This is a genomic window from Psychroserpens mesophilus (assembly GCF_000826645.1).
GTDB lineage: Bacteria > Bacteroidota > Bacteroidia > Flavobacteriales > Flavobacteriaceae > Psychroserpens > Psychroserpens mesophilus.
Genome location: NZ_JXJP01000003.1, coordinates 173014 through 288356, shown reverse-complemented (window position 1 = coordinate 288356; position 115343 = coordinate 173014). Strand labels below are relative to the sequence as shown.

At 33.2% G+C, this 115343-nt stretch carries 112 protein-coding genes (2 of these 112 only partly in view); 69 read left to right on the top strand and 43 right to left on the bottom strand.

Annotated features, from left to right (window positions below; translation table 11 throughout):
• The 3 genes from TD18_RS05180 to TD18_RS05170 all read left to right on the top strand — a co-directional run.
• Positions 1-476 carry the 3' portion of an NAD(P)H-dependent flavin oxidoreductase gene (locus TD18_RS05180; RefSeq protein ID WP_040249423.1) on the top strand. It extends 475 nt beyond the left edge of the window, so 476 of the gene's 951 nt are visible here — the last part of the coding sequence; its start codon lies beyond the left edge, outside the window; the stop codon is at positions 474-476.
• 85 nt (positions 477-561) lie between these two features.
• Complete coding sequence (locus tag TD18_RS05175; protein ID WP_040249421.1) at positions 562-1833, top strand: hypothetical protein; 1272 nt, start codon at positions 562-564, stop codon at positions 1831-1833.
• Positions 1834-1961: 128 nt separating this feature from the next.
• A complete protein-coding gene (locus tag TD18_RS05170; RefSeq protein ID WP_040249417.1) occupies positions 1962-2282 on the top strand; it encodes a YtxH domain-containing protein in 321 nt (106 codons plus the stop codon).
• Here TD18_RS05170 and TD18_RS05165 read toward each other — a convergent pair.
• Together TD18_RS05165 and TD18_RS05160 are read right to left on the bottom strand one after the other, a co-directional pair.
• Positions 2279-2851 carry a GNAT family N-acetyltransferase gene (locus TD18_RS05165; protein WP_040249414.1) on the bottom strand — a complete coding sequence of 191 codons (573 nt, stop codon included), beginning with the start codon at positions 2849-2851 and terminating at the stop codon, positions 2279-2281. The two genes, TD18_RS05170 and TD18_RS05165, sit on opposite strands and share 4 nt — an antisense overlap.
• A 9-nt stretch (positions 2852-2860) precedes the next feature.
• Entirely contained in the window at positions 2861-3496 is a 636-nt protein-coding gene (locus tag TD18_RS05160) for an alpha/beta hydrolase (protein ID WP_040249412.1), read from the bottom strand.
• A 40-nt stretch (positions 3497-3536) separates the two neighbouring features.
• Between TD18_RS05160 and TD18_RS05155 the strand changes: the two genes are divergently transcribed.
• From TD18_RS05155 to TD18_RS05135, 5 genes are all read left to right on the top strand, one after another.
• Positions 3537-3962 carry a PaaI family thioesterase gene (locus tag TD18_RS05155; protein WP_040249409.1) on the top strand — a complete coding sequence of 142 codons (426 nt, stop codon included), beginning with the start codon at positions 3537-3539 and terminating at the stop codon, positions 3960-3962.
• Position 3963: 1 nt separating this feature from the next.
• Positions 3964-5079 carry a chorismate-binding protein gene (locus tag TD18_RS05150; protein WP_040249406.1) on the top strand — a complete coding sequence of 372 codons (1116 nt, stop codon included), beginning with the start codon at positions 3964-3966 and terminating at the stop codon, positions 5077-5079.
• 30 nt (positions 5080-5109) lie between these two features.
• Entirely contained in the window at positions 5110-6870 is a 1761-nt protein-coding gene (menD, locus tag TD18_RS05145; protein ID WP_040249402.1) for a 2-succinyl-5-enolpyruvyl-6-hydroxy-3-cyclohexene-1-carboxylate synthase, read from the top strand.
• Positions 6871-6958: 88 nt separating this feature from the next.
• Positions 6959-7300, top strand: coding sequence for a DUF2853 family protein (locus TD18_RS05140; protein ID WP_040249400.1), 342 nt, complete (start codon positions 6959-6961; stop codon positions 7298-7300).
• A 94-nt stretch (positions 7301-7394) separates the two neighbouring features.
• Positions 7395-8225 (top strand): CvfB family protein, encoded by an 831-nt coding sequence (locus TD18_RS05135; protein WP_040249397.1) that lies wholly within the window; start codon positions 7395-7397, stop codon positions 8223-8225.
• Here the strand turns inward: TD18_RS05135 and TD18_RS05130 are convergent.
• Positions 8218-8637 carry a hypothetical protein gene (locus tag TD18_RS05130; RefSeq protein ID WP_040249394.1) on the bottom strand — a complete coding sequence of 140 codons (420 nt, stop codon included), beginning with the start codon at positions 8635-8637 and terminating at the stop codon, positions 8218-8220. The genes TD18_RS05135 and TD18_RS05130 overlap by 8 nt on opposite strands.
• A gap of 226 nt (positions 8638-8863) precedes the next feature.
• Positions 8864-9136: a hypothetical protein gene (locus TD18_RS05125; protein ID WP_040249391.1), complete on the bottom strand. Its 273-nt coding sequence runs from the start codon at positions 9134-9136 to the stop codon at positions 8864-8866.
• Positions 9137-9359: 223 nt separating this feature from the next.
• On the opposite strand from TD18_RS05125, the gene TD18_RS05120 reads away from it, so the two are divergent.
• The 4 genes from TD18_RS05120 to TD18_RS05105 all read left to right on the top strand — a co-directional run bounded on the left by TD18_RS05120 (position 9360) and on the right by TD18_RS05105 (position 12333).
• Positions 9360-10199, top strand: a complete 840-nt coding sequence (locus tag TD18_RS05120; protein WP_040249388.1) for a 1,4-dihydroxy-2-naphthoyl-CoA synthase — start codon at positions 9360-9362, stop codon at positions 10197-10199.
• Positions 10200-10214: 15 nt separating this feature from the next.
• Positions 10215-11120: a 1,4-dihydroxy-2-naphthoate octaprenyltransferase gene (gene menA, locus TD18_RS05115; RefSeq protein ID WP_040249385.1), complete on the top strand. Its 906-nt coding sequence runs from the start codon at positions 10215-10217 to the stop codon at positions 11118-11120.
• A 196-nt stretch (positions 11121-11316) separates the two neighbouring features.
• Positions 11317-11994 (top strand): metal-dependent hydrolase, encoded by a 678-nt coding sequence (locus TD18_RS05110; RefSeq protein ID WP_040249382.1) that lies wholly within the window; start codon positions 11317-11319, stop codon positions 11992-11994.
• A gap of 45 nt (positions 11995-12039) precedes the next feature.
• Complete coding sequence (locus TD18_RS05105) at positions 12040-12333, top strand: RDD family protein (RefSeq protein ID WP_160289453.1); 294 nt, start codon at positions 12040-12042, stop codon at positions 12331-12333.
• 86 nt (positions 12334-12419) lie between these two features.
• On the opposite strand, the gene TD18_RS05100 is transcribed toward TD18_RS05105, so the two are convergent.
• On the bottom strand, positions 12420-13325 hold the full coding sequence (locus tag TD18_RS05100; RefSeq protein ID WP_040249378.1) for a sterol desaturase family protein: 906 nt from the start codon (positions 13323-13325) through the stop codon (positions 12420-12422).
• Between the two features lie 73 nt (positions 13326-13398).
• On the opposite strand from TD18_RS05100, the gene TD18_RS05095 reads away from it, so the two are divergent.
• The 3 genes from TD18_RS05095 to TD18_RS05085 are packed head-to-tail and all read left to right on the top strand — an operon-like array spanning position 13399 to position 16135.
• Complete coding sequence (locus TD18_RS05095; RefSeq protein WP_040249375.1) at positions 13399-14088, top strand: DUF2490 domain-containing protein; 690 nt, start codon at positions 13399-13401, stop codon at positions 14086-14088.
• 27 nt (positions 14089-14115) lie between these two features.
• Positions 14116-15165: an o-succinylbenzoate synthase gene (locus TD18_RS05090; protein WP_040249372.1), complete on the top strand. Its 1050-nt coding sequence runs from the start codon at positions 14116-14118 to the stop codon at positions 15163-15165.
• A gap of 10 nt (positions 15166-15175) precedes the next feature.
• Positions 15176-16135, top strand: coding sequence for a CPBP family intramembrane glutamic endopeptidase (locus TD18_RS05085; protein ID WP_040249370.1), 960 nt, complete (start codon positions 15176-15178; stop codon positions 16133-16135).
• 95 nt (positions 16136-16230) lie between these two features.
• Here TD18_RS05085 and TD18_RS05080 read toward each other — a convergent pair whose 3' ends face one another.
• Together TD18_RS05080 and TD18_RS05075 are read right to left on the bottom strand one after the other, a co-directional pair.
• On the bottom strand, positions 16231-18165 hold the full coding sequence (locus tag TD18_RS05080; RefSeq protein ID WP_040249367.1) for a DUF3857 domain-containing protein: 1935 nt from the start codon (positions 18163-18165) through the stop codon (positions 16231-16233).
• Entirely contained in the window at positions 18165-20048 is a 1884-nt protein-coding gene (locus TD18_RS05075; protein ID WP_040249363.1) for a DUF3857 domain-containing protein, read from the bottom strand. Before TD18_RS05075 ends, TD18_RS05080 begins: the two co-directional genes overlap by 1 nt.
• A 92-nt stretch (positions 20049-20140) precedes the next feature.
• Between TD18_RS05075 and TD18_RS05070 the strand changes: the two genes are divergently transcribed.
• The 3 genes from TD18_RS05070 (at position 20141) to TD18_RS05060 (ending at position 24141) form a co-directional block, all read left to right on the top strand.
• A complete protein-coding gene (locus TD18_RS05070; protein ID WP_040249359.1) occupies positions 20141-21205 on the top strand; it encodes an AMP-binding protein in 1065 nt (354 codons plus the stop codon).
• Between the two features lie 92 nt (positions 21206-21297).
• Positions 21298-23391 (top strand): vWA domain-containing protein, encoded by a 2094-nt coding sequence (locus tag TD18_RS05065; RefSeq protein ID WP_040249356.1) that lies wholly within the window; start codon positions 21298-21300, stop codon positions 23389-23391.
• Between the two features lie 147 nt (positions 23392-23538).
• Positions 23539-24141, top strand: a complete 603-nt coding sequence (locus tag TD18_RS05060) for a vWA domain-containing protein (RefSeq protein WP_152611313.1) — start codon at positions 23539-23541, stop codon at positions 24139-24141.
• On the opposite strand, the gene TD18_RS05055 is transcribed toward TD18_RS05060, so the two are convergent.
• Together TD18_RS05055 and TD18_RS05050 are read right to left on the bottom strand one after the other, a co-directional pair.
• A complete protein-coding gene (locus tag TD18_RS05055; RefSeq protein WP_040249351.1) occupies positions 24131-25402 on the bottom strand; it encodes an MFS transporter in 1272 nt (423 codons plus the stop codon). The two genes, TD18_RS05060 and TD18_RS05055, sit on opposite strands and share 11 nt — an antisense overlap.
• Entirely contained in the window at positions 25402-27030 is a 1629-nt protein-coding gene (locus tag TD18_RS05050) for an acyl-CoA carboxylase subunit beta (RefSeq protein WP_040249350.1), read from the bottom strand. Before TD18_RS05050 ends, TD18_RS05055 begins: the two co-directional genes overlap by 1 nt.
• Positions 27031-27172: 142 nt before the next feature.
• On the opposite strand from TD18_RS05050, the gene TD18_RS05045 reads away from it, so the two are divergent.
• The 7 genes from TD18_RS05045 to ettA all read left to right on the top strand — a co-directional run bounded on the left by TD18_RS05045 (position 27173) and on the right by ettA (position 32357).
• Positions 27173-27703, top strand: coding sequence for an NADPH-dependent FMN reductase (locus tag TD18_RS05045; protein WP_040249349.1), 531 nt, complete (start codon positions 27173-27175; stop codon positions 27701-27703).
• A 2-nt stretch (positions 27704-27705) separates the two neighbouring features.
• Positions 27706-27987, top strand: coding sequence for a GNAT family N-acetyltransferase (locus TD18_RS05040; RefSeq protein ID WP_040249348.1), 282 nt, complete (start codon positions 27706-27708; stop codon positions 27985-27987).
• A gap of 9 nt (positions 27988-27996) precedes the next feature.
• Positions 27997-28434, top strand: a complete 438-nt coding sequence (locus TD18_RS05035) for a MarR family winged helix-turn-helix transcriptional regulator (RefSeq protein ID WP_040249346.1) — start codon at positions 27997-27999, stop codon at positions 28432-28434.
• 87 nt (positions 28435-28521) lie between these two features.
• The gene (locus TD18_RS05030) at positions 28522-29397 is read left to right on the top strand and encodes a pirin family protein (RefSeq protein ID WP_040249344.1); all 876 of its coding nucleotides are present in this window, start codon (positions 28522-28524) and stop codon (positions 29395-29397) included.
• 96 nt (positions 29398-29493) lie between these two features.
• A complete protein-coding gene (locus tag TD18_RS05025) occupies positions 29494-30210 on the top strand; it encodes a pirin family protein (RefSeq protein ID WP_040249342.1) in 717 nt (238 codons plus the stop codon).
• Between the two features lie 94 nt (positions 30211-30304).
• Positions 30305-30487: a CAL67264 family membrane protein gene (locus TD18_RS05020; protein ID WP_040249340.1), complete on the top strand. Its 183-nt coding sequence runs from the start codon at positions 30305-30307 to the stop codon at positions 30485-30487.
• Between the two features lie 178 nt (positions 30488-30665).
• Positions 30666-32357: an energy-dependent translational throttle protein EttA gene (ettA, locus tag TD18_RS05015; protein ID WP_040249338.1), complete on the top strand. Its 1692-nt coding sequence runs from the start codon at positions 30666-30668 to the stop codon at positions 32355-32357.
• A 203-nt stretch (positions 32358-32560) separates the two neighbouring features.
• On the opposite strand, the gene TD18_RS05010 is transcribed toward ettA, so the two are convergent.
• Both TD18_RS05010 and TD18_RS05005 read right to left on the bottom strand, forming a co-directional pair.
• Complete coding sequence (locus TD18_RS05010; RefSeq protein WP_040249336.1) at positions 32561-32791, bottom strand: hypothetical protein; 231 nt, start codon at positions 32789-32791, stop codon at positions 32561-32563.
• Between the two features lie 92 nt (positions 32792-32883).
• Positions 32884-33729 carry an MBL fold metallo-hydrolase gene (locus TD18_RS05005; RefSeq protein ID WP_040249334.1) on the bottom strand — a complete coding sequence of 282 codons (846 nt, stop codon included), beginning with the start codon at positions 33727-33729 and terminating at the stop codon, positions 32884-32886.
• A 174-nt stretch (positions 33730-33903) separates the two neighbouring features.
• Between TD18_RS05005 and TD18_RS05000 the strand changes: the two genes are divergently transcribed.
• From TD18_RS05000 to TD18_RS04960, 9 genes are all read left to right on the top strand, one after another.
• Complete coding sequence (locus TD18_RS05000; RefSeq protein WP_040249333.1) at positions 33904-35247, top strand: coiled-coil domain-containing protein; 1344 nt, start codon at positions 33904-33906, stop codon at positions 35245-35247.
• Positions 35248-35440: 193 nt separating this feature from the next.
• Entirely contained in the window at positions 35441-36478 is a 1038-nt protein-coding gene (locus tag TD18_RS04995) for a hypothetical protein (protein WP_040249331.1), read from the top strand.
• 116 nt (positions 36479-36594) lie between these two features.
• Positions 36595-36906, top strand: a complete 312-nt coding sequence (locus tag TD18_RS04990) for a four helix bundle protein (protein ID WP_316931625.1) — start codon at positions 36595-36597, stop codon at positions 36904-36906.
• A gap of 118 nt (positions 36907-37024) precedes the next feature.
• Positions 37025-38983, top strand: coding sequence for an AAA family ATPase (locus tag TD18_RS04985; RefSeq protein WP_040249329.1), 1959 nt, complete (start codon positions 37025-37027; stop codon positions 38981-38983).
• 2 nt (positions 38984-38985) lie between these two features.
• Positions 38986-39606, top strand: coding sequence for a hypothetical protein (locus TD18_RS04980; protein WP_040249327.1), 621 nt, complete (start codon positions 38986-38988; stop codon positions 39604-39606).
• Between the two features lie 12 nt (positions 39607-39618).
• Positions 39619-40218 carry an NUDIX domain-containing protein gene (locus TD18_RS04975; protein WP_241480644.1) on the top strand — a complete coding sequence of 200 codons (600 nt, stop codon included), beginning with the start codon at positions 39619-39621 and terminating at the stop codon, positions 40216-40218.
• The gene (locus TD18_RS04970) at positions 40206-41441 is read left to right on the top strand and encodes a DUF6638 family protein (RefSeq protein ID WP_040249326.1); all 1236 of its coding nucleotides are present in this window, start codon (positions 40206-40208) and stop codon (positions 41439-41441) included. The genes TD18_RS04975 and TD18_RS04970 overlap by 13 nt, the downstream gene beginning before the upstream one ends.
• 107 nt (positions 41442-41548) lie before the next feature.
• A complete protein-coding gene (locus tag TD18_RS04965; protein WP_040249324.1) occupies positions 41549-42085 on the top strand; it encodes a hypothetical protein in 537 nt (178 codons plus the stop codon).
• Between the two features lie 174 nt (positions 42086-42259).
• Complete coding sequence (locus TD18_RS04960; RefSeq protein WP_040249321.1) at positions 42260-43963, top strand: hypothetical protein; 1704 nt, start codon at positions 42260-42262, stop codon at positions 43961-43963.
• 116 nt (positions 43964-44079) lie between these two features.
• Here the strand turns inward: TD18_RS04960 and TD18_RS04955 are convergent, their stop codons facing one another.
• Together TD18_RS04955 and TD18_RS04950 are read right to left on the bottom strand one after the other, a co-directional pair.
• Positions 44080-44553 (bottom strand): GNAT family N-acetyltransferase, encoded by a 474-nt coding sequence (locus tag TD18_RS04955; protein ID WP_040249318.1) that lies wholly within the window; start codon positions 44551-44553, stop codon positions 44080-44082.
• Positions 44540-45562 carry a formimidoylglutamase gene (locus TD18_RS04950; protein ID WP_040249315.1) on the bottom strand — a complete coding sequence of 341 codons (1023 nt, stop codon included), beginning with the start codon at positions 45560-45562 and terminating at the stop codon, positions 44540-44542. Before TD18_RS04950 ends, TD18_RS04955 begins: the two co-directional genes overlap by 14 nt.
• A gap of 108 nt (positions 45563-45670) precedes the next feature.
• On the opposite strand from TD18_RS04950, the gene TD18_RS04945 reads away from it, so the two are divergent.
• The gene (locus tag TD18_RS04945) at positions 45671-46552 is read left to right on the top strand and encodes a hypothetical protein (protein ID WP_040249312.1); all 882 of its coding nucleotides are present in this window, start codon (positions 45671-45673) and stop codon (positions 46550-46552) included.
• 73 nt (positions 46553-46625) lie between these two features.
• Here TD18_RS04945 and hutI read toward each other — a convergent pair whose 3' ends face one another.
• From hutI to fumC, 3 genes are all read right to left on the bottom strand, one after another.
• Positions 46626-47864: an imidazolonepropionase gene (gene hutI / locus TD18_RS04940; protein WP_040249310.1), complete on the bottom strand. Its 1239-nt coding sequence runs from the start codon at positions 47862-47864 to the stop codon at positions 46626-46628.
• Between the two features lie 87 nt (positions 47865-47951).
• Positions 47952-49379 (bottom strand): T9SS type A sorting domain-containing protein, encoded by a 1428-nt coding sequence (locus tag TD18_RS04935; protein ID WP_040249307.1) that lies wholly within the window; start codon positions 49377-49379, stop codon positions 47952-47954.
• 36 nt (positions 49380-49415) lie between these two features.
• Positions 49416-50813: a class II fumarate hydratase gene (gene fumC, locus TD18_RS04930; RefSeq protein ID WP_040249306.1), complete on the bottom strand. Its 1398-nt coding sequence runs from the start codon at positions 50811-50813 to the stop codon at positions 49416-49418.
• A 233-nt stretch (positions 50814-51046) separates the two neighbouring features.
• Between fumC and TD18_RS04925 the strand changes: the two genes are divergently transcribed.
• Entirely contained in the window at positions 51047-51226 is a 180-nt protein-coding gene (locus tag TD18_RS04925; protein WP_040249305.1) for a hypothetical protein, read from the top strand.
• A 76-nt stretch (positions 51227-51302) separates the two neighbouring features.
• Here the strand turns inward: TD18_RS04925 and TD18_RS04920 are convergent, their stop codons facing one another.
• From TD18_RS04920 to prfB, 4 genes are all read right to left on the bottom strand, one after another.
• The gene (locus tag TD18_RS04920) at positions 51303-53735 is read right to left on the bottom strand and encodes a TonB-dependent receptor domain-containing protein (protein WP_241480643.1); all 2433 of its coding nucleotides are present in this window, start codon (positions 53733-53735) and stop codon (positions 51303-51305) included.
• A gap of 174 nt (positions 53736-53909) precedes the next feature.
• On the bottom strand, positions 53910-54329 hold the full coding sequence (locus TD18_RS04915; RefSeq protein WP_040249301.1) for a hypothetical protein: 420 nt from the start codon (positions 54327-54329) through the stop codon (positions 53910-53912).
• A gap of 24 nt (positions 54330-54353) precedes the next feature.
• Positions 54354-54695, bottom strand: coding sequence for an arsenate reductase (glutaredoxin) (arsC, locus tag TD18_RS04910; protein ID WP_040249300.1), 342 nt, complete (start codon positions 54693-54695; stop codon positions 54354-54356).
• Between the two features lie 3 nt (positions 54696-54698).
• Positions 54699-55809 (bottom strand): peptide chain release factor 2 gene (gene prfB / locus TD18_RS04905; protein WP_152611312.1). Its coding sequence is split into 2 segments (ribosomal slippage): positions 54699-55745 and positions 55747-55809, totalling 1110 coding nucleotides; the frame shifts between segments, so codons are not numbered across the junction.
• 104 nt (positions 55810-55913) lie between these two features.
• Between prfB and TD18_RS04900 the strand changes: the two genes are divergently transcribed.
• The 3 genes from TD18_RS04900 (at position 55914) to TD18_RS04890 (ending at position 61497) form a co-directional block, all read left to right on the top strand.
• Entirely contained in the window at positions 55914-58325 is a 2412-nt protein-coding gene (locus TD18_RS04900; RefSeq protein WP_040249295.1) for a zinc-dependent metalloprotease, read from the top strand.
• A 76-nt stretch (positions 58326-58401) separates the two neighbouring features.
• Positions 58402-59418 (top strand): threonine aldolase family protein, encoded by a 1017-nt coding sequence (locus TD18_RS04895; protein WP_040249292.1) that lies wholly within the window; start codon positions 58402-58404, stop codon positions 59416-59418.
• Between the two features lie 24 nt (positions 59419-59442).
• Positions 59443-61497: a T9SS type A sorting domain-containing protein gene (locus TD18_RS04890; protein WP_084205845.1), complete on the top strand. Its 2055-nt coding sequence runs from the start codon at positions 59443-59445 to the stop codon at positions 61495-61497.
• Between the two features lie 5 nt (positions 61498-61502).
• Here TD18_RS04890 and TD18_RS04885 read toward each other — a convergent pair whose 3' ends face one another.
• On the bottom strand, positions 61503-61826 hold the full coding sequence (locus TD18_RS04885; RefSeq protein WP_040249282.1) for a YbaB/EbfC family nucleoid-associated protein: 324 nt from the start codon (positions 61824-61826) through the stop codon (positions 61503-61505).
• 62 nt (positions 61827-61888) lie between these two features.
• Between TD18_RS04885 and TD18_RS04880 the strand changes: the two genes are divergently transcribed.
• From TD18_RS04880 to TD18_RS04870, 3 genes are all read left to right on the top strand, one after another.
• A complete protein-coding gene (locus TD18_RS04880) occupies positions 61889-63949 on the top strand; it encodes a S9 family peptidase (protein ID WP_040249281.1) in 2061 nt (686 codons plus the stop codon).
• A 75-nt stretch (positions 63950-64024) separates the two neighbouring features.
• Positions 64025-65062 (top strand): PLP-dependent cysteine synthase family protein, encoded by a 1038-nt coding sequence (locus TD18_RS04875; RefSeq protein ID WP_040249278.1) that lies wholly within the window; start codon positions 64025-64027, stop codon positions 65060-65062.
• 155 nt (positions 65063-65217) lie between these two features.
• Positions 65218-66477: an aminotransferase class I/II-fold pyridoxal phosphate-dependent enzyme gene (locus tag TD18_RS04870; protein WP_040249276.1), complete on the top strand. Its 1260-nt coding sequence runs from the start codon at positions 65218-65220 to the stop codon at positions 66475-66477.
• A gap of 98 nt (positions 66478-66575) precedes the next feature.
• Here TD18_RS04870 and TD18_RS04865 read toward each other — a convergent pair whose 3' ends face one another.
• From TD18_RS04865 to TD18_RS04850, 4 genes are all read right to left on the bottom strand, one after another.
• Positions 66576-67283, bottom strand: coding sequence for a 16S rRNA (uracil(1498)-N(3))-methyltransferase (locus tag TD18_RS04865; protein WP_040249272.1), 708 nt, complete (start codon positions 67281-67283; stop codon positions 66576-66578).
• Entirely contained in the window at positions 67283-67921 is a 639-nt protein-coding gene (locus tag TD18_RS04860; RefSeq protein WP_040249269.1) for a peptidylprolyl isomerase, read from the bottom strand. Before TD18_RS04860 ends, TD18_RS04865 begins: the two co-directional genes overlap by 1 nt.
• 102 nt (positions 67922-68023) lie before the next feature.
• Positions 68024-68686 (bottom strand): ABC transporter ATP-binding protein, encoded by a 663-nt coding sequence (locus TD18_RS04855; RefSeq protein ID WP_040249264.1) that lies wholly within the window; start codon positions 68684-68686, stop codon positions 68024-68026.
• Between the two features lie 40 nt (positions 68687-68726).
• Entirely contained in the window at positions 68727-71180 is a 2454-nt protein-coding gene (locus TD18_RS04850) for a DUF5916 domain-containing protein (RefSeq protein WP_040249263.1), read from the bottom strand.
• A 216-nt stretch (positions 71181-71396) separates the two neighbouring features.
• Here TD18_RS04850 and folE point away from each other — a divergent pair, with 216 nt between their 5' ends.
• On the top strand, positions 71397-71993 hold the full coding sequence (folE, locus tag TD18_RS04845) for a GTP cyclohydrolase I FolE (protein ID WP_040249262.1): 597 nt from the start codon (positions 71397-71399) through the stop codon (positions 71991-71993).
• Between the two features lie 48 nt (positions 71994-72041).
• The gene (locus tag TD18_RS04840) at positions 72042-72335 is read left to right on the top strand and encodes a hypothetical protein (RefSeq protein ID WP_040249258.1); all 294 of its coding nucleotides are present in this window, start codon (positions 72042-72044) and stop codon (positions 72333-72335) included.
• A gap of 70 nt (positions 72336-72405) precedes the next feature.
• Here TD18_RS04840 and TD18_RS04835 read toward each other — a convergent pair whose 3' ends face one another.
• The 8 genes from TD18_RS04835 to TD18_RS04800 form a co-directional block, all read right to left on the bottom strand.
• Positions 72406-74655 (bottom strand): TonB-dependent receptor, encoded by a 2250-nt coding sequence (locus TD18_RS04835; protein WP_040249256.1) that lies wholly within the window; start codon positions 74653-74655, stop codon positions 72406-72408.
• A gap of 69 nt (positions 74656-74724) precedes the next feature.
• Positions 74725-75057 (bottom strand): hypothetical protein, encoded by a 333-nt coding sequence (locus TD18_RS04830; protein ID WP_052461047.1) that lies wholly within the window; start codon positions 75055-75057, stop codon positions 74725-74727.
• On the bottom strand, positions 75057-75554 hold the full coding sequence (locus TD18_RS04825; protein WP_040249250.1) for a DUF6787 family protein: 498 nt from the start codon (positions 75552-75554) through the stop codon (positions 75057-75059). Before TD18_RS04825 ends, TD18_RS04830 begins: the two co-directional genes overlap by 1 nt.
• A gap of 27 nt (positions 75555-75581) precedes the next feature.
• Positions 75582-76013, bottom strand: coding sequence for a DUF6146 family protein (locus TD18_RS04820; RefSeq protein ID WP_040249247.1), 432 nt, complete (start codon positions 76011-76013; stop codon positions 75582-75584).
• Positions 76014-76185: 172 nt separating this feature from the next.
• Complete coding sequence (locus TD18_RS04815; RefSeq protein WP_040249246.1) at positions 76186-76827, bottom strand: DUF937 domain-containing protein; 642 nt, start codon at positions 76825-76827, stop codon at positions 76186-76188.
• A gap of 104 nt (positions 76828-76931) precedes the next feature.
• Positions 76932-77882: a D-2-hydroxyacid dehydrogenase gene (locus TD18_RS04810; RefSeq protein ID WP_040249243.1), complete on the bottom strand. Its 951-nt coding sequence runs from the start codon at positions 77880-77882 to the stop codon at positions 76932-76934.
• 24 nt (positions 77883-77906) lie between these two features.
• The gene (gene serC / locus TD18_RS04805; protein ID WP_040249242.1) at positions 77907-78968 is read right to left on the bottom strand and encodes a 3-phosphoserine/phosphohydroxythreonine transaminase; all 1062 of its coding nucleotides are present in this window, start codon (positions 78966-78968) and stop codon (positions 77907-77909) included.
• Positions 78969-79073: 105 nt separating this feature from the next.
• Positions 79074-80135, bottom strand: a complete 1062-nt coding sequence (locus TD18_RS04800) for an acyl-CoA reductase (protein WP_040249775.1) — start codon at positions 80133-80135, stop codon at positions 79074-79076.
• Between the two features lie 75 nt (positions 80136-80210).
• On the opposite strand from TD18_RS04800, the gene TD18_RS04795 reads away from it, so the two are divergent.
• Positions 80211-80564 (top strand): 4Fe-4S dicluster domain-containing protein, encoded by a 354-nt coding sequence (locus TD18_RS04795; protein WP_040249240.1) that lies wholly within the window; start codon positions 80211-80213, stop codon positions 80562-80564.
• 78 nt (positions 80565-80642) lie between these two features.
• Here TD18_RS04795 and TD18_RS04790 read toward each other — a convergent pair whose 3' ends face one another.
• Positions 80643-81773, bottom strand: a complete 1131-nt coding sequence (locus TD18_RS04790) for a carboxypeptidase-like regulatory domain-containing protein (RefSeq protein ID WP_040249237.1) — start codon at positions 81771-81773, stop codon at positions 80643-80645.
• A gap of 397 nt (positions 81774-82170) precedes the next feature.
• On the opposite strand from TD18_RS04790, the gene ychF reads away from it, so the two are divergent.
• The 10 genes from ychF (at position 82171) to TD18_RS04740 (ending at position 92720) form a co-directional block, all read left to right on the top strand.
• Positions 82171-83265, top strand: a complete 1095-nt coding sequence (ychF, locus tag TD18_RS04785) for a redox-regulated ATPase YchF (protein ID WP_040249234.1) — start codon at positions 82171-82173, stop codon at positions 83263-83265.
• Positions 83266-83326: 61 nt separating this feature from the next.
• Positions 83327-83791 (top strand): SRPBCC family protein, encoded by a 465-nt coding sequence (locus TD18_RS04780; protein ID WP_040249230.1) that lies wholly within the window; start codon positions 83327-83329, stop codon positions 83789-83791.
• 116 nt (positions 83792-83907) lie between these two features.
• A complete protein-coding gene (locus tag TD18_RS04775) occupies positions 83908-85767 on the top strand; it encodes a DNA topoisomerase IV subunit B (RefSeq protein ID WP_040249228.1) in 1860 nt (619 codons plus the stop codon).
• Positions 85768-85926: 159 nt separating this feature from the next.
• On the top strand, positions 85927-86283 hold the full coding sequence (locus TD18_RS04770) for a hypothetical protein (RefSeq protein ID WP_241480642.1): 357 nt from the start codon (positions 85927-85929) through the stop codon (positions 86281-86283).
• A gap of 3 nt (positions 86284-86286) precedes the next feature.
• Positions 86287-88935: a DNA gyrase/topoisomerase IV subunit A gene (locus TD18_RS04765; RefSeq protein WP_040249224.1), complete on the top strand. Its 2649-nt coding sequence runs from the start codon at positions 86287-86289 to the stop codon at positions 88933-88935.
• 36 nt (positions 88936-88971) lie between these two features.
• Positions 88972-89670, top strand: coding sequence for a Crp/Fnr family transcriptional regulator (locus tag TD18_RS04760; RefSeq protein ID WP_040249221.1), 699 nt, complete (start codon positions 88972-88974; stop codon positions 89668-89670).
• Between the two features lie 80 nt (positions 89671-89750).
• A complete protein-coding gene (locus TD18_RS04755) occupies positions 89751-90188 on the top strand; it encodes a thioredoxin family protein (protein WP_040249218.1) in 438 nt (145 codons plus the stop codon).
• 7 nt (positions 90189-90195) lie between these two features.
• Entirely contained in the window at positions 90196-91179 is a 984-nt protein-coding gene (locus TD18_RS04750; protein WP_040249216.1) for an FAD:protein FMN transferase, read from the top strand.
• On the top strand, positions 91176-91388 hold the full coding sequence (locus TD18_RS04745) for a DUF4266 domain-containing protein (RefSeq protein ID WP_040249213.1): 213 nt from the start codon (positions 91176-91178) through the stop codon (positions 91386-91388). Before TD18_RS04750 ends, TD18_RS04745 begins: the two co-directional genes overlap by 4 nt.
• Positions 91389-91406: 18 nt before the next feature.
• A complete protein-coding gene (locus tag TD18_RS04740) occupies positions 91407-92720 on the top strand; it encodes a DUF3570 domain-containing protein (RefSeq protein WP_040249210.1) in 1314 nt (437 codons plus the stop codon).
• Here TD18_RS04740 and TD18_RS04735 read toward each other — a convergent pair.
• The 4 genes from TD18_RS04735 to TD18_RS04720 all read right to left on the bottom strand — a co-directional run bounded on the left by TD18_RS04735 (position 92712) and on the right by TD18_RS04720 (position 94696).
• Complete coding sequence (locus TD18_RS04735; RefSeq protein WP_040249207.1) at positions 92712-93038, bottom strand: phosphotyrosine protein phosphatase; 327 nt, start codon at positions 93036-93038, stop codon at positions 92712-92714. The genes TD18_RS04740 and TD18_RS04735 overlap by 9 nt on opposite strands.
• Positions 93035-93832: a TerC family protein gene (locus tag TD18_RS04730; RefSeq protein ID WP_040249204.1), complete on the bottom strand. Its 798-nt coding sequence runs from the start codon at positions 93830-93832 to the stop codon at positions 93035-93037. Before TD18_RS04730 ends, TD18_RS04735 begins: the two co-directional genes overlap by 4 nt.
• Position 93833: 1 nt before the next feature.
• Positions 93834-94217 carry a hypothetical protein gene (locus TD18_RS04725; protein WP_040249199.1) on the bottom strand — a complete coding sequence of 128 codons (384 nt, stop codon included), beginning with the start codon at positions 94215-94217 and terminating at the stop codon, positions 93834-93836.
• A 101-nt stretch (positions 94218-94318) separates the two neighbouring features.
• Positions 94319-94696 carry a helix-turn-helix domain-containing protein gene (locus TD18_RS04720; protein WP_040249196.1) on the bottom strand — a complete coding sequence of 126 codons (378 nt, stop codon included), beginning with the start codon at positions 94694-94696 and terminating at the stop codon, positions 94319-94321.
• A gap of 304 nt (positions 94697-95000) precedes the next feature.
• On the opposite strand from TD18_RS04720, the gene TD18_RS04715 reads away from it, so the two are divergent.
• The 3 genes from TD18_RS04715 (at position 95001) to TD18_RS04705 (ending at position 97296) form a co-directional block, all read left to right on the top strand.
• Entirely contained in the window at positions 95001-96140 is a 1140-nt protein-coding gene (locus TD18_RS04715; RefSeq protein WP_040249193.1) for a M14 family zinc carboxypeptidase, read from the top strand.
• 64 nt (positions 96141-96204) lie between these two features.
• Positions 96205-96684, top strand: a complete 480-nt coding sequence (locus TD18_RS04710) for an Lrp/AsnC family transcriptional regulator (protein ID WP_040249191.1) — start codon at positions 96205-96207, stop codon at positions 96682-96684.
• Positions 96685-96780: 96 nt separating this feature from the next.
• Positions 96781-97296, top strand: coding sequence for a DinB family protein (locus tag TD18_RS04705; protein WP_040249188.1), 516 nt, complete (start codon positions 96781-96783; stop codon positions 97294-97296).
• A 52-nt stretch (positions 97297-97348) separates the two neighbouring features.
• On the opposite strand, the gene TD18_RS04700 is transcribed toward TD18_RS04705, so the two are convergent.
• Positions 97349-97834, bottom strand: coding sequence for a hypothetical protein (locus TD18_RS04700; protein WP_040249185.1), 486 nt, complete (start codon positions 97832-97834; stop codon positions 97349-97351).
• Between the two features lie 145 nt (positions 97835-97979).
• Here TD18_RS04700 and TD18_RS04695 point away from each other — a divergent pair, with 145 nt between their 5' ends.
• Positions 97980-100916 carry an FAD-binding and (Fe-S)-binding domain-containing protein gene (locus TD18_RS04695; protein WP_040249182.1) on the top strand — a complete coding sequence of 979 codons (2937 nt, stop codon included), beginning with the start codon at positions 97980-97982 and terminating at the stop codon, positions 100914-100916.
• Between the two features lies 1 nt (position 100917).
• Here TD18_RS04695 and TD18_RS04690 read toward each other — a convergent pair whose 3' ends face one another.
• The gene (locus tag TD18_RS04690) at positions 100918-101760 is read right to left on the bottom strand and encodes a UDP-2,3-diacylglucosamine diphosphatase (RefSeq protein ID WP_040249179.1); all 843 of its coding nucleotides are present in this window, start codon (positions 101758-101760) and stop codon (positions 100918-100920) included.
• 186 nt (positions 101761-101946) lie between these two features.
• On the opposite strand from TD18_RS04690, the gene aroC reads away from it, so the two are divergent.
• From aroC to TD18_RS04650, 8 genes are all read left to right on the top strand, one after another.
• Positions 101947-103008, top strand: a complete 1062-nt coding sequence (aroC, locus tag TD18_RS04685) for a chorismate synthase (protein WP_040249176.1) — start codon at positions 101947-101949, stop codon at positions 103006-103008.
• Between the two features lie 13 nt (positions 103009-103021).
• On the top strand, positions 103022-103288 hold the full coding sequence (locus tag TD18_RS04680; RefSeq protein WP_040249173.1) for a hypothetical protein: 267 nt from the start codon (positions 103022-103024) through the stop codon (positions 103286-103288).
• Positions 103289-103318: 30 nt separating this feature from the next.
• Complete coding sequence (locus TD18_RS04675; RefSeq protein WP_040249170.1) at positions 103319-104764, top strand: dicarboxylate/amino acid:cation symporter; 1446 nt, start codon at positions 103319-103321, stop codon at positions 104762-104764.
• A gap of 69 nt (positions 104765-104833) precedes the next feature.
• Positions 104834-105871: a glutathione synthase gene (gene gshB, locus TD18_RS04670; protein ID WP_084205843.1), complete on the top strand. Its 1038-nt coding sequence runs from the start codon at positions 104834-104836 to the stop codon at positions 105869-105871.
• Positions 105864-106685, top strand: coding sequence for a sulfurtransferase (locus TD18_RS04665; RefSeq protein ID WP_040249164.1), 822 nt, complete (start codon positions 105864-105866; stop codon positions 106683-106685). The genes gshB and TD18_RS04665 overlap by 8 nt, the downstream gene beginning before the upstream one ends.
• Positions 106686-106687: 2 nt before the next feature.
• Positions 106688-107017: a hypothetical protein gene (locus TD18_RS04660; protein WP_040249161.1), complete on the top strand. Its 330-nt coding sequence runs from the start codon at positions 106688-106690 to the stop codon at positions 107015-107017.
• Between the two features lie 5 nt (positions 107018-107022).
• Positions 107023-107853, top strand: a complete 831-nt coding sequence (locus TD18_RS04655) for an N-formylglutamate amidohydrolase (RefSeq protein ID WP_040249157.1) — start codon at positions 107023-107025, stop codon at positions 107851-107853.
• Positions 107853-109013, top strand: a complete 1161-nt coding sequence (locus tag TD18_RS04650) for a flavohemoglobin expression-modulating QEGLA motif protein (protein WP_040249154.1) — start codon at positions 107853-107855, stop codon at positions 109011-109013. The genes TD18_RS04655 and TD18_RS04650 overlap by 1 nt, the downstream gene beginning before the upstream one ends.
• A gap of 521 nt (positions 109014-109534) precedes the next feature.
• On the opposite strand, the gene TD18_RS04645 is transcribed toward TD18_RS04650, so the two are convergent.
• Both TD18_RS04645 and TD18_RS16595 read right to left on the bottom strand, forming a co-directional pair.
• Entirely contained in the window at positions 109535-109954 is a 420-nt protein-coding gene (locus TD18_RS04645; protein WP_040249151.1) for a thiol-disulfide oxidoreductase DCC family protein, read from the bottom strand.
• A gap of 22 nt (positions 109955-109976) precedes the next feature.
• Entirely contained in the window at positions 109977-111791 is a 1815-nt protein-coding gene (locus TD18_RS16595) for a tetratricopeptide repeat protein (protein ID WP_052461046.1), read from the bottom strand.
• A gap of 371 nt (positions 111792-112162) precedes the next feature.
• Between TD18_RS16595 and TD18_RS04635 the strand changes: the two genes are divergently transcribed.
• Together TD18_RS04635 and TD18_RS04630 are read left to right on the top strand one after the other, a co-directional pair.
• Entirely contained in the window at positions 112163-113101 is a 939-nt protein-coding gene (locus TD18_RS04635) for a hypothetical protein (RefSeq protein ID WP_040249148.1), read from the top strand.
• A gap of 26 nt (positions 113102-113127) precedes the next feature.
• Entirely contained in the window at positions 113128-114687 is a 1560-nt protein-coding gene (locus TD18_RS04630) for a thiol-activated cytolysin family protein (protein ID WP_160289452.1), read from the top strand.
• Positions 114688-114689: 2 nt separating this feature from the next.
• Here the strand turns inward: TD18_RS04630 and TD18_RS04625 are convergent, their stop codons facing one another.
• Positions 114690-115343: the 3' portion of an endonuclease MutS2 gene (locus tag TD18_RS04625; protein WP_040249143.1), read on the bottom strand. The gene runs 1512 nt beyond the window's last position; 654 of the gene's 2166 nt are visible here — the last part of the coding sequence; its start codon lies beyond the right edge, outside the window — the gene reads right to left on this strand; the stop codon is at positions 114690-114692.

Genomic DNA, 115343 nt, shown 5'->3' with positions numbered 1-115343 from the left:
TCATTAAACTTTTAACTGAAAACTTATCAATTCCTGTGATTTCTGCTGGTGGAGTTGGTTGTAAAGCAGATATTGAAAAAATGCTAAGTTTTGGTGCCGAAGGTGTTTCAGTGGGTAGTCCTTTTATAGCTTCAGTTGAAGCTGGAGTTACTGATGAGTATAAGCAGGCTTGTGTAGATTATGGCGCTGACGATATTATTATGACCGAACGTATTTCAGGAACACCCTGTACAGTGATTAATACGCCTTATGTTCAAAAAATAGGAACCAAAGCTACCTGGTTAGAAAACATGCTGAATAAAAATCGTAAACTCAAGAAATGGGTGAAAATGGTTCGGTTTTCAATTGGAATGAAGGCAACCGAAAAAGCCGCAAAAAAAGCCACCTACAAAACAGTTTGGGTTGCAGGACCTAGTATTGAGCATACAAAAGAAATTTTACCAGTGAAGGCTATTGTTTCAAACTTAGTAAATTAGTCGAGGATATAGGTTAATCCTATAATCTTATGGATTAATCAAGCATTTATATTTGCAGTACTTTTGTTGTCATAATAGCAATTTTATGAAACGATTATATTACATTCTCTTTGGTGTTTTTCTTGTATTTATAGTCTTAATCTATTGGTCAGTATCGAGTACTTCAAAAACTTTTCAGACCTGTAACATAGCCAATTCTGTAGCTATAGATAGTATTGATTTTAAAGCGCATGATTCTGTATTAATTGCTGCCAGTACATTATACGCAGCAGATGAGGTCAAAGCTTTGATGCAAGGTAATCAGTATAGAGAGGTTTGGTCAACACCAGTTATGGTTCCTATTGTTTTTTTGGACACGCTTTATGGAGGCATGACGATAGTAAAAGAAGGCGGAGGCAAGCAAACGCATTCACTGCGATTAAAATCTAAAAAAGGTATTGAATATACCTTGAGAAGTGTCAATAAAGATCCAGAACCATTAATTCCCGAATTTGCTAAAACGTTAGGTCTTGAAAATATTGTGGTTGATGGAATTTCTGCACAACATCCATATGCAGCTTTAGTTGTTGCTCAATTATCTGATCATGCAAATATCATCAATACGAATCCTAAATTGGTGTTTGTGCCTAAGCAAAAGCAATTACAAAAATATAATGAAGCGTATGGTAATCGACTATATCTTCTTGAATTTGAAACGGAAGGCGATATCAACTGGACGCATTTAGAGGCAATCGATAAGTTAGTAGATACTGAAACATTACAGGAAATGAAACTTAACTTAAGAAATGAACTTTCAATTGATAAAAAGGCCTTAATAAGAGCACGTCTTTTTGATTTTATAATTGGTGATTGGGATAGGCATGCTAAACAATGGGGTTGGGCAGTACAAAAAAAAGAAAATAAATACATCGCAATTCCAATAGCAGGAGATAGGGATAATGCTTTTTTTAATCCTGAAGGACTCATCCCAACAGTGTTGTCAAATGAATATGTAATACCTGAATTAAGACCATTTAAAGAAGATATCGATTTTATGGAAGGCTTAGTCTATCCGTTTGATCGTTATTTTTTGATTGATACACCTGAAGAACTATTTATGTCTGAAGCCAGATTCCTTCAAGAACAACTTACAGATTCTGTGATTCAGACGAGTATGAATATTTGGCCTGAAAGCGTTGCAAAACTTAGTGAGGAATCGATTGTAAAGAAAATCAAGCATAGAAGAGATGATTTAATAACATATGCTAAGCAGTTTAAATTTGAAATTGATAAACAAGGTTTAGTTAAAACAACACTCAAAGGATCTGATGATATTGAGTTTACCGTCGGCTTTATAAATTGTTTCGAATGTCTATAATTTGTAGATTTTAGTTTTAAATCTTCATTAATATTTTTGAGTAAGTCATTGATTTAAAGTTTGTTTGTAACAAAAATACATGTTTTGCGACTTATAATTAAAACACGTTTAATTTAAAAAAAATAGTTATGATTCATAAAGGAGCACTAGTACTTGGCGTACTAATTGGAGCAGCAGCAGGAGTTTTGTTAGCACCTCAAAAAGGAAATGATACAAGAGAAAAACTCAAGAAAGAAGGTAAACACATTAAGAATCAATTGTCTAGTGATTTGAAAGAAGTAAAAGAAGATGTTTCAAAAGCCGCAGCTTCAGGTAAAGAAACTTTAAAACAAGAAATTAAAGACATGGCTTCTAAAACTAGTTACAAAACAGAACAGGCCATTACATTTTTAGAAAAGCAATTGGCCATTTTAAAAGAGAAAAATAAAACGCTTCAAAAGACGAGCTAAAGGCTTTTAAATACTGTTGATTTAATATTTGGCCATTCTTCTTTTAAGATACCATAACAACACGTATTTCGTCTGTAACCAGCATTCATTAAGGTGTCTTTTCTTAAAATACCTTCTAAAGTTGCGCCTAATTTTTCAACAGCTTTTCTCGATTTTTGGTTGCGATCATCTATCCTAAATTCAACTTTTTCAAATTCAAGGATTTCAAAGGCATACTGAAGCATTAAGAACTTCATATGTGTATTAAGTCCGGAACCTTGAAATTCATGACCAATCCATGTCCATCCAATGTGCAAGACTTTGTTTTCCCAATTAATTAATCCAAATCTAGTGCTGCCAGCATAAGTCTGTTTTAGTTTGTCATAGATGATAAATGGAATTACTGTTTTCTTTTGAAAACCATCTAAAGCAACTTCAATATAGGTTTCAAGTTTTTCTGGAGTGGAGATATCACTTGGCGAAAAGTAGATTAAATTTTTTTCCTGAGCGATACTTATTAAGTGATGATAATTATCTAGTGTTATTGGCGATAATTTTACACATTCGTTTTCTAAGGTTGGTGTTTTCATTTTACGATATTATACTAGTGTTTCAATCAATTTAACATTGACATTGTGATTGCCATCAAACGGTTTAATTTTCAGATTTTTACCAAATAGAGATTTAGCTCTTTTTGTTTCATAGATGATGCGTTCTTCATCTAAAAATTCATCTTCAGTACCATAAATCAAGGTTACCTTAGCATTTAAAAAATTAAAATCATTAGGCATTAATTCTTTAGGAATACCTCCAGAATGAATCACGAGCTGACTGCATTGAAGTTTCCGTTTTGCAATATATCTCATGGCCACACTTACACCTTGAGAATAGCCTAAAATGATTAAGTTTTTATCTTTTGGAATAGATTCGTTTTCAAATACAGCATCAAAATAGGTCATGATATTTTCTGTCTCAACCAACGTATTTTCCTTTGTTAGCCAACTCGCGCCAACATGTTTAAAATTTGGCGCCTGATAATACTTACTTTGTGCCTGAGGTGCGATGATATAATTTTCATCAGAAGAAAGTCCTTTAAAATATTGAATAAAATAGCGACTCAAATATCCCATGCCATGACACACAAACCAAATGTTTTTGGTGGTATTGGTAAGTTTGTTTAGAGTAGAATAGCTGTTGTTAATGGTATAATAAATTTCGGTCTCAGTAGATTTCATTTCGTATTTTTGTTAGCGACTTTAAAAATACAGCAATTCTATGCAAAAATCTAAAGAAGAGGTATTGGCTCAAGCCAATTTAGTGAGTAAAAACACATTAATGGAAACACTTTCAATTGAGATGGTAGATTATGGCGAAGATTTTTTAGTGGCAAGAATGCCTGTGACACCAAGAGTACATCAACCAGATGGTGTTTTACATGGAGGTGCAACAGCAGCTTTAGCAGAAAGTGTAGGAAGCTTTGCAGCACATATTTTTATTGATACAGAACATTTTTTCGTTCGTGGGCTAGAAATCACTGCCAACCATTTAAAAAGTATTAGCGAAGGTTTTGTATATGCTAAAGCGACATTTATTCATAAAGGAAGAACAACTCAATTGTTAGATATTAGAATCACAGATGATGCTAATCGATTGATATCTATATGTAAGTTATCGACTATTTCGCTTCCTAAACAACAGTAAAATGAATTCAGACGATTTCTTTTTAAATCTAGAACATCATTTCAAAAGTAGGCTGCCTTTTGTAGCGTACAGAAAGCCAAACAATATAGTTACTAAGGCCTTTCTTCAAAAAACTACTGATTTACATGTAACCCAATACTTTCAAGAAAGCGGATTTGTATTTGCTCCATTTGATGATTCCAATCAAACTGTTTTAATGCCTTTAGCACAGTGCGAAGTACTTACTTGTGAATTAGAAATGAATACTTCTGAAAAACACTATTCCAATAGTAATCAAACCAATGATGAAGACAAGGCGTTTCATGTAAACCTGGTAAATAAAGGTATTGATGCCATTAAAAAGGGACTTTTTCACAAAGTAGTGCTTTCCAGAAGTGAAACTGTTGATGTTTCAGAAAACATTTCTATATCAGTTTTTAAGCAATTGTTACAAACCTATACCAGTGCTTTTGTGTATTGCTGGTATCATCCAAACATTGGCTTGTGGTTGGGAGCCACTCCGGAAACTTTGATCAGTGTTACAGGAAACCGTTTTAAAACTATGGCTTTGGCTGGAACACAAGCTTATTTAGGTATACAGGATGTTATTTGGCAAAAAAAAGAACAAGAAGAGCAACAATATGTTACAGATTATATCGAAACACAGCTAAAATCTTTAGTGAGTGATTTAAAAATTTCCGAAACTCAAACAATAAAAGCTGGAAACCTTTTGCATTTACAATCAAATATTTCTGGGATATTACATACAGATTTACATTCTGTTTTAAAAAAGCTACATCCAACTCCAGCGGTTTGTGGATTACCAGTAGAAGAAGCAAAAACATTCATCCTCAAAAATGAATCGTATAACAGAAATTATTACACCGGATTTTTAGGAGAACTTAACTTGAAAGAAACAACTTCAAGAAATACCAAAAAACGTAATGTCGAGAATAATGCATACAATTCCATAAAAACGGTGAGTCATCTGTTTGTTAATTTGCGCTGCATGCAAATTAAAACTAATGAAGCATTTATCTATGTTGGAGGTGGCATCACTAAAGATTCTAATACTGAGCTTGAATGGCAGGAAACGGTTTCAAAAGCTGAAACAATGAAGCGTGCTTTGATGTCTTAAAAGAGACATATTTTTCTTAAATTTACAGTCATGAAATACCCTAAAATTCCTTTAGCACAAACTGTTGTTCAGTTGTGTAAACTCAAACATATTAAGCATATTGTTATTTCTCCAGGAAGTAGAAATGCACCACTAACTATAGGATTTACGAACGATAGTTATTTTACTTGTTATAGTATTGTCGATGAGCGATGTGCTGCCTTTTTTGCCTTAGGAATTGCGCAACAAACAAACGAAACCGTTGCTGTGGTTTGTACCTCTGGAAGTGCATTACTTAATTATTATCCAGCGGTCTCTGAAGCATTTTATAGTGATATTCCAATGGCAGTTCTTTCAGCAGATAGACCTAAACATTTAATTGACATAGGTGATGGACAAACCATTAATCAAAAAAATGTATTTGAAAACCATATTGTCTATTCTGCAAACTTAAAGCTGGATATCAAAGACGAAAATAACTTGCCCAAAAAGGAAGAATTACCAATATTTAAAAGCTTAGAAAATAAATTAGAACGTATTTTAGGCTTACAACAAGGTATTCAATCATTTAACGAAGCTGAAATAAATACAGCTTTAAATTTAGCAAAGCTTAAAAAAGGACCAGTTCATATTAATGTTCCTTTTGATGAACCTCTTTATGAGCTTACGGAGACTTTAACAGTTAAGCCAGAAGTTGAAACTCTTGATTTAAAACCTGTTAAAATTGATGATGCAGAATTAGAAGATTGTATTGACGAATGGTATGTTGCGCAAAGAAAAATGATACTGGTAGGCGTTTTACCTCCCAATTCTGTTGAGCAAAAACTTTTAGAAGAACTTGCAGACGATGACAGTGTTTTAGTTTTCACTGAGACGACTTCTAATTTACACCATCCTAATTTTTTTCCGAGTATAGATAAACTAATTGCGCCTTTATCTCCCGAAGAATTGAAAGCGCTTCAACCCGAGATATTGATTACGTTTGGAGGTATGATTGTCTCTAAAAAAATTAAAGCATTTTTAAGACAACACAAACCGAAACACCATTGGCATATCGATGAAAAGAAAGCTTATGACACGTTTTTCTGTTTGACCAAACATATTGAAGTATCACCCAATCAATTTTTTTCGGCATTTTTATCAAAAATAACCCATCTTCCGAAAAGTAATTATTTTGACACATGGACTTCGGTCAAAAAGCACAGAAGCAAAAGGCATTTAGAATATATTAAGGAGATTCCATTTTCAGATTTTAAAGTGTTTAATCAGGTTTTGAAAACCATTCCTAACAAAACCATACTTCAGCTTGGTAATAGTTCTGCTGTACGATATGCACAATTATTTAATTTGAATCCTTCACTACAAGTCTTTTGTAATCGAGGTACAAGTGGTATTGATGGAAGCACATCTACAGCTATAGGATGTGCTGCAATTTCAAATAAACAAACGACGTTTATCACAGGTGATTTAAGTTTTTTCTACGATAGTAATGCCTTATGGAATAATTACATTCCTAATACCTTCAGAATCATTGTCATTAATAATCAAGGCGGCGGGATTTTCAGAATCTTGCCTGGTCATAAGAATACAGATAATTTCGACAACTATTTTGAAACCATTCATCATTTGTCTGCTCAACATTTATGTAAAATGTACCAATTTGAATACGCAAAAGCTTCAAACGAAATGGAACTAACGGAATCACTTAAAGGCTTCTTTAACAAATCTAAAACACCAAAACTTCTTGAAGTGTTTACACCAAGAACGGAAAATGATAGTATTCTCTTAGACTATTTCAAGTTTATTAAATAGAAAACGTTTTGTGACTTATTCATTTTTTAGGTGTCTAAAAATTGATTATATTTATGAAGCTTTTTAATAACACTAAAATCAATTACACATGAGTAAAAGAGACGAATTAATAGCAAAATATGCTGCAGATTTAAAAGATAAATGTGGCGTAAGTCCTGATATGGATTTATTAACCAAAGTGACTATTGGTTGTGGACCATCAATTTATAATGCTGATGCTGCAACAGTTTCGGGATCTGATGATTCAGAATTAGCAACAGTAAAAAACAACTTCTTAATTAAAAAATTAGGATTGAAAGATGGTCCCAATTTAGATAAAGGAATAGATGCTGTTATGGAAACATACGGTAAATCTAACCGAAATAAGTACAGAGCTGTTGTGTATTATTTATTGACAAAGCACTTTAAGAAAGAATCGGTTTATAAATAAAATAAGCTCACTTTTAACATACAAAGCGTTTTTATTCAAATAGAATTCTAACGCTTTTTTTATTTCTAATATGTAATATCTGTATCTTTGCGGCATGATAAAAATAGGAGAATACAATACATTGGATATACTTCGTGAAAGTGAACAGGGTTTATACCTTGCTGATGCTGATGGAAATGAAGTGCTTTTACCTAACAGATATGTGCCTGAAGAATTTAAAATCTGGGAACCTATCGATGTCTTTGTGTATTTGGATAATGAAGAACGCCCAGTTGCAGTAACTGATGCGCCTTATGTAACCGTTAATAATTTTGCAATGTTACGATGCAATCAAGTAACACAACATGGAGCATTTTTAGATTGGGGAATGGTTAAGGAATTGTTTTGTCCTTTTAAAGAGCAAGCGTTTAAAATGAAAGCTGGTGGCTGGTATTTAATCTATTGTTATTTAGATGAAGAAACAGGACGTTTAGTGGCTTCGAGTAAAACCAATCGTTTTCTAGATAATAAAGACTTAACGGTTCAGCAATTTGATGAAGTCGATTTAATTATATCTCATCCTTCAGAGCTTGGCATGAATGTGATAGTTAATAAACAACATCATGGATTGATTTATAAGGATGATATTTATAAAGAATTAAGTGTAGGTGATCAACTTAAAGGTATTGTAAAAAAAGTTCGCCATGATAATAAGCTTGATATCACGCTTGGTCAAATAGGCTATCGCAATATTGAACCTAATGCTGAAAAAATTCTACATACTTTAGAGGATAGTGATGGATTTTTGCCTCTTACAGATAAGTCGAATCCAGATCAGATAAAAGATGAATTGGAAATGAGTAAAAAAAGCTTTAAAAAGGCTATTGGTGCTTTGTATAAACAAAAACTAATTACTTTAAAAGATGATGGCATCTATCTTAACTAGATGTAGTGATACCTTTTAAACTTTCTTCAACCCAAATAATAGCATTTGATAAATCATCGAAATTTTTTCTATTAAACTCGAAAAAGTGATTTTCCATTTCAAATACTTTACTCGCAAAGGACGAATAGGTTACAGTAGCATAAGCTTTCAAATTATTAAAAGTAGTATTAAATTTTGGAGCGTCTGTAATGACAATAGAATACGAATGTATTCTATTTGAAATAAAGCCAAATGCCGCGTTGTTGTAATGTTCTTTTATTGCTAACTGTGCTTCATTAAAATTGTCAAAATTAATAATAACACCTTCGTTAAATTCAGCTATTAAATAGGTTTCAAAGAAATATAAATTTCCTAAAGTTATCGTTTTTTTAAACAGTAACTTATTATAGATTGGGGAATCAATAATTGACATGTAGTTATTATTTTATAGGGAGCTCAAATATAAAATGTCTGTGCTGTCTATTCAAGAGATTTCTGAAGTTTAAATAACTTTTGTATTATCGTTATCAATTTGGTTAAAATTGTTAAAACTATCTATCTGATAGTATCATGAACTAATTTAATGTTGATAAAAATAGTTTTAAAATGAAGTATTTACCATTAGTTGCCATTGGAGATTGGTAGCTACCTAAACATGCTTAATTTAACGAGATGATCATTTTAACCATGACGCTTTTATAGACAGAAACTAATCCCTCGTACATAGTATCGTTAGTAATATTTTTATGATCACAATAACTGCTTTCAATGATAGCATTCATTGGTCCTGATTCATTATAACTTACAACACCATGGTCAATCAGATTTGGAGAAATAGATTTTACTTCAGTAGTTTCTAATAATGAAAACGAATAAGAATTAACCCGATGGGATATGGGTTCAAAAAGTTTCGTGTTTCTAAAATAATTCATGAAATCATAAATAGCTAGTCGAGCAGAAGGTAATCAAGAAATTCTAGTAGTAACCAATTTTTATGTTACTATGAATATTACCAGAACGTCAGATACGTTTATTTTAAAAAAAGAAATTTAAAATAATTTGAAAAAATTTTTGCCGTTTTCGTCTGTTTTTGGGTGCTTATTGACTTACATATTATATTTAAAAGCAGTATTTTTGTAGTAAATAGATTGAACTATGGAAAAAGCAAAATGGGTTACTGCTAAAACCTATGAAGATATTACCTATAAAAAATGTAATGGAGTCGCTAGAATTGCATTTAATCGTCCTGATATAAGAAATGCTTTCAGGCCAAAAACCACAAGTGAACTTTATGATGCTTTTTATGATGCCAATGAAGATGTATCAATTGGTGTCGTTTTACTATCTGCCGAAGGTCCATCAACTAAAGACGGTATCTGGAGTTTTTGTTCTGGAGGTGACCAAAAAGCAAGAGGTCATCAAGGTTATGTTGGAGAGGATGGTTACCATCGTTTAAACATTCTAGAAGTTCAGCGTCTTATCAGATTTATGCCTAAGGCAGTTATTGCTGTTGTTCCTGGTTGGGCTGTTGGTGGTGGACATAGTTTACATGTGGTTTGTGATTTAACGTTAGCAAGTAAAGAACACGCAATTTTTAAACAAACAGATGCAGATGTGACAAGTTTTGATGGTGGTTATGGATCTGCATATTTGGCCAAAATGGTCGGACAAAAAAGAGCGCGTGAGATTTTTTTCCTCGGAAGAAATTATTCAGCGCAAGAGGCTTATGATATGGGCATGGTGAATGCCGTAATTCCTCATGACGAGCTCGAAGACACAGCCTATGAATGGGCTCAAGCCATATTAGCGAAATCACCAACATCTATTAAAATGTTAAAATTTGCTATGAATCTTACCGATGATGGTATGGTCGGGCAGCAAGTATTTGCAGGTGAAGCAACGCGATTGGCATATATGACAGATGAAGCAAAAGAAGGTCGTGATGCGTTTTTAGAAAAGCGTAAACCGAACTTCGATAAAAAATGGATTCCGTAAATAGAGTTCTGTTATATGTTTAAAAAAATCAAACCCTGGATTGCTGCTTTTCGATTGCGAACTTTGCCCTTGTCAGTTTCAGGAATTATTATTGGTGCTTGTTTAGCTGAACATAATGGAGCCTTTAATATGTTCATATTTATTTTAGCAATTCTCTTAACCATAAGTTTACAAATTCTCTCTAATCTGGCAAACGATTATGGTGATGGTATCAAAGGAACTGATAATGAAAATAGAGTAGGTCCTGAACGAGCAATACAAAGTGGAGCTATAAGCGAACATGAAATGATGCTTGGTATAAAGAACAATATCCTAATAGTTGTAGGTTTATCTGTTGGCCTAATTTATGCCTCTTTTGGAGTGAGTCATCTACTACTGTCTCTTCTGTTTTTTTTACTGGCTGGTTTATCTATTTATGCGGCTATAACTTATACTGTTGGAGAGTCGGCATATGGTTACAGAGGTTTAGGAGACGTATTTGTTTTCATTTTTTTCGGTTTGGTAAGTGTAGGTGGTAGTTATTTGTTATTTGTAAAGCAATTAGATCATCACATATTTTTACCAGCAATCACCTTAGGATTATTAAGTGCAGGCGTATTAAATCTTAATAACATGCGAGATATAGAATCTGATAAAGCTTCAAATAAAATAACTTTAGCAGTTAAGCTAGGGAAGAAAAAAGCGAAACAATATCATATGTTTTTAATTGGTTCTGCAATCTTGGTCTCATTATTATTTGGAATTTTATATTTTTCGTCATTTTACAACATCCTCTTTTTTATAGCATATATACCTCTAATTATCCACATGCTTAAAATTAACAAAGCTAAAGCAGCTGATGATTTTGATTCGCAGTTAAAAGTACTAGCTTTAACTACCTTTTTATTATCAGTACTTTTAGGGATAGGTTATATTTTGTGATTTTTTTAACATAATTGTTTGGTTTTCAAATAATTAATTCATATATTTAGTATTGAAATTTTGTAGGTCGGCATTATTTGCTATTATGTTGGCAATGAAATTTGGGGCTTTAAAACTCAGACAAATTATCTTTAATCTGTCTGAGTTTTTTCGTAATTTACCTTGCTGTTAATTATTTTTTTAAATATTTCATGTTATGCAAATTACATTTTATGGTCACGCAAGTTTAGGTATTCAGGTCGCTGATGTTACTATTTTAGTTGATCCTTTTATTTCTGGTAATCCTAAAGCTTCTAAAATTGATATAGAACAACTTAAAGCAGATTATATTCTGGTGACTCATGCACATCAGGATCATATCCTCGACGTAGAAGCAATTGCTAAGCGAACAGGTGCAGTCGTTGTTTCTAATTTTGAGATTGCTACGTATTACGATAAATTAGGACTAGAAAATCACCCAATGAATCATGGTGGCCAATGGGATTTTGAATTTGGAAACCTAAAATACGTCAATGCTATTCATACCTCGTCTTTTCCAGATGGTAGCTATGGTGGTCAACCGGGAGGTTTCGTCATAGAAGGAGAACATAAAAATGTTTATATCGCAGGAGATACTGCATTAACGATGGATATGAAATTAATTCCATTACAAACACAACTTGATTTAGCTATTCTACCCATTGGAGATAATTTTACCATGGGAATTGATGACGCTATACTTGCAAGTGATTTTGTTGCATGTGATAAGGTGTTAGGCTACCACTTTGATACCTTTGGATATATCGAAATAGATCATGAAGTTGCAAAACGAAAATTCTTCGATAAAAATAAAGATTTAATGCTGTTAGAGATTGGAGAGAGTATTGAGTTATAATGTTATGAAAGTCCACATTTTATGGCGTTGAATTCAATTCAACCAATGAAACATATAGATAAAGGAACCAGACTAGCTAACTATCTTATCGATTTGATAGTCATTTATAGCTTGTGGTTTGTTGTTGTCCTTATGAGTCAGTTTTATAATGCTGAATATCTAATTTTTTATATACTTATGTTTCTGTATTATCTAATATTTGAAACCATTACAGGTCAGACTTTAGGAAAAATGGTTACAAAAACCAAAGTCATTACTAAAGATGGAACAAGGCCTACTTTTGTGAACATACGAATTCGTACTTTAAGCAGACTTATTCCTTTTGATGCCTTGTCTTAGCTCTTTGGAAGTGAATTAGGTATGCACGACTTGTTTTCATCTACTAAATTACTTAAAACGGATACAAATCAATAGTAGATAGACGCTTAGTTCTTATTAGATTTTTTGTTTAACCAATCTGATCTCAAATCGCTACTTAAAATTCCAGTACCATCGTGTTTCCAGCCTGGTGGTTTAAAAATGTATAGGAATCTGTTTTTTAAAGATTTTCGTCCTGAAAACGCATCCTTGAACATGTGAATCCACTCTGTAAAAGCAATTTTAATGGGATTATAGGTGTCGATGTTTTTTACCAATCCGTAAACCACTTTTTCATCTTCTAATTCGGGTTGGAAAGTGCCGAAAAGCTTGTCCCAAATAATCAAAATGCCTGCTTGATTTCGATCGAGATATAAGGGATTACTACCATGATGCACACGATGATGTGAAGGTGTATTAAAAATAGCTTCAAACCAATGAGGCATCTTGTGTATCGCTTCTGTATGAATCCAAAACTGATATAATAAACTCACAGACATTTGAAGAATAATCATAGCGGGATGAAAACCTAGCAAAGGCAACCATAACCAAAATATAAAGGTATAAAATCCTCCAGACCAGGTCTGACGTAAGGCTGTACTTAAATTATAATGCTGAGAAGAATGATGAACCACATGAGATGCCCAAAATAAACGACATTCATGTGAGATCCGATGAAACCAGTAATAGGCAAAATCATCAGCAAAAAAGATTAATATAAAACTCCACCAGGTAATTGGAATCGTAAACAATCTAAAATTATCGTAGATGTAAACAAAGGATAAAAGCACGAGGGCTTTACTAAAAAAACCTAAGAATACATTTCCTAAACCCATAGCAATAGATGAAAACGCATCCTTAGTTTCGTAAGTTTTGATACCTTGTTTTACGGTTATAAATAATTCTAAAAGCATTGCCAATATGAACAATGGAATGGCATACAAAATGATATTTGGAAAACTTGGCTCGTGCATTTAAGATTAAGGTTTATGCTAAAGTACGAAATCCTTAAAAATCTTTACTTTTGCACTAGCTAAAAATACCGCTATGAAATATAAATGCTTACTTTTTTTAATTATACTTTGTTCTTCAAACAGTTTTGCTCAGGTTGAAGCTGGAAAAACAGGTGCTTGGTACATGTATTTCTTCAATCATCAGTTTAAAGAAAGTCAATTTGGGATTCAGGGAGATATTCAATATCGTAACTGGAATTTGGGAGGTGATTTAGAACAACTACTAATTAGAACAGGAGTAACTTATACACCAAAAAACTCTAAAGTCCTATTAACATTAGGCTACGGAAATATTACTACTGGCGAATTTGGAGATGGCAACGCTACCTCTGTTGAAAGTAGAATTTATCAGGAAGTCTTGATGCCGCAACAATTAGGTAAGAGAATTTACCTGACGCATCGCTTTAGATATGAGCAGCGATTTGTTGAAGATCAGGATTTTAGAACACGATATCGCTACAACTTATTTTTGAACGTACCTTTTAATAAATCAGCACTAGAGAAAGGGGCTTTGTATGCTGCTTTGTATAATGAATTATTTGTTAACGGGCAAAAAGATATAGGTGATGGGAGAGAAGTTGAATTCTTCGATCGTAATCGTACTTATCTTGGTTTGGGTTATGTTTTGAAAGAAGGCATGCGTTTTCAGTTAGGCTGGATGAACCAAAAAACAGATACTGTTGGAAAAGCGCAATTACAATTGAGTTTTCATCATAAATTCTAATTTTATAAATCCTATTTTTGCTTCAACATGACAGCAAGCTTTCAGCAATACATTCTACAGTTTAAAAATCCAAGCGGAACTTCTCGTGGAATTTTAAAAACTAAAGAGACTTGGTTTATCATTTTAAAAGGTGACGGCAAAACAGGTATTGGCGAATGTGGCTTGTTTAGAGGTTTAAGTAGTGATGACCGATCAGATTATGTTGAAAAACTTCAATGGGTTTGCGATCATATTAAATTAGGTTTAGATGAATTACTATCGGATTTAATCGAATTCCCAAGCATTCAGTTTGGTTTAGAGCAAGCCTTTAAATCTCTAGAAAGTGAATCGCCTTTTGAACTGTTTCCTTCAGAATTTACTCGTGGAAAAGCTTCAATTCCTATTAATGGACTCATTTGGATGGGAAGTGAATCTTTTATGAAAGATCAGATAAGAGAAAAACTTGAATCAGGATTCAATTGTATTAAAATGAAAATTGGTGCTATCGATTTTGATACTGAATTGAATCTAATAAAGTCTATCCGACAAGAATTTTCAGCACATGATATTGAATTACGAGTGGATGCAAATGGTGCGTTTACGCCAGACCAAGCTCTAGAAAAACTCAAGCGCTTATCTGCTTTCGAATTACATTCTATAGAACAACCTATAAAACAAGGACAGCATGAAGAAATGGCAAGGCTTTGTGAAGTAACCCCTTTGCCAATTGCGTTAGACGAAGAATTAATTGGTGTGTTTACTGTAACAAGACAAACCGAATTGCTACAAATGATTAATCCGCAATACATTATTTTAAAACCAAGTTTGGTTGGAGGATGGAGTGGAAGTGAGCAATGGATTAACATCGCTGAACGACATAACATTGGATGGTGGATTACAAGTGCTCTTGAAAGTAATGTAGGATTAAATGCTGTAGCGCAATGGACTTACACCTTACAAAGCAATATGCCACAAGGTTTAGGAACAGGAAGTTTATTTACCAATAATTTTGAGAGTCCGTTATTAGTAAAAAATGGTACATTGCAGCACGAAATTAAGAAAGGTTGGAATGTGACCAACTTAAATATAACGATATAAAATTTATACTATGTTTATTAAACAAGCATTTAAAGTAGAACATGATTTTTGGAGATACCTCATAGGTTCTGTAATTGTATTTGCAGCATCATTTATAGGACAATTACCGTTGTTGGGAGTCGTTATCATGAAGGTTCTAAACGATGGCGTTTTAGGATTAGAGGATATTACCGAAGAAACAATGTATACGCTATTAGACTCGAATTTGTTCTTATTTTTAATGTTGATATCCTTTTTAGTAGCATTTGTTGGGTTATTCATAGCTGTTAAATACTTGCATAAACAAACCATGATCTCAATAGCAACGTCAAGATCTAAATTAGATTGGAAACGTATCTGGTTTGCTTTTATATTTTGGGGTGTGCTCTCCTCAAGTCTGGTGTTATTAGATTATTTTTATTTATCACCTGAAAATTATGAATTTAATTTTGAAGCTAAACGATTTGCCATACTGGCTGTAATTGCGGTAGCTTTAATTCCTATTCAAACCAGTTTAGAAGAGTATATTTTTAGAGGCTACTTAATGCAAGGTTTCGGAACTTTAGCTAAGAACAGATGGTTTCCATTAGTGATGACTTCAGTTATTTTTGGAGGTCTTCATGTATTCAATCCTGAAGTAGGCAAACTAGGTTATTCCATAATGATTTATTATATAGGAACTGGTTTTCTCTTTGGAATCATGACCTTAATGGATGAAGGTACAGAACTCGCTTTAGGCTTTCATGCAGCTAATAACTTATTTACTGCGTTGTTGGTAACAACAGATTGGACTGTTTTCCAAACACATTCCATTTTAAAAGATATTTCAGAACCTGAGGTAAATGCGATAGATTTGATTATACCTGTATTTGTCATGTATCCAATTATCCTATTTATTTTTTCTAAAAAATACAAATGGTCCAATTGGAAAGACAAACTCTTTGGTTCTATTGAAGAACCACCTAAAGAAGATTATAAAATTATTGAATAATAAAAAAAGCGACTTAATAGTCGCTTTTTTTTTTTAGTATAAAACCCTAATGTCATTTCGAGATCAGTCGAGAAATCTCTATCACAATTAGAAGTCTAATCTGCAGCCTTAAACAAAATCGCTGCTTTGTTGAAATCGGAAGCTGCATTAATCACTTCTCTGAATTCTTCATATTTATTCAAATCAAATTCATGTGTTTTATAAAATTCTTCTATAGTAATTATAATCTTGTCATCATCTAACTTGTAATTAGACTCAAACTTAGCAGTTTCTTTACCATTACTTGCAATATATCGTTTGTCAATCACTAACGATTCTAGACCTTCAACAGTGTAGCCTTCAGGAATATTAACGATAATTTCATAATTATAACGGTTAGGATAAATCATTTCTATTGGATTGATACGTTCTGTTTCTTGATATAACTCACTTTGAGTACCAATTACCATTCCGATTTGAAAAATATAACTATCACCAGCATCTTCAAGTAAGACTTCAGAAGAAATCGTAGTTTTTACCTGAAAAGGAACATTGTATTCCAGTTGATTCATATCTGTATTAAAAGTTTCGTAACTTATAATTGCTTTGTCTTCAATACCAGAACCCGTTAAATAATCTTTATATTCTATTAACCCTTGCTCAGTAGATAAATTTAAAACAGCTCTACTGGTTTCAGCCCAATGGCCAAAGTAATCTTGATCTTGTTCAATGGTTACGCTTTCAAAATCGTTTTTAAAAGAAATATTCATATCTCTTCTAATTTTACTGTAATCTGGATCTTCCTGAATAATTTTAGAGAAATAATGTTTAAAATCTGAAGAAATAAACAAACCATAATTCCCTAAGATATTAAATGGTGCTTCACCAATTCTAGCTTCAAAACGGTCTGGAGCGATGTATTTTCGTTCTGAAGGTATGTAGATTAAGAAATCTCTCAACATTCCAGGAACAAAAAATTCAGGATCAAACTTAGTTAAAAAACGATTGGCTGTAATAACGATTTCGAATTCAACATCTAATGCCGTTAAATACTGCGCATAAACTTTCATGATGCCATAATCACTTGCCGAACGATTTGTTAAAATATAATTTAAATCGGAAAGCTCCTGATTGTTATTCTTCACAACCGTGTAATTAGATTTTACAAAAATATCTACAAGCGCAGCTTTTTTATAGGTAGATAAATCTGTATAACCTTCAACAATTTTATCTGCATCTTCTTTAGCCTGAGCAACAACTTCTTCAGGAAAAAATTGTCTGCCAACATTATTTGAAACGTTCGTCCAGAACATGTTTTGTGTGATGTTTTGATCAGGAAGAAAACATTGATAGACAACAGCAATATTATTAGCTTTTGGTGTTGCATATTCTTCTTCAACCATGGCAGGAATATCTTTAATGGTCAAGAGTTGCGCTTTGTTACCTTCAATATTTACAGGTTCGAAAGTTTCAATTGTTCTGTAAGCCTTCACATTAGACATAAGTTTTCCGGTAATAAATAAAAACTGCGCCTCTTTTATTTTGTAATTCGCCTGAATGGTTTCAGAGCCATAAATTTCAAAAGCTCTTTCAACGGTATATAAGACTTCTATTTCAGAATTGATTTCAGCACCTTCAATTGCAAATATTTTGAAGTCGCCGTATTCTTCAACATTGCTAACGTCTTTTATATTTTCTTCATTTAATAAAACGACTTTTCCAGACGGACTAATTGTTCTTGCTTTTACACTAATAAGTTGTTTTACGTCATACATTGGGATGTAAACAGTGTTGTGTTGCGCAATTCCATTATCGTCATTAACACGAATAATGGTGTGTTTAGTTTCGTAAAGTCTTGGCTCTGAAGCAACTTCATCAGCATGATATTCTACAATAACTTTTTTGAAAATAGCAACTGAAGACGCTTCTTTTTCGTCACTGCTTAATTTATGTAATTTTGGTTTTTTTTGCCAATCATACGTTTTGTAATGCTGAGCAATACCAGTTGTAGTTGTTAGTAATATGGCAATCAGTGCAATTTTTTTTATCATTATATCTGTTCTAATATTATACTTTTTTTATAGGCTTTTTGTAAACTTTTTATAAATTGATTCCAGTTATCAAAATCTTTCAATTCAATACTTAAGGTCTTAACGTAAATAGTTTTAGTTTGTGTTATCACATTACCATTTTGTTCATAGTTTATTTTAAAACCATAGTTTGGATCTTCAAAAACCAAAGCATCAGGAACGTAGCTCGCTTGATAGCCTTCAGGAATTTCAAAATTGGTGGTAAAATGTCTTTCGAACTTATAATCTATTTTTTTACTAAATTTTCGGCCTTCGGTTTCAACATCACTGTTAGACAGTGAGCGATCAATATTCAAGTTGATATAAATTTTGTCTCCAATATTTCTCGTGTAACTATCTATAATCAGGTCGTATTCTAAAATCAGAGGCGTAGCCTTATTGTCAAAATGGGTTTTATTAATATTGGTATATTTTGTTTTGTTGTTTCCCAACGCAAGTGTCGTATTAAGGTATTCTTCTTCCGTTTTACTTTCTTTTTTATAGGTGTAATCTGATACAAATTCTACCTTGTCATAACCTTGAAGGGAACGTTTTTCAGATACTTTTAACGTTCCATTTTCTAAATGCATTTTAGTTGTAATATTGGTAACACTTTGTTTTGCTTTTTGTGCAGGAACTTTAATAATTTCAAAATTGTCTTTATCAATTCCTACGAGTGCCTCTTTGGTTTGAATAAATGCACTTGGCATACCAAATGGCACATAGCTATCTGTAGCATCCAGAAAGATAGTGTCATTTTCTATAATTGCTGTAGTAATCATATGATTATCAACAGAGGTTGTAGGAACTTCGTAGTATGAGTAAGGCTTACTTCTAGAGCCAATCCATGTTCTGTATGCTTCAATACCAACATGATTGAGCATTTCATATAATAAATTTGACATGGCTTTACAATCACCATAACGAGTTTCACAGGTTGCAGCTGCTCCAGCAGGAATAAATCCACCATAACCATCACCAAACGCAATGTAATTGATGTTATTTTGTACCCATTCAAAAATTGCTTTTGCCTTCTCCTCTTTAGTATTTAGTGCACTTGTAATCTCATCTGTAATTTCATGTACCTTGGCCAAGTCATTAGTATCCACCTGATCTAATAAACTGACATACCATTTGTATAAATCTGATAAATCATTTGAAACATTTATTATTTTACCATTGCTTTCATAATTTTTTATGTAAAGTAATATGTGTGGTAAGTAATACATAGGCGCTTCACTATCATCTTCTAATTGAAAGCCTTCGGTGTTGTTAGCACTCCAGGTGTAAATAGTGCTGGTTTCCGTTTCTTCTTTTTTGAAATCTAAATTAATTGATTCGGTGTTGAACTCGACATAACCAATTTCTACATGTTTTGGAAATTCAACAGAGAGCTGTGCGCTTTTAGTTGGCACATGAATAGCAAAATTAAAACCACCTAGAAATTGAGGTTCTTTGATAATACGCTTATAGCTCAAATACGTTTCTGCACCTTGAGTGACTGCCGGAAATATAAAGCTTTTAAATTCGTCATCACTGTAAAACACCATGTTATCGAATTCTTGCTTAGTTTCAATATAATCAACGTTTATTTTCTTATCTGATGCTGGTAAATAGGTATAGGCTTCAATATCTTTAATTTCTGAAAAACTACTGTAGCCAATAGATTCGTTGGCGAAATATAATTTTTTTGAACTGATAAACTTTCCTTGTTCTGTGACGTTTTGAACAATATCAAATTTGTCGTTGATTAATTTTATAGTGATGTGTTGATGTCTTTTAAGGTAGATGTAATCTTTATCTGAAAAATCTTGTGACCAACAGAGAAATGGTACAAGTAAAAAAAAGAAAAAATATTTAGGCATTGTTTGGGTGTTTTAATTCAAATATAGACTATTTATCTTTAACTTAGTTGTGTTAAAAATAGTATATAACTCATAGCTAATATCATACCAAAATGACACCTACATTTGATAAAATTCACTTAAAATTTAAGTTAAACGGCTCCTCTTTTGATCATGACGAATTGAAAGAAGTTGCTTATAGTCTCGTAAAAGAAGGCGAAGCCTTTGAAAAAGTAGCAGGTAATTTTTTACTGGACTGGTTAGATAGTAAAGATTACATTTTGGTTAGTACATCGGGAACAACAGGTTTGCCCAAGACAATTAAAATTAATAAAAAACACATGGTTAATTCTGCAATCATGACAGGTGACTTTTTTAAGATTCAGCCAGGTGATACTGCTTTACATTGTTTACCAAGTCGTTATATATCTGGTAAAATGATGCTAGTACGTGCCATGATTTTAGGTTTAGAATTAGACATGGTCGCTCCAACTTTACATCCTGCTTATGATGATGAAAAAGATTATGATTTTTGTGCAATGATTCCGTTGCAACTCAAAAATTCTTTAAATAGATTACAACATATCAAAACGCTTATTGTAGGAGGTGCGAGTGTTTCAAAAGCACTTATTGATAGTTTACAAGATTTAGAAACGAGTGTATATGAAACCTTTGGTATGACAGAAACTATTAGTCATTTTGCAGTTAAAAAATTAAATCATAATACCTCAATGAGCAAGGCTTTTGAAACATTACCAGATGTACGTATTTCTAAAAATGAAAACGATTGTTTAGTTGTTGATGCACCAAAATTAAGTGATGCTATTATAGTGACAAACGATTTGGTGAATATGGTTTCTGAACATCAATTTGAAATTATTGGGCGATATGATAATATGATTAACTCTGGAGGAGTAAAGGTTTATCCAGAACTGATAGAATTAAAGCTTCAGGATTTGATAGAACCTCGTTTTTTTATTGCTTCAGAAACAGATAATGATTTAGGTCAGAAAGTCATTCTCGTTATTGAAGGCGAAACGGCAGATTTTGATAAAGAAGTATTCTCACAATTAGACAAACATGAGGTTCCAAAAATGGTTTATACGATTCCTAAATTCTTAGTCACTGAAACTGGAAAACTTCAACGAAAAAAAATTCTGGATACTATTTTAACGTAGTTTACTCATTGAAAAGAAGGTTTCACTCACTTTCCATTTTTTAAAATAGGATATGATGATAAGTTTGGTATGAACTTTAAACTTTAATCATCATGAAACTATTATTACAATTATCGTGCTTCTTTTTAATAAGTATCTGCTTAAATGCACAGCAAAGAAATATAACAGGAACTGTATCTTCAGCAACTGATGGATTGCCATTACCTGGTGTAAATGTTATTATTAAAGGCACATCAAATGGCGTTCAAACCGACTTTGATGGTTATTACTCAATATATGCGCAAACGGGAGATGTCTTAGTGTTTTCTTTTTTAGGAATGAAAGAAACAACAGCAATAGTGGCTAAAACAGACGAACTAAATGTTAGTATGATTGAAGATGTAGAAAAATTAGAAGAAATTGTAGTTTGCGGATTTTCATCTAAATCATCTCATTCAAATAGATCTAATTTTAGACCAAAGCCAACATTGTCTTCTGTTTTTGGAGGACGAGCATCAGGAGTTAATAGTGCTTATTTAAAAGGCAAACCTGGAGTAGCGTCTAGAGTCAATGTCCAAAGTAATTCCATTAGCACTAATACTAGAGAACCACTGTTTATTTTAGATGGACAACCGATAACGAGAGGTCAATTGAATAGTATTCAAATTAATAAAATAAAACATGTTGAAATTCTTAGTCCTATGCAGGGTAAAGTTTTATATAACTATGAAGGCTCCAAGGGCGTTGCCGTATTGCGCACAAAAGGAATAAGAAATAACAATGTCGATGTAAATATTTTAAACGATTTTTTAAATGAGTCCTATACTCAAATTGTAGACAATCCATTCAAGCGCTCACATTTATCTCCTTTGTCAACCTTTTCAATTGATGTAGATAAGGCATCATACAGCAATATCAGACGTATGTTGAATAACGGACAAACAGTTCCAAAAGATGCTGTAAGGATTGAAGAAATGGTAAATTATTTCAATTATGATTATCCACAACCACAAGACGAACATCCATTTTCAATAAATACAGAAGTAATTCAAACACCATGGCATCAAAAAACGCGATTAGTTAGAATCGGACTTCAAGGAAAAACATACGACAATGAAGAATTGCCTGCATCCAATCTTACTTTTCTTATTGATGTTTCTGGTTCAATGAGTTCTCCAAATAAATTACAATTATTAAAAAGTGCCTTTAAGCTTTTAGTAAACCAATTAAGAGATAAAGATATGGTGTCAATTGTAGTCTATGCTGGAGCTGCTGGAGTTGTATTAGAACCAACTCAAGGTCATAAGAAGAATGTTATTTTAAAAGCACTAGACAATTTAGAAGCTGGTGGTTCAACTGCTGGAGGAGCAGGAATTCAATTGGCTTATCATTTAGCCGAAAAACATTTTAAAAAAGGAGGTAATAATAGAGTAATATTAGCAACAGATGGTGATTTCAATGTTGGAGCTTCAAGTGATAGCGATATGCAAACTCTTATTGAAGAGAAACGAAAATCTGGTGTATTCTTATCAGTTTTAGGTTTTGGATACGGAAACTACAAAGATTCAAAATTAGAAACACTTGCAGATAAAGGCAATGGGAATCATGCTTATATCGATAATATGCAGGAGGCACAAAAAGTCTTCGGAAAAGAATTTGGAGGTACGTTATTTACCATTGCTAAGGATGTAAAAATTCAAGTGGAATTCAATCCAAAGAAAGTACAAGCTTACCGACTTATTGGTTATGAAAACAGATTACTTGCTGCAGAAGATTTCATTGATGACACCAAAGATGCAGGTGAGTTGGGAAGTGGTCATACGGTTACAGCTTTGTATGAAATAATTCCAGTAGGAGTAGAAGTTGATTATTTAAAAGACATTCCAAGACTGAAGTACACAACTAATTTAACTTCTGATAAATATCACGACGAATTGTTTACAGTGAAATTTAGATATAAAAAGCCAGATGAATCAAAAAGTATTGAAATGATTCATATTCAGAATTCAAACCTATCTGAACCATCTGAAGATATGAATTTTGTATCTGCAATTGCCTTATTCGGAATGAGACTTAGAGCATCAAAATATGATAATAATGCAACAATTGAAGATATCATTAGACTAGCTAATAGCGGAAGAGGTAAAGATGATGATGGTTACAGAGCAGAATTTATAAGACTTTTAGAATCTTATGAACATCTGTAGATGAGTTTACCTTTTGTAAAGAGCGACTAGTTAGTCGCTCTTTCTCTTTTTATGTTTTTTACTAATTGAAGTGAGTGTTTCACTCATTCATTATTTTATCTGCAACTATTTGGTTGTAAGTTTATTATGAACTTAAAAACCAAACAAATGAAACATTTTATTATTACATTCGGATTACTGTTGTTTTCATACACAGTTACAAGTCAGGACAAAAATATTGAAACGAAATCTATTGAGTTAGATAACTTAATCAACTTTGTTGTTGAACAAATAGACAGAAAAACTGAAGCTTCAGAAGCTCCTCTGGATAATATTATCTTTTTATTGGAAACACCTTTAAATGATCTTATAACTGAAGATAAAGTCATTTTAAATCAAGCCTTCAAACTGGTATCAAAACGATTAACCGAAGACGATTACATTTCAATTTTGACCTACACAGGATTTAACGGAATCGCTTTAAATCAAACCTCTCCAAAAGAATTAAAAGCAATTTTATATACCATTGATAATTTAAAATTGAGCGTTAAGGAGTTTCATGACGATGGCATTGCATTAGCTTACCAATTCGCCAATGAAAATTTTATGGAAGAAGCAGTAAATACAGTCATTATGATTAGAAATCCGAATGCTGCAAATAGAGAACAGGTAACTGTGGAGAATACTAAAGCACCCAAAGTAAAAAACAATGTGGTTTTAATTACAGCTATGGCGTTATTACCTGAGCTTATTTCGGTGATTAAGGATTAGAACTCGGATTTTTATATAAAAAATAAGCAGCAATACTACCTACAAGTGAAAAGCCTGACATAATTGCAAAGACATGTCGAAGACCAATTTCTCCAGGATTTGCATCTAAAACGTAACCCATTAACGGACCAGCAAATATGTCAGGCGTATAACCAACAATAGATATAAATCCGACAGCAGTTCCTGTGAGAGCTAATGGAATTTTAGATTCTTCTAAAGTTGCAAAATAAAGAACTCTTGCAGAATAGACTCCCAGTGCCATTGTACCAATTGATAAAATAAATAAAAGTGTTGTAGAATCATTGAGGATACCTGATGCAAAAACGAGACTGGTAATTAGCATTAAGATAAAACCGATAATAATCCATAATGAAGCTCTTGTTCGATCAGCTAATAAACCAATTACGACGCCAATAACTGGTCTCATATATAATAAATACGTACCAACTTTTGCTGAATCAATCTCATTATAATTCATCACCTGATTGGCATAAAGACTGAAAACATCAGTCATTTTATATCCAAAATAAGCACATAAAATGATAATCATCAAAAGCCAGACAGCTCTAAACTTCATAACTTGTTTGAAACTGGAAAGTGTCAGTGATTTTGACTTATCAATTGTATTTTCTTCCGAAGAATTTAAGTTTTTAAGAAAGAAAAACACCAATAGAGCAATGATACATATGGCAACAGATGAATAAATAATGACTTGTTTGAACGCTTCACGACGTTCATCCAAAGTTGTAACTTCAATTTCCTTCGTAATAAAAAATGAAAATATCATAACACCTACAGAACCAAAAAGCGCAGCTGTAAGTCCGCGTCCACCATCTAAAAACCCAAAAGCGATGCCTTGTTTATCTGTTCCTCCCCAAATTCGGGTGGCTTTTATCATAGAAGCCCAAAACAAAAATATTGTTGTAAAACCCCAAAAACCATAGAGTAGATGAAGGTTTTTTAAGGTTGGATAAGTTGCCAGATAAAAACCACCTAGAGCAGTTAGCATTAAAGCAACAGACATTAAAATGTGAGGTTTAAATTTATCGGCTAGTGGTCCTCCAAATAAATAAGAAAACAAGGCTACTAATCCATAAATAGAAAAGCAGCTTCCAATTTGTAGGTTGGTTATGGCAAAAGTTTCTAAAAAAGTGGGTCTGAAAATACGTTGTAAAACAAAAGGTAGAATAAAAACAGCTTCACCAGCTAAGATGAGTAAGATGATGATATAAGCTGGCGAACTAGTTTTATTGTTTTTCATTATACCTGCAAAACACCCATATTAAATGGTTTTTCAATAGGAGCGTGGTTAGCTGCTTCTATTCCCATACTAATCCAGGTTCTAGTGTCTAAAGGATTGATAACAGCATCTGTCCATATACGAGCAGCTGCATAATATGGAGACACTTGATTGTCATATCTGTTTTTAATTTTATCAAATAACTCCTTTTCTTTCTCTTCGGTAATTTTCTCTCCTTTTTTCAGAAGTGATGCTTTTTCAATCTGAAGTAAAACCTTTGCAGCAGAATTCCCACTCATAACCGCTAGCTCTGCACTAGGCCAAGCCGCAATTAATCTTGGGTCATAGGCTTTTCCACACATGGCATAGTTTCCTGCACCATAACTGTTACCAATAACGATGGTGAATTTTGGCACAACTGAATTACTAACGGCATTCACCATTTTTGCACCATCTTTAATGATTCCTCCATGTTCCGATTTGCTACCAACCATGAAACCAGTAACGTCTTGTAAAAATACTAACGGAATTTTCTTCTGATTACAATTGGCAATAAAACGGGTGGCTTTATCAGCACTGTCATTATAAATCACGCCACCAAACTGCATTTCACCTTTTTTGGTTTTTACCAGTTTACGTTGATTGGCAACTATACCAACAGCCCAACCATCTATTCTTGCATAGGCTGTAATAATGGTTTGTCCGTAACCTTCTTTATATTCATCAAACTCGCTATTATCAACCAATCGCTTGATGATGTCTTTCATATCGTATTGATCTGCTCTTGAACGTGGCAATATTCCGAAGATATCATCCGGATTTTCCTTAGGCTTTTTGGACGCAACTTTATTAAATCCTGCTTTGTCATAATCACCAATTTTATCCATTATTCGCTGAATGGTTTCCAAAGCATCTTTGTCATCTTTGGCTTTATAATCAGTCACTCCAGAAATCTCGCAATGTGTGGTTGCACCTCCTAAAGTTTCATTATCAATCGTTTCTCCAATGGCAGCTTTTACCAAGTAACTACCAGCAAGAAAGATACTTCCGGTTTTGTCCACAATTAAAGCTTCATCACTCATAATAGGTAAATAGGCTCCACCTGCAACACAACTTCCCATAACAGCTGCAATCTGCGTAATTCCCATACTGCTCATCACGGCATTATTTCTGAATATGCGTCCGAAATGCTCTTTATCAGGAAAGATTTCATCTTGCATAGGAAGGTAAACTCCAGCTGAATCCACTAGGTAAATGATAGGTAATCTGTTTTCAATAGCAATTTCCTGAGCACGTAAATTCTTTTTTCCGGTAATAGGAAACCAGGCGCCAGCTTTCACAGTAGCATCATTGGCAACAACAATGCATTGTTTGCCTTTAACATAGCCCATTTTTACAACGACACCACCAGATGGGCAGCCACCATGTTCTGCATACATATTGTCTCCAGCAAATGCTCCAATTTCGATCGAAGGTTTCTTAGCATCTAACAAATAGTCAATACGCTCTCTGGCTGTCATTTTTCCTTTAGAATGATGCTTTTCAATACGTTTTTCACCGCCACCTAGTTTTACCTTAGCCAAGCGTTTTTTTAAATCTGAAAGGAGTAATTTATTGTGATCTTCGTTTTTATTGAAGTTGATATCCATAGTCTGTTTAATTTGTCACGAATTTACGAAACCCTTAACGGATTAAAAAGTGAATAATTTGTTAAAAATAATAACATGGAAATAGTTTCCTAGGAATATAATAATTTTTTATTGTATATTTGTATCAGAAAATACAATTTATATGAAACATATCATAGCATTCGGTGGAAGTAACAGTAAGAATTCCATTAATAAACAATTAGCAATTTATGCCGCTTCATTGATTGATGATGCTAAAGTCACCATTTTAGATTTGAATGATTTTGAACTTCCGATTTATGGAATTGATTTTGAAATAGAACATGGAATACCAGATACTGCATTCCAATTTATAGATCATATCAAATCGTCTGATGGAATTATTATATCCTTGGCTGAACACAATGGTGCGTATTCAACGGCGTTCAAAAATTTATTCGACTGGATGTCTAGAGCAGAGCAAAAAACATTTTTTAAGAAACCAATGTTGTTAATGGCAACATCACCTGGAGCAAGAGGAGGACAATCTGTCTTAGGCATGGCAAATGATCGTTTTCCAAGACATGATGCAGAAATTACTGGTATGTTTTCACTACCATCATTTGGAACCAATTTCCAAGATGGGAAAATAATTAATGAGGACTTAAATAATCAATTGCTTAATCAAGTTAAGCAGTTTCAAGATAAATTATAAGTATGGACATCCAACATGAACACAACTCAAAAAAAGGCCGATTCTTTTATGAATTAGATGGCATTCAAAAAGCTGAAATGACCTACAGTCAGGCTGGAACTGATAAAATTATCATTGATCATACTGAAGTTGACGAATCCCTAAAAGGTCAGGGAATTGGTTACGAACTCGTTGAAGCTTCTGTAGCCTATGCAAGAAATCATGAACTTAAAATTGTACCATTATGTCCTTTTGCAGCAGCTGTATTTAAAAAGAAAAGTGACTATAGCGACGTTTTATTTTAAGCACAAAACATGGGAGATTTAGCTAAAGATATCAATTCGAAGTTTGAAAATAATAGGGTGAAAGCCTTACTCAATATTATTTATACTGCTAACTGGATCACAAGTTGTCAGAATGAATTTTTTAAAGATTTTGGAATTTCACCACAACAGTATAATATTTTGAGAATACTGAGAGGAGCAAACGAACCCTTAAATGTTCAAACCATTAAAGATCGAATGCTAGAACGTTCTCCCAATGCGACTCGTTTAATGGATAAACTTTGTGCTAAACATTATATTGAGCGTTTACCTTCAGACCATGATAGACGTGTTGTGAAAATCGCCATAACAAAATTAGGATTAGACTTATTAAGTTCAATTCCTGATGATTTTAATAAAACTTTGCTGAAAAATTTAAGCGAAGAAGAAGCAGAACAACTGAGTAATCTGCTTGACAAAATGCGCTAACGTTATTTTACAAACCTTCAACTGTAGCTATGTAACAGAGCGTTTTTTTAACTAAATATTTTCCATGGAAAGTATTAAATATTAATTATGATGAAACTAAATACTATAAAAAGAGCAGGACGGAGTCATTTCGTCAATATGGGACCAATTCGTTTGAGACAACCATTTCCAACACAACACATAGAAATGATAGATCCATTCGTATTACTACATCATTATGGTCCTTATCAGATTTCAGAAACTAATAATCCGTTTGATTTGGGTCCACATCCTCATAGAGGCTTTGAACCAGTAACATTTTTAGTCCAAGGCGAACAATTACATCGCGATTCTTTAGGCAATGAAAGTGTTGTTAAATCTGGAGATGTGCAATGGACAACCGCTGGACGCGGAATTATTCATGCTGAAAGACCCACAAAAGAATTTGTAAAACAAGGAGGTACGATTGAAGGTATTCAGCTATGGTTGAATTTACCTTCTGAAAAGAAAATGATGGAAGCTAATTATCAGCATGAAAAACATGAAGATTTTAATGTGATAACTTCCGAAGATCAACAAATAACTACCAGAATTATTGCTGGAGAATTAGATAATACGTTCGGAAGAATTAAAACGCAAACAGCTGTGAATGCCTTTATGATTGATGCTAAAGCAGGAGGAGAGCAGATAATCAAATATTCAAAATCTCATCAAGGAATGGTATATCTTTTAAAAGGAAAGGTAACTGTTAATGGAGTTGAAGCTATAGAACTTGACAAAAATCAACTCATGGAATTCAATCAGGATGGTGAAGGTTTCTCTATTAAAGCTGAAAAAGATAGTCAGTTATTATTCTTATCTGGTGAGCCAATTAATGAGACTGTAGCAACTTATGGTCCTTATGTTATGAATTCTCAAACAGAACTGTTAGAAGCGATGAGAGATTATCAAATGGGTAAAATGGGATTTCTTCCAGCAAATTAATTTTTTGTCATGTCGAGCGTAGTCGAGACATCTTAATAATAATCAATTATGTATAACTTATTTTCCTTTTTTAGTGGAAAGTAAATAAGAATAAAAATGAAAATAATAATACACAAATCAGCTACAAGAGGATTCGCAAATCATGGATGGTTAACATCTTATCACACCTTCAGTTTTGCCAATTATCAAAATACAGAACGTATGAATTTTGGCGCACTTCGTGTCTTAAATGATGATGTTGTTCAGCCTAAAATGGGATTCGGAACGCATCCGCATCAAAACATGGAAATCATTTCAATTCCTTTACAAGGCGCATTATCTCACAAAGATAGTATGGGAAATAAACGTGCTATTGACGTTGGTGAAGTTCAGGTCATGAGTGCTGGAACTGGACTAACACATTCAGAATTTAATGACAGTAAAACAGACGAAGTTAATTTTTTGCAATTGTGGATTATTCCTGAAGAATTAAATGTAGAACCCAACTATGAGCAACGTCTTTTTCCTAAAGAAGAACGCGTAAATAAGTTGCAAACGATAGTCGCTCCTAAAGATAAATTAGAAAGTAATGCTTTGCCTATAAGTCAGCAGGCATATATCTATAGAACAAACTTAGAATCAAATAAAGGAATCGATTTGAAAGCTAGATCGGAACAAAACGGTATATATATATTTGTGGTTGATGGTGAAATTGAAGTAGCTAATTACACTCTTGTAAAACGAGATGCCATTGGTGTTTATGAAACAGAAACTGTAAAAATAAAAGCGATTCAAAATTCAGAATTAATTATTATTGAAGTTCCTATGGCATAAACTTCCTGTTGATTAATAACAAAAAAGCATCTAAATTTGGATGCTTTTTTTAGTTTAAAAATGCGATATTTGTAATTCCCTTAAAAATAAAATTATGGCAATGAATAAAAATACAGTGTTAGCTTGGGCTACCACAATTATGATAATAGTTGGATTAGGTTTAATAGCATTAGGAGCATTTCGATATGATGATGTGGCTGGATGGGGTTTTGCAGCTGTTGGAATTGGCTTTTTCGCCATTGCTTGGGTGTTTAATGCGCTTAAAGGAAGAGTTTAATACCCAAGCAAAGGGTAGCCTATAAAAAACAAAATAAATAACATGTTTTTATAAGTATTTTGTTTTTTATAAGCTGTAGAGATACAAATATAAAAGGTAGAATTTAAATCTATATTTAGTCAACGTTATTTATATAACAAACAACTCAACAAATTAACAACTAACAAACTTTTTAAAAATGAGTGATGACAAGAAAGTAATCTTCTCTATGTCTGGTGTTACAAAGACATTTCAATCTGCTAATACACCAGTTCTAAAGAATATATATTTGAGTTTCTTTTATGGTGCAAAAATAGGCATCTTGGGTCTTAATGGTTCTGGTAAATCGACATTATTGAAGATTATAGCAGGTGTCGATAAAAATTATCAAGGTGATGTAGTGTTTTCTCCTGGATATACAGTTGGCTATTTGGAGCAGGAACCTAAACTTGATGATGATAAAACAGTTATGGAAGTTGTGCGTGAAGGTGCTGCTGAAACTGTAGCGATTCTTGATGAATACAATAAAATAAATGATCAGTTTGGTTTAGAAGAAGTCTATAGTAATCCTGATAAAATGGAGAAACTAATGAATCGTCAGGCCGAACTTCAAGATCAAATTGATGCGTCTAATGCATGGGAATTAGATACTAAATTAGAAATTGCCATGGATGCGCTTCGTACACCTGATGGAGATAAGAAAATCGGAGTATTGTCTGGAGGAGAGCGTCGTAGAGTAGCACTTTGTCGTTTACTACTGCAAGAACCTGATGTGTTATTGTTAGACGAACCTACCAACCACTTGGATGCCGAATCTGTTCATTGGTTAGAGCATCATTTAGCACAATACAAAGGTACTGTTATTGCAGTAACACACGATAGATACTTCTTAGATAATGTTGCTGGATGGATTTTAGAGCTTGATAGAGGTGAAGGAATCCCTTGGAAAGGAAATTACTCATCTTGGTTAGATCAAAAATCGAAACGAATGGCTCAGGAAAGCAAAACAGCTTCCAAACGTCAGAAAACTTTAGAACGCGAGTTGGAATGGGTTCGTCAAGGTGCTAAAGGTCGTCAAACGAAACAAAAAGCACGTTTGAAGAACTACGATAAATTAATGAGTCAAGATCAGAAACAACTGGATGAAAAGCTTGAAATATACATTCCTAACGGTCCACGTTTAGGAACGAATGTTATCGAAGCCAAAGGCGTTAGCAAAGGTTACGAAGACAAATTATTATATGAAGACTTAAATTTCAATCTGCCTCAGGCTGGAATAGTTGGTGTTATTGGTCCGAATGGCGCAGGAAAGACAACTATTTTCAGAATGATTATGGGAGAAGAAACGCCTGATAAGGGTGAGTTTATTGTTGGTGATACTGCCAAAATAGCTTATGTGGATCAGTCGCATTCTAATATAGATCCCGAAAAATCCATTTGGCAGAATTTTAGTGATGAGCAAGAGTTGGTGATGATGGGAGGAAAGCAAGTAAATTCAAGAGCCTATTTAAGTCGTTTTAATTTTTCAGGAAGTGAACAAAATAAAGCTGTTAAATTATTATCTGGAGGAGAACGAAACCGATTACATTTAGCTATGACACTCAAAGAAGAAGGTAATGTATTACTTTTAGATGAGCCAACTAATGATCTTGATGTCAATACCTTAAGAGCATTAGAAGAAGGTCTGGAGAATTTTGCTGGCTGTGCTGTTGTAATTAGTCACGACAGATGGTTTTTAGATCGTATTTGTACGCACATTTTAGCTTTTGAAGGCAATAGCCAGGTGTATTTCTTTGAGGGTAGTTTTTCAGATTATGAAGAAAACAAGAAAAAACGTTTAGGTGGAGATTTAATTCCGAAACGTATCAAGTATAAGAAACTAGTGCGATAGATAGTTTTAAATATATTGTAATAAAAAAAGCCAGCAAATAAGCTGGCTTTTTTATTTATTACTAAGTTGATGTTTAAGTTTTTTGTTTTCCTTTTTTAATTTGTAAACTTTAATGAAGTTTAGAATTAATAGAAGTAGTAGAGTTGTAAATCCGATGGATAATATAGCAACCATCTTTGAATCATCCTGCATATTACTAAAGTTTAATTGTTAGTATCATAGAGGTGACCATCAGTAAAATCAGTGTATTCTTTATCTACGTTTGATTTATATTTACTCTTATCCATTAAGCGTTTGTTCTCAGCTTTAAGTTTATACATTTTGATGACTGCAATACCAATAAAAAAGGCAAAAATAACAGCGGTTATAATGAGTACAATAGTGAGCTGAGTTGTACTTACAAGGGAGTAATTCCTTAAGAAGTTAGCTAACATATCTTTTTAAGTTTAATTAGATTTGGTTCTCAAATATACAATTTTAATCGAAACGCCAACTATTTAATTTTAAAAAAGTTACATTTTAACGTTTACACTTCATCCGATTTTTTGTACCAGTCAACTAGAATCACTTCTATAAGCTCATTTTCCTTATTTACGATAGATTTAAATAATTCTACATCACTTAATCCATCAGTTCCTCTGTAGTGATATGGATATACTTTTTTAGGTTTAAAATCTAAAACGGCATCTGCAGCAGCTTTAACAGGCATTGTGTATGGTAAATTCATACAAACAAAGGCAATGTCGATATCTTTTAATCGTCGCATTTCTGGAATATCTTCAGTATCTCCAGAAATATAAACGCGTTCTTCACCTAACGTTAATACATAACCATTGCCACGCTTTTTAGGATGAAATTGTAACGCTTCTTCTCTAAGATTGTACATCGGAATGGCTTCAATAATCAATTCAATATCGGCGAGCGCATAGGCTTTTGTTTCAGCATTAGAAAGTGCAATAGTCTGATTATTTAAGGCTGAAGGCAGTTGATCTGCAACAGCATGAGGTGCAATTATTTTTGTACTTTCAGTTGATACAGCCTCTAAAGTTTTTATGTCTAAATGATCACCATGAATATCGGTAACTAAAATATAGGTTGGTGGTTTCTGACCTTTAAAAGCTTCAGCTCCTCCAACAGGATCAACATATATAATGACATTACCATACTCTAAAACCAATGTACCGTGAGAAATGGGTTTAACAATGACATTACCATCTGACAAATCAGTATCGTTAGCATCAGATTTACGTTCAGAACTCAATTCTGTTTCGGTAGAATTATCAGTTGTAGTGGACTTGGTATCGTTTTTATCAGATTTACATGAATAAACCGATATACTAATCAGTAGAACTATAAGCTTTAAGTATTTCATAAGGTATATTTTTTTAGTATCTCAAAGATAATTACAAAAAAGGATTAAAGAAAGTATGTAACAAAGTATTCAATTTGTATACTCATAATTTAAGCGCATTAAGTTTTTAAAATCATATTTTTTAACGAAATTGCTTGTCCGAAACTTTGTTCAACTAAAAATACTATACATACCATGTCTGACGATTTTGATTTATTAGAAACCAATACTAACGAGAAAAGTGAGAAAGTAGATGTTAATTGGGGAAAAGCCATTGACACTATGAAATCTAAATTAGCTCAAGAAGATGATCCTGAAAGCCGTCAGAAGATATTGAACGCAACACTTGACGATGTCGTTCACATGGCAGAAAAGGATAGAACTACGCTTTTAGATGCAATTAAAGATCTTACAGACTATCAGGACGAAGTTGGAATTATTTTCGAAAAATTTTCTGCGCTTAATCCAGAGGAGCAAAAAATCATTGATGATGCTATCAAACGTTTAGAGCGTGCTAAAGTTGAATTGGAAGATGCTGAAGCTAAACCTGATACGTGGTGGAACAATCTTTGGGGAAGAAAAAGCAAAATCAAAAAAGCCCAAGATGAATTAAAAATTGCTCAAAAGGACAGAGATGCAGCCGATAATAAAGCAAAGGCTATGTTTCAAACACGTATTGAAAGTGCTGATGTACAAACGTTATTAAGCGAATTAAGTTATAAGTCTCAAGCCGCTGTGACGCGACTAAAAAATCGTGAAGTAGAAATAAAAGAAGTAGAAGATAAATTGCAAACAGCAATTGTTGAAGCAACTAAAAACCATACGAAAGCTTTAGAGAAGAAAAAAGAGGTAGAAGCTAAGCTTGAAGAAAAATATGCAGCTTTAAAACAAGCGCGTCAGGCTTTAGAAGAAATTGTAGATAAACAATCTGCCGAGTATGCGCAGGCCATTGGTAACGTGACAACGTTAGAACAAGCTGTTGAAGAATTAGAAGGACTTAAAAATGCTTACACAACATTAGCGGCTTCTAAAGATAGTTTCGTTCATAAGCATAACCTTACAATTAAAGTTTTAACGTCTTTACGTAGCAACCTGCAAACACATCGTGCTAAATTAAAAAGTGACACTGAAGAGCGTCTCAAATATTACGACGGTTACGTGGTCGCTTTAAAAGCAAGAACAGATCAGGAATTTGCTGCCATTTTAGAACATTTAGGTGTTAAAACCGATGAGCATATTGGCGAAACTTTAGCGTCAATGCATACGGCTAGTGCTAAAGCACGTCAGGAAATGATGGATAATATTCCAGTTCATGAAAAAGTAATGCAAGGAGTTTATAGTAGCTATGCCGAAGCTTTACAGGAAATTCGAGCAAAAGATGTCGATATCCAGAAGAATTTTGCAGAGCGTTATGGTATCGATATGAAAGAGATTTTCGAAGATTATTATAAAGCAGATCCAAATGCACCTTCAGGAGGTGATGGAGAACCAAAAGGAAGTCCGAAGCCAGAAGGTAGTAATGACGATTTGTTAAGCTAAATTAATAATGATGGCGTTACCAACTTTTGTTTTTATTGACAAAAGTTGGTCAGGCTTTCATTACTCGCTCTCTTCGAGGAGCTCAAACATGTCATTCAATCCTTAACGCAAATTCAGATTCATTTCAAATTTAAACGAAATATTTAAAACAATTCTGGCTATACAGCCAACAGCAAACAGCTAACAGCTAAACATGATTGTAACGCCATTAGATTCCGCAATATTAGATTCTAAAGAACAATACATCTTTTATCATAAAAAAGTAGATTTTGTTCTTAAAGAGCTTATTGTAAGTGTTCAAAAGGAAAATCTATGCACATCAAAAGAACTCGTCTTTTTTAAACAATATCGTGATTTACTGTTGTATTCAATCGAAGCCATGCGTGTCAAGTACATGTATGACGAAGAGGATAACATGAAAGTCGATTTAACCGATTCTGGGTTTCCGAATTATTTGGAGTTTAGATATCTATTCAATGATTTGTCTTTAAGAGATAATTACATTGCTAAGCTTAAGGATGTAAGTGAACTGCAAAATGAGTTTCTGGATCAGTTATTACGAAAGAAACAACCGGTAAGAAAAGATAAATTATTTCAGGCAGCATCTATTGTTTATTACACGTCTGTAGAACAGAAATATATTTTCAATCGTTTTGTACAAGGTAAAATCATTGAAGCTCCAGAAACGGCTTCAGCAGATTATATGACGAGCTGGAGTTTTTATGATGTGTCTCATAACCGACCATTTATATGTTTTATGTATTTCGATTATGATGGTCGTAATATTGAAAATTATAAAGATGAAATTTATGAAGTCCTAAAAAATACAGCAGATCGTGATATGGACTTAGATACGATGGCTTATGGAATTGATAGAAAACTACCAGATGTAAAACCTAAACATATCAAACGCATCGATTTAGGACCATTTCACAATGTGTTTGCAAAAGATGAAAACGAAATAACACATACCATTTTAAAAAGTATCGCTAATAAGGAAATTCCATTAGAGTCATATGCCTTATCATTTAAAATTCATGAAGTGTTTTCTGGAAGTGAATTTAAAGAAGGCGGTTATTTCAGTAAACAAATATTACAAAAATGGAGCGATGTCATTAAACAAAATTATGTTTTTGCACCACATCGAATCATACAATTATTGTATAACAAAACACCAGAGATTATGAATCTGCTGGCAAAGCCTCCAATAGAAGTAAGTAGTTTTAAGTAAGAAATATGTAGTTAATTAGTAAAGAATTGAAAATATAAGGTTTTAATAAAAAACTATTTCCACTAATGCAAGTATTGAAGACTGTGGACTAACAACTGTAGACTGAAAACTAAACAATGAGTTTTAAAACGTTATTAGCATATCAGAAAGGTTTTGATTTAGCAATGGAAATTTTTCATTTGACTAAATCTTTTCCTAAATCTGAAATGTTTGGATTGACTTCTCAAATGATACGCTCAAGTAGGTCAGTTTGCTCTAACATTGCTGAAGGTTATAGAAAACGTCAATATGAAAAGCATTTTATGAGTAAAATGTCTGATGCTGATAGTGAAAACTCAGAAACTCAATTATGGCTTGATTTTGCATTAGCGTGTGATTATATTTCTGAAGAAAAGAATAAAGAATTAATAGTAAAAGCCATGAAATAGGTAAGCTTATAAATTACATGATAAACAATCCACAGAAATTTGGATTACTATAAAATAATAAATTCAGACTTAGTCTAGATTACTGAAGACTGAGTACTGGATACTGAAGACTAAAACTATGGAACACAACTCAACATTTCCTATAAAACAAAATGAACTTGATATGCTTCGTGATGAAGTGACTTCCTATATTAAAAGTGTACAATGGGAACAAGGTCAGCGCGCAAAGAATAAAGATAAAGATGCTAAAGATGAATCGATTCTTTTGTATTTATCACGTGCCAAAGGAAATGGTGGAGCAGAAGTAACTTCAGTCTCAAAAACGGTTTTAGAACTCAAAAAACGACTGCTGCCTGAGTCGATTGCCATTCCTGTGTATCTCAATCAAACACTTTATGCAGTTCAGGAAGGTATTACTCTTGGGATTTGGATAAAAGACAGCTATTACGATGCTTCAGGTTTGTCTGGTTTATCTGAAAACAAATCGGCTTTAGATAATTCTGGTAAGCGAGAATACGAAAGCAAAATGCAAACGGCTACGGCGTTTATGTTGTTTTCAACGGCTTATAAAATTTTACATGATTTACAAACGATTGCTTCAGATGATTTAAGCGTCATGAAGAATAAATTTGCTGGAATTCCTGAGGTGTCTCTAATGTCGCCTTTAAAAGGAATTTCTTGTGCTCTATTTTATTACGACAAATATTTAGGTCATCCTGAAATTGTAAAAACAGATAAAGATGTTGTCGATTTTACTGTCGTGTACTTTGAAGCCTTAATTGCAGAAATTCAAATGCGTAAAAGCAGTTTGGAATACACTGAAACCATTCTCGACAGAACCTATAAACTTGAAAATTCCGAATTTGCTGTTTCAGGTTGGGATAATGTTTTTCAAGGTGCAGCAAAAAGTGTTGAATTTAATAAAATTCAGTTTGAACAAATTGTCGGAAACAGAGATGCTAAACATTTTGCTCGTCGTTTAACCGAGCGTATGCTGAGTTACGATTTTACAGCTAAAAAGAATCCGTTTCAGGAACTTGGAGGTTTCATGCCTGTGTTTATGGGTTACGGAATTCCAGGAACAGGTAAAAGTATGTTGATTGCTGCTATTGCTACTCGATTAAAAGAACATTGCGATAATTTAGATATTCCGTTCTTGTTTCACCCAATGCCAGATACACTGATTTCAACATTTCAAGGTGGTTCTGCAGAAAAGATGGTGGACTGGATGAAGCCTTTACAAGATCCTTCAAAATTAATTTTTGCACCTATTGACGATGCCGAAAATAATTTGCAGGAACGAACTGCTCAAGGTGTGTCTGCTGGAGTAAAAGAAGTGATTGGTGTATTTTTAAGATACACTGAAGGTGCTTATGCAGTAAATTATGGTAATAGTTCAATTGGTTTATTTACCAACCTTCCTGAAATGTTAGATAAAGCTGTGATCTCTCGTGTTCAAGGTCGTTTCAAAATTGATGGCGCACGAACAGAACACGATTTCTTAGATCAGGATCATTTATGGTGGCGAAAACTAGATGATACAATGCCAGATTTCGTAAACATGCAAGGACCAGAAAATTATAGTTACCTGCAAGATCAAGGATTGGCAAAAAACATGGGAGAAATCCTAAACGTTTCAGATAAACCAACTGAAGAACGCGTGCTTAAAGCCTATGATAAAGTTGAAAGCAGCTTCAAAACAAACCAACATCTGTTTTATGCTAATTTGTATAAAGAAATTCAGAAAATCTTTCCATTTTTCTCATCTCGAGATGTGAGAAATATTCAGAGTGCTGTGTCATTGCGTTTAACCGATTTCGACTTAGAGGAAGACTGGTTTGAAAATCCTGAAATCTATTTCAAGAAAGATTACGAAACGAAATTTAACATGCTTCAGGAATTGATGCGAGCCAATATGAAAGGCTTGGATTTTTCTGAAATTCGTCGTCAGGAAGTCGTACGATATTTAGACAATGTAGCGACTATTGCTGATACCGACTTTAAACGAAAAGTGGAGTCGAGAGTCAATCAGTTGAAAATAGATACTGAAGCTCGTGAACAATTTGGAAAAAACTAAACATGGAAGAAACAAATTCAAAAAAGTCAATTGATGTTCAGGAAGTTTTGTCCTTAGGCTATATCTATCTACTTATTTTAGGAATTATTCATAATGCCATATATTTCAATCTGGTCGATGTGAATTATTTAGAACATTCTTCAGTTTTAGACGTACTTATTAGTCCGATAAGCGTTATTACGTCAAGTTTAAAATCATCAATGACTTTTCTTGCTATCATACTCATTAGTGTTATTTATGTTAAAGTGTTAATACCTTTACTTGTGAGGTTGCGAAGAAACAAAAAGAAGTATCAATCGGGTAAACATCTAAAAAAGATTAATGGTTTAGAAGCTTTTTCTAAAAACAGCTATGCATTACTCTTTATTATAGCGTTATTCATTTTAGGATATTTTCTGGGTTTTGGATATGGTAGAGGTATGAAAAATAAAACTCAAATTGCTGAGAATACCATAGAAAACACTCATAAAATTGAATTTATTAATGGTAAGACTTTAAATGCTAAGGTGTTGGGAAAAAATAGTTTAAGTGTTTTTTATATTGAGAAAGGAGATAAGAAGGTTTCTATTTCTCCAATAGATGGGAATGTACTTAAAATTCAGAAATTACAAAATAAAGACTAATCTATAATCTGTTTGAAAACCATTGTTACCATAAAAAATATTACACATCATGTACTTTCGAAGGCATGGGCAACACTTTATAGAATTGATTATGACTATCAGTTCAAAGATGGTCGTATAAAACGCTTGTCTAGAGAATGTTATAACAGAGGAGATGGAGCAGCTGTGTTATTATATAATGTTGAAAAATCAACTGTAGTTTTAACCAAACAATTCAGAATGCCGATTTATGAAAATAATAAAAGTGAAGGTATGTCTATAGAAGTTTGTGCTGGTGCCATTGATCAAAATGAATCTCCAGAAACTACAATCTTAAGAGAAATTGAAGAAGAAGTAGGTTATAAGATTACAGAGGCTAATTGTGTTTTGGAAGCCTATATGTCACCTGGCGCAATGACCGAAAAATTGTACTTGTTTTGTGCAGAATATTCAGAAGACATGCGAATCAATCCAGGAGGAGGTTTAGCTTCCGAAAATGAAGAGATAGATGTTTTAGAAATGCCATTTAGCGACGCTTTGAGTATGATTGAAACAAAAGAGATTATGGATGCAAAAACAATTATGTTATTGCAATATGCTCAGAATAATAATGTATTACAATGCAAAAATTAAAAGCTGCAAATTTATATAGAAGTGAACTTATACCAATTTCAGGGAAATTAGTTGAGCGTTATAATCAGTGCTTAAAAAAGCTTGGTTTTACTGAAACAAAACTCACAAAATTTTCAATTGATGGCATTGGTTGGAGTCCAGAAGTTGCAGAAGAAAAGGGAGAACAATATTATTTATGTAATGGCGAATCAAATCCGCATGGCATTATTATTTCACCATTACAAAATAACAAACCTGTGTATTTGCCTAATCATACATTTGATAGGGAAATGATGCAGCATATTTTTAAAACCTACGGAACTAAAATAAATGATATTACCAGAGATTCTGCAATTTGTATTGATTTTGATCAAAGAATAGATGCGTTTTATGAACCGTTAGATGTATTGAAATACAATACGATTCATATTAATTTTCATCTCATGAACAATTTGTACCATCAGCAAAAGGAACAATTGCAACTGATAGAAAAGTTCAAGCATGGTCATAATTTTATCGATGAAGACATTCATCAGGAATTACTAAACTCTGCTAAAACCTATGGTGATTTAAGAGACAGAGATTTAGAATTACCAGCAATTGATTTCAGAGTAAACTCCTTTTACACCAAATCATTTGGAGGTGTTTATGTGTTAAGAGATTTTATTTCTCCCATGGTCATCTTTGAAGATATGAAATGGTATAAAGAAGCGATTAAGGACACCATTCACGATGTTATTATTTTTCATATTTCTCAGCCTGAATTAATGGAAAAGCTTCGCGATCATATCATTATTGCCTATGATTTAGAAGATATTGTAGCGACAAAACGTTACGAGCGTATCAAGAAATTTGAATTTGCCAAATTTTTAAAAGATACACAACATCCTATCAAAGACATTTTAAACGATCCGTTGCTGTTCAAGAGTTATTTAAATAAAATTGATATTGATGCTCGTAAAAAAGTGATGAGTATAGAGCGCTATCTTGAAAAATTAGAAACTAGTAATCAATATAAAATTTCAGATATTGTTGACCAAGATTTGTTTGAAGCCATGCATGAACCGCATTCTAGTCTACATCCAAAGCATCAAGATTTAATCTGGAAATTACTAGTTAATATTGCTCCAAAAGATGTTCTGTTCTTGTATTGGTATGATAAACAAGAGTTTTATAAATTATACGATACTTGGGACGACTCCTTACAAGATTGGGTAATTGAAACAATTCGTAACAATATTTAATAAAATTAGACTAACTTTATAGAAGTTGTCATTCCGCACTTTATGCGGAATCTTCTAAAAAAATAACAGATTCTGCATCGTGGTGCAGAATGACAAAAAGAATAATTATGGGATTAGAACTAGTCATATTTATTGCATCTATATTATTTGGTATTTTCTTGTACTGGAGAGAATCCAATGGCAATGGCGTGTATCGCTTTTTAAATAAGATTGTCAATAGTAAAGAACTGCAAATGAGTCCTGACAATCCTAAAGGTTTTGTTTATAAACAAGCGTTTATACCTCGATTGATATTTATTGTCACCAGTGTGCTTTTGGTAGGATTGATTTTGCAATTCCTAACACCTGTTGAAGTCTTTACAAATTACTTTGTGCTTTCTGGTTTTGCTTCGTTTGCAACTGGAACTCTTATTGGGACATACCTCGCTAATTTTGTATTAAAATCAACCAAAGTAATCGAACAACAAAGCGACACATTAGAAGATAAATTTGACAGCGTTGTAGAAAAAGGAAAAGATTTAATTGAAGATTTTAAAAACAGAGATAATAAAGTGATTCAGGAGGCAAAAGAAGAAATTAAAACAGATCCCGATCCTAATCAAAAATCGGCTCGAGAACGTTTAAAAGATAAAGGGTTAATGTAACTGTTGTTCTGAATTTTTTTATCATGTAATAACATAATACAAGTCACCTCGAGCACTACTTAATTGAAAATATATTTTCATTACAAGTACATAACGCAGTTAGCGAGAGGTTATATCAAATAAAAGATTTTAAATAGGTCTCGACTGCGCTCGACCAGACACAAAATTTAGACTATGATCAAATCATACTGGAATAAAGGAACAAAACAAAAGGTCATTACGATTTTTGTAGGTCTTATTTTACTAATTGCACTTTTTGTGCTTCGAGATGATTATCAACCTGCATTATTATTTGTTAGAAAATACATATTCGTTATCCTATTGAGTTTGTTAGTATTGCTTCTCGGACTTAAGAAATTTAGAAGTTCAGCAAGTACAGGAAAGCGCTTAGTTATACTAGTGGCTTTAATTGCATTTTTTGGATTGATTTATCTCGTTGGCTGGCATTTAAAATTATACGATTACATGAAAACCTATAATGTATTCAATGATTTAAATAAAGTCGAAATTAATGAGTTGCCATTAACTCAAAACGAACGAATTCAGCCTTTGCGAAATATTTTCACAATGGCAAATGAAAGTGTAGGAGAGACCAAAGATGTATCGCTTCCACATTTAGTGAGAGTGGATAATGAAAACAAATGGACTATGGCTATACAGCCTTCAGAAAATTACACCTTTCAACAAATAAGCGACAATACCGAAGAGGTTTTTTCGGTGTCAAGTACCACTCCTTTTCCTCGTTTTTCTAATGAAAATAGAATTCCTGTGACCTTTTCTATTGGTGAATCCTTAAAGTTTAGTCGTAATACGTACAATGCAGTTGTGCAGCGTTTTAATCCTTGGATGTTAGTTAATTATGAGCCTAGTGATACGTTTTATATGAAAGATGATTCAGGTGAATGGGTTCAGGTTGTAAGTTTGATTAAATGGAAAGGGTTCTTTTTTCCATATCCAAGTTTTGGAGGTGTTATGGTGATTGAAAACGGAGAGCACGATTTTAACGATTATTTAGAACGGATTACCATAGGAAAAGGAACGTATATTTCTCCTGAAGAGATGAAAAATTATCCGTATCTCAATAAACAAAATACTTTGGCCGAAAAAGTATCTCGCTTACAGGCTGAATCCTTAAAATTTTTAGGAGGCTTTAGCGATCCATTACCTTGGAATATGTTGACAGCCGTTAAAATTCCAGAAATGCCTAAAGATCAAAATCAACAGCCTTATGTCACCGATTTTGATTTTGCAGGTTCTGAAAGTGATGCCTATAGTGGATTATACCATTGGTTTGGTTTAGAGCCTGTAGGCGCAGAACGAACCAGTTTGAGTTATAGCGTGTTTATTCCAGCTGATGGAACTGATAAATTATATTATTACGATCATGCCGCCAAAAAACAAGGTTATGCAGGTGTTTCTGCAATGCCTCAAAAAGTTAAAGAATCTAAAAAAGAAATTGACTGGGAAGCGAATACACCAACTGAATTCAGACCTTATATTAAAGATATTGCGGGAAGAAAACGCATGTTCTTTTTAGGAACTATTTCTGCAATTAGCAATACCAATGACAAGCAGTTTGATGGTTCGGCAACGCCAGATTTAGTATTAATTGATAGTGAATATCGTGATGTGGTTTGGATTGACGTGAAACATCCAAGTACTTGGGACAAAGAAGTGTATGACCAATTAGGTGAAGCTTGGAGATCCAGTGAAGGTATAGGTTATTTCTATGAAGACGAATTAGAAGATGAAGATCTATTTATTCAAAAAGCGGTAGATTCTCTCCTAACATTGCCTAAAGTAGATGATAAAACTAAAGAGATTGAAGCATTGCAACGAAAAATAGACTCTTTGAAAGCGTCTGATGAAAATCAGTAAGTTTTGTATGAATAAAAAATCATTCTGGAATACGATTTCTGACGACATGAAGGTTTAAATGATACTAGTCGTTATCATACAAGTGCTGATTCAGGTTTATTCAATGTTTGAAATATTTAGGTAGTTAATTTCAATTCCATTTTGATATCACTTCGTTGATACGGACTTTCTTTTTCAAGTTCTAATTTTACAAAACCAAATTTTCGGTAAATGTAAATCGCATTTTCAAGTTTTGTGGCAGAGTAGAGCATGAGCGCATCTAGTGCTATCGATTTTGCAAAATCTATACAATGTTGCAGTAAATGCTGACCTATCTGTTGTCCTCGAAAATTGGGTCTTACTGCCATTTTGGTTAATTCAAAAACCTTAGGATTTTGTGTAGGCATTAGCGCTACAGTGCCTAAAATGATACCATCTCGTTTCGCGAAGAAAATATGACCACCTTTATTGATTATATACGTTTCAGGTTTGCTTAAAACTTCTTCGTCAAAAGGTTCTACATAAAAATAGGTTGTAAGCCATTCTATATTTAACTCATAGAAATCTCTAGCATATTGGTTGTCAAAAGGAATAATTTCAAAGGATTTCATGCGCTCTTATAAAATCGGTGATGAGATATGAAATTAGTTTTCCAACTTGAACTTCAGTATCAGGCGTAGGAGCAGCTTCACAAATGTGTAAGTAGCTCGCATTTTTATGCGATCCAATAGCATGTACAAATTGTCTAGCTTGTTGCACAGATAAACCACTAGGAGACATCGCGCTACTTGGTGTATTCAAAATTGCATCACAATCTATTTCTAATCCGAAATTAAAGTTAGAAACATGGTTTAATGCTGTCTCTATTTCTGTTTTAAATTTCAATTCTTTTCGAACAGAAATCGCTTCATAGGTAGTATACTTAACCGTTTTTATTTTTTGAATGGTGTTTAAAATTTGTTCTGAAATATAATTTTCGTGCAAGCCGAAGATGTAGTAGTTTTTAAGAAAACCTTCAGCATAAGCATAGCTAAAACCATTGCCACTGTGCCTGCCTTCTTCAGCTCTAAAGTCATGATGAGCATCAAAGTTTACAGCATGGATTGGTTTTTTTAATGCTAATGAAGTGCCTTTGATATTCCCAAAAGCATTGTTATGACCACCACCAATAATAATTGGGATTTTACCAGCACTGACAATCTGAGACACTAAAAAGGCAACCTCTTCATCAATTTTAGACACCAATTTACGAGCTTTAGAGATGTGTTTCTTTTTGTTCTGATCAAGTTTTTCAAGTTTATTTTGATACGTTTCGAACTCCAAGCATCCTAATAGGGCTACTTTTTTAGGTTGAGTGAATACATTACTTTGAATATTTAACAAAATTTTAATCGCACTATCCCAAGCTTTGGAAGTTCCTGTGTTTCCATAATTTGCAAACACGCCTACATCTTCTTTTATACCAAAAATCACATAAGAAACGTCCAATTTTAACAATTGTTCGTATATATTGTCAAAGTCTGGAAGTAACACAATATGTTCTCCAAATTTGGTCTCCTTAGGGCGTTTTTTCAGAATGGCGTTTAGTTCTGAAGTTGTAAAAGGTTTTAAGTGTTCCATCAACAAAATTGATTAATTTTGAAGTATTAAAAGTACAGATTTTATTTTCAGCTTTATAAAAATTAAAAGAATTAACGTTTTAAATTAACCAAAAAATAAAAGTATAATATGGAAAATTCTAACAGTAAAGGAATTGGGTTAAAAATTGCTCTAGGTATTTTATTGGCTCTTTTTTTAGGAACCGCATTTTACACATCTAAATTGTATAATGAGAAAAAAGAAAATGAAGCGACATTAACAAGAGAGAAAGAGCAGGTCATGGCCGATTTAAGTTCAATGGCAAAACAATATGATATTGCTATTGGTGAAAATGAAATTGCAAATCAGAGTCTCGTTGAAGCTAGAGAACGTATTCAAGGGTTAATGGATTCTTTAAAAATTTCTCAAAACAGTGTCAACAGTTTGTGGAGGTACAAAAAGAAATTTATGGCACTTCAAGAAGAAATGGATGTGTTGTTATCTGAAAATGATAAGCTTAAAATTGAGAACGCCTTGCTAGCGACGTCATTAGACAGTACTAATATGCAACTACAAGAACGCGCTGTTTTTACAGATTCTTTACTAATTCAGAATACGCAATTATCTGAAGTTGTTGAAAATGCAGCAGTTTTACAAACGGTTGGATTGAAAGGTTTTGGAGTGATTGAGAGAAGTTCGGGGAAATTAATTCCGACTGAAAGAGCAAAGCGTAGCGATAAAATTAGAATTTGTTACACCGTTGCAAAAAACGCTTTGGTAGGCGCAGGAGATAAAGAATTGTATGTTCAGGTTTTGGATCCTAAAAACAATGTATTAGGTGCCAATGAACAAATTCAGTTTGACGAAACAATTTTAAACTATAGTCTAGTTAGTAAGTTTAATTACGAAAATAAAAACTTAGATATATGTGAGTTTGTTGCGCCAAACGACGATTTTATCGAAGGTCGTTATGTGGTAAATGTATTTAACGAAAACGAATTAGTATCTACCTCTGAGTTTACTTTGAAATAGATTCTCAAAATTGATAAAGAATAAAAGTCCGAAAGTTCATTGAGCTATCGGATTTTTTATTTTCAATATATAACTATTCGTAACGTTGTCCGTTAATAATTACAGTATCAATGTGGTTATCACCAAAAGCATAAGCTAGATAATGGTAGCTAGGAATAGGTTTTGTAATGATGATGTTTGCTTTTTTTCCTCTGCAAATACTGCCATACATATTGGAAATACTCATAGCATATGCACCATTTATAGTAGCAGCATTTATAGCTTCTTCTGGAGTCATCTTCATTTTGATACATGCGGCAGATACCACAAAATTCATATTTCCGCTAGGTGTAGATCCAGGATTATAATCGGTTGCCAAAGCTAAAGGTAAACCTGCATCAATAAGTTGTCTTGCAGGAGTGTATGGAATACTCAAAAAATAGGAACAACCAGGCAAAGCAACAGGAATGGTATTAGAAGACTTTAAAGCAATAATATCATCAGGATTTAATTCTTCCAGATGATCTACTGATAAAGCATTGTATTTTACACCTAATGCAACACCACCAAAGGCATTAAACTGATTGACATGTATTTTAGGTATTAAACCATGTTTTTTTCCAGCTTCAAGGACACGTTGGGTGTCTTCCAAATCGAAATAGCCTTTTTCACAAAATACGTCAATATAATCTGCTAAACGATCTTTAGCAACAGCAGGAATCATTTCATTGACCACCAGATCAATAAATCCTATTTTATTATTTTTAAATTCCTTAGGAATCGCGTGTGCAGCCAATAGGGTTGGTTTAACTTTGATAGGGAATTCTTTTTTTAATCGTTTTATTACGCGAAGCATTTTCAATTCAGCTTCAACTGTAAGTCCGTAACCAGATTTAATCTCTATTGCACCTGTACCAAGTTTAATAACTTCAGTTAGGCGTTTTGCAGCTTGATTATAAAGTTCGTCTTCAGAAGTGATTTGCAGTTTTTCAGCAGAATTTAAAATGCCTCCACCACGATTTGCAATAGCTTCATACGATAATCCGTTTATACGATCTACAAATTCTTGAGTTCGATCTCCTGCATAAACAATATGGGTATGAGAATCGCACCAGGTTGGTAAAACAGTTTTGCCTGTTGCATCAATGATTTCTTCAGCTTCAATGCCTGCAAGGTCTTTCATACTTCCATATTCTACAATGGTATCATGTTCTATATATAAGTATGCATTTTGAAGGGTTGGTAAATGTTTCATATCGTCACCTTCAACAAGAGTTACATTGGTATTTCGAACTTGAACAAGTTCTTTTATATTGGTTATGAGTATTGACATAGGAATAAGATAAAGTCTAAATTTAATAAATAAAAAGCGCCAGCAAAATGCTAGCGCTATACTTTTTTTATAGTTTATTGAATTACATTATTGTTTAATGAATTTGTAAGTCGTATCAGATCCTTCAAATTTAATGATATACAAACCATTTTGAAGTTGCGACACATCTAATTTAGCTGTAGATTGAACTGATTCTCGTAAAACTTCTTTTCCAACAACATCAATGACAATTATATTTATAGCTTCATTTCTGTTTGTAGATATATTTAAAATATGATTGGTAGGATTAGGATATATTTTTAATCCTTCAATAGTTTCACTAACGACTCCAAGTGTAAATAGATCATTTGCTAACCAAAATACAGTATCGCTAAAATTACCAACAGAAGCTATATCGTTATCCATATCATTATCAAAATCGGCAATTGCAATATCAACCATTTGAAAGTTATTATCAGTAATCGTGGTTGGAGTTGCATCAGGACTTGCGCCACTATTCCCTTTAAACCAAATGATGGCGTCATCTCCTGAAGAGAAATCAGTTACAATCACATCATTAAGAGCGTCACCATCTATGTCGACAACGTAAGCTAAAGCAGGATTAGTAATAATTGAAGCATCTGAAATGACACTAGGTGTAGAGACACCATTTTTAATTTTATTGTACCAGGTTACGTTTCCAGAAGTTATATCTGTTGAAACTACATCTGGCTGTCCATCATTATTGACATCAGCAAAAATAATATTATTTATTCTTGTTAGCGTGTTATCAACAGTTTGCGTGTCTTTAATCCAAGAAACTGCCGTAGAGCCACTCTCGTCATACTGGTTATAATAAATTTCAATTCGTTGAGGAGCTGGGAATTTATAAATACCAATAAGTACATCTAGATCACCATCATCATCATAATCTGCTATATCAACATAGTATGGTGTGTCAAAACCATCTACATCGAACTGAATTGTTTGTTCTGCGGCAAAGCCACCTAAACCATCTCCAGCATACCAAACGGTTTTAAATTCACTAAATGTAGGCACAATGATATCCATATTACCATCTAAATTAATGTCTCCAGCTTTCACTTCTCCAGGTGCAAAAATAGAACTATCAATACTTGTTTCAGGACCAAAACCTCCAGCACCATCACTTAAGAAATACACAACTTTATTTTGATTTTGAGAGGATACAATAATATCATCACCAAACTGACCATCAATATCAGCAACTTCTAAGCCATCAATAAAGGTAATTGTTGAAGAAATAGTTGGCTGAATGGTAAAGTTTCCTAAACCATCATTTTTATACCATTTGATAAAGTCAATAGAACCTGCAGCATCAAATGTAGCCATGACCAGGTCAATTGTACCATCGCCATCTAAGTCTCCAGATTCTATTTCGAATGGTTCATCACCTGTATCAGGATCGATGTTCACCAAAGGCGCAAACGTCGTTTGACTAAAGGCTGAAAAACTAGCAATTAAAATGATACATAAATTAAGTAAAGTTCTTTTCATAATAAAGGTTGTTGATTATATTTAAATATATGGAATTTATTTCAGAGAGCCTACCATGTTCTCAGGTTTCACCCAAGCATCATAATCTTCAGCAGTTACATAGCCAAGATTTATAGCTTCTTCTTTTAAAGTTGTCCCATTTTTATGAGCTGTATTTGCAATTTCAGCAGCTTTATAATAGCCAATTTTTGTATTTAAAGCAGTGACTAACATTAACGAGTTATTTAAAAGTTGTTTAATCACATTATAATTTGGTTCGATACCAGCAGCACAATGTTCTTCGAAACTAACACAAGCATCACCAAGTAATTGTGCCGATTGTAATACATTGGCTGCCATCATTGGTTTAAAAACATTAAGTTCATAATGACCTTGAGTACCTCCAACAGTAACAGCAACATCATTACCCATGACTTGAGCACAAACCATTGTTAAGGCTTCACATTGTGTTGGATTTACTTTTCCAGGCATTATAGAACTTCCAGGTTCGTTTGCAGGAATAATAATTTCACCAATTCCACTTCTAGGTCCAGAAGCCATCATACGAATGTCGTTTGCAATTTTATTAAGCGAAACAGCTAATTGTTTTAAGGCACCATGCGTTTCAACCAGAGCATCATGAGCTGCCAAAGCTTCAAATTTGTTATCTGCAGAAACAAAAGGTAAACCTGTAAACTTGGCAATGTAATCTGCAACGAGTTCACTATAACCATCAGGCGTGTTGAGTCCTGTACCCACAGCTGTACCACCAAGAGCTAATTCTGATAGGTGAGGAAGTGTGTTTTCTAAAGCTTTTAGTCCATGATCTAACTGAGAAACATAACCCGAAAATTCTTGACCAAGTGTTAAAGGAGTAGCATCCATTAAATGTGTTCGTCCAATTTTTACAACATCTTTAAATGCTAAAGATTTTTCATGTAGTGTATTTCTTAATTTAATAACTCCTGAAATTGTTGTTTCTACCACTTTTTTATAAATAGCGATATGCATTCCTGTTGGAAATGTATCGTTAGAAGACTGTGATTTGTTAACGTCATCATTCGGCTGAATTGTTTTATCACCTTCTCCAATGACTTTTCCAGCGATTTGATGTGCTCTGTTTGCAATCACTTCATTAACATTCATATTACTCTGAGTACCAGAACCCGTTTGCCAGATTACTAGAGGAAATTGGTCATTGTGTTTGCCTTCTAAGATTTCGTCGCAAACTTGTGCTATTAAATCGCGCTTTTCATTGTCTAAAACACCGAGCTCAGCATTGGTGTAAGCAGCAGCTTTTTTTAGATAAGCAAATCCAAAAACAATTTCTAAAGGCATCGATGCAGGTGCACCTATTTTAAAATTATTGCGAGAACGTTCTGTTTGTGCTCCCCAAAGTTTATCAGCAGGCACTTTTACCTTACCCATTGTGTCTTTTTCTATTCTGAATTCCATAATGTAATGTGTAATTTATAGTGTTACAAAGTTAGGATTTTGATAAGTAATTGTTTCATAATAATTGCTTTAATTTTTCATTAATTTTTTCATCGAACAATCGATTTAATTCAATTTACCATTTTGAAAAATTAAGAAATAGTATTCTTTTAATATCCTGTTAATAAAACCCAAATAAACTATTGTAAAACAAATCTGTTTATTATATCTTTGCAATAACAAAAAAAAACCACATGTTTGAATTTGACCAATATTTAGGATTTTTAGCGTTTTTAACCATATTAACTATAGGGTTTTGGTTAATGATTTTTTTAATCACATTTGTTGTTCCTTATTGGATTGGCGGATCTTTAATGGAGCGCTTAAAAGAAATTAAAGAAGAAAAGAAAGCTAAACGAGAGGCTAATAGCTAATTTTTAGTTTTTTCACTTATAAAAAAAAGGAAACCATATTGGTTTCCTTTTTTGTTGGCTGTAATAAGCGATTATCTTATCCTTCAAAATCAAAATCATCACCAGCTCCATTGCCTGAACGCTCGCGTTTTTTCTGTTGATTAAAACGATAGGTAAACGATAAATTAAAAGTGCGTTCTCTCCATTGAAATTCGCTATTAGAATTAAAAGTAGGTGTGGTTGTAAAACTTCTTCGCTTTCTTGAGTTAAATACATCACTAACATTAATTGCGATAGAAGCACGCTCTTTAAATAAATCTTTGCTGAACGCTAAATCTGTTGAGAAAATCCCTTCATTCTTATTCTGAGCGTCTTCACTAGGTCCTCGGTAATTCAAACGTGTTTGCCAGTCTATATTACCAGGAAGTGTATATTTATTATTTAAACGAATAAACCAGCTTAAGTTTTCGGCACTAAAATCGGTTCCTCCAAAAGAACCCTCAGTAACCGATTGAAAAATATTAAAGTTACCGTTGATATTCCATTTCTTAATAGGTCTGTAGGTTAGAGTAAACTCAAACCCATAGCGATCATTAGTTGCCAGATTAACAGGCGATCTTTGAATAATCTGAATCAAGTCGAAATCTTGATCTAACTGTTCGAAGTTAGGATCACTTGCATTGACAATCTGATTGGTCTCAAAAATGAAAAAATCGTCAGTTCCTATATTTATAAAATTGAAAGTATCTGTAGTTCGCTGGTAATAGATAGATGTATTTAAGGTTACTTTTTTGCTGAATTTTTTATAATAACCTAAGTCGTATGTGTTTGAAAAACTCGGATCTAAATCGGGATTCCCTTGGAATAAATTGGTTGCTGAACTACGAGAAGGAAACGGATTGATAAATCGTGAACGTGGTCTTCTAATTCTTCGGTTATAACCAAGCGTAATGTTTTCGTCAGTACCAAGTTCGTAAGCTAAATTAATGGTTGGAAAGAAGCTTACATAACTTTTTCTGTCAAATTGATTCGTTGTTTGTTGGTCAATTGTGATTCTGGTGTCTTCCATACGTAAACCTAAAAGGTAGCTAAATTTAGATTTGATTTTGCTTCCGAATTGGCTATACACAGCGTTCACATATTCTCTGTAAACTAGATTATTACTTAGGTCAGTACTCAATTCAAACATACCAGAATCATTGTTTCTAAATGAGATTTCATAATCTGTATCTAGAGTTTGAAAACGTCCTTGATACCCAAATTCAAACTGACTTACCTCTCCAACAGGAAGAACGTAATCTGCTTGTAAAAAAATACGATCTTGGTTTTCATCTGTGGTCACATCCTCAACAGCTATACCATCTTGTTGAATTAATGAATTCTCAAGCTCTGAACTTGATTCGTACTGGAAATTCGCTGTAAAGCGATGATCAGAATTATCGCCAAATTGTTTATCAAAATTTACTGTATATTGAATAGTTCTATCATCTTCGAATTCGGGATCAAATCGATTTCTAACCGTAGTCGTATTGGTTGAATTTTCAAACTCAACAATTCTGTTAGTACTTTCCTGTTCATTATTACTATCTCTAAACTGAACGGAAGTGGTTAAAGAAGCTGTGTCATTTATATACCATTCTACACCAAAATTGGTATTGATTCCTTTTCGTTCACGATCAAAATTTCGAGTTTCTTCTAGTCTGTCTCCAGACGGAATGAAAGTAGAATTCGCATAGGCATTACCTGGAATTTCTCGATAGTTATAACTCGTTGTATTGAAAAAATTGAAATCTCCAGTTCTATAATTAATATTTCCTGAAATCCCTGCTTGAGTTGGATAACCTGTATTTAAAGTTATAGCTCCATTGAGTCCTTGAAGCTTACTTCGTCTTAAAATAATGTTTAAAATACCAGCCGTACCTTCAGCATCATACCTGGCAGAAGGAGAGGTAATCACTTCGACACGTTCAATGGCTTCAGCAGGTAATTGACGTAAGGCTTCAGTAGAATTAAGACCAACTAATCCTGAAGGTTTACCATTAATTAATATTCTAACATCATCATTACCACGCAAGGCCACATTACCTTCAACATCAACAGAAACTGAAGGCACATTGTCTAAAACATCACTTACAGTTCCGCCTTGAACCGTTAAATCTTTACCAATTGTATAGATTTTTTTATCTAGTTTAATATCTGCTGTAGTTCGTTCGGCTATGATTTCGACAGTATCTAACGCTTCAAGATTTAACGACAAACTCACAGTACCTAAGTTGATACTTTTATCGAGCAATTTATCAGAATAGGTTTTTGTTTTATATGATAAATATTCAATTTTAACATCATAAGTACCCATAGGAACCTCAATTTCAAATTTACCTTCGAGATCAGTGATGCCTCCAGTAACTACGTTATTATCAGGTTTAGTGATAAAAGAAACTGTCGCGTATTCTAAGGGGAAATTATCATCAGCATCAATAACCTTACCCGTAACGGTAATTTCTTTTTGTGCAAAACTAAGGGTTGACATAAGAAGTAGGAGTAGCGTAAAGTTTATTTTCATAATCAAGTGATGGTATTATTTGCTGTTTAAAAGTGCAAAAATAATAGTACTTGATATGGAGATGGGTTAATCTTTTGTTAAACAAACTAAAGATTAACATTTCTTACAGAAATAAGCCTTTATTATTGTAAATAATCGTAATTAATTGTCTTTTTTACGTTTGTTTTTTCTTTTTTTCTTCTTCTTGTCTTTTTTCCAATCTCCTTTAAGCTGATTTAAGATAAAATCTATTTGTTCCTGTTCAAGTATGGTTTGTAAATCATTAAAATGTCTGGCATCAAGTTGAGTGACTAAATCTTGTTTTTCAAATACGGCAAGATCATACATGTAAATTTTTGTCAGTTCTTCAAAATACGCTTCTATGGTTTGCGTAACGATTTGCTTTTTAAAAGCATCAAGTTCTAGCGCTTCAGTGATATCGCTAATAATTTCTGCTTTTAACTCTTTACTTTTTTCTTCATATCGTTCTTTATCATATTTAACCTCAGCAGTTGTTTGGGAAAATCCATAACTGCTAAGTATTAAAGAGAAAACTATGATAATGCTTTTTAAAAATCTCATAATATGTAATATCTTTTTTACTACTTATATAATGTCAAGAATTAAAGAAGGAGGTCTTCCAATGACTGCTTTGTTATTATTTATAACAATGGGCCGCTCAATGAGTTTCGGGTTTTTTATCATGGCTGATATAACATCCTTATCGTTTAGTTCTTTTCCTTTAAAATCAGATTTCCAAATGGCCTCATTTTTTCTAACCAAATTTATGGGTTGAATGCCTAATAACGCGATAATTTTTTTTAGTTGCGCTTCGGAAATGGATTCTTCAAGATATTTTACCACTTCAAAATCCTTGCCAGATTTTTCCAAAATTTGAAGACCTTCTCGGGATTTTGTACAACGCGGATTGTGAAAAATTGTAATCATAGTTTATAATTGGTTTGTATTCTCTTCTTTTTGTCCCATCATCATTAAATAGGCTTTCAAAAATGGTTCTAAATCACCATCCATAACAGCATCGACATTTCCAGTTTCATGAGCAGATCTTACATCTTTTACTAATTTATATGGATGCATCACATAATTGCGAATTTGACTTCCCCATTCAATTTTCATTTTGCCAGCTTCAATATCATCACGTTGCGCCATTTGCTTTTGTAATTCAATTTCGTATAATTGAGACTTCAACATCTGTAGTGCTCTGGCACGATTATCATGTTGCGATCGAGTTTCAGAACATGATATTTGAATTCCCGAAGGTTTATGAGTTAATTGAACTTTGGTTTCAACTTTATTAACATTTTGTCCACCAGCACCACTAGACCTTGCCGTTGTGATTTCAATATCTGCAGGATTGATATCAATCTCTATGGTATCATCAACTAAAGGATACACATAAACTGAAGCAAAACTCGTATGTCGCTTGGCATTACTGTCGAAAGGAGAAATGCGAACAAGACGATGTACACCATTTTCACCTTTGAGCCATCCAAATGCATAATCGCCTTCTATTTCTAAAGTCACCGTTTTAATTCCGGCAACATCACCTTCCTGAAAGTTGAGTTCTTTCACTTTAAAACCATTCTTTTCTGCATACATCAAATACATTCGCATGAGCATGCTTGCCCAATCGCAAGATTCTGTTCCTCCAGCACCAGCGGTAATTTGCAGCACAGCACTCAAGCTATCGCCTTCATCAGACAACATGTTTTTGAATTCTAGTTTTTCAATGAGCAGTAACGCTTTTTCATATCGGTCTTGAACATCCTCTGCAGTGGCTTCTTCCTCTTTGTAAAACTCGTAGATGACCTCTAAATCTTCTAATAAGGTTTTGCCTGTTTTGTAATCTTCTACCCAACTTTTTTTCTCTCGAAGCGATTTCATAACCAATTCGGCTTGTTTGGAATCGTTCCAGAAATTTGGGTCAAACGTTTGTTCTTCTTCGTTAGAAATTTCTATCAGTTTGGCATCTATGTCAAAGATAGTGCCTTAGTTTATCAAGGCGTGTATTGAGATCTTTAATTTGATCTGAAGTAATCATATATTATAATTTTCAACAAATGTAAAGCGAAAGTCTCAGTAGAGAAAGATTTAATTTAATTTTTTACCATTAATTTATGTAATTTTATAAGCTAAATTTTTGATATGAAATCTTTTATACTTTCCCTTATTTTTTGTCTATTGGTTTTGCCCTTATTTTCTCAAATTTCAGATAAAAAAGACCTAAAAAATTACAACGGGTTTTTTAACTTCTATTACGAAGAATCTCAGGATAAAATTTACCTAGAAGTTAAAAATCTGGAACAGGAATTTTTATATGTCAATTCACTTGCAACTGGAGTCGGTTCTAATGATATTGGTTTAGACAGAGGTCAGCTAGGCAGAGAACGTATAGTGAAGTTCCAAAAAGCTGGTCATAAATTATTGCTAGTGCAACCGAATCAAAACTATAGAGCAATAACCGATAATGAACTTGAAAAGAAAAGTATTGACCAGGCGTTTGCTAAATCGGTATTATTCGGATTTAAAATTGAAGAAGAAAAAAACGGAACTTATATCATTGACTTGACGCCTTTTTTAATGGAAGATGCTCATGGTGTTGTTGAAACGTTTAAACGAAGAAAAGAGGGAACATACAAATTGGATGCTTCAAAAAGTGCATTATCATTAAATCGTACGAAAGCCTTTCCTAAAAATGTTGAGTTTGAAGCTTTGCTAACTTTTGAAGGAACACCTACAGGGAAAAACATTAGAACTGTTGTTCCAACAGCTTCTTTAGTGAGTGTCATTCAGCATCATAGTTTTATTGAATTACCTGATGATGGTTATGAAATGCGTGAGTTTGATGTGAGAAGTGGTGCCATTTCAATGGCATATTTAGATTATGCTACACCAATACATGAACCGATTAAAAAACGCTATATCATTCGTCATCGTTTAGAGAAGAAAAATCCTAAAGCAGACCTTAGTGAAGCAAAAGAACCCATCATATATTATCTCGATCCAGGAATACCAGAACCAGTTCGTTCAGCACTTTTAGAAGGTGCTCGTTGGTGGAATCAAGCTTATGAAGCTATCGGATTTAAAGATGCGTTTCAGGTCAAAATGTTACCAGCAGATGCTGATCCAATGGATTGTCGCTATAATGTGATTCAGTGGGTACATCGATCAACACGAGGCTGGAGCTATGGTGGAAGTGTTATTGATCCAAGAACAGGAGAAATTATTAAGGGTCATGTGAGCTTAGGAAGTTTACGTATTCGTCAAGATTTTATGATCGCTCAGGCCTTATTGAATAAACCTTTTGCAGAACGTGATGATAATTATCAACCTATGCTAGACATGGCTTTGGCTAGAATTCGTCAGTTGAGTGCTCACGAAGTTGGTCATACCATCGGTTTTGCTCATAATTTTGCAGCGAGTCCGAATGATAGATCTTCTGTCATGGATTATCCACATCCTTTAGTAAAATTAACTAATGGAGAGATTGATCTCAGCGAAGCTTATGCTGTAGGTATTGGAGACTGGGATAAAGTGACTGTGGCGTATAGTTATTCGGAATTTGAAAACAATCAAAATGAAAAAGAAGAACTCAATAACATATTAAAAGCTGCAACGTTTGCCGGACACCAATTTATATCAGATTCTGATGCCAGAGCAAATGGAGGAGCTCATGCATTTGCACACCTTTGGGATAATGGTAAATCGGCTTCAGAAGAATTAGAGCATGTTTTAGCCGTTAGACAACAAGCCATTTCAAATTTTTCAGTAGATAATATTCGTGAGGGCGAACCTTATTCCGTCTTAGAAGATGTCTTTGTACCCTTATATTTTTATCATAGATACCAAGTAGAAGCGGCTTCCAAAGTTATTGGTGGACTAGATTATAATTACGCTGTTAAAGGAGGAGGTCAGTTTACTGTAAAACCAATTAGGGTCGATATTCAGAAGCGCGCTTTCTTTTCTTTATTAAAATCTATTTCAGTAGAGAATTTAGCAATACCTAAAGAAAAATTAGACTTATTTCCACCGAGAGCTTTTGAATACGGACGAACAAGAGAGTCGTTTAAAGGAAAAACAGGAGTGACTTTCGACCCATTGAGTGCAGCATCAACAGCAAGTGATATGGTTTTAAAATTGTTATTGCATCCAGAACGAGCTAATCGACTGGTAATGCAATCTGGAATGAATAGGGATTTTGTTGAGAATAATATGGATTTAGAACATGTTTTATTAAGACTTGTAGGTGGTACAATTTATAAATCGGCAAATCTTGAGTACAAAGATCAGGTACAACAAATGATTAACGAAAATGTATTAAAATATATTATGAACTTAGCTGTCAGTGATGCCTCTTTTTTTCAGGTTAAAGCTATTGCTCATAAGGTGTTAATAGATATTAAGGAATCTAAAAGTAAATTTAGTGATAGTAATTCTATGTACTACATAAGTCTTATAGACCAATACCTAGAATCACCTGAAAAATTTAAGTTGCAAGCGTCACCAAAAATACCTGATGGTTCTCCAATAGGAAGCGATATATGTGATTATAACTAGATGTCAGGCTGAGCGCAGTCGAAGCTCATTAAAGCATAAATTTAAATAGTAAATAATCCTGTTTTAGAAACAATATATGATTATAGATTTAAGAAGCGATACAGTAACAAAACCAACTAAAGGTATGCTAGACGCTATGATGTCTGCTGAAGTTGGTGATGATGTATTCAAAGAAGATCCAACGGTTAATGCTTTGGAAGAACGTCTGGCAAAAATGTTTGGGAAACCGAGTGCCTTGTTTTTTCCTTCTGGAAGTATGGCTAATCAAACGGCTTTAAAATTACATACAAATCCGAGTGAACAGGTCATTTGTGATAAATATGCTCATATTTATAATTATGAAGCTGGAGGTGCTTCATTTAATAGCGGCATATCATGTCATTTAATAGATGGTGATCGAGGCATGTTTACAGCAGCTCAAGTTAAAGAAGCCATTAATCCTGATGCATTTTATTACAGTCAGACGACTTTAGTAGAAGTCGAAAATACTACAAACAAAGGAGGAGGAGCGTGCTGGGATTTTGAAGAACTTCAAAAAATCAGAACTGTTTGTGACGATCATAATTTAGGTTATCATCTGGATGGTGCACGACTTTGGAATGCTTTGGTTACTAAAAATGAAACGACTCAGCAATACGGAAATATTTTCGATACCATTTCTGTTTGTTTGAGTAAAGGACTGGGTTGTCCTGTTGGTTCTGTTTTAATAGGCGATAAAGACATCATGCAAAATGCCATTAGAGTCCGAAAAATTCTAGGAGGAAATATGAGGCAAGTAGGCTATTTAGCTGCAGCAGGTCTTTATGCTTTAGATCATAATATGAATCGCTTAAAGGACGATCATAAAAAAGCTATAGAGATTGGAACTGTTTTATCAGGATTATCGATAATAGCAAAAGTGGAACCTATTGAAACCAATATTGTCATTTTTGAGCTGGAACCTCATGTTGATGAAACTGAATTTCTTCAGCAATTAGCAAGTCAAGGCATACATATTATTGGTATGGGAAGCAATAAACTTCGTATGGTCACTCATCTGGATTATACAGATGCAATGCATGAACGATTATTAGAAGTGTTGAATGAGTTTTAATTTCAAATATATTACACATTAATTATGAGAAAAATAATACTTATCTCTCTATTTTTCACCTATTCATTTCTTGGGTTTACTCAAGTGATAGATTCACCTGCATATAGTATATCAGTTGAATGTGATGGTAATGGAAATATGAACGACCTCAATGCGTGGTTAAATTCAAATGGAGGTGCTACAGCATCGAGTACTTGTGGTAATGTAATTTGGTCAAACGATTTCACTACATTAAATACTGATTCATGTGATAGTACTACTACAGTAGTTTTTACGGCAATAGGAAATTGCGGATTAGAAACAACAATTGCTACTTTTTCTGTTTTTGATTCAACGGCTCCTGTATTTACCAGTCAGCCAACAGATTTGAATTTGGTTTGTAGTCAATATGGCTTCATTATGGAAATACAATATTGGGCAGCCAATAGTGGTATTATGGCATCAGATGAATGTGGTGATGTAGTTATCCTGCCAGATTATTCATTACAAGATATAGATTGCGATTTTGATTCTTCAATGGAGGTTACTTTTACCGCAACTGATGATTGCGGAAATTCAAGTTCAACAACAGCTTTTGTATATACAGAAGGTACTTCTGAAACTATTTGTCCTCAGCCTAGTATCACTTTTAATTCACAAGCAGAATTAGACGCATTTCCTATAAATTATCCTGATTGTAATGCAGTTGAGATCATATGGTTGAATGGCTCAGATATTGTCGATTTAACTCCTTTGTCTCAATTTTACCTACTATCATCACTATTTGTAGAAAACACAAGTATTACTGATTTTTCTGGATTAGAAAATCTAGTGTTTTTATCAGAGTTTACAGTAATTAACAATGATAATTTAATTAACTTTAATGGATTGAGTAGCATAGAGAATATTACTGAGTTTATGGTTGTTCGCGATAATGATAATCTACAGAATTTCGTTGGAATGAATAGCATTGAAGGCCTTAGAGATGTCATAATTGAAAACAATCAAAGTTTAACAAATTTTGCAGGATTAGAATCAGCAAATATTCTAACAGGATTATCTATTAATAATAATGATTCATTGCTATCACTAAATGGGTTAAACAATATTGAAAATTCAATTTTCTTTGAAGGTACAATTAATAATATTACAATTCAGGATAATGATGTTTTAGAGAATTTAAATGGGCTAAGTACATTCATCAATAAAACAGGTTCTTTAATCATTAACGATAATGCTGTTTTAAACGATATTAGTGTAATTGATAACATAGCTATTGAGAGAGATAACCCAGCAAATCCTGCTCCTCTTCAAATACAGAATAATCCGTTTTTATCGGTTTGTAATCTCAATTCTATTTGTAATTATTTATCAAATGAATGGAATCCGAATATAGATGCATTTATTCCAACTATTGTTGTTGGTAACGCCTCGGGATGTGCTTCAATTTTTGAAGTTTTAGAAGCTTGCCAAACCATACCATTTAATGATAATTGTGTTAATTCTATAAATTTAGAGTTAGGAGAAACCTTAGAAGCATATAATAATTTAGCTACAACTTCAGATGAAAATCCTAGTTGTAATGATACAGATAGAGCTGATGTTTGGTTTGCTTTTAATTCAGAAAGTAATACTTCAGTAGATATTATTGTAAATTCTGAGTATAATATCCAGCTTTGGGAAGGTAGTTGTGGTTCATTGACGCATGTACCTGATTCATGTCTTACAGGTTCATTGTTAGATTTTCCTGTAAGTACAAACTCTAATTACTTTATTCAAGTTTGGACTTGTAATAGTTGTAGAGCAATGTCTACAGGTCAATTTGATATTTTAGTTCAAGATGGAACTTTAACCACAGCCGATTTTATGTTTAATTCTATAGACGTGTTTCCAAATCCAGTTATAAATCTACTATTTATAAATAGCACACAACTTATTGAAAGTGTAGAGATTTACAATCTCTTAGGTCAAAAAATTTCAGAATCATTTCCAAGAACGAAAAAAGCACTGATTAATTTTTCAAACAATAAAAAAGGAATTTACTTTTTAACCATTAAAAGTTTTGGAGCAAAGCAAATTTTTAAAGTTGTAAAGGACTAGTTTATTTATTTAAACATATCCATTCCTGGAATATTCGGCATTCCTGCTTTTGCTACAGCAGCAACTTCAGTTTCATGAACCGTTGTTGCACGCTCAATAGCTTTGTTTAGCGTTAGAATTAAATAATCTTCAAGCATGTCTTTGTCCTGAAGTAATTCGTCGTCAATCGCAATTGATTTTATAGTTCGGTTAGCAGTAATTGTTACTTTTAGCTTGTAATCACTACTGTTTTCATCAATTAAAACACTGTGAAGACGTTCTTTTGTTTCTTCTACTTTTTTCTGGGTTTCTTTGAGTTTACCCATCATTCCCATCATATCTCCAAACATATTGTTAAGTTTTAAATTATAATTTGCAAAATTACTAAATTGCCAGACTTTTAAAAAGAAAAATGAAGACGACTATTAAAGTACCTGTTGCCAGACAGATTCCTAAAGAATTAGAAAAACACAATGATGTGCGAACGGATAACTATTTCTGGTTAAATCAACGAGACGATCAAAATGTTTTAGATTATTTAAGTGCTGAAAATGATTATTACAATCAAGAAACTGCGCATACTAAGGATTTTGAAATGCAACTATTTGAAGAAATGAAAGCGCGAATTAAAGAGGATGACACTTCAGTTCCTTATAAATATAACGGTTATTGGTATATTGTTCGCTATGAAAAAGGCAAAGATTATCCGGTTTACATCCGTAAAAAAGAACATTTAGATGCTGAGGAAGAGTTGCTTTTTGATTGTAATGAAATGGCTAAAGATTACGGCTATTTTAAATTAGTTGGTTTAAGTGTTAGTCCTGACAATACTATGATTGCCTTCGGAATCGATACCGTTGGAAGACGTCAGTATAAACTTCAGATTAAAAGTCTAATAACCAATGAAATATTTTCAGATGTAATTGAAAACACCTCAGGTTCTTCAACTTGGGCGAACGACAATTGTACCCTTTTTTATACAAAAAAGGACGCGCAAACACTTCGAGCAAATACAATTTATAAACATAAAATTGGTGATTCTGAAAATGAAGATGTTATTGTGTTCACTGAAGATGATGATACTTTTGGAGTGGCCATTTATAAATCGAAGTCCAGAAAATATCTCATTATTGCCTGTTATAGCACATTAACCAATGAATATCATATCTTAAATGCAGATACACCTGATGATGAATTTAGAGTATTTCAAAGGCGGATACGCGGTTTAGAATATAGTATTTCCCATTTTGAAAACCATTTCTATATCGTAACTAATAAAGATAATGCGACTAATTTCAAACTCATGAAAACGCCTGAAAATGCTACTAAAATTGCAAACTGGGTTGATGTTCTTGAACACAGGAGTGATGTTTTGATAGAAGATATTGATATTTTCAGAGACTATTTAGTTATCAGTGAACGTACAAATGGCTTAAATCAAATCAGAATTAAACGCTGGGATGATACCGAGGATTATTATTTGCCATTTGATAATGAAACGTATACAGCGAATGTTGGAACGAATGTCGATTTTGATACTGAGATTTTAAGATATGCCTATAACTCATTAACAAATCCGTCGTCTGTGATAGATTTCAATATGAGGACTAAAACAAAAGATATTAAAAAAGAGCAGGAAGTTTTAGATCCAAAGTTTGATAAAAATAATTATACATCAGAGCGTATTTGGGCCACTGCTCAAGATGGAACTAAAATACCAATGTCCATAGTAAGAAGAAAGGACACGAAAACTGATGGGAATGCTCCACTATTACAATATGCTTATGGGAGTTATGGATCAACAATAGATCCGTATTTTTCAACCATTCGTTTGAGTTTATTAGATCGTGGGTTTATATATGTGATTGCTCATGTAAGAGGAGGAGAATATTTAGGTCGTAATTGGTATGAAGATGGCAAGCTTTTAAAAAAGAAAAATACCTTTACCGATTTTATTGATTGCTCTAAGCATTTGATTGAAAATGGTTACACATCTCCATCGCATTTATATGCTATGGGAGGAAGTGCAGGAGGCTTGCTAATGGGAGTTATCATCAATGAAGCTCCTGAACTTTACAATGGTGTCATTGCTGCTGTGCCTTTTGTAGATGTTGTTACTACAATGTTAGACGATACCATTCCATTAACTACAGGAGAATATGATGAATGGGGAAATCCTAATAACAAAGACTATTATGATTATATTAAAAGCTATTCACCTTATGACAATTTAAAAAAGCAAATTTACCCGAATTTATTGGTTACTACAGGATTACATGACTCCCAAGTGCAATATTGGGAGCCTGCAAAATGGGTTTCAAAGCTTAGAACTTATAAACAAGATACTAACAAACTATTTCTTGTAACCAATATGGAAGCTGGTCATGGTGGAGCTTCCGGACGATTTGAAGCTTTAAAAGAAGATGCTCAAGAATACGCTTTTTTACTAGACTTGGAAGGAATTACTAGTTAGTTAAAAAAAAATTAGTAATTTTGCAAGGTTTTATGTTTCAATTTGAAAAAATATTGAAACTGATAAATAGTGTTTATGAAACAAGACAAGCAAGTATTTGATAATGTTTTACAATTAATAGGTAAGACACCTCTTATCAAATTAAATAAAATGACTAGTGGCTTTGAAGGTGATTTCTTTGCTAAAGTAGAAGCTTTTAATCCAGGTCATTCGTCAAAAGATAGAATAGCACTTCATATAATTGAAGAAGCCGAAAGACAAGGTATTCTAACTCCAGGTGACACCATTATTGAAACAACTTCAGGAAATACAGGTTTTAGTATTGCAATGGTTAGCATTATCAAAGGCTACCAGTGTATATTGGCTGTGAGTTCTAAATCTTCAGCAGATAAAATAGATATGCTTAAGTCGATGGGAGCGCAAGTTTACGTTTGTCCTGCTAATGTGAGTGCTGACGACCCTCGTTCTTATTATCAGGTAGCCAAGCGATTACACAACGAAATAAAAGGTTCTATTTATATCAATCAGTATTTTAATCAATTAAATATTGATGCTCATTATAACTCTACTGGTCCAGAAATATGGAATCAAACTGAAGGTGAAATTACTCATTTAGTAGCATGTAGTGGAACTGGTGGAACTATTTCTGGGATTGCGAAGTACCTAAAAGAGCAAAACCCTAAGGTTAAAGTTATTGGAGTAGATGCCTTTGGTTCTGTTTTAAAGAAATATCACGAAACACGTGAGTTTGACGATAAAGAAATTTATCCTTACCGAATAGAAGGATTGGGTAAAAACTTAATACCAACAGCGACAGACTTCGATTTAATAGATAAATTCATCAAAGTAACAGATGAAGAAAGTGCACATACAGCTCGTGAAATTTCAAAAACTGAAGGTCTGTTTGTCGGTTACACTAGTGGAGCTGCAATGCAAGCTTTAAAACAACTTAATGAAGAAGGTGAGTTTAAAGAAGGCGATAAGGTAGTCGTTATTTTTCCAGATCATGGATCACGTTACATGAGTAAGGTTTACAGTGATAAATGGATGGGAGAACAAGGCTTTTTCGACAGTAAAACTGAGGTTTCAGAAAGCATTCAGTATATAAAATAAGTATAGCTTACAACTCTAAAATCCTATTGCATTTGATTGTAATAGGTTTTTTTTTGTGCTATACCTATATAAACATTGCTTTCAAAATATTATGTCATCATAATATAATTGACTAATTTTGCTCCAACTAATTAGACTAAAATTAATAGCTTTAAATGAAGGATTTATTTGAAAAGATTTATAAGGATAAAGGACCGCTAGGAAAATGGGCTTCGCAAGCCGAAGGTTATTTTGTGTTTCCTAAACTCGAAGGTCAAATATCTAATAGAATGAAGTTTCAAGGTAAAGACGTGATTACTTGGAGTATTAACGATTACCTAGGTCTTGCTAACCATCCTGAGGTTAGAAAAGTAGATGCGGAAGCTGCTGCTGCATATGGATCAGCTTACCCAATGGGAGCACGAATGATGTCTGGACATACAGATCTTCATGAACAACTTCAAAATGAACTTGCTGAATTTGTTAGTAAAGAGGCAGCTTACTTATTGAATTTTGGTTATCAAGGTATGGTATCAACTATTGATGCTTTGGTTTCTAAAGATGATATTATTGTATATGACGTCGATGCGCATGCTTGTATTATTGATGGTGTTCGTTTACACATGGGAAAACGTTTCACTTACAAACATAATGACGTTGAAAGTCTTGAAAAGAACTTAGAAAGAGCCACAAAAATGGCTGAGCAAACTGGTGGAGGTATATTAGTAATCTCTGAAGGTGTCTTTGGAATGCGTGGTGAGCAAGGTCGCTTAAAAGAAATTGTAGAGCTTAAAAAGAAATTTAATTTCAGATTATTTGTTGATGATGCTCATGGTTTCGGAACCTTAGGGAAAACTGGCGCTGGTGCTGGTGAAGAACAAGGTGTTCAAGATGATATTGACGTGTATTTTGCTACGTTTGCCAAATCAATGGCAAGTACTGGAGCATTTATTGCAGCAGATCAAGAAATTATCGACTATTTAAAATACAACTTGCGTTCACAGATGTTTGCAAAATCATTACAAATGCAACTTGTAATTGGTGCACGTAAACGACTGCAAATGTTAAAAACAATGCCAGAGTTAAAACAAAATCTTTGGACTATCGTAGACGCATTGCAATCAGGTTTGAAAAAGCGTGGTTTTGATATTGGAACCACTCAAAGCTGTGTAACTCCTGTATATCTCAAAGGTAGTATTCCTGAAGCCATGGCTTTAGTACGTGATTTACGAGAAAATTACGGTATTTTTTGTTCTATTGTAGTGTATCCTGTAATACCTAAAGGACTTATTCTTTTAAGAATGATTCCAACAGCAACACATACTTTAGAAGATGTAAATGAAACTCTTGATGCTTTTGATGCGATTAGAGATCGTTTAGAAAATGGAACTTACAAACGTTTATCTGCTGCAGTAATCGCTGCAATGGGTGAATAATAGTATTATAATTATAATTCAAAAGCCGATGATCATCATCGGCTTTTTTTAATTTGTAATATTTTGTTTTATAGTAATTTAAATGCTCTTACGTAGAGTTATAATTCATTGATAAAAGCAACAGAATGACAAGCTACTATAGCAGCAGTTTCTGTTCTTAATCGTGTTGATCCAAGACTCACAGGAACAAATCCAGATTGCATAGCAAGTTCAATTTCATGTGTGCTAAAATCACCTTCAGGTCCAATCAAAATAGTGATTGTTTGATTAGCTTTTAATTTATGTTTAAGTGATTTGCGATTGGTTTCTTCGCAATGCGCAATATATAGGGAGCCATCATGTTTTTGAGAAACAAAATCTTTGTAATTGATAGCTTCATTTAATTTTGGTAAATAGCAGTTTAAAGACTGTTTCATAGCAGATAAAAGAATTTTCTCATATCGCTCTGGTTTGATAACGCGACGTTCACTATTATCGCATATAATAGGAGTGATGCTATCAATTCCTATTTCTGTAGCTTTTTCAAGAAACCATTCATAGCGATCGTTCATTTTTGTTGGAGCAACAGCTAAATGCAACTTATAAGTACGTGGCAGTTTTGTTTCAAAAGAAATGAGGTTTGCGATGCAACCCTTGAGATTTGCTGAAATAATTTCAGAAGTGAATAAAACACCTCTGCCATTTGTGATGTGTAGTAGGTCACCAACAGATTTGCGAAGTACTTTTACGATATGTCTGCTTTCTTCCTTAGAAAACTGAATCTGATTACTATCTGTAGATAATTCTGAATTAAAAAATAACTGCATTACTTTACAGGTTCAATGATCTTCAGGACTTTTATTTCTTCAATGTATTTCGTGTCTTCAGTTTTTAAAATTACATAATACCATTTTTGGTCAGGAATATCAACTGTGAAAATATCATTAACATCATGTGAATCATTCAAAACATGAGCTTCAAAATCTGGATGTAAATCTCCTTGAGTTACCCAACCTAAATCACCGCCACGATTAGCATTGTTATCCATTGAATAGTGTTTAGCTAAGTCTTCAAAACGAAAACCATTTTTATATTTTGCAATGATATTTTGTCTGAGGATATTAATTTCTTCCATTGATTTTTTTGTTCCATCCAAAAAGATATAACTTAGTTTCTGATACGGAATTTCATTTTTATCTACCACTTTATAATACGTTTTTTCCATATCCGTTTTATACACTTTTTTTGAACCTTTGCCTAGGCTGAAAAGTTCATCAGCTAATTTAGTGTGATGTTTTTCTTTGTTAAAAGTGATTACCTGACCTTTAATTGATTTGTTCTTCTGAACATATATTTTAGCTTCATCAAGGGTTTGTATTGAATCTAACTCACTTTCAAAATCATTTTGAGAAAAGCATAATGTTGTTGAAATGCATACGAATAGTACTAGTAAATTTTTAAGCATAGTTCGGGTTGTTTAATATTATAGCCAAATTTAATAGGAAAGGCAAATCATTATACAGTTACACAATGAAGTTTTTAAGAAATGATTGTTTATAACTCTGATTTAAACCTGTATTTGGCCATCAACCATAGTTAATTTACGGTCTGCCATATCTGCTAATTCTTGATTATGAGTGACCAGAACGAAAGTTTGACCAAATTGATCTCTAAGTTTAAAAAAGAGGTTGTGAAGATTTTCGGCAGACTCGCTATCTAAATTTCCAGAAGGTTCATCAGCTAAAATAAGCTCAGGATCATTAATAAGTGCTCTAGCTACTGCAACGCGTTGTTGCTCACCACCAGAAAGCTCATTTGGTTTGTGATGATATCGTTCTTTTAGTCCGAGAAAATCTAAAAGTTCTTTAGCTCGAATTTCAGCATCCGATTGTTTTTTTCCGTTAATAAATGCAGGAATACATACATTTTCAAGAGCTGTAAATTCAGGAAGCAACTGATGAAACTGAAAAATGAAACCAATATGATTATTTCTAAATTTGGCTAGTGCTTTATCATTAAGTTTAGAAATATCTGTGTCGTTTATTAATAACATATTTCCATCTTTTTGATCGATTTTATCTAAAGTTCCCAGAATATGCAAAAGTGTCGTTTTTCCAGCTCCAGAAGCACCAACAATTGAGACAATTTCTCCTTTTTTAATGTTCAGATCAACACCTTTTAAGACGTGAAGATCTCCATAATATTTATGAATATTCTTAGCTTCAATCATGTGCTCAATTTAAGACTTTAACCTGTGATGCACAATTTTATTAGGCAGATTTATCGTTCTTTTTAAAGACGTTTTTCAGATCATTATAATCAATAAAGTATTGCAATCTGAGAGAAAAGGAGTGAAGTATAGGCTGCTCAAAAAGTGTGCTCACACTATCTCCGAAACCTCTTTCAGAAACATCATCACTATTAAAAAGCTGATTTCTGTATAAAGCCGTTAAAAAGCTTCCAGGAGCAAATTGCCAGGTGTAATTGAAATCTAAATTCCAGGTGCTGTAATTTATATTTGAACTGTCTAAGCCTAGATCTTCAAAAGAATTTTCTGTTTTTAAAAGTCGCCCATTATCCTGAAGCAAATACACATCATTTTCGTAATCTACAACAGACCAATAATTTCTAAATGTCAAACCTAAGGAATGCAATGGGTTAAAATTATATGTTCCGGTTATTCTATTAACAATCGTGGTTTGATTGCGTTGTCCAAAAACTATTTCATCGTCTAAACTATTAGAGTTATTTGCATAGCCTCGGTCTTTAAATACGTCGTTATAATCAAAAGAATATACAACAAGAAACTTATCATTAAATCGCACTCTTGGATTTAAACCAAACCAATACTCGCTGGTATCTCTATTATTTTCAAAAAAGACTACACCTCCAATATTAGCATCAATGGCAAAGGTATTGTTGTAATTTGATGAGAGCCAAATATTAGAGTTAATTCGATTTTCATATATAAAGAATTCACCAGGTTTTCTGGGTTCAAAATAATCGAATTGTTTTCCAGCCTGAATATTAATATTTCCCCCAAAATTGTGTAAAGATTCTTTTGTCTGAGCATCTGCACTTATCCCAAAACTCATTCCTGTATAGACATTAGGATCGGCTAACCTCGTATAGTTTACATAAGCATTCCAGAAGTAGTTATTGAGTTTCTTGGTAGGTTCAAAAGTTCTGTAATTAAAGTCTATTCCAAAATTATTATAATTGTTTCTGAAAATTAATCCTAGGTCATTAATGTCGTACTCAGTATCAGCATAACTATGATCAAAACTATATCTATAATTTCCATGAATCTTGCGAGCTAAGAAAAATGTACTTATTCCGGTTGAAACTCCATCTAAACGATTGACATTACTCATTTTAGCCTCGCCAATAATATTATATGTATTTCTCTTATTTGAAATATCAGCGAGTAAACCCGTTACATTTCCATCTCGAAAATGACCATTTCTTGTTACATTAGTATTGATTAAACTTACCGAAGAATTTTGATTAAACTGCTGATCTAAAACCATAATATTATAATTTGATAAGGGTTCAACCACTTCTTTTCTGAGTGCTCCAGTTTCACTGTTCCTAATGGTTACATATGTTTTTTCGGTAACAGCATTGAAAAATCCAACGCCAAGACCTCTTTTAGTTCTTCCCGATATTTTTGCTGCATTTAAAACTTTAACAGTGGATGGATGTTCTAACAGTTCTTCATTCTCAGAAACATTTACTCCACCAGTAGGTCTGCTACCAACTCGTCTCGAAAAAAATAAATTTCCTTTATTGAATAAGTCTACACCTTCAGTGAAAAATTGACGCTGTTCAGAAAAGGTCTGTTCAAATGGGCCTAAGTTTAAAGATAAATTGTCAAATCCAGCCTGACTAAAATCAGGCACAAGAGTCATATCTAAGGTAAAGTTTTCAGTGATTCCGTATTTAACATCTAGACCAAATTTAACATCTGTTTCAGTGTCACTATCAAAACTATTTACAATACCAGTTGAAAATGGGTAAAGTGCCAACCGAATTGGAGGTTCAATGTTTTTTAAACCAATGAGTTCTCCATGGTACAAGCCAATGTTGCCTTTGGTAATATCAATAGGATTCCAAGTATATCTTGAACGATTACGTCTAAATTGTCTGTGAAATTGTACTCCCCAAGTTTGCACTTCCTGGTTTGAAAAACGCAATGCACGATACGGGATTTTTATTTCAACAATCCAGCCATCATTAGTTAATTTAACAGCGCTATCCCAAACAGCATTCCATCCAAAATCTTCTCCGTTACTCGGACTTGCGACTGCGTCAGCTTGCGTTCCTGAAGCAAAAACAAAAAATTCAGCATCATTTTGAGCATCATTATTCGGATTTAATATGAGTCCGAAAAAATCTGCCTGTCCAAAATTATCTCGGCTTGTGAGCTGCTTCATTATGTTTTCAGGATTATCAAAAAGATACGCTGCAACATAAATCGCATGGTCATCATAAGTAACTTTTACTTCAGTTCTTTGATCTTCAGGTAAACGGTTGCCTACTTCAGGTCTAAATTGAATAAAATCCGTTGCAATTTCTGCAGACGTCCATACCTCATCATCTAAAATACCATCAATCTTAGGAGCTATAGTAGCCCTTTCTATTTGTAATTTCTTTTTTTCTTGCGCTATTAAAGCTAGGCTTTGAAAAATTAAAACTAGTATTAGTAACGAACGAAATTTCATTTTAAGTTTTTGGATTGATTGATGACTGATACAAAAAAGACATTACTTTTAATAGAATGTTACAGTATCAATTCACAAAACTACCGATGCTAAACACTCGATAATCATAATTAAAAGTTAAAAACCTAGTAGCAGTGTTAATCTTTTGACAACGACAATGCAATTTTGGTGTTATTATTTTTACTTACATTTATTAAAAATTAATATCGTTTACCAATGCCATATAACAAATTTGAAGAATATAATATACAAGTAACAGATGATGTTAAAGCCCGTTATAAAAGTATCATAGAAGATTTGGGAGAGGATACTAATCGTGAAGGATTGGTTAAAACACCTGAGAGAGCTTCAAAAGCTATGCAATTTTTAACTCAAGGTTACAATCAAGATGCAGCAGAAATTTTAAAAAGTGCCATGTTCAAAGAATCGTATAATGAAATGGTTATTGTAAAAGACATTGAATTGTATTCACTCTGTGAACATCATATTTTACCATTTTTTGGTAAAGCGCATATCGCATATATTCCAAATGGTCATATCGTAGGTTTGAGTAAAATTCCGAGAATTGTAGATGTATTTGCCAGACGCCTTCAGGTACAGGAACGGTTAACCGAACAGATTCTAGATTGCATTAATGATACACTAAAACCAGAAGGTGTGGCAGTAGTCATTGAAGCTTCACATATGTGCATGATGATGCGTGGAGTTCAAAAGCAAAATTCCACAACTACGACCTCAGGATTTAGAGGTGCTTTTAAAAATATGGAAACCAGGACAGAGTTTTTAAAACTAATTAGTGAAAATTTGTCTTAGTCGCTTTTTTGGTATGTTTCTTGTTTACAATTGATTAAAATTTAATTAATGAATAAATACAAAAAACTGGCATTAAGTATACTTTTTGATGCTATTGGATACATTACTTTTTTAATACCTGGAATAGGAGAGTTTGGAGACATTATTTGGGCTCCAGCGTCGGCATGGTTAATGACCAAACTTTACAAAGGAAAAAGTGGTAAGATTGCTGCTGCTATTTCATTTATAGAAGAGGCTATGCCAGGAATGGATGTAATTCCAACCTTTACCCTTATGTGGTTTTATACTCACGTGTTTTCTTCTGAAAAGAAATCTGAAGAAACCATCATCGATATCAATTAAAATGGCTATCACGCCGAACGTAATTGAGTATTATAAATACTCGATTACGTTCTAACGGATAAGCACTACGTTATAAAGTATAATTAAGTCCGAAACTTATATTTCGACCAATATTTAAAATACCATCAGGTTTTAAACGTGACAAATGATTAATATAGGATTCATTAGTTAAGTTGTTTGCTGCAATGCTAATATCTAAATCATTTTCAAATAACTTAACAGTTCCGCCAATACCTGCGCTTAATAGATTAAAACCTTTCGTTGTTGTTTCAAAGGCGCTTACATTGTTTTGATTAAAAGTAGAACTATAGGTCACAAAAGCGTAACCTTTCTTAAATCCATTGTTTTCAAACTCAATACGAACAGTGTTATTTAAAGAATTCGCAGGAATTAAAGGCAAATAACTATTGTCACTTAATTGTCCGGTTACAGTTTCAAAGCTAGTTTCAACATGAAGCCAATCTAAAGGATGTGGATGAAAATGAAATCCGAATTCACCTCCATACAAGTGCGCATCATCTTGTAAATATAAAAAAACAGGGTCGTCGTCAATCAATTCGCCATTAGGACTTAAGAAAATATAGTCGTTTACAATATTGTAGAAAGCATTTGCAAATACTTCAACGTGTTCGTTTTTGAATTCTAAAGCAAAATCGATTTGAATATTTTGTTCATTTTTTAAATCTATATTTCCAATCTCATAACGGTTTGTACCCTCATGAGTGCCATCTGAAGCCAATTCTGCCAAATTTGGAGCTCTAAATCCACTTGCTAAATTTAATCGTGCTGTAATTTTTTCAAATAGATTGGTCTTTATCCCTAAAGCACCATTGAAGCTGTTGAAATTTCGACTAATTGAATTATTGATATCAATTTTTCTATTGTCAAAGCGCGCACCAATTTGAATATCCACAGTTTCGAAGTGAATATGAGATGTTGCTAAGATACCAAAATCATTAGTAACAGCATTTGGAATTAAAATTTCTTCGCCATAATTAGTATTGACCTGATTCATGCCTTGAGCACCTACGATCGTTTCAAATCGACCCAGTTTTGGTAAATTATATTTGACATTATAATTAAAGGTTTTTAATTTCATATGTAGCGCAGGCGCTTCATCTTCTGAATGTTCATCGTCGTCGTGTTCCTCTTCACTGTGTTCTTCACCTTCATCTTCATGATCATCTTCACCATGATGATGATCCTCAAATTCTTTTCTGTCGTTGTAGGTATACCCAAATATGAGATCTAAACTTGAATTATTAAAAAACAAAGTTGATTTAGAACTAAAAATATGATTTGTAATCTCCTGAAATGGTTCTAGAGGAGTTCTGTCTGTATTTTGAATACCAATTTCCTCAGGCAGGCCAAGCTTTGCATTGTTTAAATTATAACGTAATTCAGTTTTAAAATTATTTTTTTGATAACCTAAACCAGCTTTAAAATCCTGCTCTCTAAATCGTGTATTAGTTACACGATATTCTGGAGTCTCATAATCGGAATGTTCAGAGAGACTTCCTCTAAAAAGATATTTAAAATCTGATTCAGAGGATTTGAATCCTGCACTGGAATTATAACCTTGCGTATTAGTAAAATATGTGGCTCTGATATTTCCTTCAGATGTGTTTTCATCTGCAAAACGTTCTGGATTTAGGTAAAGCACGCCACCAAGAGCATCGCTACCATAGAGTAGAGAGGCAGGACCTTTAATGACTTCAACACTTTCAATACCTGCTTCGTTGATACCTAATCCATGTTCATCTCCATATTGCTGATTTTCTAATCGAACACCTTGTGTGTAAACTAAAACTCTGTTAGAACTTAAACCTCTAATGACTGGTTTTCCGATACTCATCCCAGTACTTACAGAATTTACACCTGCAATATTACTAATGCCATCAATTAAGTTAACAGCACCTTGAGAACGCATATCTTTAACGTCTTTACGTTCAACTTTCATGACATTTTCACTCTGAAGTTTATGAAAAGGTGTAGAAATAATAATTTCTTCCATTTCAATTGCTGAAGGTGTCAATGAAATATTTAAATTTTCAGAATTGGGAAAACTAATAGTTTGCGAATACGTTTCGTATCCTATAAAAGAGATCACTATTTTATAGTTTCCATTAGGAATATTAGTCAATTCGAAATTGCCTTCCTCATTTGTTGTGGTTCCTTTTTCTAATTCTGGAAAATAGACATTGACGTAAATTAAAGCATCATTAGTGTTAACGTCGGTTACTTTTCCTTGTAACGTATTTTGTGCCCATAAGGTTTGCATTGCTAATGATAGCAATACAAATAGATAAATTTTATTCATTTTATATTGAAATTTAATAGTTAATGTGTAGCTGATAGTCGTTAGGGTTATCAGTTTTTAAATAAAAGATTAACTATTAAAAGGTGGTCCGCGAAGTGAAAAGTGAAGTTTTTGAAATGAACTTAAAAACAGATATCTTGAAGCAATTATGCTTTGATTTTCATGAACTTCAAGCGTAACAAATTCAAAATTAGATAATATTGTGTTGTGATTAATATTGAATTTATAAAACTCGCAATCTGAATCTAATTCGTGGAGATGCGATTGATTTTCTCCTAGGCAAACTTCGTGTTCATGATGTGCAAATACATGCGTAAATTTAACAACAGAAGGTAAAACCAGACAAACCACAATAAGGAGAGTGGCTATTCTAAAGGTTATATGTTGTTTGTAATTATTCACTATTTAATCAACTTTCCTAAACCAAATCGTTTTAGCATTTTCTTTTCAAATTCCCAGAAGAATTTAAACTGCCCAAATAGCCATCCAAATGTCACTAAAAGAATTTGATAGAAAATTAACCCAATAATAATAAATAATACCCAATAAAGAATAGGGTTTAAGTTTTCTTTAGTAATTCCTAAGAATTTTATTATTGGTCGCCCAACAAACAGAGAAGAAGATCCTGTTATTGCAAATACAATAAATACGCGTATCATTTCCCATTTGTAATCTAGAATCCATTTCTGTTCCAGCTTTTCAAAAAAGAATAACGTTAAATTTAAGAGTAAATAGAATAGGAGTAAAGCGATTCCGATGGTTAAGAGTACAGGAAATGAACTGGTTAATTTATAAGCTAATTTGAATGCACTATAACCCAGTCCGGCAAGCCCCAAAACAGGAAATAATAATTGCCAGTTTTCTTGTATTTCCCAACGTAATTTAAATTTTTCTAACATAGCTATCAATTGCTATGCAAAGATAATTTAAATTCTAGGAACCATCGAAGATAATCTTTGTTTATAAGTTAGCTGAAAATAAATGAAGTAATTGTATAATTTGTAATTTAAGTCATAACCATAATTAATTCCAGGTCTGTAATCGATTTGCAATTGATACATGTCTGGATTGTATTTTCCAGGTTGTAGTACACGAGCGTTCCATTCTTGTACCATGACATTATTTCTCGATTCCATATATGATTGTGAATAATAGCCTTTTGGCTGAGCCATAGTCGATAACCATGCATTAAAGCCAGGTTCAATGATTATAATCTCATATTCAAGTGCATCACTTTCAAGTCTAACGATATCTTCTTCGGGAACATCAGATAATTGTGGTATTTCTGCAATACTTTGAGAGCTGTTACAATTAGTAAAAAAAAGGATAAGAATACTGAATTTGAATAAATGTTTCATAGCGTATTTTAGTTTTAAAGTTACAAAATTCTAAAGATGTATTTTGTTCAAAAATAGATAAGTAACAAAACTATTGAAACAGAGAATGAGTCACCTATGACTTTGAATGAGTAAACTGCTACAAAAAAAGCCAGACTTAAGCCTGACTTTTAGATTTTATGTTATATTCGAATTAGTTTTTACCACCAAAAAGACCACCTAGCAATCCACCAAGTCCACCTTTGTTTTTAGCGCTTCCTAAAACCATTCCTGCAACATCATCAATAACGCTTCCATCACCATCAGCATCTAAAATTGATTCTAAGAAACTTTGTTCGTTTTTAGATTCATTTCCACCTAAAAGACCACCTAATAGTCCTGTCAATTCATTTGGATTTGATACATTATTCTGGCGAGATTGTTTTCCTAAAACTCCCATTAAAATAGGAGCAGCAACTTTTAAAATTTCTCCTACGGAACCAGCATCTATACCTGCTTTTTGTCCGATAACTTGTTGAACACCACTTTGTTTTTGACCTAGCACGTGACTAAGAATTTTAGATCCATCAGATTTTACATTGTCATCAACACCACCACCAAATAATCCGCTAAGATTATCTAAGATGCTTCCATCATGTTTACTACTCAAAGCTCCCATAAGTCCTTGCGCGCCTTCTGGAGTAGAGGCATTACGCTCCATGGCTTTCATTAAAACTGGTAAAGCCATAGTAAGTACACTACTAGTTTTGTTTTGATCTGTTCCGGTTGAACCTGAAACACCACTAATAATGGTCTTTCCAAGGTCACTGTTTAATAAGTCTAAAATTCCTGACATAATATGTTTGTATAAAGGTTAATAAAATTGAATTTTCAAGGTACAAAAAAGTCCTAACATATATTAGGACTCATTTTTTTTGATTTAGTCACAATTAAGTGGATTTATTTTAAAATGCTTATAATTTGTTCTGCTAATTCAGTACCAATTCTATCCTGTGCTTCATTGGTTGCTGCACCAGTGTGAGGTGTTAATGATAATGCAGGATTCATCAATAATTGAATTTCAGGTTTTGGTTCTTTTTCAAAAACATCGAGAGCAGCTCTCGATACTTTACCACTTTCAATAGCTTTTACCAGAGCAACTTCATTGATTACGCCACCACGCGCAGCATTTGCGATAATGACACCATCTTTCATTTGATTGAATTCAGCTTCATCAATGACATAGTTTTTTTGGGCAGGTACGTGAAGCGTTAAAAAATCGGCTTGTTTTAAAACGTCTTCTTTTGATGACATTTTTATTTCAAAATTAACTTTCTGTCCATCAAAGAATTCCAATTCTAAATTTGCTTTTTCCATGAATGGATCGAAAGCGACTACTTTCATTCCTGCGCCAATAGCAACTTTAGCTGTTGCCTGACCAATACGTCCGAAACCTAATACACCAAGTGTTTTTCCTTTTAACTCTGTTCCTTTAGCGTACGATTTTTTTAAACCTTTAAAATTGGCATCACCTTCTAATGGCATATCACGATTAGAATTATGTAAAAAACGAGCCAGACCATAGAAGTGTCCAAATACCAACTCAGCAACAGAATGTGAAGAAGCTGCAGGTGTGTTGATGACATGAAGGCCTTTGCTTCGTGCATAATCTACATCGATATTGTCCATTCCAACACCACCACGTCCAATTATTTTAAGACTCGGACAGTTATCAATAATATTTTTTCTAACCGTTGTAGCACTTCTAACTAAGAGCACAGTAATTTGATGATCATTAATGTAATTCTCTAATTGCTCTTGCGCAACTGTTGTTGTTAAAACTTCAAAACCTGCTTTTTCCAATGCATCGATTCCGCTTTGCGAAATACCATCGTTTGCTAATACTTTCATTAAACTTAATTCTTTTTATAATAATTATGCTTTACGCTCTAATTCACTCATTACATCTACAAGAACTCCTACGCTTTCCAAAGGCAATGCATTATACATAGAGGCTCTGTATCCGCCAACGCTTCTATGGCCATTAAGACCGTTAATACCTGCTTCTTTAACCATAGTTTCAAAAGTTTCCTTTAAATCTTCATTAGCTAAGGTAAAAGTTGCGTTCATTGTGGAGCGATCTGCTTTAGTTGAAAATCCTTTAAATAGAGGATTAAGATCTATTTCCGAATAAATTAGCTGAGCCTTTTTATCATTTTCCTTTTCAATTGCAGAAATTCCACCTAAATCTTTTAACCATTGTAATGTTAGCATAGATACATACACAGCAAATACTGGTGGTGTATTAAACATACTGCTTTTACTAATATGAACTTTGTAATCCATCATTGACGGAATTTTACGAGACACTTTTCCAAGAATATCTTCTTTAACAACTACTAATGTTGCTCCAGCAGGTCCCATGTTTTTTTGAGCACCAGCATAAATTAAATCAAATTTTGAAAAATCAAGCTGACGTGAAAAAATATCACTACTCATATCACATACCATAGGAATTGGAGACTCTGGAAACGCTTTCATTTGTGTTCCAAAAATCGTGTTGTTAGACGTACAGTGGAAGTAGTCGTACTCTGAAGGAATGTCGTAACCTTTTGGAATGTAATTAAAATTTGCATCTTTTGAAGAGGCTACTTCATAAACATCATCAAAAATTCGAGCTTCTTTAATCGCTTTATCACTCCAAGTCCCTGTATTTAAATAACCGGCTCTTTTTTCTAATAGATTAAGTGCTACCATTAAAAATTGAGTGCTCGCTCCACCTTGTAAAAACAGTGCTTTATAACCTTTACCTTCAAGTCCTAATAATTCTAATGCTAAAGCTCTTGCGTTTTCCATCACGTCTACAAAAGGTTTACTTCTGTGTGATATTTCTAAGAGCGAAAGGCCATTATCAAAGTTTATAACTGCTTCAGAGGCTTTTTGCAATACTTCACCAGGTAAAATACATGGTCCTGCACTAAAATTATGTCTTTTCATTTGTTTGATATTTTAATTCCGAAAAAACGGAAAATAGGTTGTAAAACTAATACATACAAAGGTCATAAATTCTAATAAAACAAGCATTATTAAAATGATAAATTATTAACACATTGTCAACGCAAACGAAATAGTATCAATACCATCGGCATAATTCCATAAATTTGGCGATTGGGTTTGACCAAATTTAACTTCATCGTCAATAAAACCATTTGAAACGATGCATTGAATTAGATCTTCTTTCTGTTTTAGGATCTCTTTTAGTTCCTCTAATGAATTGTAGTGTTCATAAAACACCGTAGCTATAGGAGACGAAAAGCTTTCATCTTCTTTCAGCATTAAAAATCCGTTTTCCAACATATCAAATTCACTCATTAAATATACAGCCTTATTGTAGTCGTAATTGTTAGCATATTTGTTTTCATGAATGATAGGATGCCAATCATACATGGCTTTAAAGAAGGTATCAAAATTATAATTTTTAGGTACATATAGTTTTGAAACATTTCTACATCCTAATCCGTAGTATCTAAAAATATCTTCTGCCAGTGCTTTTAATTCATCTTCCGTTTCATGACCAGTTAAAACAGCAATAGAGTTTCTATTTCTTCTTATTATGGAAGGTTTGTCTTTAAAATAATATTCAAAATAACGTGCAGTATTATCACTTCCTGTGGCAATTACGGCATCAAAGTGTTCAAGTTTGTTTTCTGTAAATCGAATACGGCTTTTAAATTCAGGCATTACATGCTCTAAATATTTAGCTAAAAATGGCAATAAATGTTTGTCGTTAGAAGATTGTTTCACCAAAACATGATGACCAGAAATTAAAACACTTAAGAAATCATGAAATCCAACTAAGGGAATATTTCCAGCCATAATAATGGCTATTGTTTTAGGATTTTCTTGATTAAACTTATACTTTGATAACCACTGATTAATATTGTTGCTGGTCAATTGATTAGACCATCCATTTAAAGCAAATAGAATGTTTTCTCTTTTAAACCAGCCATTGTGTTCATGAGCCAGTTTAATTTGATGTTTAAAGCCTTCAAAAAATAAGTCATTATGTGGAATATTATCTTTTTTATGAATGCCTTCAGTGTTAAATTGACTTAAAAAGTCTCCTAATTTTACAAAAGCGTTAATTCTTTGTTGTAAATCCATCTTGTGTTTGGTTATACGATGTTTTGGCTTTATTTTTGCAATTGCAAATTTACGCAATAAAATAGAAGAATTACTATGGCAATAATAATAACAGACGAATGTATAAATTGTGGTGCATGTGAACCAGAATGCCCAAATACAGCTATATATGAAGGAGCTGACGATTGGAGATATAAGGATGGAACGAGTTTAACGGGTAAAATTGTTCTGCCAAACGGAAAAGAAGTTGATGCCGATGAAACACAAGAACCTATTAGTGACGAGATTTATTACATTGCACCAGATAAATGTACAGAATGTAAAGGTTTTCATGAAGAACCACAATGTGCAGCAGTTTGTCCGGTAGATTGTTGCGTTCCAGATGAAGATCATGTGGAAACTGAAGAAGAACTCTTAGGAAAACAGCGTTTTATGCATCCTGAAGATTAATAAAGGCTAAGCCTTGTTATATTAAAAAAATCCCAAGTTTTTAAGCTTGGGATTTTTTATTTTGTATAACTATGTAATCTATTCTATGTCTGACATTTCAAACACAAGAAACTGCATAATACGTTCTACATTAGTGACATCTTCTACATCATTATTTTCGGTATGAAATGATGAATAAAACACACCACCTTCACCATGTAAGAAGGTAAATGCTAAATCTTTGTTTTCATAAATCTCAGTATTAGCATCGTCCCAATAGGAAACAGGTCCGTTTAACCAAGAAATAGTTGTTGAACTGTCATAAGAATCAATTACCTGCCATGAATACAGAAAGTCATCAATTTCTACCGTGTCATCAATTGATATATTATAATTAAGCAATAACCACTGGCTTAAATCTCCTTCCAAAATTGTAGCAACAGTTGATGTTGACGTTCCGCTTTTGGCTGGATTATATGGTGTTAAATAATCTGTTCCAGAATTCGTAATGGCATTTAAGTATTCTGCCGCCCAATCTGTAGTGTATAAAATTCCGCCATTAGCGACATAAGTTTCAAAAACTCCAGAATTACCTATATAAGCTTCACTTAAACCACAATTTAAAAATACGATGTCATATGTGTTTAGTAGATTGCTATCATTTAAAAGGTCTTCAAAGCTAAAATTAACGTTTGGTTGTAAAAGTGGGTTAGGTGTATTTCTAAGCGACGCACCATGCTCTTGATGATGTTTTGAATTATTATTTATTGCAACTCTATCTAATCCAGAATTACCATCAATGATGTCAAATAATGGTTCTCCAGTTACAGGATTAACAAGTCCGATACTATATAAAACACTTTCAATATTATCATAAAGACCTGTTACAACAGCAATATGAGGTAAGGTTTCAACACTTAGCGTTTCTAGTTCTAAATCATTTTCAACACTAATGTTTCTTTCCGTTTTGAACTTTCCTTTGTTTACAACTAAGGTATAATTACCTTTTGTAATAGTTAACGAATAATGTCCTTGAGCATCAGTTCTGGTTTGCGATTTTAATTCGTTATTTTGATAAGCTCGTACTCGAGCATTTGAAATAGGGTCAAAGCCGTTAGGTGCTAAAAACTGTCCTGTAATTTCAAATTCTGTAATTGTTGAAGCGTTTTCATCTTTACTACATGATAATAGCGTTAAACAAATTAAAAGCGATACTACAAATGATTTCATAATGGTTAATTTTAAAAATAATGAAGTAATAATTACAAAGTTGTTAGTATTAAAACAATCAAAAACTTGAAAGTCCTACCTTATTCAAATTTTTAATTGGCTTAACATAATTTTTTAGCTGAAATTTAATAATGTAAGTTGGGACATTCGAAAGCAGCTTTTTTCGTTAATTTGCACAAATGAAAGATCAAAAAAAAGAATATAACGGTTTCTGGAAGCATTTAGGCTGTACATTATTTGCTATTGTCGGTTTGGTGTTTGTCTGGATTATATGGCAAATTATCAACCCTATGTTTTTTAAGTTTTAGTTCTTATGATTTCCGAGAGGAAAACCTATATTTGCAATCGCAAAAAAGAGATTTCCGTATTCGCGGAAATGACTAAATAAATTTACTCGATGAAAGCTGGAATTGTAGGATTACCAAACGTTGGAAAATCAACCTTATTTAATTGTTTGTCTAATGCAAAAGCACAAAGCGCTAATTTTCCGTTTTGTACTATTGAACCCAATATAGGTGTAGTGAATGTTCCAGATCCAAGACTTCAAAAACTGGAATCTTTGGTCAATCCTGAACGCGTTATACCAGCTACTGTAGAAATCGTGGATATTGCCGGACTTGTTAAAGGTGCGAGTAAAGGTGAAGGTTTAGGAAATCAATTCTTAGGAAACATTCGTGAAACCGATGCTATTCTTCATGTGTTGCGTTGTTTTGACAATGATAATATTGTACATGTTGATGGTAATATAAACCCTATTCGTGATAAGGAAACGATCGATATGGAACTTCAGCTTAAGGATTTAGAAACGGTTGAAAAGAAATTAGATAAAGTTAAGCGTGCTGCTAAAACCGGAAATAAAGAAGCTCAAAAAGAAGAGGCTGTTTTATTAAAATTGAAACAAGGCTTAGAAGCTGGAAAATCGGTTAGAGCATTAGAATTTAGCGATGAGGAGCAAGAAGAATTTGTAAAACCTGCGCAATTAATTACAGCAAAACCTGTCATGTACGTTTGTAATGTTGATGAAGGAAGTGCTGTTTCTGGAAATGCATACGTAGAACAAGTTCGAGAAGCAGTTAAAGATGAACATGCAGAAGTCTTAGTTCTTGCTGTTGGAACAGAAGCCGATATTAACGAATTAGACGATTATGAAGAGCGACAATTATTTCTTCAGGATATTGGATTAGACGAACCTGGTTCAGCGAAACTAATCCGATCTGCTTATAAGCTTTTAAATCAGCAGACCTATTTCACTGCTGGTGTAAAAGAGGTTAGAGCATGGACAGTTTCTGTTGGTGCTACTGGTCCGCAAGCAGCAGGCGTTATTCATACGGACTTTGAAAAGGGCTTTATTAGGGCTGAAGTGATAGCTTACGAGGATTTTATCAAATACGGAAGTGAATCTAAAGTGAAAGAAGCTGGAAAAATGCGTGTTGAAGGAAAGAACTATATCGTAAAAGATGGTGATGTGATGCATTTCTTGTTTAATGTGTAACATTTTAGTTATTTACTTTCAACTGTGAGGTCGAGCGCAGTCGAGACCTAAATTTTTTTTAATGTCCTTTATAGAAATCAAAACAATTATCAATGCAGATGTTCAAACCTGTGTTGACTTGGCACGAAATATTGATTTCCACACTGCATCTTTAAAGCATTCTAACGAAAAAGCCATTGCTGGCAAGACTTCTGGTTTAATTGAATTAAATGAATGGGTAACCTGGGAAGCCAAGCACTTCGGAATTACACAACAACTCACTTCAAAAATAACTGAATTTGAAAGTCCTGATTATTTCGTTGATGAAATGGTTTCAGGTGTCTTTAAATCGTTTAAACACGAGCATATCTTTCAGTCAGAAAACAGTAAAACACTAATGATTGACAGATTTCAATTTGAATCACCTTTCGGAATTATTGGAAAATTAGCCAATATGATATTTCTAAAGCGATACATGACTAATCTTTTAACCACTAGAAATGCCTTTTTGAAGAAAACCGCAGAAGAATTATCTCATATTCAATAAAACATCCATGTTCTCAACAATATTGGGCGTTTATTGTTAATTACTTTGTGTCATCCCTGTTTTATTTTTTGTAGCGTTATGTTATATTGCAATCCATTCTAATTTTTCACTGATTTATGTCTCAAGAAACCAAATATACCGAAGATAACATACGCTCGCTCGACTGGAAAGAACATATCCGAATGCGACCTGGTATGTACATTGGTAAATTAGGTGATGGCTCATCTCCAGACGATGGTATCTATATTTTATTAAAAGAAGTTTTAGATAATTCTATTGATGAATATGTCATGGGAGCTGGTAAAACAATAGAAATCTCTATCCATGGCAATAAGGTTATTGTTAGAGATTACGGACGAGGAATTCCTTTAGGTAAAGTCGTTGATGTGGTGTCTAAAATGAATACAGGAGGAAAATATGATTCTCGTGCTTTTAAGAAATCGGTTGGATTAAATGGTGTTGGTACCAAAGCAGTCAATGCGTTATCAAACTATTTTAGAGTAGAATCGACACGTGATGGAAAGTCGGCTTCTGCAGAATTTGAACAAGGTAATCTCATCAACCAGGATTTATTAGATGATACGTCGCGTCGTAAAGGCACTAAAGTGTCATTTGTTCCTGATGAAACTATTTTCAAAAATTATAAATATCGTAATGAGTATGTCGCAAAAATGCTCAAGAATTACGTATATCTCAATCCTGGATTGACCATTATATTTAATGGCGAAAAGTATTTTAGTGAAAACGGACTTAAAGATTTATTATCTGATAATATTAATGAAACTGATCGTTTGTATGATATTATTCACTTAAAAGGCGATGATATTGAAGTCGCTTTAACGCATAGTAAAACACAATACAGTGAAGAGTATCATAGTTTTGTTAACGGACAAAATACAACGCAAGGTGGGACACATTTGGCAGCGTTTCGTGAAGCTCTCGTGAAAACAATTCGTGAATTTTATGGTAAAAACTATGAAGCTTCAGATGTTAGGAAATCGGTTGTTGCTGCGATTTCTATAAAAGTCATGGAGCCAGTTTTTGAAAGTCAGACAAAAACAAAATTGGGATCAACAGATATGGGAGGCGATTTGCCAACGGTTAGAACCTATATCAATGATTTCATGAAAACCTATCTGGATAATTATTTACATAAAAATCCGGTGGCAGCTGAGAAAATTCAGCGAAAAATCCTTCAGGCGGAACGGGAACGTAAAGAACTTTCAGGTATAAGAAAATTAGCAAAGGACAGAGCTAAAAAAGCAAACCTTCACAATAAAAAACTACGCGATTGTCGTGTGCATTTTGGTGACACTAAGAATGAACGGAATCTTGAAACTACACTATTTATTACTGAGGGAGATTCTGCATCAGGGAGCATTACAAAGTCGAGAGACGTTAATACTCAGGCTGTTTTTAGTTTAAAAGGAAAACCTCTTAATTCATATGGATTAAGCAAAAAAATTGTTTACGAAAATGAAGAGTTTAACCTGCTTCAGGCAGCTCTAAATATTGAAGAATCTCTGGAAGATTTACGTTACAATAATATCGTAATTGCTACTGATGCTGATGTTGACGGGATGCATATTAGATTGTTATTAATTACCTTCTTTTTACAATTCTTTCCGGAAGTTATTAAAGAAGGTCATTTGTATATTTTACAAACTCCATTATTTAGAGTCCGTAATAAAAAAGAAACCATTTATTGCTATTCTGATGAAGAACGTCGTGATGCTATCGAAAAATTAAAACCGAAACCAGAAATTACACGATTTAAAGGACTAGGTGAGATTTCTCCAGATGAATTTGTGCATTTTATTGGTGAAGATATTCGTTTAGATCCTGTTATGCTTGATAAAGACATGTCTATTGAAGAATTGTTGTCATTTTATATGGGAAAAAACACACCTACACGACAAGAGTTTATCATTGATAATTTAAAAGTTGAATTAGATTTGATTGAAGATCGCGAGTGAAATCTTTATGATAATTAAAAACTGATAGAAAAACTTATGCGTACCAACAATTCCAATGTTAAAAATATAATTGTATCTATATATTTCATTTTACTGGTTTTAGCCATTGCTCTGCCTGTTTTTATAAAGTCCCTACGGATTTTTAGTGGTAATACAACTTTGAGCTCCATTACCTTTGCTATCGTATTTGGTGGAATCTTTTTCTTAATACATTTCATATGCAAATTTTTTGAATATGATAGTGACGGCATTAAGGTTATAATGACTAACAAAGGATTATTGATTTCTAAGTATTTTAATTATCGACAAAAAGTCGTAGAATTTGAAAAAGAAAGTCTTCTGGCATATAGTTTCAAAAATTATATTGTCTACAGGACGCTTTCAATTTATATTAAGGATTCTCGAGGTGGTAAAAGACGAGAAACATTTAATATTACTTTAGTTACTAAACGCAAACGCAGATACATAAGACAATCCTTGAAAAAAATTGTTAAAGCAAATAAAAAAGCCTCTTAATTAATGAGTGACGATACCAACGATTTAATAAACGAACAAGACGATAATAACGAAACGATTACCAAAGTTACTGGTATGTACAAGGACTGGTTTCTAGATTATGCCTCTTATGTAATTCTAGAACGGGCTGTTCCTGCTATAGAAGATGGTTTTAAGCCAGTACAGCGTCGTATCATGCATTCTATGAAAGACCTTGACGATGGTCGCTACAACAAAGTTGCCAATATAGTCGGTCATACGATGCAATATCATCCTCATGGTGACGCAAGTATTGCAGATGCTATGGTGCAAATCGGACAGAAAGATTTGCTAATTGATACTCAAGGGAACTGGGGAAATATCCTTACAGGAGACAGAGCTGCTGCTTCAAGATATATTGAAGCTCGATTGTCAAAGTTTGCTTTAGACGTAGTGTATAATCCTAAAATCACAGAGTGGCAAGCTAGTTACGATGGAAGACGAAAAGAGCCAGTAAATCTTCCAGTGATGTTTCCGTTGCTATTAGCTCAAGGAGGTGAAGGCATCGCAGTTGGATTATCAACTAAGATACTACCACACAATTTTATAGAACTTATTGATGCTTCAGTTAAGCATTTAAAAGGTAAACGTTTTACATTACTACCTGATTTTCCAACGGCAGGTATCGCTGATTTTTCAGATTATAAAGATGGCTTAAGAGGCGGAAAAGTTAGAGTAAGAGCTAGAATTTCTCAATTGGATAAAAACACTCTTGTTATTACCGAAATTCCTTTCGGAACCAATACATCTTCATTGATTGATTCTATTCTAAAAGCGAATGATAAAGGTAAAATCAAGATTAAAAAAATTGAAGACAATACAGCGGCTGATGTTGAAATCTTAGTCCATTTGCCATCAGGCATTTCACCTGATAAAACTATTGATGCGCTTTATGCTTTTACTGGTTGTGAAACTTCTATTTCGCCTTTAGGTTGTGTGATTGAAGATAATAAACCTTTCTTCGTTGGTGTTTCTGAAATGCTACGTCGCTCAACAGATAATACAGTACAGCTTTTAAAAAGTAATTTAGAAATTAAACTTGGTGAGTTTGAAGAGCAATGGCATTTTGCATCCTTGGAACGAATCTTTATTGAAAAACGAATTTATCGTGATATTGAAGATCAAGAGACTTGGGAAGGTGTAATTAGTGCGATTGATAAAGGCTTGCAACCACATATTAAGCATTTAAAACGCGCCATTACTGAAGAGGATATTGTGCGTTTAACAGAAATTAGAATTAAACGGATTTCTAAATTTGATATTGATAAAGCTCAGCAAAAAATAGATGCGCTTGAAGATCAAATTGCTGAGGTAAAGCATCATCTTGCTAACCTAATCGATTATTCGATAGCCTATTTTGAGCGGTTAAAGAAGGAGTATGGTGAGGGTCGCGAACGTAAAACTGAAATCAGAACTTTTGAAGATGTAGATGCCACTAAAGTTGTCATTCGCAATACCAAACTCTATGTCAATAGAGAAGAAGGTTTTATTGGTACGTCGCTAAAACGAGATGAATACGTTTGTGATTGCAGTGATATCGATGATATTATTGTGTTTACTAATGATGGAACCATGATGGTCACCAAAGTAGATAGTAAAACGTTTGTAGGTAAAGATATCATTCATGTTGCCGTCTTTAAGAAAAAAGACAAGCGTACCATTTATAATATGATTTATCGCGATGGAAGTAAAGGTCCAACTTATATCAAGCGCTTTGCTGTTACATCTGTTACTCGTGATCGAGAATATGATATGACTAATGGAAACAAAGGTTCAAAAGTTTGGTATTTCTCTGCAAATCCAAATGGTGAAGCTGAAGTCATTACGATATATTTACGACAAGTTGGAAGTATTAAAAAACTGAAATGGGATATTGATTTTGCAGATGTTCTTATTAAAGGTCGTGCTTCAAAAGGAAATCTGGTAACAAAATATTCAGTCAAGAAAATTGAATTAAAAGAAAAAGGAGTTTCGACATTAAAGCCTAGAAAAATTTGGTTTGATGACACGGTTCAACGCCTTAATGTTGATGGAAGAGGTGAATTAATAGGTGAATTTCGAGGAGAGGATCGATTATTAATAATTACGCAATCTGGCAATGTCAAGACCATTTTACCTGAACTTACGACGCATTTTGACGATGATATGATCGTATTAGAAAAATGGATTCCTAAAAAACCCATTTCTGTTATTTATTATAATGGTGAAAAGGAATTGTTTTATGTGAAGCGTTTTTTAGTTGAAAATGAAGGCAAAGAAGAATCGTTTATATCTGAACATCCAGATTCGCATTTGGAAATTGTTTCAACCGATTGGAAACCAGTTGCTGATATTGAATTCACTAAAGAACGAGGTAAAGAGCGTAAGGATAACGAAGCTGTAAATCTTGAAGAATTTATTGCCGTCAAAGGAATTTCTGCATTAGGAAATCAATTGACAAAAGATAAAATCAATCAAATAAATCTTTTAGATCCACTGCCATATGAAGCTCAAGAAGATGTGCCTGCTGTAGATATTGAAGTAGTTGATGAAATTGTTGAATCTTCAGATTCTAATGCGTCATCAAAAGGTTCATCACAATCTGACGATGATGATTTAGATGTTGATGATAAAGGTCAAGTGACATTGTTTTAAAAAAATGCTTCAAAAAAACAGACATATCTATGGATTATGAAAATTAGCGAGTTGTTAAACAACCAATACAGTTTTAATAATCAAGATTTGCTTGATGGACTTCCTAATGATGTATGTCAGATTCTAAAATCCAGTACTAATATTTTAAATTTTAAAGCTGGTGATTATATTTTTAAAGAAGGAGAAAACCCTAAAGGAATCTACTGGATCAAAAAAGGTAAAGTAAAAAAATTAACTCAAACAAATTTTGGAACTCAGCATATTTTTTATTTATGCAGAGAAAATGAATTTCTAGGGTATCATGCTGTTCTAAGTGGAGAAACTTATGCCGATTCAGCAATTGCCTTAGTAGATTGTCAAATTGAATTTATTGCAGAATCTGTTTTTTTAAACGCAGTAGATATGTCTCATGAATTATCGCAACGTCTATTAAAAAAATTAAGTCATGAATTTCGAGTGTATATTAATGCAACAAAGATTTTGGCTAAACATACGGTTAGAGAACGTGCTGCTTTAAACCTTCTTATTTTAGAAACAAAGTTCGCAAACAAAACACAAGATCAAACTGAAATCTTGATTAACAGAGATGATTTATCGAGCATGGTTGGTACCGCAAAAGAATCTGTGGTAAGAATGTTAAAGGACTTTAAGGAAGAAAACCTCATTACTACCAAACGCAGTAGTATTTTTATTCAAGACTATGAAGGCCTTGTTAAAGTTGCTAATTTCAAGTAAGTTTTAAAAGTTGATAAATATCAATGTAAGATTTGTCATGTTATTGCGTTTAAATAAATAAATTTACCCAATAACATACTATGAAAACTATTTTTACAGTAGCTTTATTATTGATTACTACACTATCAACAGTTCATGCTCAAGATTGGTTTACCAATTTTGAAAAAGCAAAAACTGAGGCACAAGCAAAGCAAAAAACCATTATACTCGTATTTCAGGGCTCAGATTGGTGTGCTCCATGTATAAAGCTTGATAAAGAAATTTGGGCTACTGATGAATTCAAAAGCTATGCAAAAGAGCATTTTGTCATGTTAAAAGCTGACTTTCCTAAACGTAAAAAAAATGCTTTATCTGAAGATCAGCAAGAACACAATAATAAGTTAGCAGAGCGATTTAATAATAAAGGATATTTTCCCTATGTTGTTGTGTTAAATGCAGATGGAAAGATGCTTGGGTCTACTGGGTATAAAAAATCAACTCCTTCAGCATATATTGAATTATTAGAATCTTTTAATTAATAACCATTTGAAAATTTATAGCTTATTAGTAGTCATATGTTTCACGTCACTTTACCTTGAGGCGCAAGCCACTTACAAGCGTACCTTAAAACTAATGGGAAGTCGATTCGATATTACTGTAGTGGCTAAAGATTCTACTGAAGCTAATTTGTATATTGATCTGGCTGTTGATGAAATATCAAGAATAGAAGCACTTATCTCTTCTTGGGATCCCAATTCACAAACCTCTAAGATTAACAATAATGCTGGAATTCAAGCTGCTAAAGTTGATAGAGAATTATATGATTTGATTAAACGTTCCTTATCAATCACTAAACTTACTGATGGTGCATTTGATATATCTTATGCGTCTTTAGATAAAATCTGGAAGTTTGACGGAAGCATGACACATATGCCAGATGAAGAAGAAATCAAATCGTCAGTGCGTAAAGTAGGTTACCAAAATATTATTTTAGATGATCGTAATTCAACAGTGTTCTTAAAACTCAAAGGCATGAAAATTGGATTTGGCGCTATTGGTAAAGGTTATGCTGCAGATAAAGCAAAATCACTTCTTATAGAAAATGGTGTAAAAGCAGGTATAATTAATGCTTCAGGTGATATGACAACCTGGGGAAAGCAAACCAATGGTGATGATTGGAAAGTGGCGATAACAAATCCTTTAAATAAAAATAAAGCCTTTGCCTTATTGCCAATTACAAATGGAGCTGTAGTTACATCAGGTAATTACGAGAAATTTGTCAACTTCAACGGAAAACGTTATACACACATTATTGATCCCAGAACAGGGTATCCTTCATCTGGAATTATCAGTGTTACTGTTTTTGCTCCTAAAGCTGAACTTGCAGATGCATTATCTACTTCAGTTTTTGTTATGGGAAAAGATGTAGGTTTAAATCGAATTAATCAGCTACCAAATATTGAATGTATTATTATTGATGAGAATGGAAATATATTCACCTCAGCAAATATCAAAATAAATAAAATATGATAAAACGTATTAGTATCATCGCCTTAGTTTTAACATCGCTATCGTCTTGTGTTGCCGTTAAAGAGTATGAAAAAGTAAATCTTAACGATCCAGATATGCTTTTAGCAGATAAAAAATCTGATAGAAACATTAGTACTTTTCATTCTTACAGAGAAGCTGCAGCAGGTGGGAATGGTGGAAAAACAGGTGGCGGTTGTGGTTGTAATTAATATTATAAACAGGAAACTTTGAAAACTATACTAACCTGCCTTATTTTCTCGTTATCGCTTCAAATAGGTTACTCTCAAGCACAGGATTCAACAAGTACCTATAAAAAAAGAGTTTTAGAAACTACTGAAATTGATTTCTTGTCAAGTTATTATACCCAAGATGGTTCTAATGCTGCTGTGACTGGAGGAATTGGTACCGAAGAATTAACTGATATGACCGCTGCTTTTGTTGTGTCTATACCTTTAAATGATGATGATGTTTTAACTATTGATGCTGGTATTTCAGCGTACACTTCTGCTTCATCCAGCAATATAGGTCCTTTTGATGGTGGTGGAAGAGCTAATGCTTTTGTTGCCAGTTCTGGAGCTTCACAAGGCGATGTATGGGCTAATCTAACAGGTTCCTATTCGCATAGTTCAGACGATAGAAATGATATATGGTCTGCCAAATTATCGGTGTCTTCAGAATACGATTATTTTTCTATTGGAATTGGAGGAAGTTATACCAAATTGTTTAATGAAAAAAATACTGAGGTCAGTATCCATGGAAATGTTTTTATTGATACCTGGAATGCTATATATCCAACCGAATTAAGACCTTTTGGTGATGGTCAAGGATTGAGTAATGAGCTATTTGGTTTTTATACAATTACAGGTAATTCTAACTATAACCCTACATTTAAGCCTTTTAAAGACGAAGGAAGAAACACCTATGCTTTGGGGTTTGGCTTCTCACAAATATTATCTAAAAAGTTACAAGGGTCTCTGGCTTTGGATTTTGTCAAACAACAAGGATTATTATCAACGCCTTTTCAGCGTGTTTATTTTAGTGATGTAGCAGATTCCTTTATTGAAGATTTTCATTTGGCTGATGATGTTGAGCAATTACCCGATTCAAGATTCAAGGTTGCTATTGGTGGACGATTACATTATTATATAAATGAAACCTTTGTGGTAAGAACATTTTATCGCTATTATTATGATGACTGGGGAATTAAGTCTCATACGGCTAGTATTGAAATTCCTATTAAATTATCAGACAAATTTACGGTCTATCCTTCATATCGTTTTTATAACCAAACGGCTGCAGATTATTTTGCTGCTTATGAAGAACATGTATCGACAGATGAGTTTTATACTTCAGATTATGATTTGTCAAAGTATTCGGCCAACCAATATAGTCTGGGTGCTACCTATACTGATATATTTACAAAATTCCACATCTGGAAATTGGGTTTAAAAAGCATTGATTTAAAGTACACGCAGTACGATAGAAATAACACGTTGAGTGCAAGTATTATTTCAGCAGGTTTTAAATTTCTGTTAGATTAGAACCTTTGTTTCAAAAAGCTCTAAAAGTTCTTTTTGATAATAGTTGTAAATATCAGGAATATGAAGCACAGTAATTTTTGAATTGTAGGTGTTACTGGTATGCTGATTTATGATTTTTCTGTGTTTTTCTTCCATAACATATATAATGTCTGCCCAGTCTAAATCAATTTCTGAAACTAAATTAGTCCCTTCTTTTCGGCATATTTTGGCATTAGTGCCCACAGAATAAAACGCGTGTTCTAAATATTTTTCAGAAAAGTAATCTTCAGCCGTTTTTGAACGTTGTTTATTCGCTGAGCAAACAAAAAGAATATTCATGAATTTTTAGATTTCCTATTTGTGGTTTTATAATTCAAAAATTCTACAAACAAAGAGAATGCAATTGCAAAGTACAGATAACCTTTAGGAATTGCGCCAACAGTATTGCCAAAAAATTCCGTATGTGATAAATGTGCGGCTTCTGTAATGAGCATAAATCCAATTAAAATTAAGAATGCCAAGCCTAGCATTTGAATACTCGGATTTTTTTCTATAAATACTCGTATGGGATTAGCAAAAGCGATCATGATAATTATCGATATCACAACAGCAATAATCATTAAGACTAAGGTGTAATTGTGATTTGGGTGTAAACCATTTGTCATTCCAACTGCAGTTAAAATAGAATCAATAGAAAAAATAAAATCAATTATTAGAATTTGCGTTAACGCCTGTGAAAGCGATTTGATTTTCTTGTTTTTAACTTCATTAGCATCATGAGATGGATCTGTAACTTTTTCTCTTATTTCTGAAGTGCTTTTATAGATTAAAAATAATCCTCCAGTAAGTAAAATAATGGCCTGCCAACTGATGTGTATTTCAAACCATGAATTTTCTAGAGTAAAAAATGGTTTTGATAAACCTACCAGAAAGGAGACAAAAAATAGTAATATTATTCGTTGAACCATGGCTAATAAAAGTCCGATATTTGTTGCCTTAGAACGTTGGTTTTCGGGGAGTTTATTGGCAGCAATAGAAATAAATACAATGTTGTCGATACCAAGTATGATTTCTAAAAACGTTAGGGTTAGCAATGCCATTATAGCATCACTTGTCAATAAAAAATCTAGCATATTAATCTATTTTTTTTGCAGTTCCTTTTTCAATTCGCCGCTTCTTGTAAGGTTCTTTCATGGCTAATTGATATTCAAAAGTATACGAGTCTTCAGTAGTGCTCAATATTTTGAAATGAATGGCTTTTTCTTCTGCCATCGATTTGGGATGAATTGTTTTTTGAATAAACTCACAATCATTTATCCATCTTACAGAAGCTGAATCTATTTGGTTATCATAGTAATCTATATTCAAGGATTCGGTGCGCACAAACGTACCTGTTTTTTCAATACCATCAACAACGTAAGTGAATTCAAACGTTCCTGTTTTAAAATCTGTACAATTTCGGTCAACGGTATAGCAACTGGTTAAAAGCAAACAGCAAATTAATAACGGAAGTTTCATTAAATACCTTTTTATGCAAAATTACAAAATGGGAATTGATTTGTAAGATATATGTACAAATTCCTAAATACAAGTGGTCTTGAACTGATTATATGAGGTTATTATGAGTTTTCAAAATTCTGGAAACTACCATCCTTGTAGAAGATCACGATACGTTCAATTGTTTTATCTGAAGAATTTAAGTTTTGAATCATTTTTGAACTCGATGTGGTGCCTTCATTATTTTCTAATACATAACTTTCAGTTCTAGGTTCCGAAGGAAATGTGCCTTTGCCATTCATTAGCCAATACAATTCAACTTCAGGAAAGGAGGAAAGTACCTTCAAAACAAAATCTAAACTAGGTTTATTTCTGCCAGACAATATGTGTGAAATACTAGAACGTTGCACACCAATTTTTTCAGCAAAAGAAGATGCAGATTCACCATAATAGTCGATTACTTTTTGTAGTCTTTTTATAAAATCTTCAGTGTTTATCATTGTAAACAAATGTTTCATGCTTTCTAACGTTACAAATGTAAACTTATTTTATAACATGAATGCAACAGAACTTTAAATTTTGAATTTATATAGAACTAATACTTTATATAAATTAGTTTAATTATCTGAAATAAAATAATTTAAAATAAAATTTAAATAGCAATTGAATTTTTCGCAATACTGTATTTGCGTTTCACTTGAAAGACTGTTAGTTTGTTTAATGTTGTAATCAAAACGGTTGGGTTTTGTTGTTTACAAATGTAAAACAGCATTTGTTTACCTTTGTGCTATTCAATATACTTTCATGCAAACAGAACGACTACATTCTCTATTTAAATCTTTCAAAGAGTCATCACTTTACGGACGCTATATCCATACAAAATCCATAGCAGAGCTTTTAGAACATCCCAAGTTAAAGTCGTGTGTTAGTAGTATTGGTAAGTCGGTTAATCATGAAAATATTTATAGCATCACTTTAGGTTTTGGCTCTAAAAAAATCCTGATGTGGTCTCAAATGCATGGAAATGAAAGCACCACTACTAAGGCAATTTTTGACTTACTTAATTTTTTATTAGCTTCTGAAGCGGAATCGAGGTCTATTTTAGAGACGTGTACGCTTAAAATTATTCCAATATTGAATCCAGATGGCGCAAAAGCATATACACGTGTAAATGCAAATGAAATTGATTTAAATAGAGATGCTCAAGATCTATCGCAACCTGAAAGCCTAGTTTTGCGACAAACTTTTGAGTCTTTTAAGCCAAATTATTGTTTTAACCTTCACGGACAGCGAACTATTTTTAGTGCAGGGAATACAAAACATCCAGCAACCGTATCATTTTTGGCTCCAGCTCAAGATGTAGACTGTACAATTACCAATACTAGAAAAATAGCTATGGAAATCATTTCAGAAATGAACAAAATTCTCCAGAAACAAATCCCAAATCAGGTAGGTATTTATGATGACGCTTTTAATCTTAATTGTGTAGGAGACACATTTCAAAGTTATAATGTACCTACTATTCTTTTTGAAGCAGGACATCAGTTCAACGATTACCATCGAGAGCTTACTAGAGAATTTATGTTTCAGTCTTTGGTAGTTGCAATTCAATACATTTCTGAAAATAATATATCAGGAGAACAATATGCCGATTATCTCAAAATTCCTGAAAATCAGAAGCTATTTTATGACATTATCATCAGAAACACTCCAAATGGCGACATTGGAATTCAATATCAAGAAACATTAATTGATGACACCATAGAATTTATACCTAAAGTCGAAAATATTACAGATTTGAGCTCTTTTTTTGCTCATAATGACATGAATGCTAATGGGCATGAGGTTTTTACTGCTGCTGGTGAATTGATTTCAATAGGAAGCGCAAACGATTTCGTGTGGATAAATAATGAGAAATCTTCACTGAAATTGAAAAAAAACTAATAATTAGTACATTATCTTCATCAATTTTGCGTTATTTTTGTTTAAAATTTAAAGAAACTGAGAAATGGCAAAATACAAATTAGATGAAATTGATCATCAAATTTTAGACATGTTAATTGATAATACTAGAATTCCTTTCACTGATATTGCAAAAAAATTGGTGATATCAGCTGGAACTGTTCATGTTAGAGTTAAAAAAATGGAAGAGGCTGGAATTATCCAAGGATCGTCATTAACATTAGATTATAAAAAACTTGGATACTCATTTATTGCATATGTTGGTATATTTCTAAATAATACATCTCAAACTAAATTTGTTTTAGAACGTATTAATGAAATCCCATATGTTACTGTAGCTCATATTACAACTGGGAAATTTAATATTTTCTGTAAGGTCAGAGCAAAAGACACTTCTCATGCTAAAGACATTATTTTTATGTTAGACGATATCGAAGGAATTTACAGAACTGAAACCATGATTTCGTTAGAAGAAAGTATAAATGACAAAAAACGCTTAATGCATACTATTTTTAACGAATTGTAGGCGTAACACTCATAACTATCTTAATATTTGAGAATCCCTTTATCAATAGTATGGTAAAGGGATTTTTTTGTTACTTTGAATCACAAATTAATTACAATGACTAAAGATCAGCTAGACAAAAGCGAATACAATCCATATTTTCAGCTATATATTGATTGTGCAGGAGCCTTAAATTTAATTAAGGGATTAAAGCAAAATGGAGATGATATCATTACTTTTTTAGAATCTATTTCTGATGACAAGTATGATTATGCTTATGCCGAGGGCAAGTGGACGATTAAAGAACTTATTCAGCATATAATTGACACTGAACGCGTATTTACGTTTAGGGCTTTGTCATTTGCCAGAAAAGAAAAAAAAGCTTTGCCAGGTTATGACGAAGACGATTATGCTGTTTCCAGTGAGGCAAACAGAAGATCTAAACAGGATTTACTGAATGAATTACATGTTTTAAGACAGGCAACTGTTGCGTTATTCGAAAGTTTTTCAAAGGATATGTTAATTCAAATGGGGAATGCTAGTAATAATAATATCTCAGTCAGAGCCATAGGTTTTATTTTGATTGGGCATGGTAATCACCATTGTAAAATAATAAAAGAACGGTATCTGTAAAAAAAAACAGCCACCTGAAATTCAAGTGGCTGTTTTTCATGAATACATATGATTAGAATCTGTATCTTACACCAAGTGCGATATCAAAATCTAAGTCGTCTCTATAATCTCCAAATCCAAATTCTGGTCTAGCATCAATAGATAGTTGTAATGGAATATCAAAATTATATTCAATACCAATATCTCCAGCTAAAAATAAAAAAGTCTCACTGTCATCAAATCCTCTTGGGACATTGTCAAAACTGTAAGATCCAATTCCTCCACCTGCACCAGCATACCAGTTAAAGTTACCGTCAAGTTGCCATACCCATTGGTACAGTCCAGCTAATTTGAAGCCATTGTAGTTATTTCCGCTTCGCAACCCTAAATCTAATTCTAAGCGATTGTTGTCTCCTAAAGCTCTTTGGTAAGAGATTTCTGCTCCAAATCCATCGCTATCGCCTAAACGAATACCAATGGCGTTATCGGAAATATCCTGAGCGCTAGATGCTGTTATAAAGCCAAAAAACGCTACTGCTACTAAACATAATCTTTTCATAATTTAAGAGTTTTTAATTTAAGTTCAATTAATTATTAATGTTGTCGTAAAATTATAACGGCAAAATTATGTTAAAATTGAATCAATAGCATTAATTTTAAGACAAAATTATATCCTATTTCACTAAAATTTTGACTCATTCACCATGCCAAGCATTAGTATTCATGAACTAAACAAGCTAAAGTCAAGTTTATCAGGTGATTTGTATTACGATGCGTTAATGAAAGCATTGTATGCAACTGATGCTTCTGTGTATAGAAAGTTGCCATTAGCAGTTGCGTTACCTAAAACACATTCTGATATTAAACAACTCATTAGGTTTGCAACAACTCATAAATCATCATTAATTCCCAGAACGGCAGGTACGTCTTTGGCTGGTCAATGTGTCGGAGAAGGCATAGTAGTTGATGTATCCAAGTATTTCACTAAAATATTGGATGTCAATGAAAAAGCGAAGACTGTTACGGTTCAGCCAGGTGTTGTGCGCGATGAATTAAATAACTATTTAAAACCTTTCGGACTCTTTTTTGGTCCAACTACTTCGACATCAAATCGTTGCATGATTGGTGGAATGGTTGGAAATAATTCTTCAGGAACAACCTCTATTCAGTATGGTGTAACTCGAGATAAGGTTCTTGAATTGCATACTATTTTGAGTGATGGGAGTGAAGTGGTATTTTCTGAATTAACTTCTGAAGCTTTTCTGAAAAAAACACAACAAGCTGATCTAGAAGGTGAAATTTACAACCAAATCTATAAGGAATTGTCATCAAAGGAGGTGCGACAACAAATTTCAGACAACTTTCCGAAGCCTGAAATACACAGAAGAAATACGGGTTATGCCATAGATGAATTGATTCATACGGGTGTCTTTTCAAAATCTAACAACAAGTTTAATATGTGCAAGTTGCTTTCCGGTAGCGAAGGCACACTTGCATTTACAACACAAATCACCTTACAGTTAGATGTGTTGCCTCCTTCAGAATCTATCATGATTGCTGCCCATTTTGATAGTATTCAATCTTGTTTAAATGCTGTCGAGCCTATCATGAAGCATAATTTGTTTACATGTGAAATGATGGATAAAACCATTTTAGACCTCACAAAACACAACAAGACGCAACAGGAAAACAGATCGTTTATCGTTGGTGATCCTAAAGCGATTTTAATGTGTGAAGTCAAAGCTGAAACCCTTGAAGATGCAACAAGGATAGCTCAGGATGTTCTGCAAACACTTGAATTATCTGAATTAAGCTATGCTAATCCAATACTTTTAGGTAAAGATATTGATAAAGCGAATGAACTTCGAAAAGCAGGATTAGGTTTGCTAGGAAACATGATAGGTGACCAGAAAACAGCAGCTTGTATTGAAGATACAGCAGTTTCTGTTTCCGATTTATCAAACTACATTGAAGAGTTTACTTTGTTGATGCAAAATCATGGACAAAACGCTGTGTATTACGCGCATGCTGGAGCAGGAGAGTTGCATTTACGTCCAATACTGAATTTAAAAAAGAAAGCAGATGTAGAGTTATTCAGGAAAATAACTACTGATGTTGCGCATCTCGTAAAGAAATATCAAGGCTCCATGAGTGGAGAACATGGCGATGGCATTGTTAGAGCTGAATTTATTCCATTGATGATTGGCGAAGACAATTACGAGATTTTAAAAAGAATTAAATCGGCTTTTGATCCCAACAACATTTTAAATCCAGGAAAGATTGTCGATGCGTTTCCTATGGATAAATCGCTTCGTTATGAACCTGACAGACAAGAACCTGAAATAGAAACGCTTTTAGATTTTTCAAGTTCCTTAGGTATTTTGCGAGAAGCTGAAAAATGTAATGGTTCAGGCGATTGCAGAAAGCTTCCAGAATTTGGCGGAACGATGTGTCCGAGTTACAGAGCAACACGAAATGAAAAAGATACCACCAGAGCGCGTGCCAATGCCTTACGTGAGTTCTTGACCCAATCTGATAAACCCAATAAATTCAATCATAAAGAATTAAAAGACGTCTTCGATTTGTGTTTGAGTTGTAAAGCTTGTGCTAGTGAATGTCCGAGTAGTGTTGATGTTGCCAGTTTAAAGGCAGAATTCCAGTATCAATATCAAAAGACTAATGGAACAACCTTTAGAGATCGTTTTTTTGCAAATTCAACTAAATACAATACGCTTGCTTCTAAATTTCTAGTTGTATCAAATTTTATATTTAAAAACGCTATAACTTCTGGAATATTAAAGACTGTACTTAAAATCCATGGCAAGAGAAGTTTACCACTAATTTCAGAAGATAATTTTAGTAAAGAAAATAAAGTAATAAGCGTATATAAAGTTGAGCAACCTATAATTAAATCGGTTGTACTTTTTATTGATGAATTTTTGAGGTTTAATGAAAGTGAAATCGTTAATGATGTCTATTATTTATTAGTAAACCTTAACTACAAGGTAAGCATAGTAAGTGATAGACAATCAGGAAGATCACAAATTTCTAAAGGGTTTTTAAAGGAAGCAAAAGCTATAGCAAATCAGAATATAATTTATTTTAAAGATTCAATTTCAGAACACACGTCTTTAATTGGCATTGAACCTTCAGCAATACTTACGTTTAAAGATGAATATTTGAGATTGGCAGATGATAAAGCTTCAGCAGAACATATTGCAAAACATACTTTTTTAATCGAAGAATTCATTCAGCAAGAAATAGCATTAGGCAATATCACTTCAGAACAATTCACGAAGGAATCTAAAACGATTAAGTTTCATGGACATTGCCATCAAAAAGCATTAGCCAATCAATCATCAAGTTTTGCAGTATTAAATTTACCGGAAAATTACAACGTGACAATCATTCCTAGTGGCTGCTGCGGAATGGCAGGAAGTTTTGGTTTCGAAAAAGAACATTACGATATCAGTATGCAAATAGGCGAACAGACCTTATTTCCAGCGGTAAGAAAAGCTTCTGAAGAGGTTCTAATTTCAGCAAACGGAACAAGCTGTAGACATCAAATAAAAGACGGAACGCAACGGAAGGCATTGCATCCTGTAACAATTTTAAGACATGCGCTTCTTGAAAGTCAATAAATTAGCTTGATTTCTTTTTGTCAATAATGGTAATAGCAGCAATTAAATCTTTGACCTCCATATCTTTTACGTCTTCATCTGCATAAAACGCTCTCAACTTGTCGTTGTTGTAATTATAGATTTTCCAGCGTTTAAATTGATATTCTAAAGCCGTAAAATTTTCAACCCAATCTCCTGAATTTAAATAGGTTGTTTTTCCGTGCTTATTCTCTTTAATTAACATTTTCGGCTGATGAATATGTCCGCAAATAACATAATCATACTTGTTTTCAATTGCTAAATCTGTTGCTACCTTTTCAAAATCATGCACATACTTTACAGCACCTTTTACACTATCTTTAATTGTCTTTGATAGCGAATAACGCTCCTTGCCTAAACGCTCTAAACACCAATTGACGAAACGGTTTAGAAGAATTAAAAAGTCGTAGCCATAACCTCCTAATTTAGCCAGCCATTTTGCATTTTGTATGGAAACATCAAAAACATCACCATGAAAAAACCAGGCTTTCTTTCCGTCTAGTTCTAGCACAACTTTATCAACTATTGAAATGTTTCCAATTGTCGTATTACTGAATTTTCGTAGCATTTCGTCATGATTACCAGTGATGTAAATTATTTCAACACCTTCAGTAGCCATATCTATAAGTTTCTTTATAACTCTCAAATGTGATTTCGGAAAGTATCGTTTTTTAAACTGCCAGATATCAATAATATCTCCATTTAAAATTAATTTTTTAGGATGAATACTGTTAAGGTAAGTCAGTAGTTCCTTGGCATGACAGCCATAGGTGCCTAAATGAACATCTGAAACTACAGCAATTTCTATTTTTCTTTTAATTTTCAAAGGCTAATAATCTAATTCATTGCAAAGAACAATGTTCTGTATTAACTAAGTATCAATTAATTATTATTAAAATTTAAGCGAATTGTTAACCTATTGTTATGTTTTTTTTGCAGTTGATACGTTGCTTTATGGCCATCTGTTTTTGTTTCTCTATTTTTACAAGTACTTTAGCATAAAACTTACTATATGGCAGGAAATACCTTCGGAAACATTTTTAAACTGACAACATTTGGAGAATCTCATGGTCTGGCTATTGGTGGAATCATAGATGGCTGTCCTGCAGGCTTGGAACTCAATTTAGAAGCTATTCAAAATGAATTAAATCGTCGTAAACCTGGACAATCTGCAATTGTTACACAACGAAAAGAGCCTGACACTGTCGAGTTTCTCTCTGGATTATTTGAAGGAAAAACAACAGGAACTCCAATTGGATTTATCATCAAAAACACCAATCAGAAATCTAAAGACTATTCTCATATTAAGGATGTATATCGTCCCAGCCATGCCGATTATACTTACGAAAAAAAATATGGCATTAGAGATTATAGAGGAGGAGGACGAAGTTCAGCAAGAGAAACAGCATGCCGCGTTGTTGCTGGTGCCATTGCAAAACAATTGATAAACACTATTAAAATTAATGCGTATACATCTTCAGTAGGTGATATTTTTCTTGAAAAGCCATATCAGGATTTAGATTTTTCTAAAACTGAAAGTAATGCTGTTCGTTGTCCAGATCAGGAAACAGCAGAACGTATGATAAACAAAATAAAAGCTATAAAAAAAGAAGGTGACACTATTGGTGGTACAATTACTTGTGTGCTTCAAAACGTTCCAATAGGTTTAGGAGAACCCGTTTTTGATAAACTGCATGCCGACTTAGGAAAAGCGATGTTAAGCATCAATGCTGTAAAAGGTTTTGAGTATGGAAGCGGTTTTTGTGGTGCAAGAATGACAGGTAGTGAACATAACGATTTATTTAATGAGGATGGTTCGACCAAAACGAATTTATCTGGAGGAATTCAAGGTGGAATTAGCAACGGAATGGACATTTATTTTAGAGTGGCTTTTAAGCCAGTAGCAACCATAATTCAAAAGCAAAATACGTTGGATAGTTCTGGAGATATTGTTGAAATGCAAGGTAAAGGCAGACATGATCCTTGTGTTGTACCAAGAGCGATTCCAATCGTAGAAGCCATGGCAGCTCTCGTGTTGGCTGATTTCTATTTGCTGAATAAAATATACAGTTAATAATTAATTTAGTTTGACTAAAGAAGAGAAAAATGCTGAAAAAAGTAAAACGATGTCATTGACAAATGCAGAGTTTTTAAAGTTTTTCTTTTTCCCTGTTTTGAATAAAAGTTTTGGTTTTGACAATCATCAACTGAACAATGAGGAAGATGATCGATTTATAAAACACGGATTTGACAAGAAATTAAAGGAAGCAAAATCGGCTAGACTTTACGGAAGATTCTTTTACTTCGGAATTTCAATATTAATTGCTGTAATTGTTAAATATTACAGTTCATAATAAACAAGAACTTAATATCAACTTTGATATATGAAAAAACTGGCACTTCATTGGAAGATTATTATAGGAATGGTACTCGGTATTATTTGGGCATTATTGTCCAGTACTATGGGTTGGAGTTCGTTTACAATCAACTGGATTGATCCTTTTGGCACTATTTTTATAAATTTACTAAAACTTATCGCTGTACCACTGGTTTTATTTTCAATTATTAGTGGAGTTGCCAATATTGGAGACCCAAATAGCTTAGGCAGAATGGGAGGGAAGACCTTAGGTATTTATTTAATTACTACCATCATGGCTATTTCACTCGGCTTATTATTGGTTAATACCATTAAACCAGGAGAATTAATAGACGACCAAAGTCGAATTGATAATCGTATTAGTTATGAAATTTGGGCAGACTCTCAAGGTTATGAACTTAAAGATGGCATTAATTATTTAAAAGATCCAGAGTATTTTGAACGTGCGCAAGAGATTTCAGAATTAACAAAAAGTGAACTTCAGGAAGCTGCTGTAGCCGATAAATTAGAAACGGTTCAAAAAAGAAAAGAAAGCACACCATTACAACCACTTATCGATATTGTTCCCAGTAATTTTTTCTACTCATTATCGAATAATGGACTCATGTTGCAAATCATCTTTTTTGCTGTATTTTTTGGTGTATGCTTGTTATTTATTCCTTTAGACAAGGCAAAACCAGTATTGAATCTTGTTGATGGGATAAATGAAGTTTTTTTAAAAATGGTTGATATTGTCATGCAAGCAGCTCCATTTTTCGTATTTGCTTTATTAGCAGGTGTTGTGAGTAAAATGGCAGGTGACGATATTGGTAAAGTTATTGAAATATTTAAAGGATTGAGCTGGTATTCATTGACTGTATTAGCAGGATTGTTATTAATGATTTTTGTAGTGTATCCAATTATTTTAAAAGCATTTGTGAAGAAAATTCCGTATTCAGGGTTTTTTAAAGCGATGAGTCCTGCTCAAACCCTTGCATTTTCGACGTCGAGTAGTGCAGCAACACTTCCTGTGACTATGGAATGCGTGGAGCAAAATCTTGGTGTCAATAAAAAAATAAGCAGTTTCGTTCTGCCTATTGGAGCTACTGTAAATATGGATGGTACGAGCTTATATCAAGCCGTAGCTGTTATATTTTTAGCACAAATGCATATGATAGATTTAACCGTCGCTCAACAAGTTACAGTTGTTCTTACAGCAACTTTAGCCTCTATAGGTTCTGCAGCTGTGCCAAGTGCTGGATTAGTTATGCTTATTATTGTATTGGATTCTGTAGGTTTAAATCCTGCTTGGATTGCAATTATTTTTCCAGTTGACAGAATTTTAGACATGTTTAGAACTGTAGTAAATGTTACAGGAGATGCAACCGTTTGTTCGATAATTGCTGATGGAGAGGATATGTTAGATTATAGAGAGCACGATAATCCGACACAAACATTCGATTTAGATTCTTAAATCATCAATCATTTTACTATTTAAGAGAATTTTTATAATTTAACAAGTTCCAATCAAAACCTTACATACATGAATATATGTTTTATTATGTATCCTTGGGAAAATATAGATCCTGAAAATGATACCAGCTTAGCTTTAATTAAAGAATGTGTTAAACGTCATCATGGTGTTGCTATGTGTACTCCAGCGAATCTAACAATTAGAGACAGTGTGACTAATGCATTTTGTAATGTGATTAGTCGGATGGACAAAGTACCTTCTAGTCTTAAAGCATTTTATAACAAAGCGAAGTTAAGAGAAGAAATGTTGCCTCTGGCAGGTTTTGATGCCATATTCTTTAGGGCAAATCCGCCTTTAGATCCTATTATGCTTAATTTTTTAGACTCTGTTAAAGACGATGTTTTTATTGTAAATTCATTAGAAGGCATGCGAGAGGCTAATAACAAACTCTACACAGCTGCTTTTGGTGACGCGCATAGTAATATCATTCCGAATACACATGTATCAAAAAATAAAGAGTATCTGGTTAAGCAAATCAAAGAGTCAAAAGCTGATAAAATGATTTTAAAACCTCTTAATGGTTTTGGTGGTTCTGGCGTTATTTTAATTGAAAAATCAGCCATGAGTAATATTAATTCCTTATTAGACTTTTACATTACCAGTGGAGAAGGTTCATCAAATTACGTCATTCTACAGGATTATATAGAAGGTGCAGATCAAGGTGATGTAAGAATATTATTGTTGAATGGCGAACCTGTTGGAGCTATGAAACGTGTTCCTGGTTCTGATGACCATCGATCAAATGTGTCTGCTGGAGGTTCAGTTCAAAAACATACATTAAGCAAAGCAGAAAAAGCACTTTGCAAACAAATTGGTCCGAAATTAGTCAAAGACGGACTCTATTTTGTTGGTATTGATGTGATTGGCGGCAAACTGGTCGAAGTAAATGTGATGTCACCTGGCGGAATTACGTACATTAATAAAGTTTATAAAAACAAAATTAAAGTTGAAGAACGCGTGATTGATTTCCTTGAAAGCAAGGTCTTAGATCAGCTTCAGGCCTTTGACAGACGAGTGCGTTTACGTAAAACGGTTGAGGATGCTTGATGGGAATCCGTTCGTGTCAACCATCGTCAATTGTAAATGGTTGTATGACAATCAATACCTAGATGATCTTATTATTTTGGATGCCAGCGAACAAATTACAAATTCTGGCACTGCAGGCTATATTCCTAATTCGAGATTAGTAGATATTAAAGGTAAGCTCAGTGATGCTAATGCTCCATTTCCAAATACAATTCCGTCACAACAACAGTTTCAGGATGAAGCACGTCGACTCGGAGTTAATCATGATTCTCTCATCATCGTTTATGACAATAAAGGTATGTATTGGAGTCCGAGAGTGTGGTGGTTATTCAAAACCTTCGGATTTAAAAACATTGCCGTTTTAGATGGTGGATTACCAGAGTGGAAGCGTTTGGGTTATAAAACAGAATCTACAGCTCAACAAAATGACTGGAAGACCGGAAATTTTTCAGCTTCATACGATGCTTCTAAAATGCGTTATTTTGATGATATCTCTAAATTATCTGAAAATGACGCCGTGAAAATTTTAGATGCTCGTTCCAAAGCTCGCTTTATGTGTTTAGAACCCGAACCAAGAAAAGGACTTCGAAGCGGAACGATTCCAAACTCTGAAAATCTTCCATATGCCGATTTATTAGATGGCCATTGCTTTAAATCCAAACAAGAATTAAAAAGGATTTTTGATAGCTATAATATTGAAAAGAAATCATTAACTTTCTCCTGTGGTTCAGGAATAACAGCATGCATTTTAGCCTTGGCAGCTGAAATTTTAGATTATCAACAAATCTCTGTTTATGATGGTTCATGGACAGAATACGGAACTTTAACAACTTAATTATGGCAATTACCAACTGGACAAAACAAGAGCTCGTGGCTTATATTTTATTGTTTGTTGCACATTCTGATTTAAAAGAAAGCAAAAAAGAGCATGAGTACATATTATCTCGTGTTGACGAAGCAACGTATAAGCATATTAAAACTGAATTTGATGCCGATAATGATTACCAGAGTATTACTAAAATAGTGGATGCTGTCAATACTAATACAGCCTATCGCAACAATCCTGAGGCGCTTTTTGCAGACATAAAACTTATGGCATTTGCTGATGGTCATATGGATCAGATTGAACATATGATTTATAATATTTTAAAGAAAATATTGAGTTAATAATTATGGAGCGATTATCAATTGATACTATAATTTCTAAAATTAATAACGAAGAAATTTTTCATGCTGTTGCTGAAGATTATTCATTTACTTTAAAAATTGATGACTATGTACATTACGTGTGTGGCGCAGTTCATGACGGACATCAATTTAGAAAAGAACTTTGGGATAATTGTTTACACACAGAATACGACCGATGGTTTGAAGAAGATCCTGAAACGAAACATATGGTCACATCTCATCCTATTGTCATTGCAGGTTGTGATTCTCGTTTTGAATACGATTTAAATCGAACTCCTGAAGAAGCAGTATTTGAAACGGCATGGGGAAAGCAATTGTGGAAGCAAGCTTTACCAGAAAACCAAAAACAGAAAAGTCTTAGTAAGCATGAAAATTTTTACAAGGTTGTACATGCTCTCATTTCAAAACTAGAAGAAAAATTTGATGTTTGCATTGTATACGATATGCATAGCTATAACTGGAAACGCTGGGACAGAGAAGTGCCGACATGGAATTTAGGAACTTCAAATTTGGATAACAACCGATTTGGTAAGGACATAGAATTGTGGCGACAAAGTTTGTCAGAAATACATTTCCCGCATGGTATTAAGCAAACTTCAAAGATTAATGATACGTTTCAAGGGAATGGCTATTTCCTGAAATTTATTACCAAAAACTTCAAAAATACTTTAGTTTTGGCAACCGAAATTGCAAAGATTTATTGTGATGAATATGATCAGGTGATATATCCTGAAGTTGTTGCTGCAGTTGAAAAACAACTTCGAGAGCGATTGCCTGAACATGCTGCAAATTTTTATAAAACACATAGGTTATAATGTCTCAAATTCCAAGTACAACTGAATATCAAGACTTATTTGATATTGATGGAAATCTCGATAGATTAGTTCAAAAGATTGAAGTTCTCAATTATATCAATCCGTTAAATATTGAACGCGAAAAGAAACAATTCTTTTCTTCTAAATTTACGTACGATCCGGTTTTTAATTATCCGAAAATTAAATTTAATGGTTATAAATTGCATCGTTTATTTTTTTCTCAGCGCCTCGAACGTGTTGAAGATGAAGATGTAAGGCAGTTATATGAAGATGTTATTTATGAATATTCCGGGCTTATTGAATGTATTCAGACCATAAACCAAGGACGAAAATTTTACTTCAATAGTTTAAAAAGTTTTGGTACACCTACAGAAGTTGATATCGATAATGCTAAGTTTATACTTCGTTTTGATGATAGTGATTTTGATGAAGAGTTATTACCAATGTATTCAGTTGACGATGCTGTAAACTATTTTGAAGCGTACTCAAAGCGTTATGATTTTAAATATAACATCAAGTTGTCGACTAATATTTCAGCAGCTGCCATGGTGATGAATAATACACAGACTTTAGTGTTACGTAAAAATCACAAGTTCAGTTTAAATCAGTTGAAAGTATTAACCAATCACGAAATTGGTGTTCATATGGTGACCACATTTAATGGATTGTCTCAACCGCTTAAAGTATTTTCAAACGGATTACCAAATAACGTTGAAACTCAGGAAGGCTTAGCTGTATATTCAGAATATATGTCTGGTTGTTTAACTATACAACGATTAAAAGAATTAGCCTATCGTGTTATTGCTGTCGATACACTTAATAAAGGCTACAGTTTTTCAGATACATTCGATTTACTTTTTAGCCAGCACAAACTAAGCAGAGAAAAAGCTTTCGCAATTACGTTACGTGTGCATAGAGGAGGAGGTTTCACAAAAGATCACTTATATTTGAGAGGCATTACTCAAGTTTATAATTATGCCAAATCTGGAGGTGATTTAAATCCGTTACTTACAGGAAAGGTAAGTTTAGAATATCTCGATACAATAACAAAACTTCAGAAATTAGGCTTAGCGATTCCTTCAAAATATTATACAGATGCTTACCTAAGCAATGATAATTCGAATACCAATTTAGATTTTATCTTAAAGAGTTTGAAATAAAAAAGCCTTAAAGCGCAACATTATCTTTCAGAGGTTGTTCTGAAGCAGACCATGTGTTAGACTTGCACATGATAAGAATTTGAGTCGTTCCCAACTAACTGAAGTAGGGCTCAAATTAACTGTTTTGCTTTAAGGCTTCTGTGCAATTATAATTTAAAGATAATTGATGCAGTAATAAATACAAATACCCACTGAGTAAACCTGATTTTTGATTGAGTAAACTTCTAATATTAATTAGTAAAGTCTTTTAGGTCATTAGACAAATCATTCAAATTTTAAATTGTGCATCTTATAGATGTTTTTTGCAGTTACACTTTTTTAATCAATTTTTTTATACTTTATATCGAGAATATAGCTTGATTGTAAGCATATTACGTAGGTTTACAATATCAAAATAATGTGCTATTAATCATTAACCATATTTAGATAATCCCTCAAATGTTAATGATAATTTTTTTTAGAGTTAAATTAGTTTTAATTAGTTGTTAGTTATTAAAGTCCTTTTGAGAGAAAGGACTTTTTTATGCTAAAAACTTTGCTTTTAACTCAGGAGTTGGAATCATACAAGCATCTTTCTTGCCATACCACTTGTATCTGTTTTTTGCAACAAAATCATACACCCAATTTCTAATAAAAGTAGGAACAATAAAAAAAACAGTCATTAGGGATCTTGGGAAGCTTAAATGCTTTGCGATATGTAAAGCAGCTGTTGATTTTACAGTTAGTCCTTTCTCTTCCGAATACAAAAGGATAGAATCTGTTTTAGTAGGATCTACATTAAATTTTTGAATGATTTGTTTTCCAACTTCGCTCTGTAAAGGAGCAAACATAAACCGATTAGCTTTGTCATGCTTAATCACATACAATACTGAAGCATTACAAAGATTGCAAACGCCATCAAATAATATTAACTGTTTATCTTTTGGTAAGTTGTCTATCACATTACAAAAATACGAGATAGATTTATAAGGAATTTAAAAATTGCGTTAAATCGTCATCTTTATCGAGTTGTAGCTTCTTTTTTAGGCGATACTTTGATTTTAAAACACTATCAGGTAAAACATTGAGCATAGATGCAATTTCCTTAGTAGATAAATTCATTCGTAAAAATGACGCTAATCTTATTTCTTTCTCTGTTATATCCTCAGCAATAGCTTTAATTTTATAATCAAAGTTATTGTGGACTTCTGAAAAATAGGATTTAAAGATTTCCCAATCTTTGTCTTCAGCACTTTCTTTTTTTAAGAGCATCACTAATCTTCTGAATTCAACTTTAAATAATTCTGGAGATTTTTTAATTTTTTCCAAATTCTCTTTTAACTCTTGAATGAAAGTACTTTTCTGCACCAAATGTAAAGTCTGAGATGCCAATTCCTTCTTTTTGAATTCTATTTCTTGTTTGTAAATTTCTTCTTGTTTTTCACGTTCAATGTTGTTCTTTTTTATTCGCTGTGTAAATACGAAATAGAGTAGTCCGGCAATAGTCAAAAAAGAAAACATTCCTATACCATATAACGTTTTTTGAGTTTTACTTAAAGACACATCTTTTTCTAATAAAGCAATCTGAGTTTCCTTCTTTTCAGTTTCATAACGCTCACGCATATTTGCAATTTCTTTTTCTTTATCAATGGTAAAAATAGAATCCTTCGCAGATATATATTCCTGATACACGTTAACCGCGTCTGAAGTTTTATTATTCAGAGTTAAAGCTTCAGCGTGTAATTTTAATGCATTTAAATAAGCATCTGAAACGCCACGTTCTTTTTCATCAACATAAACACGTGTTGTTTGCGGTAATGCTAATTGATATTGATTTGTTTCTAAATAGGCTTGAGCCAAAAATTTTCTATTCAGATTTTCTAACATTTTGTTGTCAACTCTCAAAGATTCCTTCAGGCAGTCTTCAAACATTTTGATCGCCAAATCGAAATCTCCATTAAAATAATGTGCTCTTCCCAAATGAGTTTTTCCGTAAAGTGCATTATTAGGTTCACTTTCTTTAAATATACCAATGGCAATTGGAAGTTTTTCGAGAGAAAGCTTATGTTTCCCGATATCATTTGCAACAATTGATAAATTAACTAAACTTGCAGCATACATGCTTTCGTCATCAGCTTTTAGAAAACCTTCAGCTGCTTCTTCATAATTAGAGATAGCTAATTCGTCATCTTTATTAGAACTATAGGCGTTTGCCAGAGTAAAAAGCAATCCGCTTTCACGATGAATATCGTTACTTGCCTCTACAAAAACACGCGTATCCAGAAGTAATTCAATCGATTTTTTAACATCTCCTAATCTCTTATAAGAACTTGCCAGTCGAATTCTACTGATTGCAATTTCACTACTATCATTTGCATACTCTGCCCAATAAATTGCTGATTCATAAATGGGAATCAAACTATCAATTTTACCTGACCTTGAAAACGCATAACCTAATTCTCTTAATAATCTATTGGTCACCAATGGATGATTTTTACCATCTAATTTAAGTCCGCGTTTAGCATAAATAATATGATCATCACTGCTGCCTGCAAAATCTAAAGCATTACAAACCTCAAAATAGGTTTGCGCAAGGATAGAATCATTTTTAATTTCCTTAGAGATATTTAATGCTTTTTCAAAATATAAATTACAGTCATTTTGTTTCTCAATTAAACATTTTGATCCCTCGTCAATTAGTGCTCTTTGATCATTTGGCAAAATATAAATTGGTTCCTGAGCATGTAAGAATCCGTTAATACAGAACACAAAAAATAATACTATCAAATACTGTTTCATAATGTCAAATTTGAAAATACTAAGATAATTATTAATAGACACAAATGACTTGATTAGTCCTGATAGCAATTTGCTCAGTCTAGAGTTTGTCCATGATATTTTGAACAAACAAATAATATAAGCAATTGTATATCAATATTTTATATTTCAATTTCCATATTCAAATCATATCAAAATATATACAGTTTATTGTGACTTGTCCATACTTTGTCCATGCTAAAAATTAGAATTCAAACCTAATCTCACTTAGTTTTGGCTTGTCATTAATAAAAAATGACATAAATATTTTGTGGTGTCTTGCACTGGATTGGCTGCAGACTTTTCCAGTTGTAAGTCGCTACAAAAATTAAAACCACAAAATCTTTATAATTATGAAAACACAATTTATTTATCAATTATGCTTTGTCATTTGTATTGGACTTGCAATGTCTTGTAGCTCAGAAGATGATGGAGATTCAAACGACCCTTCAGATAACCTAATAACTATTAATGTTGCTGAATATCCTTCAAGTGGAGATTTTATTGCCACAATTAGTTCAAATTTAGAAGGCCCTTTAACATACTCTATAACCTTTGAAACAGTAAATCAAGCCATTATTCTAAACGGTAATGAATTAAGGGTAGGTGACTTTTTAGCTTTCGACTTTGAAACCAATGAAGAACTTTTTGTAACTATTGAAATTTCTAACGGTTCAGATGCTGAAGTAAAAGAATATCGTATTAACATTCAAAACGTCGATGACATTTGGGCCTTTCTGAGTGGTAATACAAGAACAGCTTATGAAGACGCTTCACCTGGTGATTGGGTTTGGATCACAGAAAGTGAATACAACGACCTTGCAAATAATTTAGCATCAATAACAAAAAGTGGTGCTTCAGATAATCAATTATTTAGTAGTAACTCTGTACAACAGGTACCAGGTGATAAGACTTATGCGAATGCTAATGGAAATAGTATGCCAGTAGATCATTACTTCTTTGCATTTAAATATTATTCATGGTCTAGCAATGCTGCGAGTAATCGCGTAAAATTATCGGAAACATCATCAGAAGAATCATTTTCTAGTGTTGGAGAGATTTTGCCAGAACATGACGATGGTTTTAATCATTTTGTATTAAAGGGAGCAAATATAAAAACTAATTCTGAAGCTTACTTAGGTTTATATGCGTCATTAAAACTTGGAGTTAAAGATGACAATTCTAGTAGCTATAATTATGGCGAAGGGAATACTGCTACTTTAGACGATTGGGTTTTAGGCAAGGTATTACTTCAGCAAGGCCTAAGTACGTCTATAAAACAATGGGATTAATCATTTTCAACCAAAAAATTAAAAAAATGGAACATTCAAAACAAAATACAATTAAATTTTATTTAAAATTTATTTTACTATTCGTTTTTACATTTGCTGCTTTTAACTGTAGTAAGCCTGATGATAGTGATGATGGTGAAGATGAAAACCCATTTGCCGCTAGCATAAATGAATACTTACTAGGTTTAACATATGACGGAAATATTCTTTTAGATGTAAAAGACACTGGTGGACTGCCAAGTTCAAGGGATCCAATTTCAGAAACAAATGAATATACCGATCCTGTGAATGGACAAACTTCATATTGTGGAATCGTGAATTACTCTTTAGATTCTAATTTTGATGATGTCGCTATTTTAAGACCAAATATTGATGCCATTTATCCTGGAGCATTAGTTTCTGCAAATAATAATATGTTAGAAGGCGTTCCAGATCCATTATCAATTGAAAAAGGAGCTTACACGCTTAGAATAAATTTACCAGGAATTGGGCAAAATGGTGTTTTAAATATTCAAAACCCATCAAAATCAGTGGTAGATACTAAAATCGACAACGCTTTACAATGGTGGTATGCAAACGCTGGTGATAATGAAGTGCCTGCAAATTCAGTTTATAGTTCTGCAAACTTATATTCTTCGATGCAATTAAGTAGAGATATTGGTTTAAATTTATCTTGGGCAGATAATAATGTTGCAGCTCAACTAGATTTTACGAGTAATACGGAGCGAAGAGTAGCAACTATGTCTTTTAAGCAGGTATTCTTTTCTGTTACTATGGACTCGCCTGCATCACCAGCAGCTATGTTAGGAAACACCTTAACCTTGGATGATGTAAGAGCTAGAATTACAGACGAAGTACCAGCTGCCTATGTGAGTTCAGTCTCTTATGGCAAAATATTAGTTTTAAGAATGGAAACCGAATACACTGAAGAAACATCAGACATTGATCTTAGTGCAGTTCTAGATTATAGTGTTAATGTAAATGCTACGTATGATGAAGAAAAGGAATCTGTTATTGCATCCTCAACTTTTAAATTATTATCTATAGGAGGAAATGCCGAAGTAGGAGTGAGTCCAATTAGCAGTTCGGATTTCACTTCTGGTCCTGGAGGATTTATTGACGCAATCACTGGATCTAATGCTTTATTGAGTGCAAATAATCCAGGAGTACCAATTGCATATACTATGCGCTTTTTAAGAGATAATTCATTAGCAAAAATGGGATATAATACAACGTATACAGTTGAACAATGTGATCCGAGTATAGACTTTGTACATGAAGATGTAAATGTTACTAATAATTCATATCATGATACACGCTTTTACTTTAAATATAAACCATCAGGAGGAAATTTTTATTTGATTGGCCCAAAATACGAATTAAACCAAGGATCTTCCACTACAAAATCGCCACCAAATGGTGCTTATGATGTAGAAATTGTTTTCGAAAGTCAGATTGGTTGGTTTGGAGATTGGGAAGAAATAGGAGACTGCGATATAGGACATGTTACCTATGAACGCTCATACCAATTTACTGGAGGAGATATTAATGATCATGGAACTGTTCCAGGTTGTGGTACAGATTAATGTCATTTTTTAGATTCGACCAATTCTAATAAATCAATATTAACGTTAGTTGTGAAAATGCCATAATTTACTATGGCTTTTCCTTTTTCTAAACTGTCAATACTTCCAATTGCCTTGCCATCAAACATTCTTACACGATCACCAACTTTTAAGATTGGTTTCGGTTTTTCAACAGGTTTAGCTTTAGCTTTCTCCGACTTTTTCTTTTGTCTGATAACAGCAACTTTCTTTTCCGCTTCTTGTTTAATTTGTTGCTCTTTAGCTTTTTCAGCTCGTTTTTGTTTAGCGGATACTTTTTTGCGTTTTGAATTTTCAATCTGAACCAGTTTAAATAGTTCAGCCATGAGTTCACGTTTCTTCTGATTATCGAAGTATTTTTCAGATATATCATTAAATTTTTGTCCGAGATAAATCAATCGCTGGTTACTATCATACAATTCCTGAAAGCTCTCTAATTTCTTTTGAACTTTAGCATTTACTTCTTCAAGTTTATCCGCTTCCGATTGCTTTTTCTTTTCATTTTCTTTTAAAGAACGTTCCGTCTTTTCAAGTTTACTTCGTTCTTTTTGAAGCTTAGCAATAGTGGCATCAAATCGAACCTTTCCGCGTTCTATCTTCTTTTTAGCTCGATTAATTAAGCTGTAAGGTATTCCGTT

Excerpts from the sequence above, each read along its gene's own strand:
- TD18_RS04920 (WP_241480643.1), bottom strand. The coding sequence starts at position 53,735 with ATGTCAACCCTTAGTTTTGCACAAAAAGAAATTACCGTTACGGGTAAG.
- TD18_RS04950 (WP_040249315.1), bottom strand. The coding sequence starts at position 45,562 with ATGGAACACTTAAAACCTTTTACAACTTCAGAACTAAACGCCATTCTG.
- TD18_RS04870 (WP_040249276.1), top strand. The coding sequence starts at position 65,218 with ATGAAGGATTTATTTGAAAAGATTTATAAGGATAAAGGACCGCTAGGA.
- TD18_RS05010 (WP_040249336.1), bottom strand. The coding sequence starts at position 32,791 with ATGTTAGCTAACTTCTTAAGGAATTACTCCCTTGTAAGTACAACTCAG.
- TD18_RS04695 (WP_040249182.1), top strand. The coding sequence starts at position 97,980 with ATGCCAAGCATTAGTATTCATGAACTAAACAAGCTAAAGTCAAGTTTA.
- TD18_RS05020 (WP_040249340.1), top strand. The coding sequence starts at position 30,305 with ATGGCAATGAATAAAAATACAGTGTTAGCTTGGGCTACCACAATTATG.
- ychF (WP_040249234.1), top strand. The coding sequence starts at position 82,171 with ATGAAAGCTGGAATTGTAGGATTACCAAACGTTGGAAAATCAACCTTA.
- hutI (WP_040249310.1), bottom strand. The coding sequence starts at position 47,864 with ATGTCAATACTCATAACCAATATAAAAGAACTTGTTCAAGTTCGAAAT.
- TD18_RS04755 (WP_040249218.1), top strand. The coding sequence starts at position 89,751 with ATGAAAACTATTTTTACAGTAGCTTTATTATTGATTACTACACTATCA.
- TD18_RS05030 (WP_040249344.1), top strand. The coding sequence starts at position 28,522 with ATGATGAAACTAAATACTATAAAAAGAGCAGGACGGAGTCATTTCGTC.
- TD18_RS04970 (WP_040249326.1), top strand. The coding sequence starts at position 40,206 with ATGCAAAAATTAAAAGCTGCAAATTTATATAGAAGTGAACTTATACCA.
- folE (WP_040249262.1), top strand. The coding sequence starts at position 71,397 with ATGCCATATAACAAATTTGAAGAATATAATATACAAGTAACAGATGAT.
- TD18_RS04710 (WP_040249191.1), top strand. The coding sequence starts at position 96,205 with ATGGCAAAATACAAATTAGATGAAATTGATCATCAAATTTTAGACATG.
- TD18_RS05035 (WP_040249346.1), top strand. The coding sequence starts at position 27,997 with ATGGGAGATTTAGCTAAAGATATCAATTCGAAGTTTGAAAATAATAGG.
- TD18_RS05055 (WP_040249351.1), bottom strand. The coding sequence starts at position 25,402 with ATGAAAAACAATAAAACTAGTTCGCCAGCTTATATCATCATCTTACTC.
- TD18_RS05070 (WP_040249359.1), top strand. The coding sequence starts at position 20,141 with ATGACACCTACATTTGATAAAATTCACTTAAAATTTAAGTTAAACGGC.
- TD18_RS04925 (WP_040249305.1), top strand. The coding sequence starts at position 51,047 with ATGTTTGAATTTGACCAATATTTAGGATTTTTAGCGTTTTTAACCATA.
- TD18_RS05110 (WP_040249382.1), top strand. The coding sequence starts at position 11,317 with ATGCAAATTACATTTTATGGTCACGCAAGTTTAGGTATTCAGGTCGCT.
- TD18_RS04990 (WP_316931625.1), top strand. The coding sequence starts at position 36,595 with ATGAGTTTTAAAACGTTATTAGCATATCAGAAAGGTTTTGATTTAGCA.
- TD18_RS04675 (WP_040249170.1), top strand. The coding sequence starts at position 103,319 with ATGAAAAAACTGGCACTTCATTGGAAGATTATTATAGGAATGGTACTC.
- TD18_RS04655 (WP_040249157.1), top strand. The coding sequence starts at position 107,023 with ATGGAGCGATTATCAATTGATACTATAATTTCTAAAATTAATAACGAA.
- TD18_RS05105 (WP_160289453.1), top strand. The coding sequence starts at position 12,040 with ATGAAACATATAGATAAAGGAACCAGACTAGCTAACTATCTTATCGAT.
- TD18_RS04635 (WP_040249148.1), top strand. The coding sequence starts at position 112,163 with ATGAAAACACAATTTATTTATCAATTATGCTTTGTCATTTGTATTGGA.
- TD18_RS04945 (WP_040249312.1), top strand. The coding sequence starts at position 45,671 with ATGGAAAATTCTAACAGTAAAGGAATTGGGTTAAAAATTGCTCTAGGT.
- TD18_RS04715 (WP_040249193.1), top strand. The coding sequence starts at position 95,001 with ATGCAAACAGAACGACTACATTCTCTATTTAAATCTTTCAAAGAGTCA.
- TD18_RS05075 (WP_040249363.1), bottom strand. The coding sequence starts at position 20,048 with ATGCCTAAATATTTTTTCTTTTTTTTACTTGTACCATTTCTCTGTTGG.
- TD18_RS05000 (WP_040249333.1), top strand. The coding sequence starts at position 33,904 with ATGTCTGACGATTTTGATTTATTAGAAACCAATACTAACGAGAAAAGT.
- TD18_RS04900 (WP_040249295.1), top strand. The coding sequence starts at position 55,914 with ATGAAATCTTTTATACTTTCCCTTATTTTTTGTCTATTGGTTTTGCCC.
- TD18_RS04705 (WP_040249188.1), top strand. The coding sequence starts at position 96,781 with ATGACTAAAGATCAGCTAGACAAAAGCGAATACAATCCATATTTTCAG.
- TD18_RS04660 (WP_040249161.1), top strand. The coding sequence starts at position 106,688 with ATGGCAATTACCAACTGGACAAAACAAGAGCTCGTGGCTTATATTTTA.
- TD18_RS05045 (WP_040249349.1), top strand. The coding sequence starts at position 27,173 with ATGAAACATATCATAGCATTCGGTGGAAGTAACAGTAAGAATTCCATT.
- TD18_RS04840 (WP_040249258.1), top strand. The coding sequence starts at position 72,042 with ATGAATAAATACAAAAAACTGGCATTAAGTATACTTTTTGATGCTATT.
- TD18_RS05125 (WP_040249391.1), bottom strand. The coding sequence starts at position 9,136 with ATGAATTATTTTAGAAACACGAAACTTTTTGAACCCATATCCCATCGG.
- TD18_RS04795 (WP_040249240.1), top strand. The coding sequence starts at position 80,211 with ATGGCAATAATAATAACAGACGAATGTATAAATTGTGGTGCATGTGAA.
- TD18_RS05100 (WP_040249378.1), bottom strand. The coding sequence starts at position 13,325 with ATGCACGAGCCAAGTTTTCCAAATATCATTTTGTATGCCATTCCATTG.
- aroC (WP_040249176.1), top strand. The coding sequence starts at position 101,947 with ATGGCAGGAAATACCTTCGGAAACATTTTTAAACTGACAACATTTGGA.
- arsC (WP_040249300.1), bottom strand. The coding sequence starts at position 54,695 with ATGATTACAATTTTTCACAATCCGCGTTGTACAAAATCCCGAGAAGGT.
- TD18_RS04650 (WP_040249154.1), top strand. The coding sequence starts at position 107,853 with ATGTCTCAAATTCCAAGTACAACTGAATATCAAGACTTATTTGATATT.
- fumC (WP_040249306.1), bottom strand. The coding sequence starts at position 50,813 with ATGGAATTCAGAATAGAAAAAGACACAATGGGTAAGGTAAAAGTGCCT.
- TD18_RS04700 (WP_040249185.1), bottom strand. The coding sequence starts at position 97,834 with ATGAAAAGATTATGTTTAGTAGCAGTAGCGTTTTTTGGCTTTATAACA.
- TD18_RS05155 (WP_040249409.1), top strand. The coding sequence starts at position 3,537 with ATGCAAAAATCTAAAGAAGAGGTATTGGCTCAAGCCAATTTAGTGAGT.
- TD18_RS05095 (WP_040249375.1), top strand. The coding sequence starts at position 13,399 with ATGAAATATAAATGCTTACTTTTTTTAATTATACTTTGTTCTTCAAAC.
- TD18_RS04985 (WP_040249329.1), top strand. The coding sequence starts at position 37,025 with ATGGAACACAACTCAACATTTCCTATAAAACAAAATGAACTTGATATG.
- TD18_RS04780 (WP_040249230.1), top strand. The coding sequence starts at position 83,327 with ATGTCCTTTATAGAAATCAAAACAATTATCAATGCAGATGTTCAAACC.
- TD18_RS04860 (WP_040249269.1), bottom strand. The coding sequence starts at position 67,921 with ATGCTTAAAAATTTACTAGTACTATTCGTATGCATTTCAACAACATTA.
- TD18_RS04880 (WP_040249281.1), top strand. The coding sequence starts at position 61,889 with ATGAAGACGACTATTAAAGTACCTGTTGCCAGACAGATTCCTAAAGAA.
- TD18_RS05025 (WP_040249342.1), top strand. The coding sequence starts at position 29,494 with ATGAAAATAATAATACACAAATCAGCTACAAGAGGATTCGCAAATCAT.
- TD18_RS04895 (WP_040249292.1), top strand. The coding sequence starts at position 58,402 with ATGATTATAGATTTAAGAAGCGATACAGTAACAAAACCAACTAAAGGT.
- TD18_RS04775 (WP_040249228.1), top strand. The coding sequence starts at position 83,908 with ATGTCTCAAGAAACCAAATATACCGAAGATAACATACGCTCGCTCGAC.
- TD18_RS04995 (WP_040249331.1), top strand. The coding sequence starts at position 35,441 with ATGATTGTAACGCCATTAGATTCCGCAATATTAGATTCTAAAGAACAA.
- TD18_RS05150 (WP_040249406.1), top strand. The coding sequence starts at position 3,964 with ATGAATTCAGACGATTTCTTTTTAAATCTAGAACATCATTTCAAAAGT.
- TD18_RS05160 (WP_040249412.1), bottom strand. The coding sequence starts at position 3,496 with ATGAAATCTACTGAGACCGAAATTTATTATACCATTAACAACAGCTAT.
- TD18_RS04835 (WP_040249256.1), bottom strand. The coding sequence starts at position 74,655 with ATGAATAAAATTTATCTATTTGTATTGCTATCATTAGCAATGCAAACC.
- TD18_RS04720 (WP_040249196.1), bottom strand. The coding sequence starts at position 94,696 with ATGATAAACACTGAAGATTTTATAAAAAGACTACAAAAAGTAATCGAC.
- TD18_RS05135 (WP_040249397.1), top strand. The coding sequence starts at position 7,395 with ATGATAAAAATAGGAGAATACAATACATTGGATATACTTCGTGAAAGT.
- TD18_RS04960 (WP_040249321.1), top strand. The coding sequence starts at position 42,260 with ATGATCAAATCATACTGGAATAAAGGAACAAAACAAAAGGTCATTACG.
- TD18_RS05130 (WP_040249394.1), bottom strand. The coding sequence starts at position 8,637 with ATGTCAATTATTGATTCCCCAATCTATAATAAGTTACTGTTTAAAAAA.
- TD18_RS04800 (WP_040249775.1), bottom strand. The coding sequence starts at position 80,135 with ATGGATTTACAACAAAGAATTAACGCTTTTGTAAAATTAGGAGACTTT.
- TD18_RS04850 (WP_040249263.1), bottom strand. The coding sequence starts at position 71,180 with ATGAAATTTCGTTCGTTACTAATACTAGTTTTAATTTTTCAAAGCCTA.
- menD (WP_040249402.1), top strand. The coding sequence starts at position 5,110 with ATGAAATACCCTAAAATTCCTTTAGCACAAACTGTTGTTCAGTTGTGT.
- TD18_RS04875 (WP_040249278.1), top strand. The coding sequence starts at position 64,025 with ATGAAACAAGACAAGCAAGTATTTGATAATGTTTTACAATTAATAGGT.
- TD18_RS04730 (WP_040249204.1), bottom strand. The coding sequence starts at position 93,832 with ATGCTAGATTTTTTATTGACAAGTGATGCTATAATGGCATTGCTAACC.
- TD18_RS04855 (WP_040249264.1), bottom strand. The coding sequence starts at position 68,686 with ATGATTGAAGCTAAGAATATTCATAAATATTATGGAGATCTTCACGTC.
- TD18_RS04820 (WP_040249247.1), bottom strand. The coding sequence starts at position 76,013 with ATGAAACATTTATTCAAATTCAGTATTCTTATCCTTTTTTTTACTAAT.
- TD18_RS04885 (WP_040249282.1), bottom strand. The coding sequence starts at position 61,826 with ATGTTTGGAGATATGATGGGAATGATGGGTAAACTCAAAGAAACCCAG.
- TD18_RS05170 (WP_040249417.1), top strand. The coding sequence starts at position 1,962 with ATGATTCATAAAGGAGCACTAGTACTTGGCGTACTAATTGGAGCAGCA.
- TD18_RS05175 (WP_040249421.1), top strand. The coding sequence starts at position 562 with ATGAAACGATTATATTACATTCTCTTTGGTGTTTTTCTTGTATTTATA.
- gshB (WP_084205843.1), top strand. The coding sequence starts at position 104,834 with ATGAATATATGTTTTATTATGTATCCTTGGGAAAATATAGATCCTGAA.
- TD18_RS04745 (WP_040249213.1), top strand. The coding sequence starts at position 91,176 with ATGATAAAACGTATTAGTATCATCGCCTTAGTTTTAACATCGCTATCG.
- TD18_RS05050 (WP_040249350.1), bottom strand. The coding sequence starts at position 27,030 with ATGGATATCAACTTCAATAAAAACGAAGATCACAATAAATTACTCCTT.
- TD18_RS16595 (WP_052461046.1), bottom strand. The coding sequence starts at position 111,791 with ATGAAACAGTATTTGATAGTATTATTTTTTGTGTTCTGTATTAACGGA.
- TD18_RS04955 (WP_040249318.1), bottom strand. The coding sequence starts at position 44,553 with ATGAAATCCTTTGAAATTATTCCTTTTGACAACCAATATGCTAGAGAT.
- serC (WP_040249242.1), bottom strand. The coding sequence starts at position 78,968 with ATGAAAAGACATAATTTTAGTGCAGGACCATGTATTTTACCTGGTGAA.
- TD18_RS05065 (WP_040249356.1), top strand. The coding sequence starts at position 21,298 with ATGAAACTATTATTACAATTATCGTGCTTCTTTTTAATAAGTATCTGC.
- TD18_RS05165 (WP_040249414.1), bottom strand. The coding sequence starts at position 2,851 with ATGAAAACACCAACCTTAGAAAACGAATGTGTAAAATTATCGCCAATA.
- TD18_RS05140 (WP_040249400.1), top strand. The coding sequence starts at position 6,959 with ATGAGTAAAAGAGACGAATTAATAGCAAAATATGCTGCAGATTTAAAA.
- TD18_RS04760 (WP_040249221.1), top strand. The coding sequence starts at position 88,972 with ATGAAAATTAGCGAGTTGTTAAACAACCAATACAGTTTTAATAATCAA.
- TD18_RS04980 (WP_040249327.1), top strand. The coding sequence starts at position 38,986 with ATGGAAGAAACAAATTCAAAAAAGTCAATTGATGTTCAGGAAGTTTTG.
- TD18_RS05060 (WP_152611313.1), top strand. The coding sequence starts at position 23,539 with ATGAAACATTTTATTATTACATTCGGATTACTGTTGTTTTCATACACA.
- TD18_RS04790 (WP_040249237.1), bottom strand. The coding sequence starts at position 81,773 with ATGAAATCATTTGTAGTATCGCTTTTAATTTGTTTAACGCTATTATCA.
- TD18_RS05080 (WP_040249367.1), bottom strand. The coding sequence starts at position 18,165 with ATGATAAAAAAAATTGCACTGATTGCCATATTACTAACAACTACAACT.
- TD18_RS04965 (WP_040249324.1), top strand. The coding sequence starts at position 41,549 with ATGGGATTAGAACTAGTCATATTTATTGCATCTATATTATTTGGTATT.
- TD18_RS05005 (WP_040249334.1), bottom strand. The coding sequence starts at position 33,729 with ATGAAATACTTAAAGCTTATAGTTCTACTGATTAGTATATCGGTTTAT.
- TD18_RS04915 (WP_040249301.1), bottom strand. The coding sequence starts at position 54,329 with ATGAGATTTTTAAAAAGCATTATCATAGTTTTCTCTTTAATACTTAGC.
- TD18_RS05090 (WP_040249372.1), top strand. The coding sequence starts at position 14,116 with ATGACAGCAAGCTTTCAGCAATACATTCTACAGTTTAAAAATCCAAGC.
- TD18_RS04890 (WP_084205845.1), top strand. The coding sequence starts at position 59,443 with ATGAGAAAAATAATACTTATCTCTCTATTTTTCACCTATTCATTTCTT.
- TD18_RS04815 (WP_040249246.1), bottom strand. The coding sequence starts at position 76,827 with ATGTCAGGAATTTTAGACTTATTAAACAGTGACCTTGGAAAGACCATT.
- TD18_RS04630 (WP_160289452.1), top strand. The coding sequence starts at position 113,128 with ATGGAACATTCAAAACAAAATACAATTAAATTTTATTTAAAATTTATT.
- TD18_RS04725 (WP_040249199.1), bottom strand. The coding sequence starts at position 94,217 with ATGAAACTTCCGTTATTAATTTGCTGTTTGCTTTTAACCAGTTGCTAT.
- TD18_RS05040 (WP_040249348.1), top strand. The coding sequence starts at position 27,706 with ATGGACATCCAACATGAACACAACTCAAAAAAAGGCCGATTCTTTTAT.
- TD18_RS05085 (WP_040249370.1), top strand. The coding sequence starts at position 15,176 with ATGTTTATTAAACAAGCATTTAAAGTAGAACATGATTTTTGGAGATAC.
- ettA (WP_040249338.1), top strand. The coding sequence starts at position 30,666 with ATGAGTGATGACAAGAAAGTAATCTTCTCTATGTCTGGTGTTACAAAG.
- TD18_RS04735 (WP_040249207.1), bottom strand. The coding sequence starts at position 93,038 with ATGAATATTCTTTTTGTTTGCTCAGCGAATAAACAACGTTCAAAAACG.
- TD18_RS04825 (WP_040249250.1), bottom strand. The coding sequence starts at position 75,554 with ATGTTAGAAAAATTTAAATTACGTTGGGAAATACAAGAAAACTGGCAA.
- TD18_RS04810 (WP_040249243.1), bottom strand. The coding sequence starts at position 77,882 with ATGAAAGTATTAGCAAACGATGGTATTTCGCAAAGCGGAATCGATGCA.
- TD18_RS04665 (WP_040249164.1), top strand. The coding sequence starts at position 105,864 with ATGCTTGATGGGAATCCGTTCGTGTCAACCATCGTCAATTGTAAATGG.
- menA (WP_040249385.1), top strand. The coding sequence starts at position 10,215 with ATGTTTAAAAAAATCAAACCCTGGATTGCTGCTTTTCGATTGCGAACT.
- TD18_RS05120 (WP_040249388.1), top strand. The coding sequence starts at position 9,360 with ATGGAAAAAGCAAAATGGGTTACTGCTAAAACCTATGAAGATATTACC.
- TD18_RS04935 (WP_040249307.1), bottom strand. The coding sequence starts at position 49,379 with ATGAAAAGAACTTTACTTAATTTATGTATCATTTTAATTGCTAGTTTT.
- TD18_RS04765 (WP_040249224.1), top strand. The coding sequence starts at position 86,287 with ATGAGTGACGATACCAACGATTTAATAAACGAACAAGACGATAATAAC.
- TD18_RS04865 (WP_040249272.1), bottom strand. The coding sequence starts at position 67,283 with ATGCAGTTATTTTTTAATTCAGAATTATCTACAGATAGTAATCAGATT.